The 111,099-nt window shown below is 70.3% G+C and carries 100 protein-coding genes and 6 tRNA genes (2 of these 106 running past the window's edge); 35 read left to right on the plus strand and 71 right to left on the minus strand.

All coding sequences use genetic code 11. The annotated features are described in order from the left end of the window. On the plus strand, nucleotides 1-263 hold the 3' portion of the coding sequence (gene smpB, locus ACTJKJ_RS15330) for an SsrA-binding protein SmpB (RefSeq protein WP_091732110.1). It extends 202 nt beyond the left edge of the window; the window shows 263 of its 465 coding nt (coding positions 203-465); its start codon lies off the left edge, out of view; it ends in the stop codon at nucleotides 261-263. 78 nt (nucleotides 264-341) lie between these two features. On the opposite strand, the gene ACTJKJ_RS15335 is transcribed toward smpB, so the two are convergent. Both ACTJKJ_RS15335 and rimO read right to left on the minus strand, forming a co-directional pair. Next, nucleotides 342-1,541, minus strand: coding sequence for a PLP-dependent transferase (locus tag ACTJKJ_RS15335; protein ID WP_297383730.1), 1,200 nt, complete (start codon nucleotides 1,539-1,541; stop codon nucleotides 342-344). 173 nt (nucleotides 1,542-1,714) lie between these two features. Next, nucleotides 1,715-3,124: a 30S ribosomal protein S12 methylthiotransferase RimO gene (gene rimO, locus ACTJKJ_RS15340; protein WP_297383732.1), complete on the minus strand. Its 1,410-nt coding sequence runs from the start codon at nucleotides 3,122-3,124 to the stop codon at nucleotides 1,715-1,717. Nucleotides 3,125-3,292: 168 nt separating this feature from the next. Between rimO and ACTJKJ_RS15345 the strand changes: the two genes are divergently transcribed. After that, nucleotides 3,293-3,760 (plus strand): GFA family protein, encoded by a 468-nt coding sequence (locus ACTJKJ_RS15345; RefSeq protein WP_297383734.1) that lies wholly within the window; start codon nucleotides 3,293-3,295, stop codon nucleotides 3,758-3,760. 37 nt (nucleotides 3,761-3,797) lie between these two features. On the opposite strand, the gene phaR is transcribed toward ACTJKJ_RS15345, so the two are convergent. The 10 genes from phaR to ACTJKJ_RS15395 all read right to left on the minus strand — a co-directional run bounded on the left by phaR (nucleotide 3,798) and on the right by ACTJKJ_RS15395 (nucleotide 14,450). Continuing rightward, complete coding sequence (gene phaR, locus ACTJKJ_RS15350) at nucleotides 3,798-4,379, minus strand: polyhydroxyalkanoate synthesis repressor PhaR (RefSeq protein WP_147240086.1); 582 nt, start codon at nucleotides 4,377-4,379, stop codon at nucleotides 3,798-3,800. A 117-nt stretch (nucleotides 4,380-4,496) separates the two neighbouring features. After that, on the minus strand, nucleotides 4,497-5,501 hold the full coding sequence (locus tag ACTJKJ_RS15355) for a tripartite tricarboxylate transporter substrate binding protein (RefSeq protein WP_255511639.1): 1,005 nt from the start codon (nucleotides 5,499-5,501) through the stop codon (nucleotides 4,497-4,499). A 161-nt stretch (nucleotides 5,502-5,662) separates the two neighbouring features. Then, nucleotides 5,663-6,694, minus strand: a complete 1,032-nt coding sequence (locus ACTJKJ_RS15360) for a LacI family DNA-binding transcriptional regulator (RefSeq protein WP_297383739.1) — start codon at nucleotides 6,692-6,694, stop codon at nucleotides 5,663-5,665. A 32-nt stretch (nucleotides 6,695-6,726) separates the two neighbouring features. Beyond that, the gene (locus ACTJKJ_RS15365) at nucleotides 6,727-7,911 is read right to left on the minus strand and encodes a DUF1624 domain-containing protein (protein WP_440821022.1); all 1,185 of its coding nucleotides are present in this window, start codon (nucleotides 7,909-7,911) and stop codon (nucleotides 6,727-6,729) included. A 29-nt stretch (nucleotides 7,912-7,940) separates the two neighbouring features. Further along, complete coding sequence (locus tag ACTJKJ_RS15370; protein ID WP_440820979.1) at nucleotides 7,941-10,124, minus strand: TonB-dependent siderophore receptor; 2,184 nt, start codon at nucleotides 10,122-10,124, stop codon at nucleotides 7,941-7,943. A gap of 101 nt (nucleotides 10,125-10,225) precedes the next feature. After that, nucleotides 10,226-10,696: a hypothetical protein gene (locus ACTJKJ_RS15375; protein ID WP_141225423.1), complete on the minus strand. Its 471-nt coding sequence runs from the start codon at nucleotides 10,694-10,696 to the stop codon at nucleotides 10,226-10,228. Nucleotides 10,697-10,813: 117 nt separating this feature from the next. Then, nucleotides 10,814-10,890 (minus strand) — tRNA-Val (locus tag ACTJKJ_RS15380). Between the two features lie 114 nt (nucleotides 10,891-11,004). Beyond that, a tRNA-Val gene (locus ACTJKJ_RS15385) sits at nucleotides 11,005-11,081 on the minus strand. A 183-nt stretch (nucleotides 11,082-11,264) separates the two neighbouring features. Beyond that, nucleotides 11,265-13,538, minus strand: a complete 2,274-nt coding sequence (locus tag ACTJKJ_RS15390; protein WP_091732065.1) for a RelA/SpoT family protein — start codon at nucleotides 13,536-13,538, stop codon at nucleotides 11,265-11,267. A gap of 45 nt (nucleotides 13,539-13,583) precedes the next feature. Then, nucleotides 13,584-14,450, minus strand: a complete 867-nt coding sequence (locus tag ACTJKJ_RS15395; protein ID WP_091732061.1) for an alpha/beta fold hydrolase — start codon at nucleotides 14,448-14,450, stop codon at nucleotides 13,584-13,586. A 48-nt stretch (nucleotides 14,451-14,498) separates the two neighbouring features. On the opposite strand from ACTJKJ_RS15395, the gene ACTJKJ_RS15400 reads away from it, so the two are divergent. Further along, nucleotides 14,499-15,269 carry a 3-hydroxybutyrate dehydrogenase gene (locus ACTJKJ_RS15400; protein ID WP_297383752.1) on the plus strand — a complete coding sequence of 257 codons (771 nt, stop codon included), beginning with the start codon at nucleotides 14,499-14,501 and terminating at the stop codon, nucleotides 15,267-15,269. Between the two features lie 102 nt (nucleotides 15,270-15,371). Here ACTJKJ_RS15400 and ACTJKJ_RS15405 read toward each other — a convergent pair whose 3' ends face one another. Then, nucleotides 15,372-16,109, minus strand: a complete 738-nt coding sequence (locus ACTJKJ_RS15405; protein ID WP_440820980.1) for an SIMPL domain-containing protein — start codon at nucleotides 16,107-16,109, stop codon at nucleotides 15,372-15,374. Nucleotides 16,110-16,347: 238 nt separating this feature from the next. Here ACTJKJ_RS15405 and ompR point away from each other — a divergent pair, with 238 nt between their 5' ends. After that, nucleotides 16,348-17,076, plus strand: coding sequence for an osmolarity response regulator transcription factor OmpR (gene ompR / locus ACTJKJ_RS15410; RefSeq protein ID WP_091732051.1), 729 nt, complete (start codon nucleotides 16,348-16,350; stop codon nucleotides 17,074-17,076). Between the two features lie 70 nt (nucleotides 17,077-17,146). Further along, the gene (locus ACTJKJ_RS15415) at nucleotides 17,147-18,487 is read left to right on the plus strand and encodes an ATP-binding protein (protein WP_091732048.1); all 1,341 of its coding nucleotides are present in this window, start codon (nucleotides 17,147-17,149) and stop codon (nucleotides 18,485-18,487) included. A gap of 26 nt (nucleotides 18,488-18,513) precedes the next feature. On the opposite strand, the gene ACTJKJ_RS15420 is transcribed toward ACTJKJ_RS15415, so the two are convergent. The 4 genes from ACTJKJ_RS15420 to ispD form a co-directional block, all read right to left on the minus strand. Continuing rightward, a complete protein-coding gene (locus ACTJKJ_RS15420) occupies nucleotides 18,514-18,933 on the minus strand; it encodes a GNAT family N-acetyltransferase (RefSeq protein WP_440820981.1) in 420 nt (139 codons plus the stop codon). Between the two features lie 108 nt (nucleotides 18,934-19,041). Then, nucleotides 19,042-19,530: a 2-C-methyl-D-erythritol 2,4-cyclodiphosphate synthase gene (gene ispF / locus ACTJKJ_RS15425; protein WP_440820982.1), complete on the minus strand. Its 489-nt coding sequence runs from the start codon at nucleotides 19,528-19,530 to the stop codon at nucleotides 19,042-19,044. Nucleotides 19,531-19,596: 66 nt separating this feature from the next. Next, entirely contained in the window at nucleotides 19,597-20,352 is a 756-nt protein-coding gene (map, locus tag ACTJKJ_RS15430; RefSeq protein WP_183480803.1) for a type I methionyl aminopeptidase, read from the minus strand. Next, nucleotides 20,349-21,083 carry a 2-C-methyl-D-erythritol 4-phosphate cytidylyltransferase gene (ispD, locus tag ACTJKJ_RS15435; protein ID WP_440820983.1) on the minus strand — a complete coding sequence of 245 codons (735 nt, stop codon included), beginning with the start codon at nucleotides 21,081-21,083 and terminating at the stop codon, nucleotides 20,349-20,351. The genes map and ispD overlap by 4 nt, the downstream gene beginning before the upstream one ends. An 81-nt stretch (nucleotides 21,084-21,164) precedes the next feature. Between ispD and ACTJKJ_RS15440 the strand changes: the two genes are divergently transcribed. From ACTJKJ_RS15440 to ACTJKJ_RS15465, 6 genes are all read left to right on the plus strand, one after another. Further along, complete coding sequence (locus ACTJKJ_RS15440; RefSeq protein WP_440820984.1) at nucleotides 21,165-22,220, plus strand: RNA methyltransferase; 1,056 nt, start codon at nucleotides 21,165-21,167, stop codon at nucleotides 22,218-22,220. 188 nt (nucleotides 22,221-22,408) lie between these two features. Then, nucleotides 22,409-25,876, plus strand: a complete 3,468-nt coding sequence (gene mfd / locus ACTJKJ_RS15445; RefSeq protein WP_440820985.1) for a transcription-repair coupling factor — start codon at nucleotides 22,409-22,411, stop codon at nucleotides 25,874-25,876. 112 nt (nucleotides 25,877-25,988) lie between these two features. After that, entirely contained in the window at nucleotides 25,989-26,369 is a 381-nt protein-coding gene (locus ACTJKJ_RS15450) for a hypothetical protein (RefSeq protein WP_440820986.1), read from the plus strand. Nucleotides 26,370-26,379: 10 nt separating this feature from the next. Continuing rightward, nucleotides 26,380-26,937, plus strand: coding sequence for a PIN domain-containing protein (locus tag ACTJKJ_RS15455; protein WP_297383767.1), 558 nt, complete (start codon nucleotides 26,380-26,382; stop codon nucleotides 26,935-26,937). 138 nt (nucleotides 26,938-27,075) lie between these two features. Further along, a complete protein-coding gene (serB, locus tag ACTJKJ_RS15460; RefSeq protein WP_297383769.1) occupies nucleotides 27,076-27,798 on the plus strand; it encodes a phosphoserine phosphatase SerB in 723 nt (240 codons plus the stop codon). Between the two features lie 129 nt (nucleotides 27,799-27,927). Beyond that, nucleotides 27,928-29,775, plus strand: a complete 1,848-nt coding sequence (locus ACTJKJ_RS15465; protein ID WP_091732025.1) for a putative bifunctional diguanylate cyclase/phosphodiesterase — start codon at nucleotides 27,928-27,930, stop codon at nucleotides 29,773-29,775. Nucleotides 29,776-29,878: 103 nt separating this feature from the next. Here the strand turns inward: ACTJKJ_RS15465 and rraA are convergent, their stop codons facing one another. From rraA to ACTJKJ_RS15485, 4 genes are all read right to left on the minus strand, one after another. Next, a complete protein-coding gene (gene rraA / locus ACTJKJ_RS15470) occupies nucleotides 29,879-30,415 on the minus strand; it encodes a ribonuclease E activity regulator RraA (RefSeq protein ID WP_297383772.1) in 537 nt (178 codons plus the stop codon). A 123-nt stretch (nucleotides 30,416-30,538) separates the two neighbouring features. After that, on the minus strand, nucleotides 30,539-30,766 hold the full coding sequence (locus ACTJKJ_RS15475; RefSeq protein ID WP_091732018.1) for an RNA-binding S4 domain-containing protein: 228 nt from the start codon (nucleotides 30,764-30,766) through the stop codon (nucleotides 30,539-30,541). A 14-nt stretch (nucleotides 30,767-30,780) separates the two neighbouring features. Beyond that, nucleotides 30,781-32,505, minus strand: a complete 1,725-nt coding sequence (locus ACTJKJ_RS15480) for a thiamine pyrophosphate-binding protein (RefSeq protein ID WP_440820987.1) — start codon at nucleotides 32,503-32,505, stop codon at nucleotides 30,781-30,783. 168 nt (nucleotides 32,506-32,673) lie between these two features. Continuing rightward, nucleotides 32,674-33,930: an MFS transporter gene (locus ACTJKJ_RS15485; protein WP_343604698.1), complete on the minus strand. Its 1,257-nt coding sequence runs from the start codon at nucleotides 33,928-33,930 to the stop codon at nucleotides 32,674-32,676. A gap of 69 nt (nucleotides 33,931-33,999) precedes the next feature. Between ACTJKJ_RS15485 and ACTJKJ_RS15490 the strand changes: the two genes are divergently transcribed. From ACTJKJ_RS15490 to ACTJKJ_RS15500, 3 genes are all read left to right on the plus strand, one after another. After that, nucleotides 34,000-34,941 carry an AraC family transcriptional regulator gene (locus ACTJKJ_RS15490; RefSeq protein WP_440820988.1) on the plus strand — a complete coding sequence of 314 codons (942 nt, stop codon included), beginning with the start codon at nucleotides 34,000-34,002 and terminating at the stop codon, nucleotides 34,939-34,941. A 12-nt stretch (nucleotides 34,942-34,953) separates the two neighbouring features. Continuing rightward, entirely contained in the window at nucleotides 34,954-36,060 is a 1,107-nt protein-coding gene (gene nadA / locus ACTJKJ_RS15495; RefSeq protein WP_440820989.1) for a quinolinate synthase NadA, read from the plus strand. 347 nt (nucleotides 36,061-36,407) lie between these two features. After that, nucleotides 36,408-36,695 (plus strand): late competence development ComFB family protein, encoded by a 288-nt coding sequence (locus ACTJKJ_RS15500; protein WP_091731999.1) that lies wholly within the window; start codon nucleotides 36,408-36,410, stop codon nucleotides 36,693-36,695. An 18-nt stretch (nucleotides 36,696-36,713) separates the two neighbouring features. Here ACTJKJ_RS15500 and nadB read toward each other — a convergent pair whose 3' ends face one another. Then, a complete protein-coding gene (gene nadB, locus ACTJKJ_RS15505; RefSeq protein ID WP_440820990.1) occupies nucleotides 36,714-38,327 on the minus strand; it encodes an L-aspartate oxidase in 1,614 nt (537 codons plus the stop codon). 192 nt (nucleotides 38,328-38,519) lie between these two features. Between nadB and ACTJKJ_RS15510 the strand changes: the two genes are divergently transcribed. Further along, complete coding sequence (locus ACTJKJ_RS15510) at nucleotides 38,520-38,663, plus strand: hypothetical protein (protein WP_297383784.1); 144 nt, start codon at nucleotides 38,520-38,522, stop codon at nucleotides 38,661-38,663. 32 nt (nucleotides 38,664-38,695) lie between these two features. Here ACTJKJ_RS15510 and ACTJKJ_RS15515 read toward each other — a convergent pair whose 3' ends face one another. Then, on the minus strand, nucleotides 38,696-39,589 hold the full coding sequence (locus tag ACTJKJ_RS15515; protein ID WP_297383786.1) for an NAD(P)/FAD-dependent oxidoreductase: 894 nt from the start codon (nucleotides 39,587-39,589) through the stop codon (nucleotides 38,696-38,698). Nucleotides 39,590-39,702: 113 nt separating this feature from the next. Between ACTJKJ_RS15515 and ACTJKJ_RS15520 the strand changes: the two genes are divergently transcribed. Then, nucleotides 39,703-40,344 carry a TetR/AcrR family transcriptional regulator gene (locus tag ACTJKJ_RS15520; RefSeq protein ID WP_440820991.1) on the plus strand — a complete coding sequence of 214 codons (642 nt, stop codon included), beginning with the start codon at nucleotides 39,703-39,705 and terminating at the stop codon, nucleotides 40,342-40,344. A 45-nt stretch (nucleotides 40,345-40,389) separates the two neighbouring features. Here ACTJKJ_RS15520 and ACTJKJ_RS15525 read toward each other — a convergent pair whose 3' ends face one another. The 14 genes from ACTJKJ_RS15525 to ACTJKJ_RS15590 form a co-directional block, all read right to left on the minus strand. Further along, complete coding sequence (locus tag ACTJKJ_RS15525; RefSeq protein ID WP_091731985.1) at nucleotides 40,390-40,764, minus strand: response regulator; 375 nt, start codon at nucleotides 40,762-40,764, stop codon at nucleotides 40,390-40,392. Nucleotides 40,765-40,887: 123 nt separating this feature from the next. Beyond that, nucleotides 40,888-41,055, minus strand: a complete 168-nt coding sequence (locus ACTJKJ_RS15530) for a hypothetical protein (RefSeq protein ID WP_175538442.1) — start codon at nucleotides 41,053-41,055, stop codon at nucleotides 40,888-40,890. A gap of 121 nt (nucleotides 41,056-41,176) precedes the next feature. Further along, the gene (locus ACTJKJ_RS15535; protein ID WP_297383792.1) at nucleotides 41,177-42,604 is read right to left on the minus strand and encodes an aldehyde dehydrogenase family protein; all 1,428 of its coding nucleotides are present in this window, start codon (nucleotides 42,602-42,604) and stop codon (nucleotides 41,177-41,179) included. 111 nt (nucleotides 42,605-42,715) lie between these two features. After that, nucleotides 42,716-44,770, minus strand: a complete 2,055-nt coding sequence (paaZ, locus tag ACTJKJ_RS15540; protein ID WP_297383794.1) for a phenylacetic acid degradation bifunctional protein PaaZ — start codon at nucleotides 44,768-44,770, stop codon at nucleotides 42,716-42,718. Continuing rightward, the gene (locus ACTJKJ_RS15545; RefSeq protein WP_440820992.1) at nucleotides 44,767-45,924 is read right to left on the minus strand and encodes an ABC transporter substrate-binding protein; all 1,158 of its coding nucleotides are present in this window, start codon (nucleotides 45,922-45,924) and stop codon (nucleotides 44,767-44,769) included. Before ACTJKJ_RS15545 ends, paaZ begins: the two co-directional genes overlap by 4 nt. A 94-nt stretch (nucleotides 45,925-46,018) precedes the next feature. Continuing rightward, entirely contained in the window at nucleotides 46,019-46,660 is a 642-nt protein-coding gene (locus ACTJKJ_RS15550) for a TetR/AcrR family transcriptional regulator (RefSeq protein ID WP_091733927.1), read from the minus strand. A gap of 21 nt (nucleotides 46,661-46,681) precedes the next feature. Continuing rightward, nucleotides 46,682-47,761 (minus strand): 1,2-phenylacetyl-CoA epoxidase subunit PaaE, encoded by a 1,080-nt coding sequence (gene paaE, locus ACTJKJ_RS15555; RefSeq protein ID WP_297383799.1) that lies wholly within the window; start codon nucleotides 47,759-47,761, stop codon nucleotides 46,682-46,684. Nucleotides 47,762-47,806: 45 nt separating this feature from the next. Then, nucleotides 47,807-48,403 (minus strand): 1,2-phenylacetyl-CoA epoxidase subunit PaaD, encoded by a 597-nt coding sequence (paaD, locus tag ACTJKJ_RS15560; RefSeq protein ID WP_297383801.1) that lies wholly within the window; start codon nucleotides 48,401-48,403, stop codon nucleotides 47,807-47,809. A 32-nt stretch (nucleotides 48,404-48,435) separates the two neighbouring features. Then, nucleotides 48,436-49,209: a 1,2-phenylacetyl-CoA epoxidase subunit PaaC gene (gene paaC, locus ACTJKJ_RS15565; protein ID WP_297383803.1), complete on the minus strand. Its 774-nt coding sequence runs from the start codon at nucleotides 49,207-49,209 to the stop codon at nucleotides 48,436-48,438. Nucleotides 49,210-49,219: 10 nt separating this feature from the next. Beyond that, nucleotides 49,220-49,525, minus strand: a complete 306-nt coding sequence (gene paaB / locus ACTJKJ_RS15570) for a 1,2-phenylacetyl-CoA epoxidase subunit PaaB (RefSeq protein ID WP_147242123.1) — start codon at nucleotides 49,523-49,525, stop codon at nucleotides 49,220-49,222. Between the two features lie 45 nt (nucleotides 49,526-49,570). After that, complete coding sequence (gene paaA / locus ACTJKJ_RS15575) at nucleotides 49,571-50,572, minus strand: 1,2-phenylacetyl-CoA epoxidase subunit PaaA (protein WP_183480832.1); 1,002 nt, start codon at nucleotides 50,570-50,572, stop codon at nucleotides 49,571-49,573. Between the two features lie 9 nt (nucleotides 50,573-50,581). Further along, entirely contained in the window at nucleotides 50,582-51,889 is a 1,308-nt protein-coding gene (gene paaK / locus ACTJKJ_RS15580) for a phenylacetate--CoA ligase PaaK (protein ID WP_440820993.1), read from the minus strand. 37 nt (nucleotides 51,890-51,926) lie between these two features. After that, a complete protein-coding gene (gene paaI, locus ACTJKJ_RS15585) occupies nucleotides 51,927-52,382 on the minus strand; it encodes a hydroxyphenylacetyl-CoA thioesterase PaaI (protein ID WP_343607366.1) in 456 nt (151 codons plus the stop codon). Further along, nucleotides 52,382-53,242, minus strand: a complete 861-nt coding sequence (locus ACTJKJ_RS15590) for an enoyl-CoA hydratase-related protein (protein ID WP_440820994.1) — start codon at nucleotides 53,240-53,242, stop codon at nucleotides 52,382-52,384. The genes paaI and ACTJKJ_RS15590 overlap by 1 nt, the downstream gene beginning before the upstream one ends. 212 nt (nucleotides 53,243-53,454) lie before the next feature. Here ACTJKJ_RS15590 and ACTJKJ_RS15595 point away from each other — a divergent pair, with 212 nt between their 5' ends. Continuing rightward, nucleotides 53,455-54,072 (plus strand): phenylacetic acid degradation protein PaaY, encoded by a 618-nt coding sequence (locus ACTJKJ_RS15595; protein WP_440820995.1) that lies wholly within the window; start codon nucleotides 53,455-53,457, stop codon nucleotides 54,070-54,072. Nucleotides 54,073-54,117: 45 nt separating this feature from the next. Here the strand turns inward: ACTJKJ_RS15595 and ACTJKJ_RS15600 are convergent, their stop codons facing one another. The 3 genes from ACTJKJ_RS15600 to ACTJKJ_RS15610 form a co-directional block, all read right to left on the minus strand. Further along, nucleotides 54,118-55,080, minus strand: coding sequence for a carbohydrate kinase family protein (locus ACTJKJ_RS15600; protein WP_440820996.1), 963 nt, complete (start codon nucleotides 55,078-55,080; stop codon nucleotides 54,118-54,120). A 73-nt stretch (nucleotides 55,081-55,153) separates the two neighbouring features. Further along, nucleotides 55,154-55,432, minus strand: a complete 279-nt coding sequence (locus ACTJKJ_RS15605) for a helix-turn-helix domain-containing protein (protein WP_183480850.1) — start codon at nucleotides 55,430-55,432, stop codon at nucleotides 55,154-55,156. Beyond that, a complete protein-coding gene (locus ACTJKJ_RS15610; protein ID WP_321170194.1) occupies nucleotides 55,425-55,667 on the minus strand; it encodes a transcriptional regulator in 243 nt (80 codons plus the stop codon). The genes ACTJKJ_RS15605 and ACTJKJ_RS15610 overlap by 8 nt, the downstream gene beginning before the upstream one ends. 274 nt (nucleotides 55,668-55,941) lie before the next feature. Here ACTJKJ_RS15610 and moaA point away from each other — a divergent pair, with 274 nt between their 5' ends. The 3 genes from moaA to ACTJKJ_RS15625 are packed head-to-tail and all read left to right on the plus strand — an operon-like array spanning nucleotide 55,942 to nucleotide 58,371. Then, on the plus strand, nucleotides 55,942-57,075 hold the full coding sequence (moaA, locus tag ACTJKJ_RS15615; protein WP_183492252.1) for a GTP 3',8-cyclase MoaA: 1,134 nt from the start codon (nucleotides 55,942-55,944) through the stop codon (nucleotides 57,073-57,075). Continuing rightward, a complete protein-coding gene (gene mobA, locus ACTJKJ_RS15620; protein WP_440820997.1) occupies nucleotides 57,075-57,830 on the plus strand; it encodes a molybdenum cofactor guanylyltransferase in 756 nt (251 codons plus the stop codon). Before moaA ends, mobA begins: the two co-directional genes overlap by 1 nt. Next, on the plus strand, nucleotides 57,799-58,371 hold the full coding sequence (locus ACTJKJ_RS15625) for a GNAT family N-acetyltransferase (RefSeq protein ID WP_297383820.1): 573 nt from the start codon (nucleotides 57,799-57,801) through the stop codon (nucleotides 58,369-58,371). Before mobA ends, ACTJKJ_RS15625 begins: the two co-directional genes overlap by 32 nt. 135 nt (nucleotides 58,372-58,506) lie before the next feature. On the opposite strand, the gene ACTJKJ_RS15630 is transcribed toward ACTJKJ_RS15625, so the two are convergent. Next, a complete protein-coding gene (locus ACTJKJ_RS15630) occupies nucleotides 58,507-59,352 on the minus strand; it encodes a hypothetical protein (RefSeq protein WP_440820998.1) in 846 nt (281 codons plus the stop codon). A gap of 102 nt (nucleotides 59,353-59,454) precedes the next feature. Between ACTJKJ_RS15630 and ACTJKJ_RS15635 the strand changes: the two genes are divergently transcribed. After that, complete coding sequence (locus ACTJKJ_RS15635; RefSeq protein ID WP_147241341.1) at nucleotides 59,455-59,985, plus strand: Mpo1 family 2-hydroxy fatty acid dioxygenase; 531 nt, start codon at nucleotides 59,455-59,457, stop codon at nucleotides 59,983-59,985. A 154-nt stretch (nucleotides 59,986-60,139) separates the two neighbouring features. Then, nucleotides 60,140-60,568: a CBS domain-containing protein gene (locus ACTJKJ_RS15640; protein WP_297383826.1), complete on the plus strand. Its 429-nt coding sequence runs from the start codon at nucleotides 60,140-60,142 to the stop codon at nucleotides 60,566-60,568. Nucleotides 60,569-60,705: 137 nt separating this feature from the next. Here ACTJKJ_RS15640 and ACTJKJ_RS15645 read toward each other — a convergent pair whose 3' ends face one another. The 12 genes from ACTJKJ_RS15645 to apbC form a co-directional block, all read right to left on the minus strand. After that, entirely contained in the window at nucleotides 60,706-61,284 is a 579-nt protein-coding gene (locus tag ACTJKJ_RS15645) for a nitroreductase family protein (protein ID WP_440820999.1), read from the minus strand. Between the two features lie 67 nt (nucleotides 61,285-61,351). Next, nucleotides 61,352-63,064 (minus strand): phosphonate ABC transporter, permease protein PhnE, encoded by a 1,713-nt coding sequence (phnE, locus tag ACTJKJ_RS15650; protein ID WP_440821000.1) that lies wholly within the window; start codon nucleotides 63,062-63,064, stop codon nucleotides 61,352-61,354. After that, nucleotides 63,061-63,876, minus strand: coding sequence for a phosphonate ABC transporter ATP-binding protein (locus ACTJKJ_RS15655; protein ID WP_440821001.1), 816 nt, complete (start codon nucleotides 63,874-63,876; stop codon nucleotides 63,061-63,063). Before ACTJKJ_RS15655 ends, phnE begins: the two co-directional genes overlap by 4 nt. Nucleotides 63,877-63,891: 15 nt before the next feature. Further along, the gene (locus ACTJKJ_RS15660) at nucleotides 63,892-64,782 is read right to left on the minus strand and encodes a putative selenate ABC transporter substrate-binding protein (protein ID WP_440821002.1); all 891 of its coding nucleotides are present in this window, start codon (nucleotides 64,780-64,782) and stop codon (nucleotides 63,892-63,894) included. A gap of 250 nt (nucleotides 64,783-65,032) precedes the next feature. Further along, a tRNA-Sec gene (locus ACTJKJ_RS15665) sits at nucleotides 65,033-65,128 on the minus strand. Further along, the gene (gene selB, locus ACTJKJ_RS15670; RefSeq protein WP_440821003.1) at nucleotides 65,082-67,259 is read right to left on the minus strand and encodes a selenocysteine-specific translation elongation factor; all 2,178 of its coding nucleotides are present in this window, start codon (nucleotides 67,257-67,259) and stop codon (nucleotides 65,082-65,084) included. The genes ACTJKJ_RS15665 and selB overlap by 47 nt, the downstream gene beginning before the upstream one ends. Further along, complete coding sequence (selA, locus tag ACTJKJ_RS15675; RefSeq protein WP_440821004.1) at nucleotides 67,256-68,743, minus strand: L-seryl-tRNA(Sec) selenium transferase; 1,488 nt, start codon at nucleotides 68,741-68,743, stop codon at nucleotides 67,256-67,258. The genes selB and selA overlap by 4 nt, the downstream gene beginning before the upstream one ends. A gap of 20 nt (nucleotides 68,744-68,763) precedes the next feature. After that, nucleotides 68,764-69,825, minus strand: a complete 1,062-nt coding sequence (gene fdhE, locus ACTJKJ_RS15680) for a formate dehydrogenase accessory protein FdhE (RefSeq protein WP_440821005.1) — start codon at nucleotides 69,823-69,825, stop codon at nucleotides 68,764-68,766. Further along, nucleotides 69,822-70,442: a formate dehydrogenase subunit gamma gene (locus tag ACTJKJ_RS15685; RefSeq protein WP_091733976.1), complete on the minus strand. Its 621-nt coding sequence runs from the start codon at nucleotides 70,440-70,442 to the stop codon at nucleotides 69,822-69,824. The genes fdhE and ACTJKJ_RS15685 overlap by 4 nt, the downstream gene beginning before the upstream one ends. A 19-nt stretch (nucleotides 70,443-70,461) precedes the next feature. Beyond that, complete coding sequence (fdxH, locus tag ACTJKJ_RS15690) at nucleotides 70,462-71,418, minus strand: formate dehydrogenase subunit beta (protein WP_091733978.1); 957 nt, start codon at nucleotides 71,416-71,418, stop codon at nucleotides 70,462-70,464. 9 nt (nucleotides 71,419-71,427) lie between these two features. Further along, entirely contained in the window at nucleotides 71,428-74,496 is a 3,069-nt protein-coding gene (gene fdnG / locus ACTJKJ_RS15695; RefSeq protein ID WP_440821006.1) for a formate dehydrogenase-N subunit alpha, read from the minus strand. 209 nt (nucleotides 74,497-74,705) lie between these two features. Next, the gene (gene apbC / locus ACTJKJ_RS15700; RefSeq protein WP_147241946.1) at nucleotides 74,706-75,800 is read right to left on the minus strand and encodes an iron-sulfur cluster carrier protein ApbC; all 1,095 of its coding nucleotides are present in this window, start codon (nucleotides 75,798-75,800) and stop codon (nucleotides 74,706-74,708) included. 277 nt (nucleotides 75,801-76,077) lie between these two features. Here apbC and ACTJKJ_RS15705 point away from each other — a divergent pair, with 277 nt between their 5' ends. Continuing rightward, nucleotides 76,078-77,034, plus strand: a complete 957-nt coding sequence (locus ACTJKJ_RS15705; protein ID WP_440821007.1) for a glycosyltransferase family 32 protein — start codon at nucleotides 76,078-76,080, stop codon at nucleotides 77,032-77,034. A 139-nt stretch (nucleotides 77,035-77,173) separates the two neighbouring features. Here ACTJKJ_RS15705 and ACTJKJ_RS15710 read toward each other — a convergent pair. The 7 genes from ACTJKJ_RS15710 to tolB all read right to left on the minus strand — a co-directional run bounded on the left by ACTJKJ_RS15710 (nucleotide 77,174) and on the right by tolB (nucleotide 81,461). Further along, nucleotides 77,174-77,249, minus strand: a tRNA-Lys gene (locus ACTJKJ_RS15710). A gap of 161 nt (nucleotides 77,250-77,410) precedes the next feature. Next, nucleotides 77,411-77,486: transfer RNA gene (locus tag ACTJKJ_RS15715), tRNA-Lys, on the minus strand. Between the two features lie 23 nt (nucleotides 77,487-77,509). Beyond that, nucleotides 77,510-77,585, minus strand: a tRNA-Lys gene (locus ACTJKJ_RS15720). Nucleotides 77,586-77,672: 87 nt separating this feature from the next. Next, a complete protein-coding gene (locus tag ACTJKJ_RS15725; RefSeq protein WP_440821008.1) occupies nucleotides 77,673-78,485 on the minus strand; it encodes a tRNA threonylcarbamoyladenosine dehydratase in 813 nt (270 codons plus the stop codon). A 24-nt stretch (nucleotides 78,486-78,509) separates the two neighbouring features. Further along, on the minus strand, nucleotides 78,510-79,313 hold the full coding sequence (gene ybgF, locus ACTJKJ_RS15730) for a tol-pal system protein YbgF (RefSeq protein WP_297383852.1): 804 nt from the start codon (nucleotides 79,311-79,313) through the stop codon (nucleotides 78,510-78,512). A 15-nt stretch (nucleotides 79,314-79,328) separates the two neighbouring features. Next, the gene (gene pal / locus ACTJKJ_RS15735) at nucleotides 79,329-79,859 is read right to left on the minus strand and encodes a peptidoglycan-associated lipoprotein Pal (protein WP_183480897.1); all 531 of its coding nucleotides are present in this window, start codon (nucleotides 79,857-79,859) and stop codon (nucleotides 79,329-79,331) included. A 276-nt stretch (nucleotides 79,860-80,135) separates the two neighbouring features. Beyond that, a complete protein-coding gene (tolB, locus tag ACTJKJ_RS15740; protein ID WP_297383855.1) occupies nucleotides 80,136-81,461 on the minus strand; it encodes a Tol-Pal system beta propeller repeat protein TolB in 1,326 nt (441 codons plus the stop codon). Nucleotides 81,462-81,707: 246 nt separating this feature from the next. Between tolB and ACTJKJ_RS15745 the strand changes: the two genes are divergently transcribed. Next, nucleotides 81,708-82,310: a hypothetical protein gene (locus ACTJKJ_RS15745; RefSeq protein ID WP_297383858.1), complete on the plus strand. Its 603-nt coding sequence runs from the start codon at nucleotides 81,708-81,710 to the stop codon at nucleotides 82,308-82,310. Here the strand turns inward: ACTJKJ_RS15745 and rng are convergent. From rng to ACTJKJ_RS15790, 9 genes are all read right to left on the minus strand, one after another. Continuing rightward, nucleotides 82,289-83,773 carry a ribonuclease G gene (gene rng, locus ACTJKJ_RS15750; protein WP_091733996.1) on the minus strand — a complete coding sequence of 495 codons (1,485 nt, stop codon included), beginning with the start codon at nucleotides 83,771-83,773 and terminating at the stop codon, nucleotides 82,289-82,291. The genes ACTJKJ_RS15745 and rng overlap by 22 nt on opposite strands. Nucleotides 83,774-83,873: 100 nt before the next feature. Next, nucleotides 83,874-84,539, minus strand: coding sequence for a Maf family protein (locus tag ACTJKJ_RS15755; RefSeq protein ID WP_440821009.1), 666 nt, complete (start codon nucleotides 84,537-84,539; stop codon nucleotides 83,874-83,876). 7 nt (nucleotides 84,540-84,546) lie between these two features. Beyond that, nucleotides 84,547-85,017, minus strand: coding sequence for a 23S rRNA (pseudouridine(1915)-N(3))-methyltransferase RlmH (gene rlmH / locus ACTJKJ_RS15760; RefSeq protein WP_091734000.1), 471 nt, complete (start codon nucleotides 85,015-85,017; stop codon nucleotides 84,547-84,549). A 4-nt stretch (nucleotides 85,018-85,021) separates the two neighbouring features. Next, a complete protein-coding gene (gene rsfS, locus ACTJKJ_RS15765) occupies nucleotides 85,022-85,882 on the minus strand; it encodes a ribosome silencing factor (RefSeq protein WP_147242437.1) in 861 nt (286 codons plus the stop codon). Beyond that, the gene (nadD, locus tag ACTJKJ_RS15770) at nucleotides 85,883-86,509 is read right to left on the minus strand and encodes a nicotinate (nicotinamide) nucleotide adenylyltransferase (RefSeq protein WP_440821010.1); all 627 of its coding nucleotides are present in this window, start codon (nucleotides 86,507-86,509) and stop codon (nucleotides 85,883-85,885) included. Nucleotides 86,510-86,519: 10 nt separating this feature from the next. Next, complete coding sequence (gene hemF, locus ACTJKJ_RS15775; protein ID WP_297383869.1) at nucleotides 86,520-87,455, minus strand: oxygen-dependent coproporphyrinogen oxidase; 936 nt, start codon at nucleotides 87,453-87,455, stop codon at nucleotides 86,520-86,522. Beyond that, on the minus strand, nucleotides 87,452-88,153 hold the full coding sequence (locus ACTJKJ_RS15780) for a 1-acyl-sn-glycerol-3-phosphate acyltransferase (RefSeq protein WP_221211001.1): 702 nt from the start codon (nucleotides 88,151-88,153) through the stop codon (nucleotides 87,452-87,454). Before ACTJKJ_RS15780 ends, hemF begins: the two co-directional genes overlap by 4 nt. A 47-nt stretch (nucleotides 88,154-88,200) precedes the next feature. Next, the gene (gene purD / locus ACTJKJ_RS15785; protein WP_183492269.1) at nucleotides 88,201-89,484 is read right to left on the minus strand and encodes a phosphoribosylamine--glycine ligase; all 1,284 of its coding nucleotides are present in this window, start codon (nucleotides 89,482-89,484) and stop codon (nucleotides 88,201-88,203) included. Then, nucleotides 89,481-90,206 (minus strand): YebC/PmpR family DNA-binding transcriptional regulator, encoded by a 726-nt coding sequence (locus ACTJKJ_RS15790; protein ID WP_091734010.1) that lies wholly within the window; start codon nucleotides 90,204-90,206, stop codon nucleotides 89,481-89,483. Before ACTJKJ_RS15790 ends, purD begins: the two co-directional genes overlap by 4 nt. A 103-nt stretch (nucleotides 90,207-90,309) precedes the next feature. Here ACTJKJ_RS15790 and ACTJKJ_RS15795 point away from each other — a divergent pair, with 103 nt between their 5' ends. The 4 genes from ACTJKJ_RS15795 to ACTJKJ_RS15810 all read left to right on the plus strand — a co-directional run bounded on the left by ACTJKJ_RS15795 (nucleotide 90,310) and on the right by ACTJKJ_RS15810 (nucleotide 94,990). Next, nucleotides 90,310-91,929 (plus strand): helicase HerA-like C-terminal domain-containing protein, encoded by a 1,620-nt coding sequence (locus ACTJKJ_RS15795; RefSeq protein ID WP_297383874.1) that lies wholly within the window; start codon nucleotides 90,310-90,312, stop codon nucleotides 91,927-91,929. Nucleotides 91,930-92,365: 436 nt separating this feature from the next. Next, the gene (locus ACTJKJ_RS15800) at nucleotides 92,366-92,884 is read left to right on the plus strand and encodes a DUF6622 family protein (protein WP_147242899.1); all 519 of its coding nucleotides are present in this window, start codon (nucleotides 92,366-92,368) and stop codon (nucleotides 92,882-92,884) included. Between the two features lie 41 nt (nucleotides 92,885-92,925). Continuing rightward, nucleotides 92,926-94,038 (plus strand): sensor histidine kinase, encoded by a 1,113-nt coding sequence (locus ACTJKJ_RS15805; RefSeq protein ID WP_297383878.1) that lies wholly within the window; start codon nucleotides 92,926-92,928, stop codon nucleotides 94,036-94,038. A 142-nt stretch (nucleotides 94,039-94,180) separates the two neighbouring features. Beyond that, nucleotides 94,181-94,990, plus strand: coding sequence for a LytR/AlgR family response regulator transcription factor (locus tag ACTJKJ_RS15810; protein ID WP_297383880.1), 810 nt, complete (start codon nucleotides 94,181-94,183; stop codon nucleotides 94,988-94,990). A gap of 31 nt (nucleotides 94,991-95,021) precedes the next feature. On the opposite strand, the gene ACTJKJ_RS15815 is transcribed toward ACTJKJ_RS15810, so the two are convergent. Continuing rightward, nucleotides 95,022-100,244: an Ig-like domain-containing protein gene (locus tag ACTJKJ_RS15815; RefSeq protein ID WP_440821011.1), complete on the minus strand. Its 5,223-nt coding sequence runs from the start codon at nucleotides 100,242-100,244 to the stop codon at nucleotides 95,022-95,024. A gap of 187 nt (nucleotides 100,245-100,431) precedes the next feature. Here ACTJKJ_RS15815 and ACTJKJ_RS15820 point away from each other — a divergent pair, with 187 nt between their 5' ends. Beyond that, a complete protein-coding gene (locus ACTJKJ_RS15820) occupies nucleotides 100,432-102,264 on the plus strand; it encodes a glutamine--tRNA ligase/YqeY domain fusion protein (RefSeq protein ID WP_297383884.1) in 1,833 nt (610 codons plus the stop codon). A gap of 59 nt (nucleotides 102,265-102,323) precedes the next feature. On the opposite strand, the gene ACTJKJ_RS15825 is transcribed toward ACTJKJ_RS15820, so the two are convergent. Then, on the minus strand, nucleotides 102,324-103,430 hold the full coding sequence (locus ACTJKJ_RS15825) for a hypothetical protein (protein ID WP_297383886.1): 1,107 nt from the start codon (nucleotides 103,428-103,430) through the stop codon (nucleotides 102,324-102,326). Between the two features lie 351 nt (nucleotides 103,431-103,781). On the opposite strand from ACTJKJ_RS15825, the gene ACTJKJ_RS15830 reads away from it, so the two are divergent. The 6 genes from ACTJKJ_RS15830 to ACTJKJ_RS15855 form a co-directional block, all read left to right on the plus strand. Continuing rightward, complete coding sequence (locus ACTJKJ_RS15830; RefSeq protein WP_183492276.1) at nucleotides 103,782-105,050, plus strand: efflux RND transporter periplasmic adaptor subunit; 1,269 nt, start codon at nucleotides 103,782-103,784, stop codon at nucleotides 105,048-105,050. A 110-nt stretch (nucleotides 105,051-105,160) separates the two neighbouring features. Continuing rightward, on the plus strand, nucleotides 105,161-105,898 hold the full coding sequence (locus tag ACTJKJ_RS15835) for an ABC transporter ATP-binding protein (protein WP_297383889.1): 738 nt from the start codon (nucleotides 105,161-105,163) through the stop codon (nucleotides 105,896-105,898). A 2-nt stretch (nucleotides 105,899-105,900) separates the two neighbouring features. After that, nucleotides 105,901-107,322, plus strand: coding sequence for a TolC family outer membrane protein (locus ACTJKJ_RS15840; RefSeq protein ID WP_440821012.1), 1,422 nt, complete (start codon nucleotides 105,901-105,903; stop codon nucleotides 107,320-107,322). Between the two features lie 18 nt (nucleotides 107,323-107,340). Further along, nucleotides 107,341-108,654 (plus strand): ABC transporter permease, encoded by a 1,314-nt coding sequence (locus ACTJKJ_RS15845; protein ID WP_297383893.1) that lies wholly within the window; start codon nucleotides 107,341-107,343, stop codon nucleotides 108,652-108,654. A gap of 32 nt (nucleotides 108,655-108,686) precedes the next feature. Further along, the gene (locus tag ACTJKJ_RS15850; protein WP_440821013.1) at nucleotides 108,687-109,919 is read left to right on the plus strand and encodes an ABC transporter permease; all 1,233 of its coding nucleotides are present in this window, start codon (nucleotides 108,687-108,689) and stop codon (nucleotides 109,917-109,919) included. Nucleotides 109,920-109,950: 31 nt separating this feature from the next. Further along, nucleotides 109,951-111,099, plus strand: the 5' portion of a protein-coding gene (locus ACTJKJ_RS15855) for a sigma-54-dependent transcriptional regulator (RefSeq protein ID WP_440821014.1). The gene runs 192 nt beyond the window's last position; the window shows 1,149 of its 1,341 coding nt (coding positions 1-1,149); the start codon lies at nucleotides 109,951-109,953; its stop codon lies off the right edge, out of view.

Genomic DNA, 111,099 nt, shown 5'->3' on the forward strand with positions numbered 1-111,099 from the left:
ATGTGCATCCGCAGGCCGACCGGACCAAGAAGCTGCTGATGAGCCGGGCCGACATCCGCCGGCTGATCGGCAAGGTGGAGCAGCGCGGCTTCACGCTGATTCCGCTGGACCTGCACTACAAGAACGGCCGCGTGAAGGCGCAGATCGCGCTGGCCAAGGGCAAGGCCCAGCACGACAAGCGCGAGACCGAGAAGAAGCGCGACTGGGAGCGCGAGAAGGGCCGCCTGATGCGCCACAAGGTGTCGGGCCCGGCCAAGGATTGAGCGGCCGCGGCCCTGGCCGCTCCGTCGTCCCGGGTCCGTCGCTTCTTCGGCGGCTCGGCCGCTCTGCCCTTCAGCCGTTCAACCCCTCAGCACCTCGAACGCCTGCGCCAGGTCGGCACGCAGATCCTCCACATCCTCCAGCCCGATGGCGAAGCGCACCAGCGTGCCGCCCTCCTGCGCCGTCCACGGCAGCCCGAGCGAGCGGCTCCGGCTCAGGTCGTAGGGCAACGCCAGGCTCATCGGCCCGGCCCAGGAATAACCGATGCCGAAGCAGCGCAGCGCGTCGACGAAGGCGTCGACGCGCCGTGCGTCGTAGTCCGGCCGGAACACCGCCGAGAACAGGCAGCCCGCCGCTTCCGGGCTCACCTGGCGCCAGTGCGCATGACCTGGCGAATCAGGCAGCGCCGGATGCAGCACGCGCGCGATCTCCGGGCGCGCGGCCATCCACCGGGCCAGGTCGCGGGTCGCGGCGTCCTGCGCGCGGTAGCGCAGCACGATGCTCGGCAGGCCGCGCAACACCGCCTCGACATCGTTCTGCCCGACGCCATGGCCCAGGTACTCGTGCATCGCCACCAGTTGCCGATGCAGCGCCGCGTCCCGCGTACAGACAGCGCCCATCAGCAGGTCCGCGCCGCCGGACGGGAACTTGGTCAGCGCCTGCATGCTGAGGTCGGCGCCGAGGCCCGGCGCCACCTCGAACGCATTGAAGGCGAGTCCCGCGCCCCAGGTGTTGTCGAGCGCGGTGAGCACGCCGCGGGCACGGCAGGCGCTCAACAGGCCGATGAGATCGGGGAACTCCAGCGTGATCGACCCGGCGGCCTCCAGCCACACCAGCTTCGTGCGGGGCGACAGCATCGCCTCGAACGCCGGGACGTCCAGCGGATCGTAGAAGCGATGCGTGATGCCGAGCCGCGTCAGCAAGCCGGTGGTGATGTGCCGGTTCTGGCCATAGACGTTGTCCGGCACCAGCACCTCCTCGCCGGGCTGGAGGAAGGCCAGGCTGGTCAGCGTGATCGCGGCCAGGCCGCTGGGCGTCAGCACGCAATGCTGCGCGTGCTCCAGCGTCGCGATGCGCGCGGCCAGCGTGTAGGTGGTGGGCGTGCCCGGCAGGCCGTAGCGGTAGCTGATGCCGTCCTGCGCGCGCGGCCGATGCAGTTCGGCGGTGTCCTTGAAGAGCACCGTCGAGGCCTTGGCCACGGGCACCGCGACGGCGTCCCAGCCGTCGGGCGCGCGGAACGGGTGGTGGATCTGCTCGGTGGACGGGCCGCGTTTGCTCACGAAGTCTCCTGGCGCTGGGAATGGGACGGCCATTCTGCGGCAGCCGCGACGGCCGTGCGCCAGCAATGACAACGCCAGCACGAGCCAGCAATGAAAACGCCGACACGAGGCCGGCGTGGCGGGTGAGCGGCGGAGGCGCCCGCGATGCGCGGGCCCGGCAGGCGCGTCGCCGATCAGATCGGCAGCGCGATCAGGTCGTGCCCCTCGGCGCCGACGATGCGGGCGCGGGTGAACTCGCCCACGCGGAGCTGCTTGCTGGCCTTCTCCGGCGGCAGCAGGCGGACGGTGCCGTCGATCTCGGGCGCATCGGCATACGAGCGGCCGACGCCGCCCTTGCGACCCAGCGCCGGCGCCGAATCGACCAGCACCTGCATCGTCGCGCCGATGCGGCGCTGCAGCTTGGCGATGGATACCTCCTCGGCCACCGCCATGAAGCGCGCGCGGCGCTCCTCGCGGACTTCGTCGGGCAGCGCGCCTTCCAGCGCGTTGGCCGGCGCGCCCTCGATCGGCGAGTAGGCGAAGCAGCCGGCGCGGTCGATCTGCGCTTCGCGCATGAAGTCCAGCAGGTACTGGAACTCGGCCTCGGTCTCGCCGGGGAAGCCGGCGATGAAGGTGGAACGGATCACCAGTTCGGGGCAGATCTCGCGCCAGCGCTGGATGCGCTCGAGGTTCTTCTCGCCGTTGGCCGGGCGCTTCATGCGCTTGAGCACATCCGGATGGGCGTGCTGGAACGGGACGTCGAGATACGGGAGGATGAGGCCCTCGGCCATCATCGGCAGCACCTCGTCGACGTGCGGGTACGGATAGACGTAGTGCAGGCGCACCCAGGCGCCGTAGGGCTTGGCGATCTCGCCGAGCTGGGCGACGAGGTCGAACATGCGGGTCTTGACCGGCTTGCCGTCCCAGAAGCCGGTGCGGTACTTGATGTCGACGCCGTAGGCGCTGGTGTCCTGGCTGATGACCAGCAGTTCCTTGACGCCGGATTCGAACAGCGCCTTGGCCTCGGCGAGCACGTCGCCGATGGGGCGCGAGACCAGGTCGCCGCGCATGCTCGGGATGATGCAGAAGCTGCAGCGGTGGTTGCAGCCCTCGGAGATCTTCAGGTAGGCGTAGTGCTTGGGCGTGAGCTTGATGCCGGCCACGCCGCGGGCCTCGGGGACGAGGTCGATGAAGGGGTCGTGCGGCTTGGGGACGTGGGTATGGACGGCGTCCATCACCTCCTGCGTCGCATGCGGGCCGGTGACGGCGAGGACGCTGGGATGCACCTCGCGGACCATGTTGTCGGAGCTCGCGCCGGCCTTGGCGCCGAGGCAGCCGGTGACGATGACCTTGCCGTTCTCGGCCAGCGCCTCGCCGATGGTGTCCAGCGACTCCTTCACGGCATCGTCGATGAAGCCGCAGGTGTTGACGATGACGAGGTCAGCGCCGGCGAAGGTCTTGGAGGTCTCGTAACCCTCGGCGCGCAGCTGCGTGAGGATCAGTTCGGAATCGGTGAGCGCCTTGGGGCAGCCCAGGGAGACGAAGCCGATCTTCGGAGCGGCAGCCTTCTTGTCGGCGGAGAGGTCGTAAGTCGTTGATTCCATTTGAATTCCGCCGGAGGGCCTGGCTGGGAGCTGGGGCGGCATTGTAAGCGAGCGGCCCTCTTGCCGGGCATGGCCGCCGCCGGCAGCCGTGATTTCCTCTGCGCGCACCGCGCCCTCGCCGGGGCATGCGACTTGCCGCGACTCCCGATTCCGCCCCGGAGATCCACCATGCACCTCGAAGGCTCCTGCCACTGCGGCCGCGTCCGCTTCTCGGTCGAATCGACCGAGCCCTGCCCCTACCTGCGCTGCTATTGCTCGATCTGCCGCAAGACCGCCGGCACCGGCGGCTACGCGATCAACATCGGCGCCGACCACCGGACCTTCAAGCTCCTCAAGGGCAAGCGCGACCTGCGGGTCTATCGCGCGGTGATCGACGGCAAGGAAAGCTCCGGCCAGCGCCACTTCTGCGGCCGCTGCGGCACCGCGCTCTGGATGTACGACGACAACTGGCCCGACCTGATCCACCCGCATGCCAGCGCCATCGACACGCCGCTGCCCACGCCGCCGGAGAACGTGCATGGCCTGCTCGGCTCGAAGGCCGCCTGGGTGGAGGTCGAGGGCCGGCCGGGCGACCAGCGCTTCGACCATTTCCCCGACGAATCGCTGGCCGACTGGCATCGGCGGCACGGGCTGTAGCGCCGCCGAAACCGCCGCGGCCGCCGCCGGTCGTGCCCTACTTCTTGGGGGGCTGCGGGGGGAAGCCCGGCATGCCGGGGAAGATGTTGCCGGCGCTCTGGAACTGCTCCTGCATCTGCAGGAACAGGTTCTTGGACTGTTCCAGGTAGTTGCCCATCAGGCCCTGCATCATCGGCGCCTGGCCGCTCATGAACTGCGACCACAGCTGCGGGTCGAAGCCCGCGCCCTTGCTCTGCTCAGCAAAGCGCGCCTGCATCTCGCCGAAGGCCTGCAGATTCTTCTCGAGGTAGGCGCCCATCAGCCCCTGCATCGCATGGCCGTAGAAGCGGATGATCTGCGCCAGCAGCGGCGTCGAGAACATCGGCATCCCGCCCATCTCCTCCTCCAGGATGATCTGCAGCAGGATGGAGCGCGTCAGCTCCTCGCCCGACTTGGCGTCGCGGACCTCGAACACCTCGCCCTCGAGCACCATCTTCTTGACGTCCGCCAAGGTGATGTAGCTGCTGGTCTGGGTGTCGTAGAGCCGCCGGTTGGGGTACTTCTTCAGCACCCGCGGCCCCTTGGGTTGCGTGGGGTCCTCGCCGCCGGTTGCCGTCTTGCCGCGTCGGGCCGTCGCCATGCTGTCTCCTCTGAGGGTCTGCGGCCCATTCTAGGAGGGGCCCGGCAAGCACCCCGCCGGGTGCTTTCCCTTGCTGTGCGGGGGACGCATCGGCCCGACGAGGGGGGCGCTTGACGATCAGTCGGGCTTGACGTTGCCGTCCTTGATCACCTTGGCCCAGCGGGCCTGCTCGGCCTTCTGGAACTCGGTGAACTGGGCCGGGCTGTTGGGCGCGTACTCCAGGCCAAGCGATTCCATCTTGGCCTTCACCTCGGGCTGGGCGACGATCTTCTGCACCTCGGCATTGAGCTTGGCGACGATCGCCGGCGGCGTGCCCGCCGGCAGGTACAACGCCTGCCAGCTCGACACGTCGAAGCCGGGCACGCCGGACTCGGCCAGCGTCGGCACGTCGGGCAGCTGCGCGCTGCGCTTGGCCGAGGTCACCGCCACCGCCTTGACCTTGCCCGCCTTGATCTGCGGCAGCGCCACGGTCACGGTCTCGAAGCTCATCGGCACCTGGCCGCCCATGACGTCCTGGATCGCCGGCGCACTCCCCTTGTAGGGGACATGCGTCAGGTCGGCGCCCGTCATCAGGCGGAACACCTCGCCCGACAAGTGCTGCGAGGTGCCCTGCCCCGCCGAGGCGAAGGTGATGTCGCCCGGCTTGGCCTTGGCCGCGGCCACGATGTCCTTGACCGTGCGGGCCTGCGCGCCCGGTCCGATCAGCAGCACGTTGGAGATCTTGCCCAGCAGGATCACCGGCGCGAAGTCGCGATCGGCCTTGTAGGGCATCTTGGGCATCAGCGCCGGGTTGATCGCATGCGTGGCGATGGTGCCCAGCAGCACGGTGTAGCCGTCCGGCGCCGCCTTGGCCACGCTGTCCGCGCCCAGCACGCCGCCCGCGCCGGCCTTGTTGTCCACGACGACGGTCTGCTTGAGCGCCACCTGCAGCCGCGCGGCGATCTCCCGCGCCAGCACGTCGGAGGTGCCGCCGGGTGCGAACGGCACGATCAGCTTGACCGGTTGCGTCGGCCAGTTCGTGGCATCGGCGGCGAGCGCCGGGGTCATCGTGATCGTCGCGCCGAGCGCCATCGCCGCCGCGGCGCCCAGCAGCCGCACGCGGCTGCGCTTCACCAGAGTCATCTCGCTTGTCTCCATCCATGACGGCACGGGCCTCGCCGACCTCGGATTGGTACCGATACCATCTTCTTGATGGCGATGATGGTATCGGTACCGTCATGAACGTCAAGGTCGCGTTCATGAGGGATTTCACCGGGTCGGACGCCCGCGGGAGCGCCGGCGGATCAGGCGCTGGCGCGCTGGACCAGCTCGAAGCCGATGTCGATCGCGCGGCGCTCGACCGGGCCATCGGCGCGATCGAGGATGAAGCGCGCCGCCTGCCGCCCGATCGCGAAACCATCGATGCGCACCGTCGTCAGCGCGGGCTCGAGGTCCCGGGCCAGCGCGAGGTCGCCGAAGCCGACGATGGCCAGGTCCTGCGGCACGCGCAGCCCGCGGGCCTGCGCCTCGATGAGCACGCCCAGCGCCAGCGAATCGGAGCTGCAGAACACCGCGTCGATGCCGTCGGGATGCGCCAGCAGTTCCGCCAGGCCACGGCGACCGCTGCCCAGCGTGGTCGGCGTGGCGACGGTGGCGACCGGCACGTCGGCCACGCCCAGCGCCCTCGCCTGCTCCTGGAAGGCGCGGAAACGGCGCATCGCGCGTTCGTCGCTGCCCGCCACGCCGGCCAGCCGGCGGTAGCCGCGCTCGTGCAGGTAGGCGGCCACCTTGCGGCCGACCTCCACATGGGAGAAGCCCACCAGCATGTCGATCGGATCGTCGCTCTGGTCCCAGGTCTCCACCACCGGCACGCCGGCGGCGCGCAGCCGGGTGCGCGCCTGCTCCGAATGACTGGTGCCGGTGAGCACCAGGCCATCGGGCCGGCGGCCGATCATCGCGTCCAGCCAGGCGTCCTCGCGGGCGTTGTCGTAGCCGGTCTGGCCGAGCAGCACCTGGTAGCCGGCCTCGAACAGCGCCTCGGTCAGGCTCTGCACGGTGTCGAGGAAAACCGGGCCGGCGATCGTGGGGACCGCAACGCCCACCATGCGGCTCTTCATCGACGACAGCGCGCCCGCGAGCAGGTTGGGCACGTAGCCGGTCTGGCGGACCGCCTCAGTGACGCGTCCCAGCACCTCGGGCGAGACCTGGGACGGCGTGTTGAGCGCGCGGGACGCGGTGATCGGGGCCACGCCCGCCAGTTGCGCGACGTCGCGCAGCGTGACGGCACCACTGCCCTTGCGACGACGGGGACGGGGGAAGCGCTCGGTCTCTGCCATATGGGCGCCGATCATAGGGGCGCGCCGGCGCCTCAGAAGTACTTCACCCAGGCCCGGCGGCTGCGCCGCTTGTAGGCTGCGAAGGCCTTCACCGGCGGGTACAGCAGCGGGATCAGCGCCAGCCAGATCAGCCAGATCAGCGCGAACCAGCCGTCGTCGACGCCCAGCCGCGTGCCCTGGTTGGGACCGAGCAGCGCCAGCGCGACCCGGTACCCGATCAGCAGCAGGTACAGGTGGAGCAGGTAATAGAACATCGGCGCGCCGCCGAAGACCGCGCACACCCGCGTGAAGGCGCCGCGCGCGCGCTCGAGCACAGCCAGCAGCGCCAGTCCGATGCCCAGGGTCAGCAGCAGGAAGTCCAGCGACGGCGGGTACTTCGTGAAGTTGAGCCACGACATCGCGGTCTCCAGCGCCGACGCGCCGCGGACCCACGGGGCGTTCTCGCCGTAGAGGTTGAAACCGCGCAGCACGGCCAGCAGCGACAGGCAGGCCGCCGAGATCGCCAGCAGCGCGCGACGTCGTCGGTCCGCGTCCACCGCCCGCGCGAACAGCGGCCCCATCGCGTAGCCGAGCAGGATCACGCCCACCCAAGGCAGCGCCGGATAGCTCACCCTCACCCGCACGAGACCTTCCGGGACCAGCCAGTCGCGATGCAGCATCAGCGTCCATGGCGCGTGCCAGGGACTGTCGGGCGGCACCACGACGCCGGCCAGCGCGTTGTGGCCGCCGACGATGGCCAGGCCGATCGCCACCAGCAGCCAGCGCGGCAGCGACGACAGCAGGGCCAGCGCCAGCATGCTGAAGCCGATCGCCCAGATCACCTGGAGATAGATCACCCGGAAGTGCCCGCTCCAGGCGAAGGTCACCAGCGTGAGTTCCAGGCCGATCAGCAGCAGGCCGCGCTTGAGCAGGAAGGCGCGCACGTCGCGGCGCGGTGCGCCATCGGGGTTCGCGTAGAGCCAGGCCGACAGCCCGGTCAGGAACACGAACACCGGCGCGCACAGGTGCGCCGCCAGGCGCGAGAAGAAGAGCTCCGGCGGCGTGCCCGGCACCGCCATGGGGTCGCTCACCTGCAGGTGCAGGTAGAAGGTCTCGCGGACGTGATCCAGCAGCATCACGATCATCACCAGGCCGCGCAGCGCATCGATCGAGGCGATGCGCGCCGGGCGCGGCGCGGATGCGGGAGTCGTCGAGATGATCGGGATCACCGTGGTCATGGGGGCCAACGTGGTCATCAACGCCCGCCTCAGAAGCCGTAGCGGACCGTGGCGACCACCCGCCGCCCCTGCCCCGGCGCGACCCAGACCTGGCTGTACGAACTGGCGTACCAGGTCCGGTCGAACAGGTTGTCAACGTCCACGGACAGCAGCCAGTGCCGGTCGATGCGGTAGCTGCCCAGCAGCTTCACCGTCGCGTAGCCCGGCAGGGCGAAGTCGTCGGCGGCGGCCAGCGGCGCGACCGCGCCCTCGCGCCGGCCGGCGACGTTCAGGCCGATGCCGGCCGTCGCGCGCTGCCCGCCGATCGCGAAGCCTTGCACCAGCAGCAGGCTCGCGCTGTGACGGGGCACGTTCGCGAGCTGGCGGCCGACGAGGAAGGCATTGTTGTCCTCGGTCACCCGGGCGTCGGTGAACGCATAGGCGAAGGACAGACGCAAGTCGCGCGCCAGCTCGCCGCCGATGTCGAGTTCAACGCCCTGGCTGCGCACCTCGCCCGCGGCGACCGAGAACTCGTTGGGCGCGAGCGGATCCGGCGTCAGCACGTTGTTCTTCTCGATGCGGTACAGCGCCAGCGTGGCGGACACGCCGCCGGCGGCGTCGTACTTCGCGCCGATCTCCCGCGAGCGGCCCTGCTCCGCCGGGAAGGACGTGTAGTCGCGGCTCACGCCGCTGTTGGGGCGGAAGCTCCGCGACGCGGTCGCATACAGCGAGACCGTCCCGCTGGGCTGGTAGACCACGCCGGCGCGCGGCGAGGTCGCGCCCAGCGACTGGTCGGTCGCGATGCCGCTGCGGCGGTTGAGCACCGTCTGGTCGTAGCGATCATGGCGCAGGCCGAGCAGCAGCTTCCAGCGCTCGCCGAGGTCGATCTGGTCCTGCGCGTAGACGGCATGCGCTTTCTGCGCCTCGCGGGTCCAGGCGCTGAGCGCCATCGGCGGCGGCGTGGCGCCGTACACCGGCTCGAAGAGGTCGATCGGCGTGGAGGTGGCCACGCGCTGCTGCTGCCGGCGGTCGACGAAGCGGTAGGCGTCGACGCCGGCCAGCAGGTGATGCCGCAGCCCGGCGGCCCGCACCGTGCCGAGCACCTCGAAGCGGCCCGACAGGTCGTTCGCCGAGAAGTCCCGCGCGCGGCGCTGGCGCACCAGCGTGCGCTGGTCCGGCTGGACGAAGCGGGCTTCGGTCGCGATGCCGGCCAGCGAGCTCTCGCGATAGCTCAGGCCGGTCTGCAGCGACCAGTCGTCGTTGAACTGGTGCTGGACGAAGAGCTGGTGGCCGACGCTCTCGGTCGCGATCGGGCCGTCGTCCGGCTCGCCGTAGAACGCATGGCGCGGGACCCGGCCCAACTGGCCGCCGATCGCGACGACGCCGCGATCGAAGGTCGCCTTCTGCCGCGCGACCTCGAGCTCGTAGCTGACCGTCGTGTCGTTGCCGACCATCCACAGGAAGGACGGCGAGATCGCCGTCCGACGCGCCTCGACGTGGTCGCGGTCGCTGGCGCTGCCCTCCCGCGCGACGCCGAGCCGGTAGGCCACGCGCTCGCCGAGCGGGCCGGCCGCTTCGGCGCTGGCGCGCCACAGGTCGTGGCTGCCGGCGGAGAACTGCAGCGCATAGGCGGGCGTGAACGAGGGTTTCTTCGTCGTGATGTTGACCGTGCCGCCCGGCTCGCCCCGGCCGTACAGCGCCGAGGCCGGCCCCTTGAGGACCTCCACCGACGCGGTGTTCACCGTGTCGCGCAGGCCGTTGTAGCCGCGGCTGGAGGTGAAGCCATTGACCATGTAGTCCGAGCCGAAATTCGGATCGCCGGTGAAGCCGCGCATCGCGTAGCTGTCCCACAGGCCGCCGAGGTTGCTCTGGCGCGCGATGCCGCTCGCCAGGTCCAGCGCCTGGTCCAGGCGGGTGACCCCGGCGTCGGCCAGTAGGGCGCCGGACAGCACGCGCACGCTCTGCGGCAGGTCGCGCGCCGGCGTGTCGGTCTTCATCGCGCCGGTGACGACGAGCGTGCGATACGGCTGGCGGGCGCCGTCCACGGTGACCGCGTCGAGGGCGGCATCGGCCGTCGGCATGGTGGGCGGCGTGGGGAGTGCGGGCGTTGTGGGCGCGTCCTGCGCCCGGAGGCTGGACGCGGCCAGTGCCAGTTCCAGGATGAGGAGGGATTGCAGCGGGACGGACGAAGACAGGCGCGCGCCGTCGGCGCGCAGGACGGAAGACAAGGGCATGACAAAGCGAGGAATGGCCGCCGGGCGGGCGTGACGACGCGTCGACGCCGCCCGTGCGTGGTGAACCGGATGAGCGAAAGCGCGCCTGGCGCGCGGGCGGTTCAGGCGGCCGGCGGGCCTCTCGGCTTCGCGACGGTCCAGTCGCGGGAGCAGACCCGTCCGCAAGGCAAGGCGGCCGGCGGTGGGCTCGCCTCGGCGTGGGTCAGCAGTGCCTGTGGCGTGCCGCCGGGCGCGGCGGCTTGCGCGTGGAACAGGCACCACGCGCAGCTGTCCGATTTCGCGCCCGGGGAGTCCTCCTGACCGGGCACCGGGTCGTCCGATGTCGCGGCAGCAGCGGCCGTCGCAGCTGCGGCACCGTCGACGACGGGCGACGCATCGATGCGCCCGGCCGCTGCAATGCCGGCGGTCTCGCCGAACGGATGCGCGACGTGCCAGGCCTCGTGCAGCGGCCGACCCAGCAGGCTGCATGCCAGCACGAGCAGCAGCAGCCAGGGGGAACGGAAACGGCGCAACGGGAACTTCATCGTCGGACAGGCAGCGCCGGGACGGCGGCGGTCGAGCAGAGCGCGCATTCTGCACGAGCGCCGGCGCGCGACCGTGGAAGGCCTGCGACGAATGTCGCTGCGCATTGGTCGCGCGGTACCAAAACAAAAACCCCGGAGAGTCTTCCGACTCACCGGGGTGTGCTTTGGTAGGCGCGATTGGATTCGAACCAACGACCCCCACCATGTCAAGGTGGTGCTCTAACCAACTGAGCTACGCGCCTGAAATACTCGGCCAGCGGTGGTCAATCCACTGGTCCGGAAAACAAATCGCCCGCTTTCCATTTTTTTGAGCGGGCGATCTTCTGAGGTGTCCCGAAGGACTTGCCTACCAATTCTGGTAGGCGCGATTGGATTCGAACCAACGACCCCCACCATGTCAAGGTGGTGCTCTAACCAACTGAGCTACGCGCCTGAAGAGCCTCGCAGTATATGCCGGATTTTTGCGTCCGTCCAGGAAGCCGCAAGAAAAATGGAACAGCGACCGCCTGGACCCACGCAGCGCTCGCCGGTCGCGACACCCACCGATCGCCCACAACCCCGATGAACACGGGCTGAACGGCCGCCTCCCCTCGCCGGACCGCGACCACTCGAGGCTTCAGCGCCGCCGCGCGCTGCGCACGCCGCTCACCTGCGACAGCGCGACCAAGGTCTGCTGCAGCCGTTGCGCGTCGCTGACCTCGACGGTGAAGTTCATCCGCGACAGGTCGCTGCGTGCCGGCTTGCCCTTGCCGCTCTGCTGGTTCACCGAGATCACGTTCAGCTTGTCCTTGGCGAACAGCTCCAGCACGTCCCGCAGCAGCCCCGGCCGGTCCGCCGCCTCGACGACCAGGTCCACCGGATAGAGCGCGCCCTTGCCCGCACGGTCCGGCGCGGGCTCGCCCCAGGCCACCGCGATGACGCGCTCCGGCGCGGACTGCGCCATCTGCCGCAGGTTCGCGCAGTCGGCGCGGTGGATCGCCACACCCTTGCCGCGCGTCACATACCCGGTGATCGGATCCGGCGGCGCCGGCCGGCAGCAGCGCGCCAGGCTGGTCAGCAGCGAGTCCACTCCCACCACCAGCACCCCGCCCTTGGGCGTGCGCCCTTCGCCGACGGCGCCCTTGGTGTGCTTCTGGACGAGCAGTTCCTCCTCGTCCGCCTCCGGCACCGGCGGACGTAGCAGGGTCTCGATGTTGCGAAGCGAGTACTCGTCCTTGCCAACGACCTCGAACAGCGCATCCGCGCTCTTGAAGCCCAGCCGCCCGGCCAGGTCGTCCAGCTTGATCGCCGTCTTGCCCTCGCGCTGCAGCAGTTTCTCGACCAGCTCGCGGCCCTTGGCGATCGTCTGCGACTGCACCTGCGCGTTGAACCAGGCACGGACCTTGGCCTTGCTGCGCTGGCTCTGCAGATAACCCAGCTCCGCATTGAGCCAGTCCAGCGACGGACCGCCCTCCTTCAGCGCGACGATCTCCACCGTCTGCCCGCTCTGCAGCGGCGTGTTCAACGGCACCATCTGGCCGTCGACCTTGGCGCCGCGGCAGCGGTGGCCGAGGTCGGTGTGCACCGCGTAGGCGAAGTCCACCGCGGTCGCGCCCGCGCACAGCTCGACCACGTTGGCCTGCGGCGTGAACACATAGATGCGGTCATCGAAGCTGGGGCCGCTCTCCGCGACGTAATCGCGCTCCCAGGCCAGCAGCTGCCGCAGCACGGCCTTGCGCGCCTGCGCGACCTGTTCCTCGAATTCGCCGGCGGCGCTGACGCCGGCATAGCCCTTGGTGCCGGCTTCCTTGTAGGCCCAGTGCGCGGCGACGCCATGTTCGGCATGCTCATGCATCGCCCGCGTGCGGATCTGCACTTCCATCGGCCGGCCGTCCGCCGCGATCACCACCGTGTGCAGCGACTGGTAGCCATTGGGCTTGGGCCGGGCGATGTAGTCGTCGAACTCGCCATCGACCGGTTTGTAGCGTTCGTGCAGCCTGGCCAGCACCGCGTAGCAATCCGCCACCTCCGGCACCACCACGCGCAGCGCGCGCAGGTCGAAGACGCGCTCGAGCGTCAGGCCCTTGCCGCGCATCTTCTTCCAGATGCTGTACAGATGCTTGGGCCGTCCCTGCACCTGCGCCTCGATGCCATGGGCCTGCAGTTCGCGCTCCAGCGCGGCGCGCACCGACTCCACCGACTGCTCGCGCTCGACCCGCTTCTCGTGCAGGCCCTTGGCGAGCTGGTGGTAGTGCTCGGGCTCCAGGAAGCGGAAGGCCAGGTCCTCCAGTTCCCACTTGATCTGCCAGATGCCCAGCCGGTTGGCCAGCGGCGCGAACACCTGCAGCGATTCGGCCGCCAGTTCGCGCGGACACGGCGTCTTCGTCGCCGCGTACCAGCGCAGCGACTGCAGCCGCGACGCCAGCCGCAGCAGCACCACGCGCAGGTCACGCGAGAACGCCAGCAGCATCTTGCGCACCAGCTCGGTCTGCTCCTGGCGACGCTGCTCCTCGACGCGCGCCTCGCGCGCCGCGCGCTGGATCTGCACCAGGCGACGCGTGTGCGCCACCAGGCTGGCGTCGCTCTCGCCGAAGGCCTTGGCGACGATCTCCTCGGGCTTGTTCAGGTAGTCGCCGGCGTAGACCAGGTAGGAGGCGGCCTGCATCGAGGGCGCCGCGCCGACGCCGGCCAGGATCGCCGCCACGCCGTCGGCATGGTCGAGCGCCGGTTCACCGGTGCCCAGGCGATGGTCCGCCAGCAGCGGCTCCGCGAACGCACGGGCCCGGCGCACCGGGTCCGCGGTTTCCTCGGCGCGCGGCGGCGCGGCCGGCAAGCGATGAGGCAGGTCCCCGTCCAGCAGGGCCACGATGGGCGCCGCCTGGTCCTGCCGCAGCCCCAATTCCGTCTTCATTCGTCGTTCATCCGTGTCCGCGCGGCGCGATCCGCCGCCGGGACGTCATCCGCGGTCGAGGAATCGCTCCACCACCTGGATCTGTTGTTCTTGCACCAGCGTCGGCGCATGGCCGACGCCCGGGAACTCGTGCAGCTCGGCGCGCGGGCCGCGCTGCGTCATCAGCTCGGCCGTCGCCCGCGTGAGCAGGTCGGACTCGGCCCCGCGCAGCAGCAGCGTCGGACAGCGGACCGCGTCGTAGGCGGCCCAGAGCTGGGCCTCGCCGGCCTTGGCCAGCTCCGGCGTCAGGCCGGCCAGGCCCTGGCCGATGCGCGGGTCGTAATGCAGCCGGCAGCGGTCGCCGTCCGGCTTGAACATCGCGCGCGACAGCGCCAGCCATTGCTCGTCGGTATGCGGGCCGAAGCCCTCCGAAATGCCGCGCAGGTAGTCGGCGCCCTGCTGGCAGTTCTCGAACTGCGGCGCCCGGCCCAGGTAGCTGGCGATGCGCTGCAGCGCGACGAACTCGATGGTCGGGCCCACGTCGTTGAGGATCAGGCGCTTGATCGGGCTGGACGGCATCGCCGCCAGCGCCAGGCCGATCAGCCCGCCCATCGAGGTTCCCAGCCAGTCCACCTGCGGCGCGCCGATACGGGCCATCAGCGTCACCATGTCGGACACGTATTGCGGCAGCTGATAGTTGCGCGGATCGCCCAGCCATTCCGACTCCCCGCGGCCCACCACGTCCGGGCAAATCACGCGGAAGCGATTGCTCAGGCGTCTGGCGATCACGTCGAAGTCGCGCCCCTGGCGCGACAGCCCGTGCACGCAGACCAGCACCCGCGGGTTGTCGGCCTGCCCCCACTCCCAATACGCGACCTGGTGCAGGCCGCAAGGGCTCAGCGCCTGGACTTTTTTCAACAAGGGTTCAGACATCGCTCGTATCCTTTGCACCCATCCTAACAACCCTGAAGAGGACGCGGCATGCTGAAAGGAAAGACGGCCCTGGTCACCGGCTCGACGAGCGGCATCGGATTGGGGATTGCCCTGACCCTGGCCCGCCAGGGCGCGGACATCGTGCTCAACGGCTTCGGCGACCACGCGGGCCCGAAGGCCGAGGTCGAGGCGCTGGGCGTGAAGGTCGGTTATCACGGCGCCGACATGAGCAAGCCGGCCGAGATCGAAGCCATGATGGCCTATATCGATGAGCAGTTCGGCGTCTGCGACATCCTCGTGAACAACGCCGGCATCCAGCACGTGGCCAACGTGGACGAGTTCCCGCCCGAGAAGTGGGATGCGATCCTGGCAATCAATCTCAGCTCCGCCTTCCACACGATGCGGCTGGCCCTGCCCGGTATGAAGAAGAAGCAATGGGGCCGCGTCATCAACATCGCTTCGACGCATGGGCTGGTGGCCTCGGCCGGCAAGTCCGCCTACGTGGCGGCCAAGCACGGCCTGGTCGGACTGACGAAGGCCGCGGCGCTGGAGACCGCGACGCTGCCCATCACCGTCAACGCGATCTGCCCGGGTTGGGTGCTGACGCCGCTGGTGCAGAAGCAGATCGACGCGCGCAGCGAGAAGGACAAGCTCGACCCCGCCGAGGCCAAGCGCCAGTTGCTGGCCGAGAAGCAGCCCTCGCTGCAGTTCACGACGCCGGAAGAGCTCGGCGCGCTGGCGGTGTTCCTGTGCTCGGACGCCGCGGTCAATGTGCGCGGCCAGGCCTGGGCGATGGACGGCGGCTGGACCGCCCAGTAAGCCGGGCAGCCCCGCTGCAAGGAAGAACGCCCGGTCGAGCCGGGCGTTTTTCGTTCAGGGGGAGCGCCCCCAGCAGGTCATCAGCGGGTCACCACCGCGCCATCACCGCGTCATCACGACATTGCCGCTGACGTTGACCGTGACGGTGGCCTTGCCGGACTCGACCGGCAGCGCCTCGTCGGCGGCCGCGGCCATCGCCTTGAAGCGAGGCGCCGCGGCCATCATCACCGGCATCGGCTGGTCGGCGTTCACGCTGACCTCGCCGATCCGGTAGCCGGCGTAGCCGAACTGCTGCGCGTACACCGTAGCCTTGGCCTTGTAGCTGGCGATCGCCTGGGACACCACCTCGTTCTCGGCCTTCTCGCGCGCCTCGCGCGACAACCCGTAGCTCACGTTGGCGATGGCCAGCGACTGGATGCGACCGCTCAGCTTGGAGATGGCTTCCATGTCACGCCCCTGCACCAGCAGTTCCACGCTGCCCTGCCAGCCGGTGATCTGCGGCGAGCCGCTCGTGCCCGGCTTGACCTGGCCGTAGCGCGGATAGACGGACAGGTTGCCGGCCTGCAGGTCGACCTGGCCCGGCTTGGCGATCTTGCGGGCCTCGGCCAGCGCGGCGTCCAGCGCCTGCTTGAGCTCGTTCTGGACCGCCGCGGCCTCCTTGCCCTCGCGCGTCGTGGAGAAGCGCAGCTGGAGCAGGTCGCGGGCCACCTCGGTGGTGGCGGAGGCGCTCAGCGCCAGGACGTCGGTCTTCGCAGGTTCGGCGTTCGAAACTGCTGGCACCAGGGCGATCGCGCCGGCGGCGATCAGGGCACTGGTCAGCGTCTTGGAGGTTCGGATCATTCGGGTTCCTACGGAGAGTCCTCGGGGAGGCCAGCATAACGGGTGAGGAAACCGTCACGGTTGACCGGCGCTACACCTCTCTTTTGGCCCTCTTTTGGGCCATTCGACCCACCTCTTGTGAGGTCTCCACGGCGCTGTTACAAAAGATGTAACCATCCAGTAAGGACTGCTGCATCCCGCAAACAGGCGGGAAAACTGCCCTTACAGTGCCGCTGTTACAAATTCCGGAGTGGCCGCCATGCAAAGCACAACCCGCCCTAACCGCATCCTGGTCGTGGACGACGATGCCCGCATCCGCGACCTGCTGCGCCGTTATCTCGCCCAGGAAGGCTTCGAGGTCCTGCTGGCCGAGGACAGCAAGGCGCTGAACAAGCAGCTCACCCGCGAGACAGTGGACCTGATCGTCCTGGACCTGATGCTCCCGGGCGAGGACGGCCTGTCGATCTGCCGCCGGCTGCGCGCCGCGGGCGACAACACGCCGATCATCATGCTGACCGCCAAGGTCGAGGAAGTGGACCGCATCGTCGGTCTGGAAGTCGGTGCCGACGACTACCTGGCCAAGCCCTTCAACCCCCGCGAACTGCTGGCCCGCATCAACGCAGTGCTGCGCCGTCGCCCGCCGCCGGAAGCCCCGGGCGCGCCGTCCAAGGAACCGATGACGGTCCAGTTCGGCCCGTTCGAGTTCGACCTGGCGCTGCGCCGCCTGGCCAAGAACGGCGAGCCGGTGCCGCTGACCACCGGCGAGTTCTCGATGCTGAAGGCGCTGGTGCGGCATCCGCGCCAACCGCTGTCGCGCGACAAGCTGGCGATGCTGGCCCGCGGCCGGGAGTTCGAGCCCTTCGACCGCAGCCTGGACGTGCAGGTCTCGCGCCTGCGCAAGCTGCTGGAAGAGGACCCGGCGCAACCGCGCTTCATCCAGACCGTCTGGGGCGTGGGCTACGTCTTCGTGCCCGACGAGGCGGCCTGATCGGCCGCCCGCCCGCCGCGCCGCGTGCGCAAGTCCGGAGGCCGGCGACGGCCGACGGCCGAGCCCTTGAATGCCGTCGATTCCCGTGACCCCTCCCCGTCTGGCGCTCAACCTGTTCTGGCGCACCTTCGCGCTGCTGGCGCTGCTGCTGGCCGCGGGCGTGCTGGCCTGGCAGCAGACCTTCAAGGCCCTGGAGGCCGAACCGAAGGCGCTCGAGGCCGCGCAGCAGCTGGCCGGCCTGGTGAACCTGTCGCGGGTGGCGCTCTCCAGCACCGACGCGATCAACCGGGTCGCGGTGGTCAAGTCGATCGCGCGCAGCGAGGCGGTATCGGTCGAGGTGGCCGAGGCCACCGACCGCTGGCTCCCTTATGAGAACTCCCCCTTCGCGCAGCGCCTGCGCAAGGAACTGGTCTCGCGGCTGGGGCCGCAGACCGTGCTGGCCAGCGGCCTGAACGGCGTGCCGGGGCTGTGGGTGCGATTCGACGTCGGGCCCGACCAGTTCTGGCTGCAGACCAATCCCGCGCCGCTGCAGGCCAACATCTCCAGCAACTGGTGGTGGATCGCGATCGCGCTGGGCGCGTCGCTGCTGGGCGCGGCCGCGATCGCGCGGCTGATCAACCAGCCGCTGCGCGAGCTGTCCATCGCCGCCAGCCGCATCCGCGAGGGCGAGTACGACTCGCGCCTGGACGAGAGCACGCTGACCAGCGAGATCCGCGAGGTCAACATGGGCTTCAACCGAATGGCGCGCGAGCTGGCCAAGATGGAAGAGGACCGCAGCGTGATGCTGGCGGGCATCTCGCATGACCTGCGCACGCCGCTGGCGCGCCTGCGGCTCGAGGCCGAGATGAGCGTCAACGACGAGCAGGCGCGGACCTACATCGCGCAGGACATCGACCAGCTCGACGCGATCATCAACAAGTTCATGGACTACGCGCGGCCCAGCGAGCTGCAGCTGCAGGCGCTCAACCTGCGCGAGCTGGTCGAGCGCGAGGCGCAGGGCTTCCGCGACCCGCAGCAGATCGTGATCAGCGTGCGGTTGTCCGCGGCGCTGCGCATCTGGACCGACCCGACCGAGCTGGGCCGCATCCTGCTCAACCTCTTCGAGAACGCGCGCCGCTACGGCCATCACGGCGACGAGCCCGCGCGCGTGGACGTCACCGCCGAAGCCGACAGCGCCTGGGTGCTGCTGACGGTGCGCGATCATGGTCCGGGCGTGCCGCCGGACAAGCTGTCCAAGCTGACGACCCCGTTCTATCGCGGCGACACCGCCCGCACCGCCGCGACCGGCGCGGGGCTGGGGCTGGCGATCGTCGAGAAGTCGGTGCAGCGCCTGGGCGCGCACCTGCGCCTGTCCAACGCCGACGACAGCGGCTTCGTCGCGCAGCTGCGGCTCAAGCGCGCCAGCGTCTGAGACAAGCGGCGGCGGTCCCCGCCGTCTCAGCGGCGCGAGAGCGCCATGCCGATCGAGACAGGTGCTGTCGGCTTGAAGCCGAATTTCGCGTAGAGGTGCTGGGCATCGCCGTCCGCGATCAGGCTCACGTAGCCGCCTTGGGGCACATGGGCATCAAGCCAGCGGCGGATCTCGGTCATGATCCGCTTGCCCAGCCCGCGCCCCTGATGCGCGGGCAGGACCGCGATGTCGCAGACCTGATAGAAGCAACCGCCGTCGCCGATGACGCGGCCCATCGCGACCGGTTGTCCGCCCGCGTCGAGCAACTGGACCGCGAAAAGCGTGTTGGGCAGGCCCTGCGCGACCGCTTCAGCGGACTTGTCGCTGAGGCCGCTGGCCACGCGCAGATGGCGATAAGTCGCGGCGTCGGGCGTCGCCAGGAGGACGGTGATGGCGGTGTCGTTCATGACCCGATTCTGGGCCAGCCGCTGTCGAACCATGTCAGGACGCCGTGACATGCCGCCCCACCGCCGGCTCCTTCGCGCGCTGGCTGGAAAGAACGGGGGTGAAGGTCTTCAGGCGTCGCGCACCAGCAGGCAGACCGCGCGCGCCTCGATGGCCTTGAGCTCGCCGACGGGGCCCATCTTCTCGGCCGTCTTGGCCTTCACGTTGATCTGGCCGGCATCGATGCCCAGCACCTGCGCCAGCCGCTCGCGCATCGCCGGGATGTGCGGCGCCATCTTGGGCTGCTGCGCCACGATGGTCGTGTCGACGTTGCCGATGACCCAGCCCAGCGCCTTCACGCGGCGGTAGGCCTCCGCGAGCAGCACCATCGAATCCGCTCCCTTGAACTCGGCGGCGGTGTCAGGGAAGAGCTTGCCGATGTCGCCCAGCGCGGCGGCGCCGAGCAATGCGTCGGTGATCGCGTGCGCGAGCGCGTCCGCGTCCGAATGGCCCAGCAGGCCGTGCGTGTGCGGGATGGTGATGCCGCCGAGGATCAGCGGGCGGCCGGCGACGAGCTGGTGGGTGTCCCAGCCCTCACCGATGCGGAGGTTCAAAGCCATGGCGTGGATGCGAAGCTGCGGAGTCAGCGGGGTTTGCGGTTCTGCGGGAGGCGCGCGGCGCCCGGATCAGTGCGGCAGCGCGTTCGTGACGACCAGCGGCCCGTTGCGGGTCACGATCATCGTGTGCTCGAACTGCGCGGAGAGGTTGCCCTTGACGCCGGACAGCGTCCAGCCGTCGGCCTCCTCGTCGACCCAGCGGCTCTTGGTCGAGAGGAAGGGCTCGATGGTGATGACCATGCCTTCCTCCAGGATGCGCGTGTCGTTCGGGTCGTAGTAGCCGGGGATGGTCTTGGGCTCCTCGTGCAGCGAGCGGCCGACGCCGTGGCTGCACAGGTTCTCGATGATCTTGAACTTGTGCGCCTTGGCCACCCGCTCGATCGCATGGCCGATGCGGTTGAGCCGCGCGCCCGGCTTCACTTCCTTCATCGCCTGCTCCAGCGCGTACTGCGCCGCGAAGACCAGTTGCGTCTTGGTCGGCGTCGTCGGCGGGACGATGCGCGTGCCGCCGGTGTCGCCGAAGTAGCCGTTCATCTCGGCCGACACGTCCACGTTGACGACGTCGCCCTTCTGGATGACGCGATCACCGGGAATGCCGTGCGCGGCCTGCTCGTTGATGCTGATGCAGGTGGCGCCGGGGAAGTCGTACATGACGCGCGGCGCGGACCGGGCACCGAAGTCCTCCAGCCAGCGGGCGCCCATGTCGTCGAGCTCGCGGGTGGTCATGCCGGGGCGGATCGCGTCCAGCATGCGGCGCAGCACGGTGGCGACGGCTTCGCCGACGGCCTTCAGGCCCTGGATGTCGTCATCGGATTCGACCGTCATGCGCGGCTCCTCAGCAGGCGTTCGGCCAACGCGAAGTCGGCGGGATAGGTGACCTTGAAGTTCTCCATCGAGGCCTCGACCAGGCGCGGCGCGTGGCCCAGCGCCTCGACCGCGCTGGCCTCGTCGGTGACGCCGTCCAGCGGCCCGGCCAGCGCCGGCGCGAGCAGGCCCAGCCGGAACATCTGCGGCGTCTGCGCGGACCACTTGCCGCGGCGATCGACGGTGGCGGCGACGCGGGCCGCACCGTCCGCGGCGGCGGCGTCCTTGAGCGTGTCGGCGACGGGCAGCGCGAGCAGGCCGCCGACCTCGTCGTCGGCGCAGGCATCGATCAGCGCGTCGACCCATTCGGGCCGCAGCAGGCAGCGGGCGGCGTCATGCACCAGCACCCAGTCGTGCGGCTGCACGCCGCGCTCGCGCAGCGCCGACAGGCCGGCGGCGACGGTCTCGGCGCGCGTGGCGCCGCCGGTGCGGGCGACCCAGCCGCGCTCGCCCGCGAAGCCGGGCACGGCGGCCTCGAACTGGTCGTCCTCGGGCGACAGCACGACCAGGGTGGCGTCGATCCGGGCCACCGCGCCCAGCGCCTGCAGCGTGTGGGCGATCAGCGCCTGGCCGGCGAGCGGGACGTACTGCTTGGGACGGTCGGCGCCGGAGCGGCTGCCGACGCCCGCGGCGGGCACCAGCGCGAAGCAGCGCGGCTGCATCCCCGCGGGGCCGATCGGGAAGGAACTCATGGGGCGCGATTGTAGGGAGCGGCGCCCGCCTGGACCGATCGGCGAAAATCCGGCCCTTCGCCCTTCCCGGATCCGATTTCCGTGCTCGCCATCGCCGACCTCCGACGCCGCCTCACCGCGCTGGGCGCCAATGACGCCCATGTGGGCCGCGTGCTGCGCCACTGGGTCCAGGCCCGGCCGCTGACCGAGGGTCGGCGCAAGCTGGAGCACTACCTGCCGCAAGCGGTGCGCGAGGCGCTGCCGGCGCTGATGGACGAGCTCCACGGCCTGGCGACGCTGCTCGAGCGCCATCCCGGCGAGGACGGCTCCGCGCGCCTGCTGGTCGGACTGCGCGACGGCCAGACCGTCGAGAGCGTGCTGCTGCCGCGCGACGGCCTGTGCGTCTCCAGCCAGGTCGGCTGCGCGGTGGGCTGCCGCTTCTGCATGACCGGCAAGGACGGGTTGCTGCGCCAGGTCACCAGCGCCGAGATCGTCGCCCAGGTGGCGCTGGCGCGGCGCGAGCGCGTGGTGAAGAAGGTCGTCTTCATGGGCATGGGCGAGCCGTCGCACAACCTGGACGCGGTGCTCGAGGCGATCGAGCTGCTCGGCACGGAAGGGAACATCGGCCACAAGCAGCTGGTGTTCTCGACGGTCGGCGATCCACGCGCGTTCGAGCGCTTGGGCGCCGGGCCGGTGAAGCCGGCGCTGGCGCTGTCTCTGCACACGACCAAGGCGGCGCTGCGGCAGGAACTGCTGCCGCGCGCGCCGCGGCTGACGCCGCGCGAGCTCGTCGAGGCCGGCGAGCGTTACGCCCGGGCGACCGGCTACCCGATCCAGTACCAGTGGACGCTGCTCGAAGGCGTCAACGACGGCGAGGACGAGCTCGACGGCATCGTCGAGCTGCTGCGGGGTCGCTACGGCGTGCTCAACATGATTCCCTACAACAGCGTGCCCGAGCTGCCCTTCCAGCGCCCGGACTGGGACAAGGCGCGCGACATCGCCCGTCGCCTGCACCAGCGCGGCGTACTGACCAAGCTGCGCGATTCCGCCGGGCAGGACGTCGACGGCGGCTGCGGCCAGCTGCGCGCGCGCAGCCTGGACACGCCAGCGACGATGCGCGCCATGCGCCGGGCGATCCCGATCACGCCGGCCGGCTGAGCGTTTGCCAGCATGGTCGCCGACGGGGTCGCGGCGCTGGCGCCGGTCTTCGCCCCGATGCCGGGCATGCCGACTGCTCGGCATCCAGCGACGCCGGCGGACCACCTCGCGCTCCTGACATCGCGTGTCGCCGCGCCCTCCCTACAATTCCGGCGAGCCCCTTCCGGGGCTGTCCTCATTTGTGCGCCATGCAGCTGTCCACGATCTCCCCCGGCAAACGCTTCACCCTGCCCCGCCCCACCGGCTCCGCCGACGCGCTGCTGCTCGCCCGCTTCGCGCGGCAGCAGCTGGCCGCCGGGCGCCTGACGGTGATCGTCACCGCCGAGCCCGGCGACACGCAGCGCCTGGAGGACGAGCTCAAGTTCTTCGCGCCCGAGCTGCGCGTGGCCGTGTTCCCGGACTGGGAAACCCTGCCCTATGACAGCTTCAGCCCGCACCAGGACCTGATCTCCGAGCGCCTGGCCACGCTGTGGCGGCTGCTGCAGGCCGGCGGCAAGCCGGTGGCCGAGCGCGACCTGGACGTCGTGCTGCTGCCCGCGACCACCGCCCTCACCCGGCTCGCGCCGCCGTCCTTCCTGGCGGCGACGACCTTCAACTTCCGCCAGAAGCAGCGCCTGGACGAGGCTGGCCTGAAGCAGCAGCTGACGCTGGGTGGCTACCAGCATGTCAGCCAGGTGGTTTCGCCCGGCGAGTACGCCGTGCGCGGCGGCCTGATCGACCTCTACCCGATGGGCTCGCCGGTGCCCTACCGCGTCGACCTGTTCGGCGACGAGGTCGACTCGATCCGCGTGTTCGATCCGGACTCGCAGCGCTCGCTCTATCCGGTGCCGGAGGTGCGCCTGCTGCCCGGGCGCGAGTTCCCGATGGACGAGAGTTCGCGCAAGGCCTTCCGCGCGCGCTGGCGCGAGAAGATGGACGGCGATCCGACCAAGTCGCGCATCTACAAGGACATCGACACCGGGCTGGCCACCGCCGGCATCGAGTACTACCTGCCGCTGTTCTTCGACGAGGTCGCCAGCGTCTTCGACTACCTGCCCGCCGAGGCCGGCCTGGCGCTGCACGGCGAGGTCGACGAGGCGCTGCAGCGCTTCTGGACCGACACCCGCGAGCGCCACCGCTTCCTGCAGCACGACCCGGACCGGCCCATCCTGCCGCCCGAGGAAATCTTCCTGCGCCCCGAGGACTTCTTCATCGCCACGCACCGGCATGCGGTGCTGTCGGTGCGCGGCCAGGACGCGGTCGACTACGCGCGGCCCCTGCCCGACGTCAGCGTCGAGCGCGGCGCGCAGGAGCCGCTGGCGCGCCTGGCGGCCCATCTGAAGGACACGAAGTTCCGCGTGCTGCTGCTGGCCGAGAGCGAGGGCCGCCGCGAGAGCCTGCTCGAGTTGCTGCGCGACAACCGGATCGATCCGCCGTCGGTGAAGGACCTCGCCGAATTCGAAGCCAACGTCGACGAGCGCTTCGCGATCACCGCGGCCCCGCTGGCCGCGGGCTTCTTCTGGAACGAGCCCGACGCGGGCTGCCAGATCCAGCTCTTCACCGAGACCGAGCTGTTCGCAACGACGCCCACCACGCGCCGGCGCCGCAAGCAGGAGCAGGTCAGCGACGTCAACGCGCTGATCAAGGACCTGTCGGAGCTGAAGGTCGGCGACCCGGTGGTGCACACCAACCACGGCATCGGCCGCTATCTGGGCCTGATCAACATCGATCTTGGCGATGGCCCCAGCGAGTTCCTGCACCTGGAGTACGCCGACAAGGCCACGCTCTACGTGCCGGTCGCGCAACTGCACCTGATCAGCCGCTACACCGGCGTCAGCGCGGAAGAGGCGCCGCTGCACAAGCTGGGCTCCGGCCAGTGGGACAAGGCCAAGCGCAAGGCCGCGGAGCAGGTGCGCGACACCGCCGCCGAGCTGCTCAACCTCTACGCCCGCCGCGCCGCGCGCGAGGGCCATGCGTTCCGCTACTCGCCGCACGACTACGAGGCCTTCGCCGCGAGCTTCGGCTTCGAGGAGACGCCCGACCAGCGCGCCGCGATCCACGCCGTCATCCAGGACATGATCAGCCCCAAGCCGATGGACCGGCTGGTGTGCGGCGACGTCGGCTTCGGCAAGACCGAGGTCGCGCTGCGCGCGGCCTTCGTCGCGGTGATGGGCGGCAAGCAGGTGGCGCTGCTCGCGCCGACCACGCTGCTGGCCGAGCAGCATTACCAGAACATCGCCGACCGTTTCGGCAAGTGGCCGGTCAAGGTCGCCGAGATGAGCCGCTTCCGCTCCGCCAAGGAGATCAAGGCGGCGATGGAGGGCCTGGCCGACGGCTCGATCGACATCGTCATCGGCACGCACAAGCTGCTCTCGGCCGACGTGAAGTTCAAGCGCCTGGGCCTGCTCGTCATCGACGAGGAGCACCGCTTCGGCGTGCGCCACAAGGAGGCGATGAAGGCCATGCGCGCCGAGGTCGACGTGCTGACGCTGACCGCCACGCCGATCCCGCGCACGCTGGGCATGGCGCTGGAGGGCCTGCGCGACCTGAGCGTCATCGCCACCGCGCCGCAGCGGCGCCTGGCGATCAAGACCTTCGTGCGCAGCGAGACCAGCGGCACCATCCGCGAGGCGGTGCTGCGCGAGCTCAAGCGCGGCGGCCAGGTCTACTTCCTGCACAACGAGGTCGAGACCATCGAGAACCGCCGCATGAAGCTGCAGGAGCTGCTGCCCGAGGCGCGCATCGTCGTCGCCCACGGCCAGATGCCCGAGCGCGAGCTGGAACGCGTGATGCGCGAGTTCGTCGGCGGCAAGCACAACCTGCTGCTGTGCTCGACCATCATCGAGACCGGCATCGACGTGCCCTCGGCCAACACCATCGTCATCAGCCGCGCCGACAAGTTCGGCCTGGCGCAACTGCACCAGCTGCGCGGCCGCGTCGGGCGCTCGCACCACCAGGCCTATGCCTACCTGATGGTCCCCGACATCGAGGGCCTGACCAAGCAGGCGGCGCAGCGGCTCGAAGCGATCCAGGCGATGGAGGAACTGGGCTCGGGCTTCTACCTGGCGATGCACGACCTGGAGATCCGCGGCGCCGGCGAGGTGCTGGGCGAGCACCAGAGCGGCAACATGATGGAGGTCGGCTTCCAGCTCTACAACGAGATGCTGTCCGAGGCGGTGCGATCGCTCAAGGCCGGGCGCGAGCCGGACCTGCTCAGCCCGCTGTCGGCGACGACCGAGATCAACCTGCACGCGCCCGCGCTGCTGCCCGACGCCTATTGCGGCGACGTGCATCAGCGGCTGTCGCTGTACAAGCGGCTGGCCACGGCGGACCGCGCCGAGCAGATCGACGCGATGCTGGAGGAGATCACCGACCGCTTCGGCAAGCTGCCGGCGCAGGGGCAGACGCTGTTCGACACGCACCGGCTGCGGGTGCTGGCCAAGCCCTACGGCGTGATGAAGATCGACGCGGCGCCCAGCGTCATCAACATCAACTTCCGGCCCAATCCGCCGATCGATCCGATGCGCGTGATCGAGCTGGTGCAGAAGAACCGCAACATCAAGCTGGTGGGCAACGAGAAGCTGCGCATCGACAAGGCGCTGACCGATCCCAAGGACCGCGCGCAGGCGGTGCGCGAGGTGCTGCGACTGTTGGGCGCGCCGGTCGCGCAGGCGTGATCGGGACCTGCTCGAACTGCTGGCAGGCGTCGGGCAGGTCCACGAGTCCGGGTCAGTGACCCCGGTGGAACCGCTTCCTAGACTGACGGCTTCTCAACTGCGGGAGATGCCGATGGAAGCAATGACTGTGACGATCGACGAGGACGAAGAGGACATTGACGCCGTTTACGCGGCCAGGGACGCGGAGATCGCGGCCAAATACCGCGGCCTGGCCAACGCATCCCGATGCCTGGCGTGCACGCATCTGCCCCCCGACTATCTGGACGTCGGTCCGGACTGGTTCTGCCAGCAAGTGCGCGAGGATCATCGACGCGATCGAGTGGCCCTGCACGCGCAGGAGGACTGCAACACCTGCCCCTATCTCCCGGAAAACTATGGCAAACCGGTGAGGTGGCGTGTCCTGGGCGTCGACGATTGGGGCGACCACGCGCAGGCCGACCGGATCCGCCAAGCCCGGTTTCGGGAATGGGAGGCCAATCATGCGAAGTGCTGAATCGCTCTACATGCTGGACTCCAACATCGTCAGCGCCTTGATCGATCGTCCCGGCACGGCGCGGCGCGACCTCTGCGAGCAGCGCCTGAGGGAACTCGACGGCCATCTCGCCATCAGCGTCATCGTCGACGCGGAGACGCGGGCGGGCTTTGCCAAGTCGCCGTCCATCCACAAGGAGGCTCGATTCCTTGAACTGAAGCGGCGCGTGCGCGTCGAATACATCGACAAGGAGCTCTGCTTCGCGGAGGTCTACGCCCTCGAGCGTGCCGCCCTGCTGCGCTGCGGCGCGCCGCTGTCGCGGCTCGATACGCTCATCGCCTGCCATGCCATCGCCCTGGGGGCCACCTTGGTCAGCAACGACCGGGCATTGGCGCGTGTCGAGCGGCTCAAGCTCGAGAACTGGCTGTGGCCCGAGCCCATGGTGGATGGCGACCTTCCCGGCGTCGCGGAGCGGGCAACCGCGTACGCCACGCAGCGCGGCGGCTGGCAGCGGTCCGACAGGCTGCCGACATCGTTCCGGGCGACCGCCGCTCGCGCGGCGAGCTACGCCACGGCCCATGCGCATTGAGGCCCGCCCCGGCGAGTGCGCTAAGCTCCCGCCCGTCCCCGCTGGCTGGTCGTCCTGATCGCCGACGGGGACCTTCCGCAGCGCCGCCTGCCCCATTCGTCCCCTCGCCCCGCTCGCCCCACTCGCCGCCCTGCCCGCATGACCTCCTCGTCGACCTCCACCGCCCCGCTGTCCCCGCTCGTCCTGCAGGGCTTCACCGCGCCGCTGGCGCTGCGCGACTTCAAGCTCGCCGCCTTCGACATGGACTCCACGCTGATCACGATCGAATGCATCGACGAGATCGCCGCGGCCGCGGGCCGCAAGGCCGAAGTCGCCGCGATCACCGAAGCCGCGATGCGGGGCGAGATCACCGACTTCAAGGACAGCCTGCGCCGCCGGCTGGCGCTGCTCAAGGGCGTCGGCGAGGACGCCCTGGCCCAGGTGCTGCGCGACCGGCTGAGATTCAATCCCGGTGCGCGCGAACTCTGCGCCGCGCTGAAGGCGGCGGGCCTGAAGCTGGTGCTGGTGTCGGGCGGCTTCACCTACTTCACCCGCTTCGTCGCGGGCGAGCTCGGCATGGACTTCGTCCGCAGCAACGAGCTGGAGATCGTCGACGGCGCGCTGACCGGCGGCCTGGTGATGCAGGACTGGGGCGACATCTGCGACGGCGAGGAGAAGCGCCGCATGATGCTGGCCTGCGCCGAGCGCATCGGCGCCACGCCCGCGCAGTGCATCGCCGTGGGCGACGGCGCCAACGACCTGCCGATGATGGGCGCCGCCGGCCTGTCGGTCGCGTACCACGCCAAACCCAAGGTGCGCGAGCAGGCGATGGTCGCCATCAACGACGGCGGCCTGGACCGGCTGCTCGACGTGCTGCGCTGACCCGGCCACGGCGGGCCGCCCGCGCATTCATCCACGACCGTCCCCCCGGGCCGCCGCCACCCCGCCCGCCGGCGCTCTTGAAGCGACGCCGCTTCCCTGCCATGCTCGCCGGGGCTACAGGGAGCAGCGATGCGGGAACAGCACGCGACAAGAACCGATGAGCAGGCCTCCATCGACCACCTCCAGCGCGACGTGCTGGAAGCGGTGGCCCTGGGCCGTCCGCTGGCCGCGGTGATGGACCTGCTGTGCCGCGGCGTCGAGACCTTGGCGCCGGAGGTGATCTGCTCGGTGCTCTCGGTCGACGAGGACGGCCGGGTCCATCCGCTGGCGGCGCCCAGCCTGCCCACCTCCTTCAGCGGCGCCCTGGAGGGCTTCTCGATCGGCCCGCGGGCGGGCTCCTGCGGCACCGCCGCCTGGCGCCGACAGCCGGTCGAGGTCACCGACATCGCCAGCGACCCGCTCTGGGCCGATTTCCGCGAACTGGCATTGCCGCACGGCCTGGCCGCCTGCTGGTCGACGCCCATCCTGCTGGGGACGGACCAGGTCGTCGCCACCTTCGCCCTGTACTACCGCGAACCGCGCGCCGCCGCGCCCTTCCATCGCCGCATGGTGCAGGCCTGCGCCCAGCTGTGCCAGATCGCCTTCATGCATGACCGGCACCAGCGCGAGATCGAACGCCTGGCCTACTTCGACGGCGTCACCGGCCTGCCCAACCGCACGCTGCTGGCCGACCGGGCGCGCCAGGCACTGCTGCTGGCGCTGCGCAGCGAGTCGCCCGCCGCGCTGCTGCTGCTGGACATCGACCGCTTCAAGACGGTCAACGACTCGCTCGGGCACGCGGTCGGCGACCAGGTGCTCAAGCACATCTCCAAGCGCCTGTCGGGGGCGCTGCGCGACAGCGACACGCTGGCGCGGCTGGGCGGCGACGAGTTCGTCGCGCTGCTGCCGGGCTGCACCGTCGAGGACGCGATGCATGTCGCCGACAAGCTGCGCGCGGTGCTGGAGGCGCCGATCCCGCTCGACGGCAGCCATGCCCGGGTGCAGATGACGGCCAGCATCGGCGTCTGCGGCTTTCCCAAGGACGGCCAGGACCTCGACCAGCTGCTCAAGAACGCCGACATCGCGATGTACGAGGCCAAGCGCGCCGGCCGCGATTGCGCGCGCTTCTTCCTGCGGGCGATGAACCAGGCGCTGGACGAGCGGCTGGACATCGAGGCGGCGCTACGCCACGCGTTGTCCCAGGGGCTGCTGCAGCTGCACTTCCAGCCCAAGATCCGGCTGAGCGATCGCCGGCTGGTCGGGGTCGAGGCCCTGCTGCGCTGGCACGATGCCGAGCGCGGCTGGGTGCCGCCGGACCGCTTCATCCCGGTCGCCGAGGAGAGCGGCCTGATCAACGCGCTGGACGCCTGGGTGCTGGAGCAGTCCTGCGCCCAGCTGGCGCGCTGGCGGGCCCAGGGCGTCGACGTCCCCGGCCTGTCGGTCAACGTGTCGCCGCAGCGCTTCCACCAGGATGACGTCGCGGCGCATGCGCGGGCGCTGCTGGCGCGGCACGGCCTGGCGGCGAGCGACCTGACGCTGGAGGTCACCGAGCGGCTGATGCTCGACGACACCAGCCGCCCGCGCGCGCAGCTGCAGCAGCTCCATGAGATGGGCGTGGGCGTGTCGGTGGACGACTTCGGCACCGGTTACTCCAGCCTGAGCTACCTCAAGCGCTTGCCGGTGACGGAGCTCAAGCTGGACAAGAGCTTCGTGCGCGACCTGGAGCAGGATGCCGACGACCGCGCGCTGTCCAGCGCCGTGATCGGCATCGGTCGTTCGCTCGGGCTGACGGTGGTCGCGGAAGGCGTGGAGACCGCCGGCCAGCGCGACCTGCTGCTGACGATGGGCTGCGACGCGGCGCAGGGCTGGCTGTTCGGCCGGCCGATGGCGCCCGAGGCCCTGCCGGGTTGGATGGCGGTGCACGACGCCGCCGCGTGAGCCGGCGGCAGGTGCACCAGTCGCCGGGGTTGCCCCGATCACAGCAGCCGTAACGGCCGTAGCAGTCGTTGCAGTCGCTGAAGACGCCGCGGTCGCGGGTCGCTCAGCCGGCGGGATGCACCGCGCTGGGCGTGATGACGACGCCGTCCTCGTCGGCGTAGAGCCAGTCGCCTGGACGGATCCACACGCCCTCGATCTGCACCGGCAGGTCGGCGAGCCCCGGCTCGCGGCGCTCGGTGGGCATCGGAACATGGCCGAGCGCAAAGATGCCCACGGCCGCTGCGCGCAGTTCCTCGAGGTCACGTACCGCGCCATGCACCAGCACGCCGGCCCAGCCGTTCTTCGCGGCGCTGGCGGCCAGGTTCCCGCCCACCAGCGCGCGCCGCAGCGACGCGCCGCCATCGACCACCAGCACGCGGCCGGCCCCGAAGCTCTCGACGGCCGCCTTCACCGGCGTGTTGTCGTCCAGGCAGCGCACCGTCGCCACCGGCCCGGCGAAGCGCGCCTGTCCGCCGTAGCTGCGGTACAGGCTGCCGGGCAGCCAACGGGTGGCGCCACTGCTGTCCGACTTCAGCGAGTCGCAGAGGTCGCAGGTGGAGAAACGGATTGCGGCACGGCTGGAAGCGCTGGGGCTGGTCATCGGGTCACTCCTGGAAGGGTTCGATCATCGATGCGGTCATTGGGGCGATCATCGGCGCGGTCTTCAACGCCGGCTCGTCGCGGTCGTCATCAGGCGGGCGCGCAGTCTCGCTCCGGCTCAGGCTCAGGCGGGCGGCAACACCTCGACGCGCTGGCCGTTGAACTCGACCACCTGGCCGGCACGGATCTTGGCGGTCTTGCGCAGCTCGACCTGGCCGTCGACGCGGACCTGGCCCTCGGCGATGAAGTGCCGGGCCTCGCCGCCGCTGCCGGTCAGCGCGGTGGCCTTGAGCAGCTTGTCGAGTTCGATGAAGTCGCCGCGCAGGGCGAAGGGGATGGCGGATGCGGACATCCGTGCATTCTCCGTCAGTGGCCCAGGCGCTTGATCGCCGCCTCCCGGATGCTGCTGAGCGTGGCGCGGCTGGTGGAGATCTCCACCGGCAGCTTCAGGTGGAGCAGCGTCGGCACCTGCGCGGCGATGGCCGCTCTCAGCGCGGGTTCCACCTCCTCGGTGCGCGAGGCGCTGTGGGCCTGCCAGCCGTAGGCGCGGGCCAGGGCGGCGAAGTCGGGGTTGTGCAGGTCGCTGCCGCTGACGCGGCCGGGGTATTCGCGCTCCTGGTGCATGCGGATCGTGCCGTAGCTGCCGTTGTCGACGACGACGCAGATCAGCCGGCGCGCCCCGTGGGCCATGGCGGTCGACATCTCCTGGCCGGTCATCAGGAAATCGCCGTCGCCGGCGATGTTGACGACCCAGCGCTCGCGCTGCAGCAGCGCCGCGGCGACCGCCGCCGGGAAGCCGTAACCCATCGCGCCACTGGTCGGCGCGAGCTGCGTGCGGCCCCCTTGATGCAGCGCGGTGTAGCGATGGAAGCGATGCAGCCAGCCGCTGTAGTTGCCGGCGCCGTTGGTGAAGATGGTCTCGGCGGGCAGCAGGCGATCCAGCAGGTGCATCACCTCCGCCAGGTCCATCGGCCCGACCGGCAGCGCCTGCTGGTTGCGCTGGTAGTCGGCGCGCGCCTCGCGGGTCCACTCCAGCCACGGCAGCTCCGCATGGCCGCCCGGCGGCCGCAGCTGCTGCAGGGCCAGCGCGGCGCCGCTCATGCTGGCCTGGATCATCTGGTCGGCCGCGTAGACACGGCCCAGTTCCTCGGGCCCCGCATGGATGTGGACCAGTTGCTGCGCCGGGCGCGGCGCCTTCAGCAGCGTGTAGCCGCCGGTCGTCATCTCGCCCAGCCGCGGGCCGATCGCGAGGATCAGGTCGGACTCGGCGATGCGCCGGGCCAGCGCCGGATTGATGCCGATGCCGACATCGCCCGCATACAGCGGGTCGCGGTTGTCGTAGAGGTCCTGGAAGCGGAAGGCGCAGCCCACGGGCAGCTGCCAGGCCTGGGCGAAGTCCTGCAGCGCGGCGCAGGCCTGCGGCGTCCAGCCGCCGCCGCCGGCGATGACGAAGGGCCGCTGCGCCGCCTCCAGCCGCGCCTGCAGCTCGACCAGGTCGGCCGGCGCGGGCCAGGCCACGGCCGGCCTGGCGCGCGGCAGCACCGGTGCATCGGTGGGCTGCGTGAGCATGTCCTCGGGCAGCACCAGCACGACCGGTCCGGGGCGGCCCTGCATCGCGGTGTGGAAGGCGCGGGCGACGTATTCGGGCAGGCGAGCCGGGTCCTGCACCTCGCCGACCCATTTCGCCATGCCCAGCGTGCCGGGGCCCAACATCTGGCGGTAATCGACTTCCTGGAAGGCCTCGCGATCGCGCTGGTCGGAGGCGACTTGGCCGATGAACAGGATCATCGGCGTCGAGTCCTGGAAGGCCGTGTGCAGGCCGATGCTGGCATTGGTCGCGCCGGGGCCGCGCGTCACGAAGCAGATGCCGGGCCGGCCGGTCAGCTTGCCCTGCGCCTCGGCCATGAAGGCGGCGCCGCCCTCCTGCCGGCAGGCCACGAAGCGGATGCGCTCGCGATGCTCATGGAAGCCGTCGAGGACCGCGAGATAACTCTCGCCAGGAACGCCGAAGACATCGGTGATGCCTTGCTCGATCAGGGCCTCGACGAGGACGTGACCGGCGGGACGGGTGACGGTGCGGTGCTGATCCATGGCGGACCACTGTAGCGAGCAGCCCCGCCATTGCAAGCCGGCGTTCGTCCCCTGTTGCGGCGCGGCCCCGGTCAAGCCCTCGGGAGCGGCAACTATGGGTAGAACACCGCCGGGCAAGCCCCTGTTCGGGGCCAGGTCTTGCCCAGCCCTGATCAACTCAGTGGGCGATCAACCGCGGCCCTTGCGGACCAGGCTGGCCGCGCCGATGCCCAGCAGCAGCGCCAGCGAGGCGCCGAAGAAGACCGCGTTGTTCCAGTGGCGGTCCATCAGCGCGCCGAAGATCGGCGCGGCCACCGCGAAGCCGGTATCCAGCCCCGAATAGACGGTGCCGTACACGCGTCCCGTCGCGCCCGGGGGCGCGGCGCGCTTGATCAGCATGTCGCGCGACGGACCCGCCAGGCCGGTGCCGAAGCCGGCCGTCGCCGCCGCGATCAGCGCCGCCGTCGCGGGCAGCCAGCCGGTGGCGGTCAGCGCCAGCAGCGCGGCGGCGGCGAACATCGCGCCGGCGATGTTGCGCTCCAGGTTCTGCGACTTCGCCACCAGGAAGCCGCCGACGATCATCCCCGCCGCGCCCGCCAGCATGTAGCCGGTCACCACGAAGGCGGTGCTGGCCAGGCTCACGCCGTACATCGCCGACAGCGCCGGCGAGGCGAAGCTCTGGATCGCGCTCAGCGCCGAGGTCGTGAAGAAGAAGAACGAGAAGCACAGCCACACCGACGGCAGCTTCAGGAAGGCCATCGGATGCTCGTCGACCGGCGCCTTGGCCGCGCCGGCCTTCTCATGGCCCCAGGCGCCCTGGCTGTCGTCGATCGCGTCGCGCTTGAACGCCAGCAGGGCGATCACGAACAGCGCCCAGGCCGCCGTCGCGGCGTAGCCGAGCCGCCATTGGCCGGTCGCCTCGTGCATCGAGATCAGCAGCACCGGCGCCACCGCCCAGCCGAGGTTGCCGGTGATGCCGTGCACCGAGAACGCATGGCCCAGCCGCTGCTGCGACACCCGCTTGTTGAGGATGGTGAAGTCCACCGGGTGGAAGGGCGAATTGCCCAGGCCGGCGAGCGCGGCGGCCAGCGCCAGCCCGGCGAAGCCCTGCGCCGTCCCCGCCGCCAGCGAGGCCAGCACGAAGCAGCCCAGCGCGACGAACAGCACCGGCCGCGCGCCGGTCTTGTCCACCAGGAAGCCCGACAGCGCCTGCCCCACGCCGGAGATCACGAAGAAGATCGTCACCAGCAGGCCCAGCTCGGAGTAGCTCAGGCCGAATTCCCGCATGAACACCGGGAACAGCGGCGGCAGCAGCATGTGGAAGAAGTGGGAGGTGCCGTGCGCCAGGCCGATCAGGCTAATGGTCTGGATGTCTCGCTTGGCGCTCTGCGCGGGGCTCAGCGACGGGAGCGCGGCCGCGGTGGCGGTGGTGGTGGCGGAATTCATGGGCGAAATGGTGACAGGGCCTTCACGACGGAATTACGATAGCCGGCCAAGTTCTGTCGAGTTTCCGCCATGAACCCCTCCCGCCCCGCCATCGCCCCCCCTGCCCCCTCGGCGCGATCCCGTCCGTCCCCTGGGGGCAGCCCTTCGGGCGTCGTCGGAGCGGCCCGCGCGCCCCACGCGTCCCGGGCCTCCCGGGCGCCGCTGCCCGAGTCCCCCGGCCGGACCAGCCTGCCGCCGCTCGATCCCCGTCGCTACGCGCCCAGCGCCGAGCGCCCGGTGCGCGCCAAGTCGCGCAGCCTGGACGGGCACATGGACATCCAGGCGCACTTCCACACCTGGGGCCAGTTCGTCTTCTCGGTGACCGGTGTCGTGCGCGTCAGCACCGACCGCGCCACCTTCCTGGTGCCCCCCTCGCGCGGGGTCTGGATCCCGGCCGGCGTGGTCCATGCGGTGACGGCGGTCGAGCGCTGCGAGCTGCGCACGCTCTACCTGCTGAACCCGCCGGCGGACGCCACGGCCTGGGCCGCGAACCGCGTGCTGGAGGTCTCGCCGCTGCTGCGGGAACTGGCCGTGCAACTGGCCCGGGACGAGGTCGAGCCGGGCGACGCCGTCGCCGACCGCGAGGCCTGGATCGGCCAGTTGATCCTGGACGAACTGCGCCGCGCGCCGACGCTGCAGCTGGGGGTCGCGCTGCCGACCGACAAGCGCCTGCGCCGCCTGTGCGAGGCGGTGCTGGCCGAGCCCATGCGCCACGCCAGCCTGGACGACTGGGCGGCCGAGGTCGGCGCGAGCGCGCGCACCGTGTCGCGGCTGTTCCGGCAGGAGCTGGGCAGCAGCTACGCCCAGTGGCGGCAGCAGGCGCTGCTGGCCGAGGCCTTGCGCCTGGCCGCGCGTCGCAAGCCGATGCAGGTGATCGCCGCGGAGCTGGGTTATGCCAGCGCCAGCGCCTTCACCGCGATGGTCACCCGCACGGTCGGCATGCCGCCGAGCCGGTTTTTCGGTCACACCTAGAATTCCGGCCCTATGGAACAGGTTCTTTACGACTTCGCCCGCCAGGACGCGCAAGGCGCCACCTGCACCGCCCATGCCTGGGCCAAGGTGCCGGCGCCGCTGACGCCCAGCCAGCGCCAGCAACTGAAGGCCCGCGCCGCCGAACTGCTCAAGGCCAAGGGCGCCGTGCTGGTGGCGCACTACTACGTGGACGGCGACCTGCAGGACCTCGCCAGGGAGACCGGCGGCATCGTGTCCGATTCGCTGGAAATGGCCCGCTTCGGGCGCGATCATGCGGCGCGGACGCTGGTCGTGGCCGGCGTGAAGTTCATGGGCGAGAGCGCCAAGATCCTCGGCCCCGAGAAGCGCGTGCTGATGCCCGACCTGGACGCCACCTGCTCGCTGGACCTGGGCTGCCCGGCCGAGGACTTCGCGGCGTTCTGCGATGCCCACCCCGACCGCACCGTGGTCGTCTACGCCAACACCAGCGCCGCGGTGAAGGCGCGCGCGGACTGGATGGTCACCAGCTCCTGCGCGCTGGAGATCGTCAGCGAGCTTAAGGCTCGCGGGGAGAAGATCCTGTGGGCGCCGGATCGCCACCTGGGCCGCTACATCCAGGAGCAGACCGGCGCCGACATGCTGATGTGGAACGGCGCGTGCATCGTGCATGACGAGTTCAAGGGCCTGGAGCTGGAGCTGCTGCGCGAGCAGCATCCGGACGCGATGATCCTGGTCCATCCGGAGTCGCCGGCCTCGGTGGTGGCGCAGGCGGACGTGGTGGGCTCGACCTCGGCGCTGATCAAGGCGGTGGTCGAGGGCAGCGCGCGCGAGTATGTCGTCGCGACCGACAACGGCATCCTGCATGCGATGCGCCAGCTGGCGCCCGGCAAGGTGCTGATCGAGGCGCCGACGGCCGGCAACAGCGCGACCTGCAAGAGCTGCGCGCACTGCCCGTGGATGGCGATGAATGGGCTGCAGGGGCTGGTCGATTGCCTGGAGCACGGCAGCGGGGAGATCTTCGTCGACGAGCCGATCCGCTCGCAGGCGCTGGGGTGCATCGACCGCATGCTGGACTTCACCGCCCAGCTCAAGGCCCGCCAGGCGGCCGGTGCGCTGGTGCCGGGCATCGGCGCCGCCTGAGGGCGGCGGAAGACCCCTCACCCCCACCCTCTCCCCGCACGCGGGGCGAGGGAGTCATACCGCCCGCGATCATCCCCTCCCCCGCGCGCGGGGCGAGAGAGTCATACCGCCCCGGTCATCCCTTCTTTCCGCACGCGGGGTGAGAGCGTCAACCGCCCCGGTCATCCCCTCGCCCCCGAAGGGGGAGAGGGCGAGGGTGAGGGGGTCGCCGCAGGACCGCGATGCCAGCCTCACGCCCCACACGAACGAGGGGTCGCCGGGGGGCTTTTCATTTGCGCCGGAGCGCGCGATGCTGCGCTCCATCCCCGGTCATCCCGGCCAACCCGGCCACTCCGCAGGACGCGCCCATGGACTTCACCTCGCTCTACAACCACCACGAACGCGAAGTGTTCGCCGCGGTGATGGAATCCGCGCCGCAGTATCCCGAGATCCACCGCGAGCCCGAGCTGCTGGCCGATGTCGCCTGCGTCGCGCTCAACCGCCTGCCGCCGCGCTACATCCGCCATGCCGTGGACTACTCGTTCTACCTGACCGAGCAGGAACGCCACGACGTCGACGCCGCGATCAAGGAAGCGGTCGCCCATGCCTTCGAATTCGTGCAGTCGCGCAGCGCGCTGCGGGCGAGACAGCGCTAGGCCAGGCGCCCGCTCCGCTCAGCGCGTATTGCCGTTGCGCACCAGCACGGTGGGCAGGCTGGCGGGCAGCGTGCGCGGATAGTCGCGGCTGTAGTGCAGCCCGCGGCTTTCATGCCGCAGCAGGGCCGAGCGCACGATCAGCTCCGCGCAATCGACCAGGTTGCGCAGCTCCAGCAGGTCGCGGCTGACGCGGAAGTTGGCGTAGTAGTCGTCGATCTCCGCGCGCAGCAGGTCGATGCGGTGCAGCGCCCGCTGCAGCCGCTTGGTCGTGCGCACGATGCCGACGTAGTTCCACATCAGCAGCCGCAGCTCGTCCCAGTTGTGGGCGATGACCACCTGCTCGTCCGCATCCTCGACCTGACTCTCGTCCCAGGCGGGCAGCGGCGCGGGGTCGAGCTCGGGCTGCGACAGGATGTCGGAGGCGCAACCGCGGCCGAGCACGACGCACTCCAGCAGCGAGTTGCTCGCCAGCCGGTTGGCGCCGTGCAGGCCGGTGTGGGCGGTCTCGCCGACGGCATACAGGCCGGGCAGGTCGGCGCGCCCCTGCAGGTCGGACACGACGCCGCCGCAGGTGAAGTGCACCGCCGGCACAACCGGGATGGGCTGGTGGGCGATGTCGATGCCCAGCGCCAGGCAGCGTGCGTGGATGGTCGGGAAATGTTCCTTGAGGAAGGCCTCGCCCAGGTGGGTGGCGTCCAGCCAGACGTGGTCCAGGCCGTGCTTCTTCATCTCGAAGTCGATCGCGCGGGCGACGACGTCGCGCGGCGCGAGCTCCAGGCGCTCGTCATGCGCCGCCATGAAGCGGGTGCCGTCCGGCAGCTTGAGATGACCACCCTCGCCGCGCAACGCTTCGGTGATCAGGAAGCTGCGTTCCTGCGGGTGGTAGAGGCAGGTCGGGTGGAACTGGATGAACTCCATGTTGGCGATGCGGCAGCCCGCGCGCCAGGCCATGGCGATGCCGTCGCCGGTGGAGGTATCCGGATTGGTCGTGTAGCGATAGACCTTGCCGGCGCCGCCGGTGGCCATCACCACGGCGCGGGCGGCGATCGCGTCCACGCGTTGCGCGTCCATGTCGAGCGCGTAGATACCGTAGCAGCGCGACGGCTCCTCGCGCTGCACATGGCGCGAGGTGATCAGGTCCAGCGCCATCCAGCGCTGGCGCAGCTCGATGTTGGGATGGGCCGCGGCCTTGGCCAGCAGCGCGTCGTGGATGGCCTTGCCGGTCGCGTCGGCGGCATGGGCGATGCGGCGCACGGCGTGGCCGCCCTCGCGGGTCAGGTGCAGGCCCAGCGGGCCCTGCTCGTCGGGGGTGAACGGGACCCCTTGCTCGACCAGCCAGCCGACGGCGTCGGCGCTGCGTTCGGCGATGAAGCGGGCGGTCGCCTCGTCGACCAGGCCGGCGCCCGCGTCCTGCGTGTCGCGGACGTGGCTCTCGATGCTGTCGTCGGACCCGAGCACGCCGACGATGCCGCCCTGGGCCCAGGCCGTGGCGGCCTCGTTGAGCTCCCGCTTCGCCAGGACGATCACCGGCACCCGATCGGCCAAGTGCAGCGCCACGGTCAGTCCGGCCAGGCCGGCACCCACGATCACCACCGGCGTCTGCGCGGCACCGGTCGGAACAGCTGCTGTCATCGTCATCGCCCCGTCACCAGGGCGTCATCGCTTGGGAGTCGGCGATTCTACGAGCGGTCAAATCCGCTCGCGTTCCGGTCGGCTCGAGCCAGCCCCTACCGCAAACAGCGCCGGTTGGCCATGGCCTCTCCAAGTCTGGCGTCGTGTCGGCTCGAAACCTAGAGTCGACGGCTTCAACAGCGCCTTCCTCCCATGAACCACGACGCAATCATCTTCATCTGCCTGCTCGTGCTCGCCATCGTGGCCCAAAGCGTGACGCATCCGACGCCGATCTATCTGGCGGGCGTTACCGCCATCTACCTGCTTCGCAAGCTGCTGGAGCGTTGGGGCGGCTAGCGGCGGGGCAACCGGAGCCGCGCCCCCGGCGCTCAAGCCAGCAGCGACTGTTGCGCGAAGATGCCCGCCATCGCGCCCTGCGACGAAGCCTGGGTGACCGAGGGCAGGAAGGGCGTGGCCAGGTCGCCGGCGGCGTAGATGCCGGGCACGCTGGTCTGGCGGCGGTCGTCGACCTGGAGAACGATGCCGGTGGGCGTGTCGATCGTGGCGAGGCCCAGCGATTCATGCAGGCTGGCGGACGGCTTGTTGCGCGGGTGGGCAAACAGCACGTCCACCGCGACGCGGCGGTCGGCATCGAGATGAACGGCGGCGATGCGGCCCTCTTGATGGGCGATCTCGACGATCCGGCCCTCGGCGACAGGGATGCCGCGGTTGGCAAGATCGGTCCGGACCTCGGGCGGCATGTCGTGCCCGTTGGCGAAGACGGTCAACTGGTCGGTCCAGTGCTGGAAGAGCCGCGCCGACTGGTGGGACTGCGGGCTGGACCAGAGCAGGCCCCAATGCTGGCCGGCGACCTCAAAACCATCGCAGTAGGGACAGGGCACGATCGACGTGCCCCAGCAGTCCGCGAAGCCCGGAACGCTCGGCATCTGATCGGCCACGCCATAACTCAGGATCACGCGGCGTGCCCGACGGCGTTCGCCATCCCCGGTGAGGACCGAGAAATCGTCGATGGCGCCGGTGACGCTGTCCGCCCGCGCATTGACCAGCTTGACCGTCGGGTAGCGCGACAGCTGCAGCCGCGCCTCGGCCAGGATGTCCAGCGGTGACTTGTGATCGTGGCCGAGCAGGCCATGCGAATGGCCGGCGAAGCGATTGCGCGGCAGGCCGGTGTCCAGGACAGTGACCTGGCGGCGGGCGCGGCCAAGCTGCAGGGCGGCGGCGAGACCGGCAAAGCTGCCGCCGATGATGATGACGTCATCCATGGTGAGGGCTCCGTGTTGCAAGGGGAGTACGCAAGCTTGCGTAAATTATTGGACTTTCAAGTCCATTAATGTGCGGCCGCTATAGTGAACTGTCAAGTCCACTAATTGCGTCCATGCCTTCGACCCCGACTCCCGCTCCCAAGCCCCAACGCGGGCGGCCACGCGATCCGGAGCGCAGCCGACGCATCCTGGAAGCGGCGCAGAAGCACTTCAACGAGCACGGCCTGGAGCGTGCCAGCGTGGACGCGATCGCCGCGGACGCAGGCGTCTCCAAGATGACCGTCTACAACAACTTCGGCTCGAAGGAAGGGCTGTTCCAGGCGGTCGTGCGCGACCGGTCGGCGCCAGTGGTGGCGGGCGTCCCCGGCGCCGGGGCGCTGGATCCGGAGCAGCCCGAGAAGGCGTTGCTCGCGATCGGCACCCGCTTTCTCGCACTGGCCCGCGGGGACGACGCCCTGGGGGCGTTGCGCGCCATCTACGGCGTCGCGGGGGTGCAGCCGGAAGCCTGCCAGGCGTTCTACCGGGAAGGCCCGGAGCGCGTGATGGGCGAGCTGGCCACCTACCTGCGCCGAGCCCACGCGGCCGGCACGCTGAAGGTGCGGCACCCGCCTCAGGCCGCGGACCTGTTCCTGTCGATGTTCTTCGGCTCCGCGCACATGCGCGGGCTGCTGAAGCTGGAGACGCCGGAGCCCCGCGAAAACCGCGCGCTTTTGCGCGAGGCCGTGCGGGTCTTCATGGCGGCCTACGGCGCATGAGCGCCTTCATCGGCGAGGACGCCAGGACGGGGTCTGAAGACGTTCCTAGAACACCGGCTTCTCGCCGGCCAGCACCCGCAGGTCGTCGAGCAGTTGGAGCTGGTCGTGGGCCTTGTCGTAGAAGCCGTCGGCGCCATGCTTCTCGCACAGCGAGCGGTAGAAGTCCGGGTCGCGGCTGCTGAGCACCCACAGCTTGCCGGTGTAGCCACCGCGGCGCGCGCGGCTCAGCACATGCATGCCGGAGCCCACCTGCAGGTTGAGGTCGACCAGCACCACGTCCGGCTTGAGCGCCGGGATCGCCTGGACCGCGTCCTCTTCGCTATCCGCATAACCCACCACCTCGACGAAGGCCAAGCCTTCGAAGAGCCGCAGGAACTGCGTGCGAATGAACTCGGAATCCTCGACGAGCAGAACACGCATGCCCTTTTCCCTTCCCCGGTCTGAATGCTGCGACGCATTCTGGCGCGAGGCCGAATCACGCAGCGGCGTCAGGGGCGTCGAGTTCGCAACGGGTCGTATCCGGCGCGCGAGCAGCGCACCGGTTCAGACCACGACGGCGATCGCCGTGCACACGCCGCCGAAGCCGGCCGCGGAAGCGAGGAAGGTGACGTCGCGCCGCTCGCTGCCGCCCCGCCAGGCCATCAGGGCGACAAGGGCCAGGGTCCCGGTGAAGAGCAGTCCGGCGATGACAGGCGTGGTGAGGAGGTCCAAGGTCGTGAGCGGCGAGGTGGAAGGAAGGCCGCAGTGTGGGCGGCCCGTCCGTGCCACTCAAGGCCGGACTTCCTGGGCGCCGCTGCGGCTTTGCCGAAGCGACGCCCCTCCCCGCCTGGGATCAGCCGATCGTGATGGTCCTGGGTTCGAGGAAGGCTTCCAAGCCCATCACTCCGAACTCCCGTCCCTGCCCCGACAGCTTCACCCCGCCGAACGGCGCGAGCAGGTCGGGCGCCACGCGGTTGACCAGCACCGTGCCGGTCTCGATCCGCCCGGCCACGCGGCGGGCCCGCGCTTCATCGGCCGAGAACACATAGCCCTGGAGACCGTAGGGCGAGTCGTTGGCGATCGCGATCGCCTGCTCCTCCGAGTCCACCGGCAGGATGGACAGCACCGGCCCGAAGATCTCCTCGCGCGCGATGTCCATGTCGTTGCGCACGTCGGTGAAGACGGTAGGTCGCACGAACCAGCCGCGCGCCAGTCCCTCGGGGCGACCTTCGCCACCGACCACCAGGGTGGCGCCCTGTTCCTGGCCGCGCCGGATGTAGCGCTGGATGCGCTCGAACTGGGTACGGCTGACCATCGGGCCGATCGCCGTCGCCGGATCGCGCGGATCGCCGACGCGCATCGTCGCGACCGCGGTCCGCACCTGCTCGACGACCTCGGCCAGCCGCGCGCGCGGCACCAGCAGCCGCGTGCCGGCGACGCAGGCCTGCCCGCTGTTCATGAAGGCCGCGCCCAGGGCCAGCGGCACGGCGACGCGCAGGTCGGCATCGTCGAGCAGCAGCGAGGCCGACTTGCCGGTGAGCGCCAGGCTCACCCGCTTCATCGACTCCACCGCGGCGCGCGCGATCAACTGGCCGGTCGGCGTCGAGCCGGTGAAGGACAGCTTGGCCACGCCGGGATGGGTGCCGATCTCGGCGCCCACGTCCGCGCCGCGGCCGGTCACGACGTTGACGACGCCCGGCGGCAGCGCCGCGTCATGGATCGCGCGGGTGATCACCAGCGCCTGCCAGGGGCTCAGCTCGCTGGGCTTGATCACCGTCGCGCAGCCCGCGGCGATGGCCGCGGCGAGCTTGCTGGCGATCGTCCCCGCGGCGGCATTCCACGGCGCGAAGAGCCCCGACACGCCGACCGGCCGCATCTGCAGGATCGACACGCCGTCCACGCCCACGGGCCGCTCGAAGACATAACTCGACAGCGTGCGGGCGGCGTCGCCGAAGCACTGCGACGCGTAGCTGGCCACCCATTGGGACCGCGCCACCGGGCCGCCGTACTCGAGGATGGAGGACTCGCGCAGCGCATCGGCATTCGCGAGCATCGCGACCTGCAGCCGCTCCAGCATGGCCACGCGGTCCGCCACCGCGGTGCGGCCGAAGTCGGGCTGCGCGCGGACGGCGGCCTCGATCGCGCGGCGCGCGTCCTCGCGACTGGCCATGCGCGCGCGGCCGATCACCGTCTCGTCCGCGGGGTTGACGATGTCGACCTCTTCCTCGCCGGTGGCGGGGAGGAAACGGCCGTCGATGTAGGTCTGGTCGACGTGGATCATGGCGAACGGCCTGGCGGCCTCAAGCTGCGATGCGCTCAATGTAGGAAGCGATCGGCCGCTTGATAAGCCATACGAAGGTTGCGACCGCGCCGCCGGATCCGGCGGCCGGGTTCAGGCCTTCTTGGCGACCAGCGTCAGGATGTCGTAGCTCGCGACGAGCTCGCCGCGCTGGTTGGTCACCTGCACGTCCCACGCCACCACGCCTTGCGGCGGCTGGTCCGGGCGATTGCCGCGGTCGATGCGGCGCTTGCAGGTCAGTCGCGCCTGGATGGTGTCGCCGATCGCCACCGGATTCACGAAGCGCAGCGTGTCCAGCCCGTAATTCGCCAGCACCGGCCCCGGCGCCGGCGACACGAACAGCCCCGCCGCCGCCGACAGCACGAAGTAGCCGTGCGCGATGCGCTGGCCGAATTGCGTGTCCTTGGCGGCGACCTCGTCGAAGTGCATGTAGAAGTAGTCGCCGCTGATGCCGCCGAAGTTGACGATGTCCGCCTCCGACACCGTGCGCCGGTGCGTCAGCAGCGAGTCGCCGACCTGGATCTCCTCGAAGTGCTTGCGGAACGGATGGATCGCGTCCTCCGTCACCTTGCCGCCGCGCACGTACTCGCCGGTGATCGCCGTCAGCATCGTCGGCGAGGCCTGCACCGCGCAGCGCTGCAGGTAGTGCTTCACCGCCCGGATGCCGCCGAGCTCCTCGCCGCCGCCCGCGCGGCCCGGGCCGCCGTGCTTGAGCATCGGCAGCGGCGAGCCATGGCCCGTCGACTCACCGGCCGCGTCGCGGTCCAGCACCAGCAGCCGGCCGTGGAACGCAGCCGCGTGGTACACGGCCTGCGCCGCCAGCGCCGGCGTCTTCGTGATCACCGAGCCCACCAGGCTGCCACGCCCCTTGGCCGCGAGCGCCAGCGCCTCGTCGAAGTCGCCGTAGGTCATCAGCGTCGACACCGGCCCGAAGGCCTCGACGCTGTGCACCGCCTCGTTGCGCATCGCGTTGCGGCACAGCAGCAGCGTCGGCGCGAAGAAGGCGCCATCGCCAACGCCCTCGCCCACCGGCGCGAAGCCGTCGCGTTCGCCGAAGACGATCTCGTTGCCCTGCGCCAACTGCGCCAGGCGCTCAGCCACGTCGGCCTGCTGCGCCTTCGACGCCAGCGCGCCCATGCGCACGCCCTCGATGGACGGATCGCCGATCTTGATCTTCGCCAGCCGCTCGCGCAGCGCCGCGGCCACCGCATCGGCCTGCGCCGCCGGCACGATCGCGCGCCGGATCGCCGTGCACTTCTGGCCGGCCTTGGCGCTCATCTCCCGCATCACTTCCTTGACGAAGAGATCGAATTCGGGATCGCCCGGCTGCACATCCGGCGCCAGGATCGCGCAGTTCAGGCTGTCCGCCTCGGCGTTGAACGGCACCGAGCGGCGGATCAGGTTCGCATTGACGCGCAGCTGCGCCGCCGTGTCCGCCGAGCCGGTGAAGGTCACCACATCGGTCTCTTCCAGCCGGTCCAGCAGATCGCCGGACCCCCCGATAACCAGCTGCAACGCGCCGGCCGGCAGCAGGCCGGACTCCTCGATCATGCGCACGCAGGCCTCGGCAACGTAGCTCGTGGCGGTGGCCGGCTTGACGATGCAGGGCATGCCGGCGAGGAAGCTCGGCGCGAACTTCTCCAGCATTCCCCACATCGGGAAGTTGAACGCGTTGATGTGGACGGCGATCCCGCGCTTGGGCACCAGCACGTGCGTGCCCATGAACTGGCCGACCTTGCCGAGCTGCTGAGCCGGGCCTTCATGAACGATGTTGCTGGACGGCAGCTCGCGCCGGCCCATCGACGCGTACGCGAAGAGCGTGCCGAAGCCGCCCTCGATGTCGATCCACGAATCCGGCCGGGTGGCGCCGGTGTGGGCGGAGATCGCGTAGAGCGCTTCCTTGCGGTCCTGGAGATAGGTGGCCAACGCTTTGAGGATTGCCGCGCGCTGCTGGAAGTCCAGCGCGAGCAGCGCGGGCAGCGCCTGCCGTCGCGCGAAGTCGAGGCTCTCGCCGAAGTCGATCTCGTCGGCATGGGTCTGCGCCACCAGCCGTCCGTTGACGGCGCTGTGCAGGCCGCGCGCGGCGGTCGAGCCGATCCAGCGACCGGCGATCAGGCTTTGGAGGACGGGGGTGGCGCTGAGACTCATGGCTGATACTTCCAAGTTCCGTTTTCGATCTTGACCATCACGCGGGCGCGTTGATCCAGGCCCAGGTGGTCGTTGGCGGACATGGTGAACACGCCATGCGCGCCGGGCAGTTCCTTCACGCCTTCGAGCGCGTCGCGCAGCGCCGCGCGGAACTGCGGCGTGCCGGGCTGGGCCTTCTTGATCGCGTTCGGGATCGCCGCCTGCAGCAGCAGGCCCGCATCCCAGGCATGGCCGCCGAAGGTCGACACGCTGCCCTTGCCGTAGGCCTTCTCGTACTCGGTCACATAGGCCTTGGCGCTCTTCTTGGCCGGATGGTCGGCCGGCAGCTGGTCCACCACCAGCACCGGGCCGGCCGGCAGGAAGGTGCCCTCGACATCCTTGCCGCCCACGCGCAGGAAGTCGTTGTTGGCCACGCCGTGGGTCTGGTAGTACTTGCCCTGGTAGCCGCGCTCCTTGAGCGTCTTCTGCGGCAGTGCCGCCGGCGTGCCGCTGCCGCCCACCAGCACCGCGTCCGGCTTGGCCGCCATGATCTTCAGCACCTGGCCGGTCACCGAGGTGTCGGTGCGGTTGTAGCGCTCGTTGGCGACGATGCTCAGGCCCTTGCTGGCGGCGACCTTGTTGAACTCGCCGTACCAGCCCTCGCCATACGCATCGGCGAAGCCGATGTAGGCCACCGTCTTCACGCCCTGCGCCTGCATGTGGGTGGCGATGGCCAGCGCCATCATGATGTCGTTCTGCGGCGTCTTGAAGACCCACTTCTTCTTCGCGTCCATCGGCTCGACGATGCGCGCCGACGCCGCCATCGAAATCATCGGCACCTGCGCCTCCGACACCGCGTCGATCATCGCCAGCGAGTTCGGCGTCACCGTCGAGCCCACCACCACGTCGACCTTGTGCTCGGTGATCAGCTTGCGGGTGTTGGCCACCGCGGTCGTCGTGTCCGACGCGTCGTCCAGCACGATGTAGTTGACCTTCTGCCCCGCGATGGTCTTGGGCATCAGCGCGAAGGTGTTCTTCTCCGGGATGCCCAGCGAGGCCGCTGGCCCCGTCGCCGAGACCGTCACGCCGACGTTGATGTCGGCGCGGGCGGCGCCGCCCAGCGCCATCAGCGCGGTGCCGGCCACGGCCACCAGGGTCTTCTCGATGCGTGTCATGTCGTCTCCTTGGAATGTCGTTGTTCAGGAACGCAAGGGAATGGGAGGTACTGCTACTGCGACTGCAAGGGGGCGATGCTCGTCCGCGAAACCTTCATGAGACTTGCGGCGCGGGATCGCGCGGGGCCGGGTCGGCGGCTTCGGTCCGGACCGCCCCCAGGCCGCCGAAGAAGAGGTCGGCCACCATCGGCGCGACCGCCTCGTAGGTCAGCGCGCCATCGGGGCGCAGCCAGGTGAAGGTCCAGTTGATCATGCCGAACAGCAGCATGGTCAGCGGCTTGTGCAGGTGGGCGCCGCGCAGCTCCGGCCGCACCGCGGCCACCGCGTCGGCGAAGCGGCCCACCACCTGGCGCTCGACCTCGACCATGCGCTCGCGGTGCTCGTCGTCCAGGAACTTCAGGTCCTCGGTCAGCACGCGGTGCTCGTTCTGCGCCTCGCCGTAGGCCTGCACGAAGCGATGGATCAGGCCACGCAGGTGATCCTGCGGCGGCAGGCCCTGCGCGCTCACCTCGTCGACCAGGTCGACCAGGTGCTGCAGGTGGTTCTGGCAGATCTGCGCGAGCAGCTCATGCTTGTCGCGCACGTAGTGATACAGCGTGGGCTTGCTGACCTCGCAGGCCTCGGCGACCTGGTTCATCGAGGTGGCCGGGTAGCCCTGGTTGGCGAAAAGTCGGGCGGCCTGCGCGAGGATCTCCTCGCGGGTGGCATCGAATCCGGGGGCGCGACCTCGGGCCATGGGTGTTGTTTTCCTTGTGAATCAGCGTTCGTCGAACGAGATCACGACGCGCGGCGTCAGGGCGTGGGCCTGACAGCTGAGGATGAATCCGGCCGCCACCTCGTGCTTCTCGAGGGCGAAATTCTTATCCATCCGGACCTCGCCCTCGATCAGCTTGCAGCGGCAGGTCGAGCACACGCCCGATTTGCAGGAAAACGGCACGTCCATCCCGGCCCGCGCCGCGGCGTCGAGCAGGCTGGGATCGCTCTTGCGGAACTCGATCTCGCGCGAGACGCCGTCGCGGATCACGAGCACCTTGGCGGCCTCGGCGTCCTCCGCATGGATCTCGTGCGGCGCCGGACGGCCGGTCTGCATCTCGGGCGTTCCGAAGCGCTCGATGTGGATGCGGTCCTCGGGCACGCCGGCGGCGCGCAGCGCGGCCTCGGCCTGCTCGTTCATCTCGAAGGGCCCGCAGACGAAGACCTGGTCGATGCCGGCCGCCGGCACCGGCCCGGCCAGGAACTCGCCCAGCTTGGCCTGGTCCAGCCGGCCCGCCATCAGCGGCGCGTCGACATGCTCGCGCGAGAACACGTGATGCAGCGTCAGCCGCGTCATGTAGCGGTTCTTCAGGTCCTCGAGCTCTTCCTTGAACATCGCCGAGGCCGGCCGGCGGTTGCCGTAGATCAGCGTGAAGCGGCTCATCGGCTCGCGCGCCAGCACGGTCTTCATGATCGACAGGATGGGCGTGATGCCCGAGCCCGCCGCGATGCCGACGTAATGCCGCGCCGACGCCGGATCGATGGGCACGTGGAAGCGGCCCTGCGGCGGGAAGACCTGGACCTCGTCGCCGGCCTTCAGGTGCCGATGCACCCAGGTGGAGAAGGCGCCGCCATCGACCTGGCGCACGCCCACGCGCAGCTCGCCGTCGTCGACGCCGGCACAGATCGAGTACGAACGGCGCAGGTCCTGGCCGCCGACGTCGCCGCGCAGCGTCAGGTACTGGCCCTGCGTGAAGCGGAAGGTCTCGCGCAGCGCCTCGGGGACGTCGAAGCACAGCACGACGGCGTCGTCGGTGTCCTGATGCTTGGCGCGCAGGCGCAGCGGGTGGAAGTGCAGGCTCATGGCGATGGCTCGGAAATCGTGAAAGGACGCGCGACCGGCGGCGGCTCAGATCGGCTTGAAGTGTTCGAAGGGCTCGCGGCAGGCGAGGCAGCGGTACAGCGACTTGCAGGCGGTCGATCCGAATGCGGACAGCTGCTCGGTGTGCGCGCTGCCGCAGCGCGGGCAGGCGATGGCCTCGCGGCGGCGGACGATGCGCACCGGCACCCCCAGCCCCGCGTCCACCGGCCCCGGCGGCGCGATGCCGTAGCGGCGCAGCTTCTCGCGGCCCTCGCCGGTAATCCAGTCGGTGGTCCAGGCGGGCGCCCGGCGCATCGTGACGGTGATCTCGCCGAAGCGGGCCAGCGCCTCGCGCACGCTCTGCTCGATCGCCTCGGTCGCGGGACAGCCGGAGTAGGTCGGCGTCAGCACGACCTCCAGGCCATCGGCGGTCTCGAGCAGGTCGCGCACGATGCCGAGCTCGACCAGCGACACCGCCGGCACCTCGGGATCGAGGACCTGCGACAGCACTTCCCAGGCGGCGGACAGGCGCCCGCAGCCGCGGTCGGTGGGACCGGGACCCGTGTCGGACGGGGCCGGACGCGGACCGGCCGGCGTCAGCGACGACAGCCAGCCCAGGTGCGAGGGCGTCGGGGCAGCGTTCATGGTGGTCCTCGAAGCGTTGGGCGTGGCCGCGCTCACCACACCCCGCCGGGGTAGGCGCGCTGCAACGACTGCATCGTCGCCAGCATGTGGCCCATGTGCTCGCTGTGGACGCCGCGCACGCCGGCGTAGACGTGCGGCGTGTCCTTCGGGCGGGCCAGGCGCGCCTCTGCCAGCACCTCGTCCATCGCGGCGTCCCAGTCCGGCTTGAGCGAGGACCAGGCCGGGCCCAGTCCGCTCGCCTCGGCAGCCGCATCGACCGCATCCGACGCGAACAGCTCGTTCACGTAGGGCCAGAGCGCCGCCAGCGCGGCCGTCATGCGACGGGTCGACTCCTCGCTGCCGTCGCCCAGACGCACGACCCACTCGGCGGCATGCTGCTGGTGATAGCGGACCTCCTTCACCGCCTTGGCGGCGATGGCGGCGACCTCCGCGTCGCTGGAGGCCTGCAGCCGCGTCCACAGCGGCAGCAGCCAGCAGGCGGAGACCAGGTTGCGCGCCTGAGTGAACGCGAAGTCGCCGCGCGGCAGCTCCATCAGCACGGGGTTCAGGTAGTGGCGCTCCTCGCGCAGGTAGGCGAGCTGGTCCTCGTCCAGCGGCTGCTCGTTGAGCTGGCCGGCGCGGGTCAGCAGCGCACGCGCCTGGCCCAGCAGGTCCAGCGCGATGTTGCCCAGCGCCAGGTCCTCTTCCAGCACCGGCGAGTGGCCGATCCATTCCGAGATCCGGTGCGACAGCACCAGGCAGGCATCGCCGATGCGCAGCAGGTACTGGACGTCCGCGCGCTGGCCGGGTTGAACGGAAGTGCTCATCGTCCGGTCCTCACATGTGGTCCAGCGAGGCGGGCAGGTCATAGAAGGTGGGGTGGCGATACACCTTGTCCTCCATCGGGTCGAACATCATCGACTTCTCGCCCGGATCCGACGCGACGATCGCCGACGAGGGAACGACCCAGATGCTGACGCCTTCCTGGCGGCGGGTGTAGACGTCGCGGGCCATCTGCAGGGCCATCTTCGCGTCGGGCGCATGCAGGCTGCCGCAATGCTTGTGGTCCAGGCCCGCCTTGTTGCGGACGAAGACTTCCCACAGGGGCCATTCATTGGCGCCGGTCGTTTGGTTGATGCTCATGATGCGTGTGCTTGGAAGGTCGTGTCGGAGGGCCTGGTCGCGCGATCAGGCCGCCTGGGCGGCGGTGGCGCGCTTGTTCGCGTGGGCCAGCGCGGCGTCGCGCACCCAGGCGCCCTCCTCCCAGGCCTTGACGCGGGTGGCCAGCCGCTCGGTGTTGCAGGGCCCGTTGCCGCCGACGACGCGCCAGAACTCGTCCCAGTCGATCGCGCCGAAGTCGTGCTGCTCGCGCTGGGCATTCCACTTCAGGTCGGGGTCGGGCAGCGTCACGCCGAGCAGCTCGGCCTGCGGCACGGTCGCGTCGACGAACTTCTGACGCAGCTCGTCGTTGGTCAGGCGCTTGATGCCCCAGCGCATCGACTGCTCGGAGTTCGGCGAGTCCTTGTCCGCCGGGCCGAACATCATCAGCGACGGCCACCACCAGCGGTTCACCGCGTCCTGGACCATGGCCTTCTGCGCCGCGGTGCCCTCGCGCATCATGACCAGCAGGCTCTCGTAGCCCTGGCGCTGATGGAAGGACTCCTCGCGGCAGATGCGGATCATCGCGCGCGCATACGGCCCGTAGGAGCAGCGGCACAGCGGCACCTGGTTCATGATCGCCGCGCCGTCGACCAGCCAGCCGATCACGCCGATGTCGGCCCAGGTCAGCGTCGGGTAGTTGAAGATCGAGCTGTACTTGGCCTTGCCGTTGTGCAGCGCGTCCAGCATCTGGTCGCGGCTGGTGCCCAGCGTCTCCGCGGCCGAGTACAGGTAGAGCCCGTGCCCGCCCTCGTCCTGCACCTTGGCCAGCAGGATGGCCTTGCGCTTGAGCGTCGGGGCGCGCGTGATCCAGTTGCCCTCGGGCAGCATGCCGACGATCTCGGAATGCGCATGCTGGCTGATCTGCCGCACCAGCGTCTTGCGGTAGTGCTCGGGCATCCAGTCCTTGGCCTCGATGAAGTCGCCCGCGTCGATGCGGGCCTCGAAGGCCTCGTTGCGCTGCTGCTCCTCGGCGGTCTGCAGCTTGGCCGCCTGGTCCTGCGGACCGACGCTCATGGCTTGCGTGTACATGGGGACTCCTTACGAATGCTTCGGACGCTGGTCGACGACGCGGCGCGCCTTGCCCACCAGCGTGCGTTCGATCGAATCGGGGGCGCCGACCGTCACGCGGGTCGACACGCCGATCAGCGTCTTGATGCGGTGCTGCAGCGAGCGGCTCGCCGCCTGCGCGTCGCCGCCCGCGGCCGACAGCTCGCAGCGCACCTCGACCTCGTCGAGGTGGCCGTCGCGGCTGACGACGATCTGGTACTGGCCGGACAGGCCGGGCTCGGCGAGCACCAGTTCCTCGATCTGCGTCGGGAACAGGTTGACGCCGCGGATGATCAGCATGTCGTCGCTGCGGCCGACGATCTTGCCCATGCGGCGCATGCTGCGCGCCGTCGGCGGCAGCAGCCGCGTGAGGTCGCGCGTGCGGTAGCGGATCACCGGCAGCGCCTCCTTGCTCAGCGAGGTGAAGACGAGCTCGCCCTCCGAGCCCTCGGGCAGCACCTCGCCGGTCTCGGGGTCGATGATCTCGGGATAGAAGTGGTCCTCCCAGATCACTGGGCCGTCCTTGGTCTCGATGCACTCGGACGCGACGCCGGGGCCCATCACCTCGGACAGGCCGTAGATGTCGACCGCGTCGATGCCGGCCTTGTGCTCGATCTCGCGGCGCATCGCCTCGGTCCAGGGCTCGGCGCCGAACACGCCGGTCTTGAGCGAGCTCGCGCGCGGGTCCAGGCCCTGGCGCACGAATTCCTCGACGATCACCTGCATGTAGCTCGGCGTGACCATGATCACGTCGGGCTTGAAGTCCTGGATCAGCTGGACCTGCTTCTCGGTCTGGCCGCCCGACATCGGAATCACGGTGCAGCCCAGCCGCTCGGCGCCGTAATGCGCGCCCAGGCCGCCGGTGAACAGGCCGTAGCCGTAGGCGACATGGACGATGTCGCCCGAGCGCGTGCCGGCGGCGCGCAGCGAGCGCGCGACCAGATCGGCCCAGGTGTCGATGTCGCGCCGCGTGTAGCCCACCACCGTCGGCTTGCCGGTGGTGCCCGAGGACGCGTGCACCCGCACGACCTGCTCGCGCGGCACCGCGAAGAGGCCGAACGGGTAGTTGTCGCGCAGGTCCTTCTTGGTCGTGAACGGGAACAGGCGCAGGTCGGCCAGGTCCTTCAGGTCGTCGGGATGCACGCCCTTGGCGTCGAAGGCGGCCCGGTAGTGCGGGACGTTCTCGTAGGCATGCTTGAGTGTCCACTTCAGGCGCTGCAGCTGCAGCGCGCGCAGCTCGTCCTGGCTGGCGCGCTCGATGGGCTCGAGGTCCTCGGGCCGGAAGGTCTTCACCGTCATGGGTCTCGTCTCCTTGTCGCCGCGGGCTCGGGCCGGCTCAGCCGGGCAGCGGCAGGTCCGCCACCACGGGCCGGCCCTTCATGCGGTAGGACCGCCCGCGGAAGACCGCGATCAGCTCGTCGCGTTGATTGGTGATGCGGATGTCGTAGACGCCGGTGCGGCCGGCCAGCGAGGTCTCGCTGGCGCGCGCCGTCAGGACGTCCCCCAGCCGGGAGGGCGCGACGAGGTCGATCGCGAAGCCCGACGCCACCGTCATCTCGTTGTGCGAGTTGCAGGCGAAGGCGAAACAGGAATCGGCCAGCGTCGTCACGAAGCCGCCGTGGCAGATGTCGAAGCCGTTGAGCATGTCCTCGCGCACCGTCATCGACAGCGTCGCGGTGCCGGGACCGATCGCGTCGATGCGCAGGCCCAGGCCCTGCGACGCGCGGTCATTGGCGAACATCGTGTCGCGCACAGCCTCGGCGATGCGCTGCGGATCGAGGGCCTCGCGCATCAGCGGTCCTTGAACACCGGCGCGCGCTTGGACAGGAAGGCGGCCGCGCCTTCCAGGTAGTCGTGCGCGTAGCCGAGCTGGCTCTGCAGCTTGGCCTCGAGCTTGAGCGCGTCCTCGAACTCCAGGTCCATCGAGGCATCGAGCGCCTGGCGCGTCTGCACCAGCGCGCGGGTCGGCATCTTCGCCAGCTTCTGCGCGGTGGCCATGGCTTCGCTCTGCAGCTCGGCATCGGCGACGCAGCGGCCGATCAGGCCCCAGGCCTGCGCGTCGGCCGCGGGCAGCTTGTCGCCCAGCAGCGCCAGCTGCATCGCGCGGGCCCGGCCCACCAGCCGCGTCAGCAGCCAGGTGCCGCCGCAGTCCGGCACCAGGCCTATCTTGGAGAAGGCCTGGATGAACGAGGCCGACTGGCCCGCCAGCACCAGGTCGCAGCCCAGCGCGAAGTTGGCGCCGGCGCCCGCGGCGACGCCGTTGACCGCGCAGACGGTCGGCACCGGCATGCTGCGCAGGCGCAGGGCCAGCGGGATGTAGTAATGGTCCAGCAGGTTGCCGATGTCCTTGGCCTTGGGCTTGCGCTGCGGATCGGCGTCGCCCGCGTGGTCGTCGAACTCGGGCTTGATGTGTGGGTCGGACAGGTCCTGGCCGGCGCAGAACGCGCGGCCGGCGCCGGTGATGAGCACCGCCCTCACCGCCTCGTCGTGCGCCGCTTCGTCCAGGGCGATGCGCAACTGGCCCAGCAGGCCGGTCGTGAACGCGTTCAGCGCCTGCGGCCGGTTCAGCGTCAGGACGCGCACGGCGCCTTCGGTGCTGATCAGCAGCGGGCTGTCTTCGGCGGTGGACGGGGGGGTGGGGGTGGTGCTCATTCGGCTTGTCTCCTCGGCCTGAGGGGGATTCAGCTTTTGCAGCTTTTTTTGATCGGCTTCTATTTACCGACCGGTCGGTAGATACTACGAGCCATCGAATCCCAACACAAGGCCAGTGACCTAGGGTTATCACCAAGATCGCGGTCATTTACAGGGAAAGTTCCCCTGGTGCTGGGGCCGAGGACGCCAGAACCACGATAGGAGACGAATCCATGCCCTGCTATGCCATCGACGGCCTGTCGCCGGTCGTCCATCCCAGCGCCCACGTGCACCCGACGGCGGTGCTGATCGGGGACGTGATCGTCGGGCCGGACTGCTACGTCGGCCCCTGCGCCTCGCTGCGGGGCGATTTCGGGCGGATCCGGCTGATGGCGGGCGCCAACGTCCAGGACACCTGCGTGATCCACGGCTTCCCGGCGTCGGACACCGTCGTCGAGGCCAACGGCCACATCGGTCACGGCGCGGTGCTGCACGGCTGCGTGGTGCGCCACGACGCTCTGGTCGGCATGAACGCGGTGGTGATGGACGAGGCGGAGGTCGGCGCCTACAGCATCGTCGCGGCCTGCGCGTTCGTGCGGGCGGGGCTGAAGCTGCCGGAGAAATCGCTGATCGCCGGGCTGCCGGCCAAGGTGATGCGGCCCCTGACCGAGGACGAGATCCGCTGGAAGCGCGAGGGTACCGAGACCTACCAGGACCTGGCGCGGCGCTGCCACGCCAGCCTGGTCGAGGTCAGCCCACTGGCCGAGGAAGAGGCCGACCGACCGCGCCTGCAGGTCGGCGGTCTGAAGTCGCTGGTGGCGACAAGACGCGAGGACGACGGCGACGCCTGAGCGTGCTAGCGCTGCGTTGAACGCGCCGCCGCCGCCGGGGCGCCTTCAGACCATCTCGGCCCGCTGCACCTGCACCCGGTCGATCAGCGCGGTCACCAGGCCGGACGTCAGCCCGTGCACGCCCGCGCCCGAGCACGCCGCGGCGCCGGCCGCGACGGCCCAGCGCAGGTGTTCCTCGGGCTCCTGGGCCGCGCCGTTCATCAGGCTGTAGAGCAGCCCGGCCATGGCGGCATCGCCGGCACCGATCGTGTCCACGACCGCGTCCAGCGGCGGCGGCGCGGCGCTGAGGTCCGCCTTCGGATGGAACAGCTGGGCGCCGCGCTCCCCCAGCGTCAGCATCACGATGGCGCGCGGGTTCCAGGCGGCGATCTGCGCCAGGCCGACATGGTGGTCGCGGCTGCGGAACAGGCCGCGCAGGTCCTCGTCCGACACCTTGATCACGTCCGCCAGCCGGCACATGCGCTCGAGCGTGCGGTCATAGCGCGAGTCCATCGAGATCCGGTAATTCGGGTCGTAACTGATGCGGGCGCCCTCGTCCTTGAGGGACTCGGCCAGCGCGATCAGCCGCGCGGCCAGCGGCTCGCGCGTCAGGCTGATCGAGCCGAAATGGGCCCAGCGCAGCGCCCGGCGCCAGCCGGCGGGTAGCGCGTGGGGGCGGAAATGCAGGTCGGCGCTGTCGTCGCCGACGAAGGCGTACTCCGGCGGCGACACCTGATGGACGAAGGCCATCAGCGGCGACTTGGCGAACTGCTGGATGAAGCGCAGGTCCAGGTGGGCGTCCGCGCTGGCCTGCCAGAGCTCCTGGCCGAAGGGATCCTTGCTCAGGCCGCCGGCGAAGGCGCTGAGCTGGCCGAGCCGCGACATCGCGATGGCCACGTTCCACGGCGAGCCCCCGCTGCGGCTGCACCAGGTACCGGGACCGGTGCGGATCATGTCGGTGAGGGCCTCGCCGAAGGAGACGAAGCTGGCCAGGTCCGCATGGACCACGGTCGTGGGGGTCAAGCTCATTCCGGGATTCGAACGCGCCTGACCTTCCGGTGCAAGTGACAAGTCCTACAGGGTGACGACCCCCGGGTCCGATTCAGCGCAGTTCCAACAGGACCTCCGGATGGGCCATCGCGACCCGGAGCAAGGCCCGGGCAGCGCCAGTCGGCTCGCGCCGGCCTTGCTCCCATTCCTGCAGCGTGCGCTTGGACACGCCCAGCAGTCCAGCGAAGTCGGCCTGCGACAGACCGGTGCGGGCCCGTGCTTCCGCGGCGCCAGGCACTTCGACGCGAGTGACTCGCGCGGCCTTGCCCGCTTTCATCTGCCGGATCGAGTCCAACAGATCCTGCTGAAACTTCTCCTGATCGTCAGGCATCTTCGACTCCTTGCTTCAGCTGTTCCAGAAAAGCGGTTGGCAGGTTGTCGAACGCTGCCTTCGCATACACGATCAACAGCCAGATCAAGTACTCCTCCACATTGAAGTAGATCACCCGAACCCCGCCTCGCTTGCCGCTGCCGGCCTTGGACCAGCGCACCTTGCGGCATCCCCCAGTGCCCGGAATCACGTCCCCGGCATCCGGGTTCAATGCGATCCAGTTGATGAATTCCACGCGTTCCGCTTCGGTCCAAAGGTCCCGGGCGTACTTCTGAAAGATGGGGGTTTCGGCAACGGTTCGCATGTTGCCACGCTACGTCGCTGACGTACAAGCGGTCGATGACTCATCTCAGCCGTCCGCGCCGCTCGGCCGACTTGCTCCCGTGAGATCCCTGCCCTCGACGAGTGGGCTGGCCAGGAACGGCTCGCCGTGTCCGATTCACGAGACACCGCGCCGCCCTTGACCATCCTCGGACGAGGCGATGCGGCCGGCGGCACAATCGCTCCCCATGACCGATGGTGTGATTCCGCTGCTCGATCTGCGCCAGATCGGGCGGACGCCTCCCGTGCCGCATCCCCTCCCCCCGCCCCGCCCGGGGCCGTGGCTGGACGCGCGCGGCCGGCCGCTGCGCGACCTGCGCATCTCGGTCACCGATCGCTGCAACTTCCGCTGCAGCTACTGCATGCCGAAGGAAGTGTTCGACAAGCACTACACCTTCCTCCCCCACCGCGACCTGCTGTCCTTCGAGGAAATCACCCGTCTGGCGGGGGTCTTCGCCGGCCTGGGGGTCCAGAAGCTGCGCCTGACCGGCGGCGAACCGCTGCTGCGCCGCAACCTCGAGGCGCTGATCGCCCAGTTAGCCGAGCTGCGCACGCCCGAGGGCCAGCCGCTCGACCTGACGCTGACCACCAACGGCTCGCTGCTGGCGCGCAAGGCGCGGGCGCTGCGGGACGCGGGCCTGCGCCGGGTCACCGTCAGCCTGGACGCGCTCGACGACGCCATCTTCCGCCGCATGAACGATGTCGACTTCCCGGTCGCCGAGGTGCTGCGCGGCATCGAGGCCGCCCAGGCCGCCGGCCTGGCGCCGATCAAGGTCAACATGGTGGTCAAGCGCGGCACCAACGACGACCAGATCGTCCCCATGGCGCGCCACTTCCGCGGCACCGGCGTGGTGCTGCGCTTCATCGAGTACATGGACGTCGGCATGAGCAACGGCTGGCGCATGGACGAGGTGCTGCCGTCCGCGCAGGTCCTGGCGCGCCTGCGCGAGGACGCCGAGCTGGTCCCGCTCGCCGCCACCGTCGAGGGCGAAACCGCCACCCGCTGGGGCTACGCCGACGGCAGCGGCGAGATCGGCCTCATCTCCAGCGTCACCCAGGCCTTCTGCGGCGACTGCAACCGCGCGCGGCTCTCCACCGAGGGCCGGCTCTACACCTGCCTGTTCGCCGGCGATGGCCACGACCTGCGCGCGCTGCTGCGCGGCGACGGCGAGCACCCGCCGCGGTCCGACGCCGAGATCGCCGCCGCGCTGGGCGCGCTCTGGACCCGGCGCGGCGACCGCTACTCGGAGCTGCGCGCCAGCCTGCCGGCGGCGGACTCCGGCCCGGCGCGCCGCGTCGAGATGCACTACATCGGCGGCTGATGCGCGCCACCGCGCTGATCCTCTGCGGCGGCCGCGCCACCCGCATGGGCGGCGTCGACAAGCCGCTCCAGCCCTTCCAGGGCCGGGCGCTGGTCCACCACGTCATCGAGCGCATCGCCCCCCAGACCGGCGGCCGGATCCTCATCAGCGCCAATCGACACCTCGACGACTACCGCCGCCTCGGCCACCCAGTCCTGCCCGACCCGCTGCCGGACTTCCCCGGACCGCTGGCCGGCATCCTCGCCGGGCTGACGGCGCTTGCGGATGCCCGGACTGCCCCCAGCGCCACAGGCACCACCGCCGCCGACACGGACGGCGCCCGGGCCGGTGATCGAGGTTCCGACGACCGCCATCCCGGCGACCACAGCGCGGGGGATCGCGGTCCCGGCGACGGCAATGACCGCGTCGGCGCCGAGTGGCTGCTCGTCGTCGGCGGCGACTGCCCCTGGCTGCCGACCGACCTGCTCGACCGCCTGGCCGCCGGCCTCGCACCGGACCACAGCGCCGCGATGGCGCTGGGCCGTGAGGCGCCGGGCGAGCCGCTGCGGCCCCAGCCCCTGGCCAGCCTGATCCATGTCCGGCACCGCGCCGGGCTGGCGGCGGCGCTGGACGCGGGCGAACGGCGCGTCGAGGGCTGGCTGCGTTCGCTGCCGCTGGCGCGGGTCGCCTTCGACCGGCCGGCGGACGAGCGCGCCTTCGCCAACATCAACGACAGGAGCGAGCTTGAGCGACTCGAACGACTGGACCGCGGCTGAGGGCCGACCGGCCGAGGGCGTGATCACGCTGCGCCTGCTGACCGAAGCGGACCTGCCGGCCTACAAGGCCTTGCGCGACGCGATGCTCGCGCGGCACGAGCAGGCCTTCACCTCCGACGCCGAGACCGAGCGCGCGCGCGAGGCCTCGAGCTACCGCGTGCGGCTGCATCCGCAGGCGGGCGGCAAGTCGCTGTTCACGCTGGGCGCGTGGTCGGGCGAGCGGCTGGTGGGCGCCCTGACCTGCGAGCACGAGAACCGCAAGAAGGTGATGCACGTCGCGCACCTGATCGGGATGATGGTCGACGACGAGGTCCGTGGGCGCGGCATCGGCAAGCGCCTGCTGCGACAGGCCCTGGCGCTGCTGCGTCGCGAGCCGCGGCTGGAGACGGTCACGCTCAGCGTCACGGCGGGCAACCAGGCGGCGATCGCGCTCTACCGGCGGGCCGGCTTCACCCGCTACGGCCACCTGCCCCGCGCCATCCGCCTGTCCGATGGCCGCTACTACGCCAAGGACCTGATGAGCCTCGACCTGAGGCCTTGATCGCAGCAGACGCCCAGGCCCGCCGCCAGCGAGCGTCGCTGGGGCCGGAACACCGCTTGGGGGTCCAGGAGGGATCCCCCATGCGGTGTGGAGAGCCCCCGCCTGGCGTCCCGCAGTCCTTCCGGCGCAAGGCGCTCAATCACACGCCGCCGCGGGAACAGCCGCGACGTCGACGTCCACCGTCAACTCGTCCTGGATCGCGAGCAGCCCGCCAAGGATGGAGAACGGCGTGATGCCGAAGTCGCTCTGACGGAGGACGAGCGCCCCCTGCGCCCTCAGGACCGAGCCCCCCGCATCCCCCGCAGGACGGACCACCCGCACTGGCACGTCGAGCAGGCGGGTCTGGCCGTGCCAGGTAACCGCGAGCTTGAGCGCCAGCACCGGGAAGGCGCCGGCGACGGTGGTGCTGCGCATCGCGATGACCGGGAAGCGCTCGCCGTCGACGGCCCGGAGCAGGTTGGCGCGGGTGCCGGCCATGTCGGACGCGGAGGGTGTGCTGGCGAACTCGGGCCCCAGCGGCGCGCGCCACTCGGGTTTATCGATGACCAGGTCGTCGAGCCGGAAGGCCAGTTCGACGCCGGCGCCGGCGATGCCGTCGGTGGGAACGAAGACCTGGCCGGTGAGCCGCTCGACGCCGATCACGTGGTTGTGGCCGACCTTGGCGAGGCGTCCAGCGCGAAAGACGTGGATGCGGACCTGCGAGGTGGCGGCGTCGACGCGATAGAGCCGGCCTTCGCCGCGTTGCTGCGCGGCCAGCCAGGCCGTGCAGGACGACGGGCCTGGCGACGATGGGGCCTCGCTGGCGCCGGGCGTCGTGGCTGTCGGCGTTGTCGCTGTCGGCGTCGTGGCTGGAGGCGCGGTGCCGCACCCGGCCAGCGCGCCTCCGAGCAGCAGCGCGGCGATCGCCGACGCGGCTGACCTTCCGCCGCCACGCCGATGCGCGCCTGGAGCCACCTCATTTGCCGGCGTCAACACTTGCATAGGGGTAAACCAAGAGTGGTCAGAACTACATTCTGAACGGCATAAACAAGCTGGTCGCACTAGCATTGCGACATCATGACGACACCTCGCACGGAGACTGCCATGGCACGCCAAGCCACCGACCTGATGGCGCAGTACGCCGCCTACCACCGCGATCGCCGCAACATCGCCACCCATTTTGTCGGCATCCCGCTGATCGTCTTCGCGATCGGCGTGCTGCTGGCGCGGGCGCAATTCCATGTCGGTGACTGGACAGTCTCCGCCGCCTGGCTGGTCTGGGGCGGCGCGACAGTCTGGTATCTGACGCGAGGCAACTTCGTGCTGGGCCTGTCCACGGCGCTGGTCAACGCGGTGCTGATGGCGCTGGCGCATCCGCTGGCGGACGGCTCCTTCGGCAGCTGGCTGGCCTGGGGCCTGGGCAGCTTCATCGTCGGCTGGATCATCCAGTTCGTCGGTCACTATTACGAGGGCCGCAAGCCCGCCTTCGTCGACGACCTGGTGGGATTGCTGGTCGGCCCGATGTTCGTCGTCGGCGAGGCCCTGTTCGCGATGGGCTGGGGCCGCGACCTGCTCGCCGAGATCGAGCGCCGCGCCGGCCCGACCCATCTGCGCGACCTGACCCACCCGGCCTGATCGGGGACGGCTGGCGCGGGCCGAGCGGGCCGATCCCGCCCGCGCGACCGCACGTCACCCCTTGTGGGGGTCGGGTCTTGCAGGGGCTTGCAGCCCCGGTCCAAGGCGCTTATCTTGGACGTCCGAGTTCCGTCAGATGTCGCCAGGAGGCCCCATGAAACCGGTGTCCGAACTGCTGAAGAATCGCGGCCCGAGCGTCTGGCGCGTCGCGCCGGAAGCCACGGTGTTCGATGCGCTGCACCTGCTCGCGCAGCACGATGTCGGCGCCTTGCTGGTGATGGAGGGCGATCGGCTGCTCGGCATCTTCTCGGAGCGAGACTACACGCGGAAGATCGCCCTGCAGGGGCGTGATTCGCGGCACACGCCGGTCAAGGATGTGATGACGCCCAACGTGTTCGTGGTGAAGCCCGACACCGACTGCCGCGAATGCATGAGCCTGATGAGCCAGCGCAAGATCCGCCACCTGCCCGTCGTCCAGGGCAACCAGGTCGTGGGCATGCTCTCGATCCGCGACTTGATGGACAACATCATTGCCGACGACGAAATGACCATTGCCCAACTCCAAAACTACATCTACGGCTAATGGGCGAGGCCCTGATTGGGGCGCCCCGCGTCGTTGCAAATCCTCGCCATAGCGCCGCTATGGCTGCGGTTTGCGCCTAGCGCTGCACCCCAATCAGGACCTCGCCGAACGCAGGACTGCGGCGAAGGCGGGCGCGGTCAGCCTGGCCAGAATTGAAGCGCCCTGTCGGCGCCGGACTTCGGCGGGCGAGCCTTCGAGGGCTTGTCGGAAGACGACGGGGTGCCCATCGCGATCCAACCGAGCAAGGTCTCGCCCGGCTCGCAGAACGCGGCGATGAGGCCGGGATCGCGCGCCTTCGCACCGCTGAGCATCTTTCCGCCGAAACCCAGCGCCTGCGCGGCATTCAGGAAATTGGTCAGCGCGCCACCGACGCACGCCCACTGCTCATGCGCCGGCACCTGCGGATGACCCAGGTCCAGGCGCGCGACCACCGCCACCGTCACCGGCGGGCGCAGCGCGCGCTCCTCGTCCATCGCGATGCCCGACTCGTCCTTACCCGCCCGGCGCGCAGCCGCCGCGAACAGCGCGGCCATCGACCGGCGCGCCTCCCCGCGCACGACCTTGAATCGGAACGGCACCAGCGCCGCATGGTCGGGCGCGTGCAGCGCCGCCTCCGTCATCGCGGCCAGCGCCGCGTCGTCCGGGCCCGGCTCGATCAAGTACTTCGGACCCACCGATGCGCGCGTGAGCAGCAGCTTCAGGGCTTGGTCGTTCATGGCGCCCCTCCTTCATCCAACGGCTTGCGGCATCGTGCCGCCGAAGCGGCGACCCACGATCCGCCAATCAATGATTCAAGCGCCGCCGCGCCGCGTAGGAGCAGGCATCGACGGCCATCACCAGCACCAGCATCGCCAGCAGCACGGTGCAAGTCTCCCGCATCTGGAACAGGCTCAGGTGCAGGCTGAGCATCTGCCCCAGGCCTCCCGCACCCACGACGCCCAGCACCGTCGCGGCCCGGATGTTGTTCTCCCATCGGTACAGCGTGTAGCTGAGCAGCTGCGGTGCCGCCTGCGGCAGCGTCGCGAAGGCGAAGACTTGCCAGCGCGACGCGCCCGCCCAGCGCAGCGCCTGGGCGGTCTGCGGCGGCGCGTTCTCGAGCGCCTCGGCCATCAGCCGGCCCAGCACGCCCGTCGTGTGCAGCGCCAGCGCCAAGGTGCCCGGCATCGGCCCCAGTCCCGCCGCCACCAGCAGCAGCGACGCCCAGACCAGCTCCGGCACGCTGCGCAGCGCATTGAGCAGCAGCCGCGACGCCCAGCGCAGCGGCCCCGGCGGCCGACTCGCCAGCAGCGCGACCGCGAGTCCGGCGATCGCCGCCAGCCCGCTGCCCAGCGCCGACATCGCCAGCGTCTCCAGCGCGCCCTGCCCGACCCGACCGAGGAAGTCCGGCGCGAGTTGAGGCGGGAAGAACTCGGCCAGGAAGCGGCCCATCTCCGCCAGGGCGCCGGCGCCGAGCAGTTCGCCCCAGCGCAGCGGCAGCGTGACGACGCTCATCACCAGCAGCGCCAGCAGCGCCGCCAGCAATGTCCGCAGTCCCCAGCGCGCGGGCGGTCGGGCGGACAGCGGATGCCGTGACTCGCCGCCCTGCCCCGCGATGCGCGCCGGCCGCAGCCAGGCGCTGATGCGGTCCGCCATCGCCACCAGGGCGATGAAGATCAGCAGGATGGTCGCCACCTCGGAGCCGGCGAACATCTTGGTCGCGTTGTCCAGTTGCTGGCCCAGCCCGCCGGCGCCGACGAAGCCCAGCACCACCGAGGAGCGGATCGCGCATTCCCAGCGGTAGACCGTGTAGCTGACCAGTTCCTCCGAGCAGCTGGGCAGCGCGCCGAAGAGCAGCGCCTGCAGCCGCCCCGCGCCGCCGCGCAGCAGCGCCTGCGTCGGCGCGGCGTCGGCGCTCTCCAGGATCTCGGCGTAGACCTTGCCGAGCATCCCGCCGTAGGACAGCGCGATCGCCAGCACGCCCGCGCCCGGTCCGAGGCCGATCACGCGCACCAGCATCAGCGCCCATACGAGTTCCGGCACCGAGCGCAGCACGATCAGCACCGCCCGCACCGCCCAGCGCAGCGCCGCCGGCCCCGCCGCCATGCGGCCGCTCAGCGCCGACACGGACAGCCGCGCCGTTGCCAGCAGCGCCAGCGGCACGGCGATCACCCAGGCGAGCGCCAGCCCGACCGTCGCCATCGCCACGGTGCGCCAGGTGTCGGCGGCGAGCATGGTCAGGAACTCGAGGTCCACGCGCGGCGTCAGGAACTGCCCGGCAAAGCGCATCGTCGCGCGCAGGCTGCGCTCGTCCAGCAGCTCCCAGGGTCGGAACTCGCACCAGACCAGCAGCGGCCACAGCACGACCAGCACGGCGACCACAAGCCCGACCCGCCGAGCGGCCGCCGGGTCGCGCCGCCACGGCGCCGTGGCCGTCGATGACGACGCGCGGTCGGTGCCACCTCCGCCGCCACGACCACTTCCTGGGCCGTCGTGCCGTTCGGCGCTGCCGGCGTTCATCGGCACATCGCCTGCGGCGGTGCGGCGGTCATTGGCGCGTCGTCGGGCGTCGAGGGGGTTTCATTCAGCAGGTCGGCGTAGATCTCGTCCAGCTGGCGGGCGCCGAGGTCCCGCGGCGGGCCGTCGTAGACGAGTCGGCCCTGGCGCAGCGCGATCACGCGCGGGAAGAGGCGGCAGGCCAGATCGACCTGGTGCAGGCTGCATACGAGGGTGCGGTCCTGGGCGCGGGCGGCGTCCTGCAGGACGGCGAGCACCCGCTGCGCGCGCTGCGGATCGAGGGCCGAGAGCGGCTCGTCGGCGAGCCAGAGCCGTGCCTGGGACACCAGCAGTCGCGCCACCGCCACGCGCTGGCGCTCGCCGCCGGAGAGCTGGTCCACGCGCGACCAGAGCCGGGCGCCGAGCTCCAGCCGGTCCAGCGCGTCGAAGGCCAGCCGGGCCTGGGCCTGGTCGGGGCTGAACAGCATGCGCAGGCTGCGGGCCACCGAGGCGCCGGGCAGCCGGCCGGCCAGCACGGCGGTCACGACGCGCTGGCGCGGCGGCAGCGGTGGGTGCTGCGGCGCCAGCATCAGCGTGCGGCGCAGTTGGTGGCGTTCACGCGAGGACAGCGCCCAGCCGTCCTGGCCGCCCAGGCGCAGCGTGCCAGCGGCGGGGCGCGAGGCCAGGGCCAGCGCATGCAGCAGCGAGGTCTTGCCGGCGCCCGAGGCGCCGATCAGTGCGACCTGCTCGCCGGGCTCGATCCGCAGCGACAGCGGCTCGATCAGCGTGCGCGCGCCGGCCTGCAGCCGCAGGCCCTCCAACACCAGCAGGGACATCGCGCTCGTCTCAGCTCACTTCAGCAGGCCGGCGTTCTCGGCGGCCGCCTTGATGCCGGCGTAGTTCTCCGGCTGGGTTGGCACGAACTTTGTTGCGCGCTGCAGCTCGAGGATCTCCTTGCCTTCCGGCGTCGAGGGGCTCAGCTTCAGGAAGGCGGCCTTGAGCTTTTCCTTCGTCGCGGCGGGCATGTCGGCGTGGACGCTCCAGTTGTAGTCGTAATACGGCGGGGTGGTGAAGAACACCTTCAGGGTGCCGGTGTCGACCTTCTTCTCGGCGACCAGTTTTTCCCAGACGGAGATGTTGAGCGCGCCGGCGTCGACCTTGCCGGACGCGACCGCGGCCACGGTGGCGTCATGCGCGCCGGAGAAGGAGATGCGTTTGAGGTCGGTATCGGGATTGATCTTCGCGGCGAGGAGGAAGGAGCGCGGCATCAGGTGGCCGGAGGTCGAGGAGGCCGAGCCGAAGCTGAGCGTCTTGCCTTTGAGGTCCTCGAGCTTGCGGATGCCAGACTGGGTATCGGTGATGAACACCGAGCGGAATTTTTCGTCTTCCTCGCGTTGCACGAGGGGGACGATCTTGCCGCCGGAGCGCACGTTCGCCTGCACGAAGGTGAAGCCACCGAACCAGGCCAGTTCGACCTTCTTGTTGGCGAGGGCCTCGACGGCGGCGGCGTAGTCGGTGACGGGGGTCCACTCGACCTTCACCCCGAGTTCCTTTTCGAGGTACTTGCCGAGCGGCGCGAACTTGCGCGCCAGTTCGGTTGGTGACTCGTCGGGAATGGCGGTCACGCGGAGGACCGGCGGCGAGGTCTGGGCCTGGGCGGAACCGATGCTGCTCGCGATGATCAGCGAGGCGGTGGCGATCCCCTGCAGCGCACGGCTGACATGGTGGAAGAGGCTGGACATCAGAGAGCTCCTGGGGGTGAGTTATCCGCAGTCAAAGAACTGGCTACCCGAGCGGCGGCCGCATCAGCCAGCGCCAAGAGGACTGCCAGCAGTCAAAGAACTTGCCGCCCTTGGGGCGGCCGCAGTAGCCAGCGACATCGGATGGCCGTTGCGAGCGGCCCGAGGTTGCGCCGAGGAGCGGAGCCGTACTGTCGTACGGCGAGCACCGCAGGCGCAAGATCGGGCCGCGCAGCCGGCCAGCCGATGTCGCTGGCGGAGGGGCGTGGGGGTCGAACCCACCCAACGGCGCATGGCGCCATTCACCGGATTTGAAGTCCGGCCGATCCACCGGGGTCGTTGCCTCTCCGTTGTTGGGGTGTGGGGTGTTCGATGAACAACTGGCAGTCGTTCCGCAGCCGATGGGCGTCGCCCACGCGCCGGAGCAGTCCGACCTTGTCGAAGAACTCCAGCACCTGGATGGCGCGCTTGCGGCCCAGGCCGCTGCGGTCGCGGAACGCCGCGGCCTTCACGTCGCCGTCGGCTGCGGACTCCCGCGCGATCCCTGCCAGTGCCTGGATCGCCGGGGGCGCATGGTACAGGTCCTTCACCACCTGGAACAGTTCCCCGCGCTGGGCCAGCCGTGCCAGCGTCGTGCGCACGAGCGCTTCGGGCTCGCCGGCCTCCTTCGCCAGGTCGCGAGCCCAGACGCCTTCGAAGCCGGCCGCCAGCAGCCGCGGCATGACCTTCTGAGCCAGCCGTTCATCCAATGCCGACAGCTGCACGCCATGCGCCGACAGATGCACGGTCGCCCCGCTGACGACGACGCGCCCTGCCGCGGCCAGCCGCTGCACGAGCGCGCGCCACAGCGGCTCGGCCATGCGCGGCGCGGCCAGCCGGCGCCAGCGCGCGAGGTCGGGCCCGAGTTCTTCCGGCTGCTCCTGGTGATAGCGCTGCAGGCGTTCCTGCGCGGTGTAGGCCCACTGGGCCGTCTGCGCGGCGCCGAGCGCCCACAGCGGCCCGTCGGCGCCCGGCACGACGGTGATGTCGCCCGCCGCCGCGGTGCCGGCGCTGCCCGCCGCCGCATAGCCCACCGCGTTCCCCGCCGCCACGCTCGCCGCACCGCCCCCGGTCGCCCCCGCTCCACCCGCAGCGCCGATCCCCGCCACCAGCGCCGCGCGGGTTCCCCCGGCAATGCCCTGCCCGGCCGCGAAGCGGACCAGGTCCACGCCCATCGGCGCCTGGCCCAGCAGACCCTCGAGCCGCTGCAGCGGCGTGTCCGCCGTCAGCGCGACCAGTTCCGCGAGCCGCTGCGGCGTGCGGCGATAACGCGCCGGCGCCTGCGGATCCAGCACGACGCCGCCGGCCAGCGCCCGCGTCGCGGAGGCATCGCGCAGCACGATCCGATCGCCGGCCCACGCGCCGATCGGTCGGTGCAGCACCACCTGAACGAACGCCTCGCCGCCGGGCTGCAGCGCCTCGACCGGCCTGCCGCCCAGGCCGCCGAGCACCGCCACCGAGCCCGTCACCTGCGCCGCGCCGACATGCACATGCACCGGCGTGCCGCTGCGCAGCGCCCGGGCCTCCTCGGGCCAGAGGCGCAGCCGCGCGTCCAGACGCTCGGTCCACTGGGCGACTTCCGGCGCGGCCAGCCACTGTCCGTGTCCGACCTCCTCCTTCTCGAGCCCGACCAACCCGATCGCGGCGCGCTGCCCGGCCGACGCCTTGACCGCCACCGCGTTCTGCGCATGCAGGCTGCGCACCCGCGCGCGCAGCGGCGCCTGGCCCGGCGCGGGCGGCAGCACCACGAGCTCGTCGCCGACGGCCAGCTCACCCGCATGCGCGGTCCCCGTGCAGACGGTCCCGACGCCCGGCAGGCTGAACACCCGATCGACCGCGAGCCGGAAGCCCAGCCCGGCCCCCGCGCGCGGCGGCAGCGCCGCGGCTTCGGCGATCAGGTGCTCGCGCAGCGGGCGCACGCCGGCGCCCGTTGTCGCGGCGACCTCGAAGATCGGCGCGCCCGCGAGCGCCGTGTCCGCCACGAGCGCGCGGATCTCGTCATGCCGACGCGCACGGGTCGCGGCGTCCACCCGATCGCATTTGGTCAGCGCGATGGTGGCCCGCTCCAGGCCCAGCAGCGACAGCAGCGCCAGGTGCTCGCGGGTCTGCGGCATGACGCCGTCATCGGCGGCCACCAGCAGCAGCGCATGGTCGATGCCGGTCGCGCCGGAGAGCATCGTGTGCACCAGGCGCTCATGCCCGGGCACGTCGACGAAACCGATGCGCCGGCCGGCACCGTCGCCCCCTCGGCCCCCCTCGCCGCCCACGCCCTGGCCTTCGCCCCGCCCCTGGCCGGGCACAAGGTCCAGATACGCATACCCCAGCGCGATGCTGATGCCACGCCGCTTCTCTTCGGGCAGGCGGTCGGTGTCGACGCCGGTGAGCGCCTTCACCAGCGTCGTCTTGCCATGGTCGATGTGGCCGGCGGTCCCGACGATCACGCGAGCGACTCCTTCAGCAGCGCGAGCTGCTCGATGAACGCTGCCTCCTCGCGCGCCTCGTCCAGGCAGCGCAGGTCCAGCCAGAGCTCGTCCGACTGCACCCGCGCGATCACCGGCAGCGGCAGCGCGCGCAGCGCGGTCTGCAGCTCGTCGAGCGCGCGTCCCACGCCGCGCTTGCCCGGCAGTTGCGGCGTCAGCACCAGCCCCGCCGACGGCAGCGTCTCCACCGGCAGCGACCCCGAGCCGATCTGTCCGCGCATCGTGCTCACCCGCACCGCGAAGCGCGGCGCGACCGCGGCCTGGACGCGCGCCAGCAGCCGGTCGGCCTGCGCCTCGATCTGATCGACCGGGCGCGTCAGCAGCCGCAGCGTCGGCAGGTCCTGCGTCAGCCGGTCCGGCCGCAGGTACAGCCGCAAGGTCGCCTCCAGCGCCGCCAGCGGCAGCTTGGACAGCCGCAGCGCGCGCTTCATCGGGAACTTGCGGATCTGCTGGACCAGGTCCTTGCGGCCGACGATCAAACCGGCCTGCGGCCCGCCGAGCAGCTTGTCGCCGCTGAAGGTCACCACGTCGCAGCCGTCCGCCAGCATCTGCTGCGGCAGCGGCTCGGCGGGCAGGCCCCACTGCGCCAGGTCCACCAGCGAGCCGCTGCCCAGGTCCGTCATCAGCGGCACGCCCGCCGCCCGGGCGATCGGTGCCAGCGCCGCTTCGCTGACCGAGGCGGTGAAGCCCTGGATCGCGTAGTTGCTGGTGTGGACCTTCAGCAGCAGCGCGGTGTGCGGGCCGATCGCGGCCTGGTAGTCCCGCGCGTGGGTGCGGTTGGTCGTGCCGACCTCGACCAGCTTCGCGCCCGCCGCCGCCATCACGTCGGGCATGCGGAAGGCGCCGCCGATCTCCACCAGCTCGCCGCGCGACACGATGGCCTCCTTGCCGCCCGCCAGCGCCGCGATGCCCAGCAGGACGGCCGCGGCGTTGTTGTTGACCACCGTCGCCGCCTCGGCGCCGGTGATCTCGCAGAGCAGCGACTCGACCAGGCTGTCGCGGTCCCCGCGCTCGCCGCGCGCGAGGTCGAACTCCAGGTTGTTCGGCGATCCCATGCAGGCCAGCACCTGCTGCAGCGCCTCGTCGGCCAGCAGCGCGCGGCCCAGGTTGGTGTGCAGCACCGTGCCGGTCAGGTTGATCACGCGCCGCATCCGGGGCGCCAGCCGCTGTTCGCAGCGCCGCTCGAGCTCGGCGGGCAGATGCCGCAATTCATGCGCCGCCAGCGTGCCCTCGACCGCGCGGCGACGCCAGGCCTCGAGCAGCCGGCGGGCCTCCCCGGCCACGAAGGCATGGCCGTGGCGCGCCATCAGGTGGGTGACGGCCTCGTCGCGCAGCAGGCGGTCGACGGAAGGCAGGTCCTTCGGCGCGGCGGTCGCGGCTGTGCTGCCAGGAGTGGAAGGGTCGGAAGCGGCTGCCGGGGAGCCTGCCGTCGGACCATGAACCATGGATGCCTCGGGCGTCATGCTCAGCGCCCTCCGGGATCGGGAGGCGGCGCGCCGGGTCGGCCCGGCGGATCGAGGCCCGCGCCCGGGCCGCCGTCCAGCGAGGCCTCGGCCTCGCCCAGGATCAGCATCGGATTGAAGCCCTGGCGCACCAGGCCGAGCTCGCCGACCAGCAGGTCCAGCGTCAGCGTGGCGAGGTCGTCGGCCAGCGGCTCGACCTGCAGGTCCTTCTCCATGTGGACCTGCTTGAGGTAATGCCCGCAGGTCTCGCAGCATTCGGCGGCGACCGCCTCGGCCTTTTTTCCCTCGTCGTCGACCAGCGTCTGGAAGCTGATGCCCTTGGTGCCCTGGCAATGCGTGCACTTGATGCGCACGTAATGCCATTGCGCGCCGCACAGCGAGCAGGCCAGGAAGCGCTGCCCGGACTGCTCGGCCGCGACACGGGTGATCGAGGCCACCGGCCGCGAGCCGCAGCACGGGCAGACCGTGGGGTCGTCGATCATGCCGAAGGGGGCGACGTTCTCGCCCTGGTCGCTGCGCTCATAGCGCTCCTGCAAGCCGGTGACCAGCCGCGTCCAGTACACCTGCAGCGCCGCGGCGATCAGCGGCGCCGCCGCCGGATCCAGGCCCGGTCCGCCGCCCGCCAGCAGCGCGGCGGCCTGCTGCTCCAGCCAGCCCCCGTCCGCCTGCGCCAGCCGGGCGACCAGCGCCTGCGCCGGTTCCGGGATCGCCGCGCCGCGCATCGCGGTCAACAGCGCCTGGAGCTCTTCACGCCAGACGGCGTCGCGCGGATGGCTCTGCGCCTCCACCGGCGGCAAGCCGCCCACCATCGCGCCATTGATCAGCACCTCGTCCGGCAACTTCAGCGCGCGGGGCTGCTTCAGCAGCTCATGCTGGCGCTGCGCCAGCTCGGCCACGAACAGCAGGTAGTCGCGCATCGCATGCCCGTCGGCCAACTGGCGCAGCCGCAAGGCGCGCTCGGCGAAGAGGCCGGGTTCCGGCACCTTCACCGGCGCCGCGCGGGCGCCGGCATTGACGGCGATCTCTTCCGGGCTCATCACCCGGATGGGGCTGCTGGGGGTCATGCGGGGGGACGCTCCTTCACTGCCTTGTGCCACAGCGGATGATGGTGCGCGGCCCAGGTGTCGGTGACTGTGCCACGGGTCATCGCCCGGAACGAGCCCTTGACCCAGATCGCGGCGTAGACATGGATGATGATCGTCAGGATCAGGATCGCCGCCGCCGCCGCATGCAGCACCACCGCGACACGGCGCATCAGGATGTTCCCGTCGGGGAACCAGGCGTGCCAGAACATGAAGCCGGTCACCAGCAGGATCAGCAGCGACACGACCATGATCCAGAACACGATCTTCTGGCCCGCGTTGTACTTGTGCGCCGGCTGCGTGCCGTGCTTGTGGCCGCCGAAAATCATGTCCCCGCTCTGGCGCATCCATTGGCGGTCCGCGTCGGTCCAGCGGTTGTCCCGCCACAGCTGCGCGGCCAGGAACGCGAACGCGACCACCATGCCCAGCCCCATGTAGGGGTGCAGGATGCGCGCCCACGGCCCGCCGCCGAAGAGATGGCTCAGGAAGAACAGGCTGGGATGGAAGAAGGCCAGGCCCGACAGCCCGGCGCACAGGAACAGCAGCACGATGAGCCAGTGGTTGATCCGCTGGCTGTCGCGATAGCGTTGCAGCAACATGTCGATCTCCCGGTGAAGGTCAGAGACCACCGCCCGCCGGCGGCACGGCGGGGTCGCGCGGCGCGTCGCCGTGCTTCGCGCGCTCGTAGGCGAGTTCCTCGTCCTCGTCCGGCTCGTCGTGTCCGGTCTTCTGCGGCCCGACCTTCATGTAATGGAAGAAGCCCGCCACCGCCGCGCCGATCATCGCGGCCACCGCCAGCGGCTTGGCCGCGCCCTTCCACAGCGACACCAGCGGACTGATGTGCGGATCCTTGGGCAGGCCGTGATAGAGCTCGGGCTGGTCGGCATGCTGCAGCACGTACATGACGTGCGTGCCGCCCACGCCCTGCGGGTCGTAGACGCCGGCGTTCTGGTAGCCGCGCTCCTTCAGGTCGACGATGCGCTCGGCGGCAAACTCGTGCATGTCCTCCTTCGAGCCGAAACGGATCGCGCCGGTCGGGCAGGCCTTCACGCAGGCGGGCTCCAGGCCCACGCCGACACGGTCGGAGCACAGGCTGCACTTGTAGGCCTTGTTATCGGCCTTGCTGATGCGCGGCACGTCGAAGGGGCAGCCCGTCACGCAGTTGCCGCAGCCGATGCAGTGCTCGGAGATGAAGTCGACGATGCCGTTCTGGTACTTCACGATCGCGCCGGGCGCGGGACAGCTCTTCAGGCAGCCGGGGTCCTCGCAGTGCATGCAGCCGTCCTTGCGGATCAGCCACTCCAGCTTGTTCTCGACGACCTCGACCTCCGAGAACCGCATCACCGTCCACGACTGCGGCGTCAGGTCACGCGGGTTGTCATAGGTGCCGTGGGTGTCGCCGACGTCGTCGCGCAGGTCGTTCCACTGCATGCACGCCACCTGGCAGGCCTTGCAGCCGATGCAGGACGACACGTCGATCAGCTTGGCGACCTCCGGCGTGGTGCGCCGCGCGTCGGGACTGGGCAGCGTCGTGGCGGAGCGCAGCGCGATGTCCAGGGATTGCAATGAAGACATGGCGGTTCCTCAAGCTTTTTCGATGTTCACGGTGAAGCTCTTGAACTCCGGCGTCTGGGTATTGGCATCGCCCACGAAGGGGGTCAGCGTGTTCACCAGATAACCGGGCTTGGCCACGCCGACGAAGCCCCAGTGGTTGGGCAGGCCCACCGTGTGGACCCGCTTGCCGCCGACATCCAGCGACGCCACCCGCTTGGTCACCACCGCCACGGCCTTGATGAAGCCGCGGTTGGAACTGACCTTCACCTGGTCGCCATTGGCGATCCCCTTCTCCTTCGCGAGTTCCTCGCCGATCTCCACGAACTGCTGCGGCTGGATCACCGCGCTGGTCCGCACGTTCTTGGTCCAGTAATGGAAGTGCTCGGTGAGCCGGTAGCTGGTCGCCACGTACGGGAACTTGTCCGGCTTGCCGAAGGCCTCGCGGTCGGCCTTGAACACCCGGCCCGCCGGGTTGTTCATCGCCTTGGCGTTGTTCGGGTGCATCGGGTTGACCGTCAGCGGCGACTCGAAGGGCTCGTAATGCTCCGGCAGCGGACCGTCCACCATGCCGCTGGGCGCGAACAGCCGCGCCACGCCCTCGGCGGTCATGATGAAGGGGCGCACCGCCTCCTCGTCGTTGGGATTGGCGTCGGGCCGGATGTCCGGCACGTCCGAGCCGCCCCACTTGTCGGTGAAGGACACCAGCCGCCGCTTCGGATTCCACGGCTTGCCGGTCGGGTCGCAGGAGGCGGCGTTGTAGAGCACGCGCCGGTTCGCCGGCCAGGCCCAGGCCCAGTTCAGCGTCTGGCCGATGCCCCACGGATCGCTGTTGTCGCGCCGCGCCATCTGGTTGCCGGCCTGCGTCCACGAGCCGGTGTAGATCCAGCAGCCGCTGGAGGTCGAGCCGTCGTCGCGCAGCAGGCCGAAGCCCGACAGCTGCTCGCCCGCCTTGGCCAGGACCTTGGTCGGGTCCTTCGGATCGGTCACGTCGGCCAACGCCTTGCCGTTGTATTCCATCGCCAGCTCCTCGGCCGAGGGGCTGTGCGGGATCTTGTAGGGCCAGCTCAGGTTGACGATCGGATCGGGGAAGGCGCCGCCGTCCTTCACGTACAGCGCGCGCAGGCGCAGGAAGATCTCCGCGATGATCTCGGCGTCGCCCTTGGCCTCGCCGGGGGGCTCGGCGCCCTTCCAGTGCCACTGCAGCCAGCGGCCCGAGTTGGTCAGCGAGCCCTCCTCTTCCGCGAAGCAGGTGCTCGGGAAGCGGAACACCACCGTCTGGATCTCCTCGCTCTTCACGTCGTTGTGCTCGCCGTAGTTCTTCCAGAACTCGGCGGTCTCCGTGTTGAGCGGGTCGATGATGGCGAGGAACTTCAGCTTGGACAGGCTCTCGACCACCTTCTTCTTGTTGGGGAAGGAACCCACCGGGTTGAAGCCCTGGCAGATGTAGCCGTTGACCTTGCCCTGGTGCATCAGCTCGAAGGCCTGCAGCACGTCGTAGCCCTTGTCCCACTTGGGCAGGTAGTGGAAGGCCCAGTCGTTCTCCTTGGTCGCGGCCTTGCCCCACCAGGCCTTCTGCTGGCTGACGAAGAACTTGGGGTAGTTCTGCCAGAAGCTCATCTGGTTGGGACGCAGCGGCTTGAGCGCGCGGGTCTTGTAGTAGGTCTCGAGGTCCTGCTCCGAGTCCTTGGCCAGCGACATGTAGCCCGTCAGCGAGGTCGACAGCAGCCCCAGGTCGGTCAGGCCCTGGATGTTGCTGTGGCCACGCAGCGCGTTCATGCCGCCGCCCGGCTGGCCGATGTTGCCCAGCAGCAGCTGCATCAGCGCGCCGGTACGGATGATCTGCGAGCCCTGGCTGTGCTGCGTCCAGCCCAGCGCATACATCACCGTCATCACCTTGCCGGGGACCGAGGTCTCGGCGATCTGCTTGCAGACCTCCAGGAACTTGTCCTTGGGCGTGCCGCAGATCTCGCTCACCTTCTCCGGCGTGTAGCGCGCGTAATGCTGCTTCATGACGTTGAGCACGCAGCGCGGGTGCTGCATCGTCATGTCGACCTTGGCGAAGCCCTTCTCGTCGAGTTCATAGGCCCAGGACGCGTTGTTGTAGGCGCGCTTGGCCTCGTCGTAGCCGGAGAAGAGGCCGTCCTCGAACTTGTAGCCCTCATTGATCAGGAAGGTCGCGTTCGTGTAATGGCGGACGTATTCCTTCTGGATCCTGTCGTTGCTCAGCAGGTAGTTGATGACCCCGCCGAGGAAGGCGATGTCGGACCCCGCGCGGATGGGCGCGTAGTAGTCGCTCATCGCCGCCGAGCGCGTGAAGCGCGGGTCGACCACGATCAAGCGGGCCTTGTTGTGGTGCTTGGCCTCGATCACCCACTTGAAGCCGCAGGGGTGGGCCTCGGCGGCATTGCCGCCCATGATCAGGACGAGATCGGCGTTCTTGATGTCCACCCAATGGTTGGTCATCGCACCGCGACCGAACGTCGGGGCCAGACTGGCCACCGTCGGTCCGTGTCAAACGCGGGCCTGGTTGTCGAACGCGAGCATCCCCGTCGAGCGCATCGCCTTGTGGGTGATGTAGCCCGACTCGTTCGAGGACGCGGAGGCGCAGATCATGCCGGTCGAGAGCCAGCGGTTCACCGTCCTGCCATCGGCATTCGCGGCGATGAAGTTGGCGTCGCGGTCCGCCTTGAGCAGCTTGACGAAGCGGTTCATCGCCTCGTCCCAGCTGACGCGCTTCCACTCCTTGGACCCGGCCTCGCGGATCTCCGGGTACTTCAGCCGGTTGGGGCTGTGCACGAAGTCCAGCAGGCCCGCGCCCTTGGGGCACAGGGTGCCGCGATTGACCGGGTGGTCCGGGTCGCCCTCGATGTGGATGATCTCCGGGGTGACGTTCTTCGCCTTGTCCCCGAGCGAGTACATGATGATCCCGCAGCCCACCGAGCAGTAGGGACAGGTGTTGCGGGTCTCGGTTGCCCGGGCGAGCTTGAACTGGCGCGTCTCGGCCAGTGCGGCGCTTGGAGAGAACCCCAAGGCCACGAGGCTGGAGCCCATCACGGCCGCCCCGCTCACCCGGAAGAAGTGCCTCCGGTTCATGTCCATCTCGTGTGCCTCCTGGGTTCGACGCCGTTGCCGACCTGGGTGAATTGCACGACCGTCACGCGGTCCGTCCAAGTATTTCGGCACAAAGCCCGGGCTTTGTCCAATACGGACTCACCCTTTGACGAGAGGACGAACCGCAGGACGCACGACCGATGGGAGAGGTTTTTCCTGAGCGCACCGTTGTGCGCTGCAGCAGCCGGCGACGAGGGTCAGGTGTTTTTCGAGATGGTGATCGTCGGGAATTTCGACGAGTAGTCCTTGGCCTGCCCCGCCAGCTTCACCGCGATCTTGCGAGCGATCTGGCGATAGGCCTGGGCATGCGGGCCGTCGGGCTCGGCCACGACGGTGGGCTTGCCGCTGTCGGCCTGCTCGCGGATGGACAGCGCCAGCGGCAGCGAGCCCAGCAGCTCCTGGCTGTACTGGTCCGCCATGCGCTGGCCGCCACCGCTGCCGAAGATGTGCTCGGCATGGCCACAGTGGCTGCAGATGTGGATGGCCATGTTCTCGACGATGCCCAGGATCGGCACGCCGACCTTCTCGAACATCTTCAGGCCCTTCTTGGCATCGATCAGCGCGATGTCCTGCGGCGTGGTGACGATCACCGCGCCGCTGACCGGCACGCGCTGCGACAGGGTGAGCTGGATGTCGCCGGTGCCCGGGGGCATGTCGATGACCAGGTAGTCCAGGTCGCGCCAGCGCGTCTGGCGCAGCAGCTGCTCCAGCGCCTGGGTCGCCATCGGGCCGCGCCAGACCATGGCCTGGTCGTCCTCGACCAGGAAGCCGATCGACATCAGCTGCAGCCCATGCGACTCCAGCGGCTCCATCGTCTGGCCGTCGGTGCTCTCCGGCCGGCCGTGGACGCCCAGCATCAGCGGCAGGCTGGGGCCGTAGATGTCGGCGTCCAGCAGGCCGACGGTGGCGCCCTCGGCCGACAGCGCCAGCGCCAGGTTGGCCGCCGTCGTGCTCTTGCCGACACCGCCCTTGCCGGAGGCGACGGCAATGATGTTCTTCACGCCCGGCAGCAGCTGCACGCCGCGCTGCACCGCGTGCGCGATCACCTTGCTGCTCAGCCCGACGCTGACGTTGCCCACGCCGGGCACCGAGCGGGCCGCTGCCACGAGCGCGGCGCGCAAGCCGTCGATTTGGCTGGCCGCGGGATAGCCGAGCTCGACGTCGAAGCTGACCGTGTCACCGGCGATCTTCATGTTGCGCAACTGCTTCGTCGAGACGAAGTCGCGACCGGTGTTGGGGTCGATGACCTGTTGCAAGGCCTGGAGCAGCTGGACTTCTGGGATCTGGGACATGGGCGTCGGAGCGGGTCGAGAGGACCCGGAGGTCGGAAAACGGATGAACGGGCGAACGGCGGGAGCGCCCGCTCGAGCGGGGCGCACGGTCGGCGGACGCTCGGGCCGAGCAGTCTAGCCCAGCCTGAAAAGGCCTCTGGTAGGCGGCGGAACCTCCACACCCGCAGGCCCACCTGCTCATTGAAGGAAATGCCGTTCATGCCAAGTCAGAGGGACGCCCAGGTCGACCGATCGAGGCCATGTCCCGCCGCCGCGCGCTCGCCCAGCATGCAGGCTCATGAAATTCAAGATCTGCGCCGCACTCCTGCAACTGATGCGCCCGGTCGCCGGCAGCCTCCACCGCCTGTGGGCACGAAGCCCAGGCCGGCGCAAGACCTGGTCCAGCCGAGCGCTCGTCGAGCCGCCCCGACGCCCGGTCCCCCGCCTCATCTGGAGCTACTGGCATGACGCCGCCCTTCCCCCGGTCGTCTCGGCCTGCGTGGCGAACTGGCGGCGCCGCGCGCCCGGCTACACGATCCGACTGCTGCACCGCGACACCGCGCTGGCGGCGCTCGACGGGCTGCCGCTGCCTCGCGCCTTCGATGCCTGGCCGGCCTATCGGCAAGCGGACTGGTTGCGTGTCGCGCTGGTCGGCCGGCATGGCGGGCTGTGGCTCGATGCCAGCGTGTTCCTGACGCGCTCGCCGGATTGGCTGCTCGCGCTCGCCACCCGCCGGCGGGGCTTCGCGGGCTTTCACCTGAACGGAGGGGACGCCGGCGCCGGCGGGCCGGCGGCCTGGCCCTACCTCGAGAACTGGTGCTTCGCGGCACCACCGGGCGACCGATTCGTGCTGGCCTGGGAGGCCGAGTTGCGGCAAGCGATGCGCTGCGGCGAGACCGCCTATCTCGCGCAGCTGGGCGACGCGCGGGATGCCCTGCTGGCAGGCATCGATGGGCCGCACTACCTGGTCATGCATGTGGCGGCTCGCGTCGTGCTGCGACGCGACGGGCCTTTCAACATGCATCTGCTGCCGGCGGAGGATTCGGCCTTCTTCTACCAGTCCCGCACCGGCTGGCGCCGTTGGCGGTTGATGCTGGCCCTGCTCGGATGGGGGCGCCGCCAGGACACGCCGCTGGTGAAGCTCCGCGGCACGGAGCGGCATCGACTCGGCGCGCAGTGCGCACACCGGGCTCCGTTGCGGCACAGCCTCGTCGCGACGGAATTGCCGGAACTCGTGGCGCGCGCCCACGCTTGAATCGCCGGGCGGCGCGAGCTTCCGGTCGAGCGGAAAAGAAAAAAGGCTGCAGCGGTTGCTGCAGCCTTTTGACGCTTTTTGACGCCTTGCTGGCGGCTCCGGGATCGATTCAGCGCGTGATTCGATGTCGGAGCGAATTTGGTGGGCCCTGAAGGATTCGAACCTTCGACCAACGGATTAAGAGTCCGCTGCTCTACCAACTGAGCTAAGAGCCCGAGAATCTTTTCGTTCCGCTGGATTCTCTTGAATCCGGCGAAGCGGCGATTATGTCAGATATTCAGTCCGCTTGGCACCGAATCCTCGCTGACTTCGTTTCGTCGTCCAGGAATCGCACGCGAGTTGCGATTTTCATGTCGACGATCCGACAAGGATCGGTTGGTGGGCCCTGAAGGATTCGAACCTTCGACCAACGGATTAAGAGTCCGCTGCTCTACCAACTGAGCTAAGAGCCCCCAAGAAAACCATCCGAAGTGGGTGGTGGGTCGTGCAGGATTCGAACCTGCGACCAACGGATTAAAAGTCCGCTGCTCTACCGACTGAGCTAACGACCCGAAGCCGCACTTCAAGCAGTGAAGGCCGGGTTGCCCCGACCTCCGCTACGTCGCTTCGAGGTGTTTGCCCCTCAGCAGAGCCTCAGATTATAGGACGGATTTTTGCGGCCGCGCAAGCGCCTTCAAATAACGCCGCACCAACTCCGCCGCCGCGACCATGCCGAAGCCGGCTGTGACCGCCACGCTCGAGCCATAGCCATGGCAATTCAGGTTGGCGTCCAGGTCGCAGGCCGCCACGCCCTCGGGCCGGGTGACCGGCTCGCGCGAGAACACGCAGGTCACGCCGATCTTCCCGGCGCGCGGCGCCGCATGGAACTTGCGCAGCCGCTGACGCAGATTGGCCAGCAGCGGATCGTGCGTGGTCTCGGCCAGGTCCAGGATCTCGACGTCCTGCGGCCGATGCTTGCCGCCGGCCGCGCCGATGCAGACCTGCGGCAGCTGCAGCGCCCTCGCCCAGGCCGCGATCCGCGCCTTGGCGCGCACCTGGTCGCAGGCGTCGACGATGCCGTCCACCTGCACGTCGCCCAGCAGCGCGGGCCAGTTCTGGTCGTCGACGAAATCCTCGATGGTGAGGACCTCGCAGCCCGGATGGATGTCGGCGATGCGCTGCTTCAGCGCCTCGGCCTTGGCCATGCCCAGCGTGCTGCCCAGGGCTTGCACTTGGCGGTTGATGTTGGATTCGGCGACATGGTCCAGGTCGACCAGCACCAGGCGGGCCACGCCCATGCGGGCCAGCGCCTCGACCACCCAGGAGCCCACGCCGCCCAGGCCGACGACGCAGAAGCGCGCGGCGCGCAGCCGTGCGTAGTCGCGCTCGCCATGCAGCCGGCGCAGGCCGCCGAAGCGGCGCTCGGCGTCCGCTTCCAGGTCGAGGGGGCCGTGCCCGGTGTCAAGGCTCACGATGGTCGCGCCCGGGAGCGCGGCTCAGCGCAGGCCGGCCGCGCGTTCCTTGGCGGCCCGGGCCGCCTCGCTGCCGGGATAGGCCTTCTGCAGGTCGTCCAGCGTCTTGCGGGCGCTCTTGGTGTCCTTGAGCTCGATCTGGCAGTTGGCGATCGCCAGCAGGCTTTCCGCGGCGCGCGGGTGATCCGGATTGGCGGCGACGAAGGCCTTGAAGGTCGCGATCGCGCCCTTGTAGTCGCGCTTGCCGTATTGGGCATTGCCCAGCCAGAAGCGCACCGAATCGGAATAGCCGCTCGCCGGGAACCGGGTCAGGAAGGTGGTGAAGGCGGACACCGCCTCATTGAAGTCGCCGCGGCGGATCAGGCCCATCGCGGCATCGAACTGGCGCTTCTCTTCCGGATCGGCCTGGAATTCCTTGCCGTCCAGCGACACCTTCTGCGGCTCCAGTGGGCGCAGCCGGTTGTCGAGCGTGGCCGACTGGTCGGCCACCTTGCGCTGGGTATCGGACAGGTCGCGCGCCAGCTGCTCGTTCTGGCCGCGCATGCGGGCCAGGTCCGACTTCAGCGCCTCGATCTGGCCGGACAGGTCCAGCAGGCCGCGCCGGGCGGTCTCGAGCTGGTTCTGCAGGTCCGAGATCCGGGCACGCTGCGACTCCTCGTTCTGCGCCATCTTGGTCCGCAGGTCGAGGATGGCCTTGCGGGCCTCGTCGTCCTCGAACAGCGCGGCCCGGGCGGGACCGGCGGCGCTCAGCGCCAGCAGCACGCCGAGCAGCGTGGCACGCGCCACGGCCGTCGGCGAAGAGGGGAAGGAACGGAGGGGTCGCAGCATGCTCATGTCACCGGATTACTTGTCGCGCAGCTCGACGCGGCGGTTCTTGGCCCAGGCTTCCTCGTTGTGGCCGGTGTCGGCCGGACGCTCCTTGCCGAAGCTCACCGGCTCGACCTGGTTGGCGGCCACGCCCAGCAGCGTCAGCGACTTGGCGACGGCTTCAGCGCGCTTCTGGCCCAGAGCCAGGTTGTACTCGCGGCCGCCGCGCTCGTCGGCATGGCCTTCCAGGCTCAGCGCCAGCGTCTTCTTGTTGTTCAGGCGCTTGGCGTGGTTCTCGATCAGCGAGCGGTATTCGTCCTTGACGACGAAGCTGTCGAAGTCGAAATACACGACGCGCTGGTTGGACACGGCGGCGTCCAGCTGGGCGCCCAGATCCACGGTCTGCACCGGACGCTGGCCGGCGTTGTCGGTGGTCGGCGGGGTCGGGGCGGTGGTCTGCGTCGGGGTCTTGTTCTCGACCGGGGCCGGCTCGTCCAGCTTGGTCGAGCTGCAGGCGGTCAGGGCTGCCGCGGCCACCAGGCCAAGCATCAGTTTTTCGATTTTCATGGGCATACGCTCCTATGGGTCAAAGCGGGCGGGGGTTACGGGCAGGACATGGCGGTAGGACTACGCCGCCGGTGAAGCCGCAGGAAACAGCAATTGTGAAGCATCGGCCGACAGGTCCGCGAGGCAGGCCCGCGCGGGCGGCCAGTCGTCCGACACGTCGCGCTCATGGCTCGCACGCGGCGGGCGAAGCGCGACGCCAACGTAGGCAATCCATGTGCCCGGCGTTGCGAAAGCCTCGGGATTCTCGACAGGACGCAAGGCCGGCACCTGCGCCGCTCAGTTCCCGAACGGGCCCCAGGCGGGCTCGCGGATGTCGGAAACCCCGGGCGTGGCGAGCTTGGCCTTGACCTTGCCATCGAGCGTGGTGGTCATCAGCACGTCGCGGCCGCCGGAGCGGGTCGCGTAGACGATCAGCTTGCCGTTGGGCGCGAAGCTCGGGCTCTCGTCGTCGCTGGTGTCGGTGATCTGCTGCACCTGGCCGCCGGCCAGGTCCATCACGCACAGCTTGAAGGTGCCGCCGCCGACGCGGGTCACGTAGGCCAGCGTGCGGCCGTCCGGGCTGATCGACGGGCTGATGTTGTAGTTGCCGCTGAAGGTCACTCGCTCCGCGCTGCCGCCGCCGGCGGGCATGCGGTAGATCTGCGGGGCGCCGCCGCGGTCGCTGACGAAATAGATCTGCGCGCCGTCCGGCGAGAAGGTCGCTTCCGTATCGATGGCCGAGGTCTGCGTCAGGCGCTTGGCGCCGGAGCCGTCCTTGTTGATCAGGTACAGCTGGGAGCCGCCCTCGCGGGAGAGCGTCACCACCAGCTGCTGGCCGTTGGGCGAGAACGCCGGCGCGCTGTTGGTGCCGCGGAAGTCGGCGACCTTGCGACGGCGGCCGCTGCGCAGGTCCTGGATCCAGACCACCGCCTTGCGCGACTCGAAGCTGACGTAGGCCACCTCGTTGCCGTCCGGCGACCAGGCCGGCGAGATGATCGCCTCCGGGCTGTTGAGCACGGTCTGCTCGCCCTCGCCGTCAGCGTCGGAGACCCGCAGCGAATAACGCGGGCCGGCCTTGTTCACGTAGACCAGGCGGGTCGCGAAGACGCCGCGCTCGCCGGTGAGCTTCTGATAGATGGTGTCGGCGATCTTGTGGGCCGCCAGGCGCAGGTCCGCGGCGACCACCGGCACGCTCTCGCTGCCCAGCTCGGTCCCCTTGACGACGTCCCACAGGCGGTAGCGCACGTCGAAGCGGCCGTCGGCCAGCCGCGTCGCGGAGCCCGCGGCCAGCGCGTCGGCGGCGCGTGCGCGCCAGTCGACGAACTGGGGCTGGGAGGTCTCGGTCATGCCGGCCTGGCCGGGCACGATGCTGAACTGGCCGCTGCGCTCGAGGTCGGCGCGGATGATCGCCGCCAGCGGCTGGCCAGTGGCCGACTCGTTGTTGAAGTCGCTGATCGCGATCGGCAGCCGGGTGGCGCCGACACCGGCGATCTCCACCCGGAACTGGGCCAGCGAAGGCAATGCCACTCCGGCGGCCAGGCCACCGAGCAGTCCGCGGCGCGTCAGCGCGCCCATGCCTTGAGGAAGAAGAGCGGAGGGGGAGGCAATCGTCTTGGTGCTCATCGGCTTGCGGAACGAATGGAGGCCCGATTGTGCCCGAGGCCTGTGCGGTTGTTACGAATCGGCGAGGTTACAAAGGGCAAAGCGGTCGGCAAGCGGCGCGCCAGCCCATGCAGGTGGGTGCCCTCCCTCGATGCGGGTTGCTCGAAGCCACTGGCCTCAACTTCGGCCATGGCTGGCCCGGGGCCAACTCCCCAGACTTCGCGGTTCGTCACCTTCCCAGCCCTTGCCGTCGACACGAACCGCCCGATGACCAGCACCGCCTACAAGCATTTCATCGCCGCCTCGGCCCACCTCCACCGTCTGGTCCGGGCGCAGCTCGTCGGGGACGACGGCCTGGCCCACGCGCCGACGCAGATCCTCGGCGCCGCGCGCCTGGCCGGGTTGCTGATGTTCCGCAGCTTCCGGGTCGACAGCAGCGCCCTGGCGCCCGGCATGCGGATGCTGTCCGATGAAGCCCGCCACGGCGGCCTGCGCCTGCGCGACGCGCTGTTCGCGACCTTGCGACAACTGGGCCACCCGCTCGGCCCCGACGACCTGGACCCGCACTGCATGACGCCAGCGCTGTCGCGGCTGGCTTTCGTCGAGGTCCACGAGCGCCTCACCCCGTCAACGCTGGCCTATCTGGAGCATTCCCCGATGGGCGTGCGCAACGCGGCGCTGGCGGCCGCCGCGGCCTGCGCCGGACTGGTCCACGACCACGCGGCCGCCCTGCCCGCGCACCAGGCGGCGGCCCTGGCCTGCTGCGGTTTCGACGAAGGCCTCACCACCGTGCCCTGGCCCCTGCGGCCGGCCCAGCTCCTGGCGACGCGCGGCTGGGCCGCGACGGCTCACATCAGGACGATGTCGTAATGCTCGGTCTGGTTGGTCGGCTCGGCCGTCAGTGAGATCGGCTTGCCGATGAAGTCCGACAGCCCGGCCAGGTGCTGGCTTTCCTCGTCGAGCAGCATCTCCACCACGTTGGCCGCCGCGACCACGCGGAACTCCCTGGGATTGAACTGCCGCGATTCGCGCAGGATCTCCCGCATGATCTCGTAGCAGATGCTGCGCGCGGTCTTGACCTGGCCGCGGGCCTCGCAGGTGGGGCACGGCTCGCAGAGCATGCGGGCCAGCGATTCGCGGGTGCGCTTGCGCGTCAGCTCGACCAGGCCCAGCTGCGTGAAGCCGCCCACCGTCACCTTGGTGCGGTCGCGGTTGAGCTGCTTGCGGAACTCCTGCAGCACCGCGGTCTTGTGTTCCTCGCGGGTCATGTCGATGAAGTCGACGATGATGATGCCGCCCAGGTTGCGCAGGCGCAGCTGCCGCGCGATCGCGCCGGCCGCCTCGAGGTTGGTCTTGAAGATCGTGTCGTCGAAGTTGCGCGCGCCGACGAAGCCGCCGGTGTTCACGTCGATCGTCGTCATCGCCTCAGTCTGGTCGATGATCAGGTAGCCGCCGGACTTCAGGTCCACCCGCCGCGCCAGCGCCCGGGCGATCTCCGCGTCGATGTTGTTCAGGTCGAAGATCGGCCGCTCGCCCCGGTACAGCTCCAGCTTCGCCGTGGCGGCCGGCATGTAGGTCTCGCCGAACTGGCGCACCACGTCGTACTGCAGCTTGGCGTCGATGCGGATCGAGTTGGTCCGCTCGCTGGCCAGGTCGCGCAGCACGCGTTCGACCAGGCTCAGGTCCTGGAACAGCAGGCTGCCGGGCGGCAGGCGCAGCGACTTCTCGCGGATCGACGCCCAGGTCTTGCGCAGGTAGGCGATGTCGGCGCCGAGTTCCTCATCGCTCGCCTCCTCGGCATTGGTGCGCAGGATGAAGCCGCCGGTGTTGCCGTCCTGCACGCCGGCCGAGACCAGCGTCTGCATGCGCGCGCGCAGCGCGTCGCGCGCCTCGGGCGAACCGATCTTCTGGGAGATGCCGATGTGGTTGTCCTGCGGCAGGTGCACCAGCAGCCGGCCCGCGATGGAGATCTGCGTCGACAGCCGGGCGCCCTTGGTGCCGATCGGATCCTTGATGACCTGCACGGTCAAGGCCTGGCCCTCGTAGACGAGGCGCTCGATCGGGGTCGCCTGGCCGCTCTCGCCGTGATGGCCGCGCGGGCTCACGCCGTTGAGGTGCAGGTCGGCCACGTGCAGGAAGGCCGCCCGCTCCAGGCCGATGTCGATGAAGGCGGACTGCATGCCGGGCAGCACCCGCGCCACCTTGCCGAGATAGACGTTGCCGACGAGGCCGCGTTCCAGCGTGCGCTCGATGTGCAGTTCCTGCACGGCCCCGTTCTCGACCACGGCCACCCGCGTCTCCTGCGGGGTCCAGTTGATCAGGATGTCTTCCATGTTCTTGTGCTCCAGCGCTCTCGTCAGCCTCGGGGCTGGCGGCAACGCTCGAGTCGCCTTCCGGATCGCCTGCCGGGGGTCTCCGGTCCTCGCGTCGGCCTCAGACCTCGAAGCCGCCCTCCCGCAACAACCGGGCCGTTTCGAACAACGGCAGGCCCATGATGCCCGAATAACTGCCGGCGATGTGTTCGATCCAGGTCGCGGCCTGACTTTGTATCGCATAGGCGCCGGCCTTGCCCATCGGCTCGCCCGAGGCCACGTAGGCCCGCAGCCGGTCCTGGCCGATCTCGGCGAAGCGCACCTGCGACACGTTGACGTCGCTGAGCACGCGCCCGTCCGGCAGCCCCAGCGCGACCGCGGTCAGCACCCGGTGCGTCCGGCCGGAGAGGCGGGCGAGCATCGCCGCCGCATGGTCCGCGTCGTCCGGCTTGCCCAGGATGAGCTCGCCCAGCGCGACCGTCGTGTCGGAGCACAGCACCGGCGCGGGCGGCAGGCCGCGCGACGCGCGGCGGCGCAGCGCCGCCTGCAGCTTCGCGGCGGTGACGCGGGTCACGTAGTCGTCCGGCGATTCGCCATCGATCACCGCCTCCAGCGCCTCCGCGTCCTCGTCGGCGCCGGGCAGCAGCAGCTCGTGGCGCACGCCGATCTGCTCGAGCAGCTGACGGCGGCGCGGGCTCTGGGAGGCGAGGTAGAGAAAGTCGAAGGCAGCGGCGGATGCGGCGGATGCGGCGGAGGTGGCCGAGGTGGCGGAAGTGGCGTCGGACATGGGCGATTCACTCGCGGTGATACGGATGCCCTTCCATCACGGACCAGGCGCGGTAGAGGCCTTCGGCCAGCAGCACGCGCACGAACGCGTGCGGCAGGGTCAGGTCGGAGAGCCGCAGCTTCTCGTCGGCGCGCGACTTGATGCTGTCGTCCAGGCCGTCGGGGCCGCCGATGAAGATCGCGACATCGCGGCCGTCGCCGCGCCAGGTCTCCAGCCGCTGCGCGAGCTGCTTGCTGGTGACCCGCTCGCCGCGCTCGTCGAGCACCACGCGCCGCGCCCCTTTCGGGCAGGCGGCGTCCAGGCGCTGGGCCTCGGCCGCCATCAACTGCTCGGTCGACTTGCCGGTGGTGCGCGGTTCCGCCTTCACCGCCTTGAGCTCCAGCCGCATCTCCGGCGGGAAGCGCTTGGCGAAATCCTCATAGGCCTCATCGGCCCAGGCCGGCATCTTCTGGCCGACCGCGCACAGCACCAGCCGCACGGGGTCAGGCCTTGGCCTTGGACTTCGTGCCGGTCTTCACCGTCGTCTTCTTGGCCGCGGGCTTGGCGGCCGCCTTCTTGGCCGCCGGTCTGGCAGCCGGCTTGGCGGCGGCGACCTTGGGCGACAGCTTCTTCACCGCCGGCTTCTTGCTGCCGACCTTCACCGTCTCGACCACTTCCTTCTTCGCCGCGGGCTTGCGCGCGGTCTTGGCGGCGGTCGCGCCGGTCGTTGTCTTCTTCGCCGGCGCCTTGGCGGCGGTCTTGGTCGCGGCGGCCTTCGCGGCGGGGGCCTTCTTCGCCGCGGTCTTGGCGGCGGTCTTCGCGCCCGTGGTCTTGGCCGCGGCGGACTTGGTGCCGGTGGCGCGCGTGGGCGCCTTCTTCGACGCGGTCGCGACGGCCTCGCCGTCGGCGGACTTGGCCTTGGCCGGCTTCTTCGCCGACTTGGCGGCCTTCTTCGCCTTGGGCGCGTCCTCGTCCTCGTCGTCCATCGGCTCGGACGCCTTCACCAGCTTCGTGCCGCTGTTGCCCAGCTTGAGCTTGACCGGCTTGCCGCCCCAGATTTCCTCGAGGTGGTAGTACTGGCGGATCGCCGGCTGCATCAGGTGCACGACGGCCGCGCCGCAGTCCACGATGATCCATTCGCCGTTGTCCTCGCCCTCGGTGCGCATGACCTGCATGCCGCGCTTCTTGACCGTCTCCCGCACGCTGGACGCCAGCGCCTTGGTCTGCCGGTTGCTCGTGCCCGACGCGATGATCACGCGCTCGAACAGGGGCGACAGGCGCTCGGTGTCGAAGACCAGGATGTCCTGCGCCTTCACATCCTCCAGACCATCGACGATGGCACGTTCCAGTTTCTTGATGTCCATTCAGTTCTCACTGTAGAGACGGTGCCGGGCAATATACCCCGCCACCTCGTCGCCCACCACGGGCCTCACGTCAGCGCCCTTGGCCGCCAGTCGGCGGGCCTCGGTGGATGACCATTGCAGCGCCGGCATCACCAGCCGGACCAGCCGATGCGGCCGCTCCAGCAGCGCCGCCGGCGCCCTCACCTCGTCCTGCGCGCGGGCGGCCACCGCCAGCCCCATGCGCTCGACCAGTTCCTCCCAGCCGTTCCAGCTCGGGAAGCCGGCCAGCTGGTCCTGTCCCAGGATCAGCCAGAGCCCGTCGCCCGGCCGTTCCTGCTGATACTCGCGCACCGAGTCGAGCGTGTAGCTCGGCCCGGCGCGCCGGATCTCGCGATCGTCGACGACGAAACGCGGATCGCCGCCCTCGCCTGCGACCGTCAACCGGACCATCTCGGCCCGGTGCGCCGCGCCGGCCATCCGGCGGCCCGACTTCTGCCACGGCTGCCCGGCGACGATCCAGCGCACCTCGTCCAGCGCGAGCTGGTCCAGCGCCGCGTGCGCCAGCGCCAGGTGGGCGCGATGCACCGGATCGAACGACCCGCCGAACCATCCGACCTGTCGCGCGCGGTTCGAATGGCTGCTGCTCACTCGGGACCCTTCAGAACCAGAGGTGCGTCGGCACCTCGTCGGCCCAGTCGCGCGGGCGGAGGAAGTCGGTGTAGAGCCGGGCCTCGGGCGTGCCGTCCTCGGGCTGCCAGTCGTAGCGCCAGCGCGCCACCGGCGGCATCGACATCAGGATCGATTCGGTGCGCCCGCCCGACTGCAGTCCGAACAGCGTGCCCCGGTCGAAGACGAGATTGAACTCGACGTAGCGTCCGCGGCGGTAGGCCTGGAAGTCGCGCTCGCGCTCGCCGTAGGCCAGGCCGTGACGGCGCTCGACGATGGGCTCGTAGGCCGGCAGGAAGGCATCGCCCACCGACTGCAGCAGGCCGAAGGCGTTGTCGATGCCGCCCTCGGCGAAGTCGTCGAAGAAGATGCCGCCGACGCCGCGCGGCTCGTTGCGGTGCTTCAGATGGAAGTACTCGTCGCACCACTGCTTGAAGCGCGGATAGAGGTCCTGGCCATGCGGCTCCAGCGCGGCGCGGCAGGTGCGGTGGAAGTGCTGCGCGTCGCGCTCGAAGCCGTAGTACGGCGTCAGGTCCATGCCGCCGCCGAACCAGACGACCGGATCGCGGTCGGCGGGCAGCGCCGCGAACATGCGCACGTTCATGTGGACCGTCGGCACGAACGGGTTGTGCGGGTGCATCACCAGCGAGACGCCCATCGCCTCGAACGGCGATCCGGCCAGCTCGGGCCGGTGGGCCGTCGCCGACGGCGGCAGCACCCGGCCGCGCACATGCGAGAAATTGACGCCGCCGCGCTCGAACACCGCACCGTTCTCGATCAGGCGCACCAGACCGTCGCCCTCCAGGCGGCCGCCGGGCTCGCGCTGCCAGGCATCGCTGATGAAGGTCTGGCCGTCCAGGCGCTCCAGCGTCGTGACGATCCGCTGCTGCAGGCCGAGCAGGTAGTCGCGCACCAACTGCGTGTTCATCGGGAATCTCCGTCCTGGCGCGCCCGGGGCGCGCCCTCATTGGGCTTGAAGCGGATCAGGCCGGCCTGGTCGGGCCGCTTGCCTTGGCGCCCCTGCAGCACCTGCGCGAACAGCGCCAGGTCCCGCGCGGGATCGCCGCTGAGCTCGACGAAGTCGGTGAAGATCACCTGCTTCGTCGCGAAGTCGAACGACGCCAGCCCCACCGGCACGCCGGCCTGCACGGCCACGTGGTACGCACCCGACTTCCAGTGGTCGACGTAGCCGCGCGTGCCCTCGGGCGCGACGATCAGCCAGAACGACTCGCCGCGCGACTTGGCGTCGAGCATCTGGCGCACGGTGTCGCCGACCAGCCCGTTGGCCGAGCGCCGGTTCACCGCCACGCCGCCGATCGCGCGCATCCAGTGACCGACCAGTGGCAGCTTGAACAGGCTGTCCTTGGCCCAGAACCGGAGCTCGAAACCCAGGCTCCATTTCGTCAGTACGCCGACCGGGAAATCCCAGTTGGAGGTGTGCGGGTACACCATCACCACGCCCTGCCGCGCCGGCAGGCCCTGGCAGACGATGCGCCAGCCGAAGAGGCGCAGCACCGCCCGCGCCAGCGCGCTGCCGCGCGGCATCGGCGTCAGCGCGCCGGTCCAGCGGCGCGGCAGGGCGCGCGCCTCGCCGTCCGCGGGGCGGGCGTCGAGGGTCTGCGGCAAGTCGAGGCTCAAGATGGGCAGCGGCGAGGAAAGGCAGTGGACCGGCTTCAGCGCTTGATGGCGCGATAACCGATGTCCTGGCGGTACTGCTTGCCGTCGAACTGGATCGACTGCGCGGTCTGGTAGGCCAGCTGCTGGGCATGGCGCACCGCCTCGCCCAGCGCGGTCACGCACAGCACGCGGCCGCCGCTGGTGACGAGCTGGCCGTCCTCGCGCAGCGTCGTGCCGGCATGGAAGACCATCGCGTCCTCACCGTCCTCGGGCAGGCCGGTGATCGCATCGCCCTTGCGCGGCGACAGCGGATAACCGCTGGCGGCCATCACGACGCCCAGCGCCGCGCGACGATCCCACTGCAGCTCGACCTGGTCCAGCGTGCCGTCGGTGGCGTGCATCAGCACCTCGAACAGGTCGCTCTTGAGCCGCATCATGATCGGCTGGGTCTCGGGGTCGCCCATGCGGGTGTTGAACTCGACGGTGCGCGGCTGGCCGTGCGCGTCGATCATCAGGCCGGCGTAGAGGAAACCGGTGAACGGGGTGCCGTCGCGGGCCATGCCCTGGATCGTCGGCATGACGATCTCGTGCATCACCTTGGCATGGACATTGGGCGTCACCACCGGCGCCGGCGAGTACGCGCCCATGCCGCCGGTGTTGGGACCCTGGTCGGCGTCGAGCAGGCGCTTGTGGTCCTGGCTGGTGGCCAGCGGCAGGACGTTGCGGCCGTCGCACAGCACGATGAAGCTGGCTTCCTCGCCTTCGAGGAACTGCTCGATGACGACGCGCGCGCCGCCCTCGTTGTGGACCACGCCCAGCTTGTTGTCGGCCAGGATCCAGTCGATCGCCTCATGCGCCTCGGCCAGCGTCATCGCCACGACCACGCCCTTGCCCGCCGCCAGGCCGTCGGCCTTGATGACGATGGGCGCGCCCTGCGCGTCGACATAGGCATGCGCCCGGGTCGCGTCGCTGAAGGTCTCGTAGGCGGCGGTCGGGATGCCGTGGCGCTTCATGAACTCCTTGGCGAAGGCCTTGGAGCTCTCCAGCTGCGCGGCCGCCTTGGTGGGGCCGAAGATGCGCAGGCCGCGGGCGCGGAACTCGTCGACGACACCGGCGGCCAGGAAGGCCTCGGGGCCGACCACGGTCAGCGCGATCTTCTGCTCGACGGCGAAGTCGGCCAGCGCCTTCACGTCGGTGATCGGGACGTTCTTCAGGAGCGGATCGCGCGCGGTGCCGCCGTTGCCGGGGGCCACGAACACCTGCGTGACGCGCTCGCCCTGCGCCAGCCGCCAGGCCAGCGCGTGCTCGCGGCCACCATTGCCAAGGACCAGGACCTTCATTCGGACAGGCTCGCGTTGTGATAGACCTCCTGGACGTCGTCCAGGTCCTCGATGACATCGAGCAGCTTCTGCATGCGCGCGGCGTCGTCGCCGGCCAGGTCGATGGTGTTCTCGGCCCGCATGGTGACCTCGGCGATCTCGGGCTTGAGGCCGGCGGCCTCCAGCGCGTTCTTCACCGCTTCATAGTCGCCAGGGGCGGTCAGCACCTCGATGGCGCCATCGTCGTCGGTCAGGACGTCCTCGGCGCCGGCTTCCAGTGCCACCTCCATGACCTTGTCCTCGGACGTGCCGGGCGCGAAGACCAGCTGGCCGCAGTGCTTGAACTGGAAGGCCACCGAGCCTTCGGTGCCCAGGTTGCCGCCGTACTTGCTGAAGGCGTGACGGACCTCGGCGACGGTGCGCACGCGGTTGTCGGTCATGCAGTCGACGATGATCGCAGCGCCGCCGATGCCGTAGCCTTCGTAGCGGATTTCCTCGTAGGTCACGCCGTCGAGGTTGCCGGTGGCCTTGTCGACGTTGCGCTTGATGTTGTCGGCCGGCATGTTGGCGGCCTTGGCCTTCTCGATCGCCAGGCGCAGGCGGGGGTTCATGGTGATGTCGCCGCCGCCGGTGCGCGCGGCGACGATGATTTCACGGGTCAGACGGGTCCAGACCTTGCCGCGCTTCTCGTCCTGGCGGCCCTTGCGGTGCTGGATGTTGGCCCATTTGGAATGCCCTGCCATGTCCTCGTTCTCCTATGAACGACGGCCCGGAAAAACTCCGGGCCGGCGCTGTTGATGCTTCGTTAGACTGCGATTTTAGCTTTTTGCCTCTGGAGACTTCCGCATGGCCGACCCGATCCTGCTGGCCCGCCACGGCGACACCGAATGCCAGCTGCTTCCGGCGCTGGCCAACCGGCACGGCCTGATCACCGGCGCGACCGGCACCGGCAAGACGATCAGCCTGCAGAAACTGGCCGAATCCTTCAGCCAGATGGGGGTGCCGGTCTTCATGGCGGACGTCAAGGGCGACCTGACCGGCATCTCGCAGGCGGGCGCGCCGTCGACCAAGCTGCTGGCGGTGCTGAAGGAACGCGGCATCTCGCCGCCGGCCCCGATCGCCTGCCCGACCACGCTGTGGGACGTCTTCGGCGAGCAGGGCCATCCGGTGCGGGCGACCGTCTCCGACATGGGGCCGCTGCTGCTGTCGCGGATGCTGGGCCTGAACGAGACCCAGGCCGGCGTCATGCAGATGGTCTTCAAGATCGCCGACGACCACGGCCTGGCGCTGCTGGACCTGAAGGACCTGCGCGCGATGCTGCAGCACGTCGGCGAGAACGCCAGCGAGTTCACGACCCAGTACGGCAACGTCTCGGCCGCCAGCGTCGGCGCGATCCAGCGCGGCCTGCTGCAGATCGAGGCCCAAGGCGGCGACAAGTTCTTCGGCGAGCCGATGCTCGACATCCACGATTTCATGCAGACCTCGGACGGCCTGGGTGTGATCAACATCCTGGCCGCCGACAAGCTGATGGCCGCGCCGCGGCTGTACGCGACCTTCCTGTTGTGGATGCTGTCAGAGCTGTTCGAGACGCTGCCGGAGGTGGGCGACCTGGACAAGCCCAAGCTGGTGTTCTTCTTCGACGAGGCCCACCTGCTGTTCAAGGACGCCCCGGCGGCGCTGGTCGAGCGCATCGAGCTGGTCGTGCGGCTGGTGCGCTCCAAGGGCGTCGGCGTGTATTTCGTGACGCAGAACCCGCTGGACATCCCGGACACGGTGCTGGGCCAGCTCGGCAACCGGGTGCAGCACGCGCTGCGCGCGTTCACGCCGCGCGACCAGAAGGCGGTCAAGGCGGCGGCGGACACGATGCGGCCCAAGCCGGGCCTGGACATCGCGATGGCGATCACCGAGCTGGGCGTCGGCGAGGCGCTGGTCAGCCTGCTCGACGAGAAGGGCCGGCCCTGCATCACCGAGCGGGTCTTCGTGCTGCCGCCCGGCAGCCAGATCGGCCCGATCACGCCGGAGCAGCGCAAGGCGCTGCTGGCCGGGTCGCTGGTCGCGGGGGTCTATGAGAAGCAGGTCGACCGCGAGTCGGCCTACGAGAAACTGACCGGCCGGGCCGCCGCGACGGCGGACGCGGCGCAGCAGCCGTCGCAGTCCGGCACGCCGCGCGGCAACGCCGGCGCCGGCTCGATGGCCGAAGAAGCCGACCAGGCCCTGCGCCGCGCGCCGACGACCGGCCGCGGCGGCGCCCCCGCGCCCGCCCCCGCCGAGGACGACGGCGGCATGCTCGGTGGCCTCAAGGACGTGCTGTTCGGCAGCACCGGGCCGCGCGGCGGTCGCCGCGAGGGGCTGGCCGAGGCCGCGGCCAAGTCGGCGCTGCGGTCGATCGGGTCCTCGGTCGGACGGGAGATCGTCCGCGGCGTGCTGGGCAGCTTGCTCGGCGGGGCGACCAAGCGGCGCCGCTGAGCGGTTTGCGCCGCAAGGCTTCCCTCGGGAGAGCCCCCTCACCCTAGCCCTCTCCCCCTCTCGGGGGCGAGGGGATGGCTCGCTGGCAAGGGGCAGCGCTGTGGGCTCCCTCTCCCGCTTGCGGGAGAGGGCGGGGGTGAGGGTCTTCGAACGCTCGCCCGGCCCCTCTCCGCCTGACAAGGCTCAGGCGTTGGCCGCCGGAGCATGGGGCCACAGGCGGCAAGCGCCTGAACCCCATGCCCCGCCGTCCCCAACCACCGTCGCACGTCGACGAGTTCCCCGGCGAAGCTCGAGCGGAGACCGTGCGCGACCCGGATGGCGAACGGCGGCGACAACTCGCGCCGCTGGGCAGCGCTTCGTCGCAGGCCGCTGGGCGCGGCGGCGCCCGTCCGCAACAGTCGCGTCCATCGACCACGCCCCACCACCGGAGCCCGCCATGCACCCCACCCCGCTCGAAATCCTCACCCACGTGCCCAAGTACGTCTGGGTCATCCTGCTGGTGATCACGATCATCGGCCTGCGGCAGTGCCGCGAGACCGCGATGCGGCCCCGCCGCCTGGTGATCCTGCCTGCCTTGTGGCTGGTCTTCGGCGCCTGGGGCGTGGAGAAGAGCTTCGGCCTGGACGGCCTGCCGGGCCTGGCCTGGCTCGTCGGCATCGGGCTCGGCGCGGGAACGGTCCGCGCGCTGCGCTGGCCCGGCCAGACGCGTTTCGACGCCGCTACCCGCCGCTTCATCGTCCCGGGCAGCTGGGTGCCGCTCGCGCTGATGCTGGGCATCTTCACGCTGAAGTTCGCCTCCGGCATGAGCCTGGCCCTGCACCCGGACTACGCCACCCACCTCGGCATCGCGATGGCCTCCAGCGCCGCGTTCGGCCTGTTCAGCGGCGCCTTCCTGGGCCGGGCGATCAACATCCTGGCCGTGCGGCCGCGCAGCGGCGGCCCGGTGGTGGCCTGACCGCGGCCCGGACGCGGCCGGATCGCCGACACTCCCTGCCCATGCGCCCCCTGCCCCTCCCGCCGCCGCTGCACTGGCTCCTGCGCCACGTGCTGCTGGTGCTGTTGCTGACGGTGGTCGTGTCGGTCGCCCTGGTGGTGGTGTTCAACCAGTCGCCGGGACCGACGCTGGTCTACTGCTTCTTCATCTCGCTGTTCTGCGCGACCTGCATCAACCTGCTGCGCTTCGGGTTGGGCTGGCTGCGCTGGCAGACCCTGCAGCGTCTCGGTCGCGCGCCCCGCGACGCGTTCGACTGGCCCGGCTGGCCGCTCATGACGGTGTGTCTGGTCCTGGGCACCGGCCTGGGCTACAGCATCGGCCTGGAGGTGGGCAACTTCGTGACCGGCTTCCAGGAGCGCAGCCTGCTGGCCAGCCCGCTGCGCCGGGTGCTGGCCGTGATGGTGATCTCGCTGATCCCGGGCTTCGCCGCCACCTTCTTTCTGCTGTACCGCCACCGGATGGCAAGCGCCGAAGCCCATGCCGAGACGCTGCGCCGCCAGGCCGCCGAGACGCAGCTGCGGCTGCTCGAGTCGCAGCTGGAGCCGCACATGCTGTTCAACACGCTGGCCAACCTGCGGGTGCTGATCGGCCTGGACGCCGAACGCGCGCAGGCGATGCTGGACCACCTCATCGCCTTCCTGCGGGCGACGCTGTCCGCCTCTCGCGTGGAGCGCCACCCCCTCAAGGACGAATTCGCCCGGTTGGCCGACTACCTGGCGCTGATGCAGGTACGGATGGGTGCGCGGCTGCGCTTCGAGTTCGAACTGCCGGAGACGCTGCGCGAGCTGCCGGTGCCGCCGCTGCTGCTGCAGCCGCTGGTGGAGAACGCGATCAAACACGGCCTGGAGCCGCATGTGGGCGGCGGCACGCTACGGGTGGCCGCGACGGCCGCGGACGGTCAGCTGTGGCTGGACGTGGAGGACGACGGTGCCGGTTTCGATCCGGCACGGCCGGCGACACCCGACGGCGGCTTCGGCACGGTGCAGGTCCGCGAGCGGCTCGCCGTGGCCTTCGGCCCGCGCGCGGCGCTGGAACTGTCGCGCCTGGACCTGTCCCGCCCGACCGGCGGCGGCACCCGCGCGCGGATCCGCCTGCCGTTGCCGGCTCCGGCCTGATCAAGCACTGCCCACCAACTTCACCCTTCCGACTGCCGCACGCTCGTGCCCGTCGCCCACGCCGTTCAAGCTGCCCCCTTCATTCCCGCTTCATTCCCCTCTTCAATCCCTCTTGAATCCCTCTTCACATGGAGACGCCCGCATGCCCACCGCCCTGATCGCCGAAGACGAGGACCTGCTGGCCGCCCATCTGCACCAGGAACTGAAGGCGCTGTGGCCGGCGCTGGACATCGTCGCGATGGCGACGCACGGCGAGGAGGCGGTGACGCTGGCGCTCCGGCACCAGCCCGAGGTCTGCTTCCTGGACATCCGCATGCCAGGCATGACGGGACTCGAGGCGGCGGCGCAGCTGGCCGACGAGTGGCCGGACGGGACACCGTTCCCGCTGCTGGTCTTCGTCACCGCCTACGACCAGTTCGCGCTCCAGGCCTTCGAGCGCGCCGCGGTGGACTACCTGCTCAAGCCGGTGCAGCGGGAGCGCCTGGCGCAGACGGTGACCCGGCTGCAAGCCGCGCTCGCGCAGCGGCAGGCGCCGCCCGCGACCCTGGCCTCGGCGATCGATCAGCTGCGTGGGTTGCTGGGCGTGCAGGCCGCGAGCCCGAAGCCGGCGGGCGGCAGCCCCGTCACGTCGCTGCGGCACCTGCAGGTCGGCGTCGGCGACGCCATCGTGCTGGTGCCGCTGGACGAGATCGTCTACCTGGAGGCGGCGGACAAGTACGTCCGCGTGATGACCGCGGACCAGGAATACCTGGTGCGGATCTCGCTGCGCGAGCTGCTCCCGCAGCTCGATGCGCAGCGCTTCTGGCAGGTGCACCGCGGACACATCGTGCATGTCGATGCCATCGACCGCGTGCATCGCGATGACACCGGCAAGCTGACCCTGCGGCTGCGCCACCGGCCGGAGAAGCTGGCGGTGAGCCGGATGTACGGGCATCTATTCAAGGCGATGTGAGGCGGCGACCGGGCCGCCGCCTCCCCCTTCGTCAGATCACGGCCATGCCGGAGGCGGTCCTCACGGACAGCAAGGCATCGCCATCGAGCGCCGTGACCAGGATCGACAACCCGTAGATCCCGCGCCCGCCCTCGCTCGTGACCGTCAGCGCGATCGTGCCGTCCTTGAGCACCTCCTTGAAGAAGAAGTCGTCGCGCGTCGCTTCGGTATAGCCAGCGGTCAACGCGCTCAGGTCGAGCACGTCGCCCTCGCTGCGCTTGTAGTCGAGGACGAAGTCCACGCCGGTCTGTCCCTTGAACCATCGGAAGGTGTCGGCGCCAGCCCCGCCGGTGAAGAAGTCACTGTCCGGGGACGCGTTCAGCACATCGTTGCCCGCCGTACCGCGTTCCTCACGGTTCAACGCCCATTTGCCGCCTGGGCCCTCGTCCCATCGCATGACCAGCGCAGGCTGGACGCTCGCCGGATCCGACGTCGTCTTCACCGGGACTTCCATGGCGTTGCCCGCGCTGTCGATGGCGTAGAGCCGCAGCGCGCCATGCAAGTTGCTGAGAACACTTTTGCTGCCGGCAGCAAACATCAAGCGCTGGCCGCTGGTCACCGCCTCGGGTTGCCAATCCTGGAGATTCACGAGGTTCTTGCCGTAGCTCACGAACACCAGCTCGACATCTTCCTGCGAGGTCACCGTCAAGCTGCCATCCTTGCCACGATCCGCGACCACCGTGGGCGCGGTGGTGTCGTAGTCGAACTCCAGGCGCCGGATCCCGCTCTCGTTGCCCGCGATGTCGACCTGCCGGACCTGCAATTCATGGCGCCCCGGCGACAGCTGCGCTGGCGGCTTGAAGTTGCTACCGGCGCCGCTCCACCAATCCTGCCCCCCATTGAGGCTGTAGAGCCACTGGCTGCCCGACTCCAGGCCCACGTCGATGGATCCGTTGGCATTGAGCGCCTTGCTGGCCAGGTAGAACTGCTCCACTTCCGGAAAATTGCCTGGCCGGTTTGCCCAGTAAGTCCGGGCCGCGGAATTGAAGGTCAAGGTCGGCGCGTCGGCCTTGGTGTCCAAGCTGAACTTCAGCTCGGTCGCGGCGCTGACATTGCCGGCGAGATCGACCTGCCGCACCAGCACCCGCTTGTCGCCATCGCCGGAGAACTCGCTCGCGGCGATGGACTTCCCGGTCCCGGCGGTCCAGCTGATGCCGTCGCGGCTGTACTGCCACTGCGCGTCGTCCTCCAGCCCGTCGATGTCGACCGTCGCCACCGAGGTGATCCGGTCGGTGGCGCTGGCGCCGGTGTCCTGCGCCAGGGCGACCTTCGGCGCGGTGACGGTGCGATCAAGCGTGAAGTTCAGCGTGGCCGTGCCGACGTTGTCGGCGATGTCGGCCTGGCGGACCTCGACGGTGTAGGTGGTGTCGATGTGGAACTCGCTGGCGGCGATGCGGTCGCCGCTGCCGGTTCTCCAGGCGCTGCCGCCGATGCGGTATTCCCAGCGATGGCCCGGCTCGAGGCCGGTCACGACGATGCCGGCCTCGTTGGTGACACGGTCGCCGGCGGTGCCCGTGTCCTTCACCAGCGCGAGCGCGAGCGGAGGACCCTGCCGGTCCAGCGTGAAGTCCAGCGTCGCGGTGCTCACATTGCCCGCGACGTCGATCTGCCGGACCTCGAGGGACTTGGTGCCGTCGGCGCCGAACTCGCTGGCCGCGATGCGGTCGCCGCTGCCGGTCGTCCAGGCGCCGCCGCCGATGCGGTACTCCCAGCGGTTGCCCAGCTCGACGCCGGTCACGGCGATGGTGGCGTCGTTGGTGATGCGATCGTCTGCGGTGCCCGAGTCGTTCACGAGCGCGGCCGTGATCGGGCTGACCTGCCGGTCCAGCGTGAAGTCGAGCGTCGCCGAACTCACGTTGCCCGCGACGTCGATCTGCCGGACCTCCAGCGTCTTGCTGCCGTCCGCGCCGAATTCGCTGGCCGCGATGCGGTCGCCATTGCCGGTCTTCCAGGCACCGCCGCCGATGCGGTACTCCCAGCGGTTGCCCTGTTCGACACCGGTCACGGCGATGGTGGCATCGTTGGTGACGCGGTCGCCAGCGGTGCCGGAGTCGTTCAGCAACGCGACTGCGATCTGGCTGACCTGCCGGTCGAGCGTGAAGTCCAGCGTCGCCGAACTTACGTTGCCCGCGACGTCGATCTGCCGGACCTCGAGGGACTTGGTGCCGTCCGCGCCGAACTCGCTGGCCGCGATGCGGTCGCCGCTGCCGGTCTTCCAGGCACCGCCCCCGATGCGGTACTCCCAACGGTTGCCCAGCTCGACGCCGGTCACGGCGATGGTGGCGTCGTTTGTGACGCGGTCGCCAGCAGTGCCGGAGTCGTTCAGCAGCGCGACCGCGATCGGGTCGACCTGCCGGTCCAGCGTGAAGTCGAGCGTCGCCGTGCCCATGTTGCCCGCGCTGTTGGCCTGTCTCACCTCGACGGTGTAGGGACCGTCCTTGGCGAACTCGGTCGCCGGGATGCGGTCCCCGCTGCCGGCCTTCCAGGCGCCGCCGCTGACGCGGTACTCCCAGGTCCTGCTCGCGTCCAGGCCGCCCACGGCGATGGCGGCATCGTTGGTGATCCGATCGCCGGCCATTCCGGAATCATTCACCAGCGCCGCCGACAAGGCGCCGGCTTGCCGGTCCAGCGTGAAGTCGAACGTGGCGGAACTCTCATTCCCGGCCGGGTCGGTCTGGCGCACCTCGACGGTGTAGCGGCCATCGACCCCGAACTCGCTGGCCGCGATGCGGTCGCCGCTGCCGGTCTTCCAGGCGCCGCCGCCGATGCGGTATTCCCAGCGGTTGCCCGGCTCGACGCCGGTCACGGCGATGGTGGCGTCGTTGGTGATGCGGTCGCCGACGACGCCGGAGTCGTTCACCAGCGCCGCCCCGATCGGGCCGACGTGCCGGTCCAGCGTGAAGTCCAGCGTCGCGGTGCTCGCGTTGCCCGCGATGTCGATCTGGCGCACCTCGATCTTGTGGGCGCCGTCGGCGCCGAACTCGCTCGCCGCGATGCGGCTGTCGACGCCAGCCCGCCACGCACCGCCGTCGATGCGGTACTCCCAGCGGCAGTCCGGCTCGAGACCGCCGACGATCACCGTGCCGTCGCGGGTGAGCCGGTCGTCCGCCACGCCGGTGTCATTGGCCAGCGCGACGCTCGGCGGCGGTGCGATGCGGTCGAGCTGGAACTCGCACACCGTCGACGCCTGGTTGCCCACCGCGTCCAGATGCCGGACCTCCACGCGCTGCCAACCGTCCGTGGCGCGATCGAATTCCCGCCCATCGATGAGAACGCCGGACCCGGTCTTCCATTCCCCGCCGTTGATGCGGTAGTCCCAACTGCCGCCCCATTCGATGCCGAGCACCCGCAGCGTGCCGTCGCGGGTGATCCGGTCGTCCGCCGTTCCGGTGTCGTTCACCAGGGTCACCGTCGGCGCGGCGGCCTGGCGGCGCAGGTCGAAGGCGAGGGTCGAACCGGCTTCATTGCCCGCCGCGTCGATCTGCCGCACCCGGACCAGTTGGTAGCCGTCCGCCACGCCGTCGAAGGCGGCCTTGTCGATGCGATCCCCGTGACCGCGCCGCCATTCGCCACCGTTGATCTGGTAATCCCAGATCGCGAGGCTCTCCAGGCCGCTGACCAGCACGGTGGGGTCGTTGGTCCGCTTGTCCCCGGACACGCCGGAGTCGACCGCCAACTGGACGCCCGGCGACACGGTGTGGGTGTCCAGGACGAAGTCGAGCGCGGCCGTGCCGCGATTGCCGGCACCGTCGACATGCCGCACCTCGACCCGGCGCTCGCCCGCCGTCGTGCCGAACTCCGACGCCGCGATCGTGTCGCCGGTCCCGGTCACCCACGGACCGTCATCGATCCGGTACTCCCAGCGCAGGCCAGACTCCAGGCCGTTCACCTTCACCGTCGCATCGCGCGTGATGCCGTCGGACGCCGACAGCCCGCTGTCCATCGCGAGCGCGAGCGTCAGCTCCGCCGCGCGGGTGTCGAGTAGGAGGCTCAGGGTGGTGACCGGACCCTCGTTGCCCGCGGGATCCACCTGCCGGACGCGGATGTCCTTGGCGCCGTCGGCACCGAGTTGCGCCGTGGACAGCGTCGCGTCCGTCCCGTTCCACCAGGTCGCGCCGCCGTCCACGCTGTACTGCCAGCGCGCGTCCGGCTCCAGGCCGTCGATGCGGATGCGGCCGTCGTTCGTCCAGCCATCGGTGGCGGAGCTGCCGGTATCCGAGATCAGCGTCAGGCCAGCCCCTGGCGGCGCGATGGTATCCATGTCGAATCTCAGGCTGGCCACCGGGCTGCGGTGGCCGTCCGCGCTGATCTGCACCACCTGCAGCGACTTGCTGCCGTCCGTGCCCAAGGCCGACGGGGCGATCACCGAGCCGCTGCCGGCATGCCAGGTCTTGCCCTCGTCGAGCGAGTACTCCCAGCGGCCGTCCGCCTCGAGCGCGCCGATGCGGATCTCCCCGACGCTGCCGAGCAGGCCCTCCCGCTGGGCGCCCGGCGAGTGCAAGGCCGGCTGCGGCGCCGGCGGCACGCGCACGGCGGGATCGGGGTTCGGATGGGGATCCGGTTTCGGGCCGGGGTCCGGGTTGGGGTTGGGGTTGGGGTCCGGCTTGGGACCCGGATCGGGGTTGGGGTTCGGATCGGGATCCGGCTTCGGACCGGGATCCGGGTTTGGGTTCGGATCCGGCTTGGGGCCCGGGTCCGGATTGGGATTGGGATCGGGTTTCGGATCCGGTTGGGGATTCGGATTCGGATTCGGATTCGGATTCGGATTCGGATTCGGATTCGGCTTCGGGCCCGGGTCGGGCTGGGGCAAGGGCTCGCCCTCCGGCTTCGCGTCCGCGCCGCCATTGCCCGAACCTCCCGACAGGGCCACGGCGGACCCCGCCGAGAGCGCCGCCCCCAGCAGCCAGGTCACCATCGCGGCGACGGATTTCTCCGTGGACTTCTCATCCTTGCCGTTCGATCCTTGGACCGCCTCGCCGTTCCCGGTGGGGCTGTCGGGCGGGACGCCGCTCGCGGCCGGGTCCTGCGCGGCGGGCACCGTCTCGGTCTGCTGAGGCTCCCCAGCGGGCGCGGACGCGGCGCTGGATTCCCCTTGCTCCTCGTCTTCCTCCGCCAGCCGCCGCGGACGCGCCGGCGCCTCGAACGGTGGAGCGCCGCCGTCGGCGGGCGCGTGGACTCGGGAAGCACGGTGGGCGGGCGTCGTCGGAAGTTGCATGGCTGCTGCCTTGGAAGGTCGAATGAAAAGTTGGGCAGTATCAAAAGCACCCCGGCGTGCGCGCCATGACTACTCCGCGTCAGATCCTTCGACCGGTCTGACGGATTTGCTGCGGCCGCTCCCTCAGAGATGAGGGGTACCCCACCCCACGTAGAATCTGCGGCCTCATTCGAGAGTCCATTCATCGATGTCCAGCCACGACAAGACCGCCGGCGCTCCGGCGCCCGACAAGACGGACGCCACCGCCGTCAAGCCCAGCAACTTCCTGCGCGCCATCATCGAGCGCGACCTGGAACAGGGCTTCCGGCCGGCGCGCCACTTCGCCGGCAGCCCGGGCGACGCGGCCCACCATGCCGCCGGTCCGCTGGACCCGGCCCGCATCCGCACCCGCTTTCCGCCCGAGCCCAACGGCTACCTGCACATCGGCCATGCCAAGTCGATCTGCCTGAACTTCGGCCTGGCGCGCGATTACGGCGGCATCTGCCACCTGCGCTTCGACGACACCAATCCGGAGAAGGAAGAGCAGGAATACGTCGACGCGATCAAGGAGATGGTGGCCTGGCTGGGCTGGACCTGGGACGCCAAGGACGGCGCCGGCCGCGAGGTGGACCACCTCTTCTATGCCAGCAACTACTTCGACTTCATGTACCGCGCGGCCGAGTACCTGGTGTCGCAGGGGCTGGCCTATGTCGACGAGCAGACGCCCGAGGAGATGCGCGCCAACCGCGGCGACTTCGGCACGCCGGGCAAGAACAGCCCCTTCCGTGACCGCTCGCCCGAGGAGAACCTGATCCGCCTGCGCGAGATGCGCGACGGCAAGCATCCGGATGGTTCCATGGTGCTGCGCGCCAAGATCGACATGGCGTCGCCCAACATCAACCTGCGCGATCCGGCGCTGTACCGCATCCGCCGGGCGACCCATCACAACACCGGCGACCAGTGGTGCATCTACCCGATGTACACCTACGCCCACCCGATCGAGGACGCGCTGGAGTGCATCACCCACAGCGTGTGCACCCTGGAGTTCGAGGACCAGCGGCCGTTCTACGACTGGCTCGTCGAGCACCTGGCCCAGGGCGGCCTGCTCGCCCGCCCGCTGCCGCACCAGTACGAGTTCGGCCGGCTCAACCTGACCTACGTCGTCACCAGCAAGCGCAAGCTGCGCCAGCTGGTCGAGGAGAAACACGTCGACGGCTGGGACGACCCCCGCATGCCCACGCTGGTCGGCATGCGCCGCCGCGGCTACACGCCCGAGGCCATCCGCGCGATGGTCGAAAGCACCGGCGCGTCCAAGACCAACGCCTGGATCGAGTACTCGGTGCTGGACGGCTACCTGCGCGCCGACCTCGAGGGCAAGGCCGCCCGCGCGATGGCGGTGCTGGATCCGGTCAAGCTCAAGCTCGAGAACTACGCGGAGATCTTCGGCTCGCTCGAGCATCGCGAAGCCTGCTCGGCCCCGGCCCATCCGCATGTGCCGGAACTGGGCACGCGCCAGTTCAGCCTCGGCCCCGAGCTGTGGATCGAGCGCGAGGACTTCATGGAGACCCCGCCCAAGGGCTACCACCGCTTGTTCCCGGGCAACAAGGCGCGGCTGAAGTACGGCTACGTGATCGAGTGCACCGGCTGCGAGAAGGACGCCGACGGCACCATCACCGCGGTGCTGGCCCGGCTGGTGCCCGACACCAAGAGCGGCACCCCGGGCGCCGACGCGGTCAAGGTCAAGGGCGTGATCACCTGGGTCGGCGCGCACGAGGGCATCGCCACCGAGCTGCGCCTGTACGACCGACTGTTCACCGAAGCCCAGCCCGACGCCGGCGAACGCAACTTCCTGGAGCTGCTGAACCCCGATGCCAAGCGTGTCGTGCGCGGCTACCTGGAGCCGTCGCTGCGCGCGGTCGCGCCGGATGCCAAGGTCCAGTTCGAGCGCCACGGCTACTTCGTCGCCGACCGCGTTGACCATCGCGCCGATGCGCCGGTGTTCAACAAGATCACCGGACTGAAGGACAGCTTCGGCAAGTGAGCTCGGGGTGGACCGGGTGNCGGTCCACCACTGAGCGCGGTCGGGCGCCTGGCCCCGCCTCAGCCGGCAAGGACTGCCCCCGAGTCCGGCGTGGTCGCCAGCACCAGTTGCGGCGCCAGCGGCGCCGTGGTGTCGAGCCAGAAGTCCAGCGTCGCGGACGCACTGTTGCCCGCCGCGTCGACCTGGGTGGCGACGACCCGGCACAAGCCCTCCAGGCCTGCGAAACGCGACGCCGGGATTTCCGCCGCCTGCCACTCGAACGGGGGTTCGTCCAGGATGGCCACCGTCAGCGTCGCCGTGGGATCCAGGCCCAGGATCTCGATCGTCGGATCGGAGGTCCAGCGATCGGTCGGGCTGCTCCCCGTGTCGTGCTTGAGCCGCAGCTTCGGTACCTCGGGCGGGGTCTGGTCCAGTTCGAACACGAGCGACGCCTGCGGGCTGTCGTTGCCCGCGAGGTCGGTCTGGTAGACCAGCACCGACTTGCGGCCGTCGCCGCCCGCCTTCGCCGCCTCGCTGCCGGGGATGCGGTCCAGGTCGCCCGGATGCCAGGTCGCGCCGCCGTCGAAGCTGTAGGACCAGCGCGCATCGGGCTCCAGGCCATGGACCCGCACGGTGCCGTCGCGGGTCAGGGGCGTGCCGTCCGGCATCGTGCCCGCGGCGAAGACCTGCAGGCCCAGGACGGCCTCGGCGGGACGATGTCCCGTCCCGCCCGCGCCGCCGCCGGACGGCGAGGTCGATGGGTCACCGCCCGGTCCCGAGGGCCAGCCATCGAGGGACGGGCGGGTCGCGCCACCACCACCGGCGATGGCTCCCAGGGCCGAGCCACTTCCGCCACCGCCCGCGGCGCCGACGCCCAGCGCCCCAAGGCCCAGCCCGCCCAGCAGCAGCGGCATCAGCGGACGATCGTCGTCGTCGCGGGGCGGCGTCCGGTCCGCCGTGGAGGTCGCGCCGACCTCGATCGCGGTCGACTGGACATCGACGGCGGCAGGCGGGCTCGGATCCGCGGCGGCGTCGTCGTTCAGGACGTTGGTCGAGGCGTCGGTCGGGGCGTCGGTCGGGTCGGCAGCTCGCGACCGGGCGCGGCGGGCATCGTCCCGGGCGATGGGGGCGCCATCCGCATCGAGGTCAAGGGCAGCGGCAGGCGTCGGCAAGGAAGAGCGGGTCATGTCGGATCCAAGAGGGTGAGAGGAGCCGCCAGTGTTGGCCCGCCGGCCCGCGGGCGCATCTGCCCGGACCAGTAGCGCATCGGCCTCCGGGCCCGGACACCAGTAGGTCGACCGACTCGTTGCCGTCGTCCGGCCCGTCGCCCTGCCCTCCGTCCTCCGCCGTCCCCTGGCGTCCACCCCTGTCCGTCGCTGTCCGCCCGCTGTCCGTGCGAGTGTCCGCGGACACCCCAGCGCCACCGGGCCGGTGGGCCAAGTCGTTGATCCGATTGAGGATTTCCACCTTGGCGCGGATGGCACGCGCCTTGCGATCCGGTGTGGCATCGATCACATGGACCACCCTCGGACACCCTCATGATTCGCGACACCTCCGGACAGGACGTTCCCCTCGCCCGCCCCCAGGGACGGCGCCGGCTGTGGCTGGCGCTGGCGGGCGCCGGGCTGCTGGCCGCCGCGTTCGCCGCCGCGCCGGCGGTGCAGCGGATGATGGGCAGCGGCAACTCGGTCAGCCTGCAGCGCCTGTCGGTCGCCGCGGCCGAGATCGGCCCGCTGGTGCGCGACATCGCCGGCGAGGGCAAGGTGGTCGCCGCGATGAGCCCCACCGTCTACGCGCTGCACGGCGGCAACCTGGTGCTCAAGGTCAAGGCCGGCGACAAGGTCGCCAAGGACCAGCTGCTGGGCGTCATCGACAGCCCGGACCTGCGCGCCCGGCTCGCCCAGGAGCAGAGCAACGCCGACGCGCTGCGCACCGAGGCGCTGCGCGCCGAGGTCGACGGCCGCGAGCAGCGCGCCGCCCTGCGCTCGAGCTACGAGAACGCCGCCATCGACCTGCAGACCGCTCGCAACGACCTGGAGCGCCAGACCAAGGCCTACGAGGCCGGCGCGGTCGCCGGCATGCAGGTCGAGAAGGCCCGCGACGCGCTGGAGAAGGCGCGCATCACCGCTGCCCACGCCAAGGACGGGCTGGGCCTGAAGGACGACAGCCTCAAGTTCGAGCTCCAGGCCAAGCAGCAGGCGCTGCAACGCCAGCAGCTGCTGGTGAAGGACCTGCAGCGCCAGGTCGCCGAGCTCGAGCTGCGTTCGCCGGTGGACGGCCAGGTCGGCCAGCTGCTGGTGGCCGAGCGCGCCAACGTGAACGCGGGGACCGGCCTGCTCACCGTCGTGGACCTGAGCGCGCTCGAGGTCCAGATGCAGGTCCCCGAGAGCTTCGCCCGCGACCTGGCCATCGGCATGCCCGGCGAGATCGCCGGCAACGGCCGCCAGTGGAAGGGCCTGGTCAGCAGCGTCTCGCCGGAGGTCGTCAACAACGAGGTCGCCGCGCGGCTGCGCTTCGACGGCGCGACGCCCGACCAGCTGCGCCAGAACCAGCGCCTGTCGGTGCGCGTGCTGCTGGACCGCCGCGAGAAGGTGCTGACCGTCGCGCGCGGCAGCTTCGTCGAGGACGGCGGCGGCCGCTTCGCCTACGTCGTGCAGGACGGCCAGGCCGTCAAGCGCCCGATCCGGCTGGGCGCGCAGAGCCTGTCCAAGGTCGAGGTGCTGGAGGGCCTGCGGCCCGGCGAGCGGGTCGTCGTCTCCGGCGCGCAGGCCTTCGAAGGCGCCGAGCGGGTGACGCTCAGTCCCTGAGCGCCGCACGTCTCCCTCCCCACCGGCCCCGACCACCGACGTCGACGTCTGACACCGCCGTCATCGCCCCCCGCCCCATTCATCGCCCACCACCGCCCGCGAGGAACCCCATGCTGAAGATGCAATCGCTGTCCAAGGTCTACCGCACCGAGATGATCGAGACCTACGCCCTGCGCGATTTCAACCTGGACGTGCGCGAAGGCGAGTTCGTCGCCGTCACCGGTCCGTCGGGCTCGGGCAAGACGACCTTCCTGACCATCGCCGGCCTGCTGGAGGCCTTCACCGGCGGCCGCTACGAGCTCGACGGCGTCGACGTCAGCCGCATGGACGACACCCAGCGCTCGCGCATGCGCAACGAGAAGATCGGCTTCATCTTCCAGGCCTTCAACCTGATCCCCGACCTCAACGTGCTGGACAACATCGAGGTCCCGCTGCGCTACCGCGGCATGAAGTCGGCCGAGCGCCAGCAGCGCGCCCGCGACGCGCTGGCCCGGGTCGGACTGTCGGCGCGCGAGCGTCACTACCCGGCCGAGCTGTCCGGCGGCCAGCAGCAGCGCGTGGCGATCGCCCGCGCGCTGGCCGGCTCGCCGCGCCTGCTGCTGGCCGACGAGCCGACCGGCAACCTCGACAGCGCGATGGCCCGCAGCGTGATGGACCTGCTGGAGGAACTGCACCGCGACGGCGCCACCATCGTGATGGTCACGCACGATCCGCAGCTCGCCGCGCGCGCGCAGCGCAACGTGCATGTGATCGACGGCCAGGTCGTCGACATCGCGGCCGAGCTGCACATGGACCCGGCGCTGCTGCGCGCCACGGCGGCCCCGTCCAAGACGCCCACCTCGGCCTGACCATGCGTGCACGTTTCCCTTCCCGGCCGGCGGCGGTCGCGGCGGTCGTGGTGGCTGCGCTGTGCGCGGGCTGCTGCCTGCCCGCCGCCGCGGAGGACCTGCTCGAGGTCTACGCCCAGGCGCGCGGCGCCGACCCGGTGCTGTCGGGCGCGCGCGCGGTCCGCGGCGAGCAGCAGGAGCTGGCCGTCCAGGCCCGCGCCCAGCTGCTGCCGCAGTGGTCCGCCCAGTTGAGCGAGTCGCACCAGCGCGACGACGGCCGCCAGCACCAGCTCACCCACAGCCTCAGCCAGGTCCTGGTCGACCTGAGCCGGCTGCGCAGCTGGGATGCCGCGAAGACGCTGGTCAGCGCCGAGGACGCCCGCGTGCGCGCCGCCGAGGCCGACCTCTGCGCCCGCGTCGCCCGCGCCTATTTCGGCGTGCTGACGGCGCAGGCCGCGCTGGCCACCGCGCAGGCGATCGAGGACGTCTACGGCCAGCAGGTGGCGCAGGCGCAATCGCGCTTCGAGGCCAGGCTGTCCGCGTCGCTGGACGTCGAGCAGGCCCGCGCCTATTACGAGCTGGCGCGCGGCACCACCGCGCAGGCGCGCGAGGAACTGCTCGACGCCCGCCAGGCGCTGGCGCAGATCACCGGCCGCATGCCGGGCGAGCTGCAGCCGCTTGCGCCCGAGCTGGCGATGCTGATGCCCGAGCCGGCCGACCCGCAGGCCTGGGTGACGCAGGCGCTGCGCGACAACCCGGCGCTGCAGGCCGCGGCGCTGGCCGTGACCGCGGGCGACCAGCGCGTGGCCGCCGCGCGCGCCGCCCACCTGCCGACGCTCAGCGCCGGCCTCGACGGGCAGCGCCTGTCCGGACCGGCCGTCGCGCCGCAGGACACCGGCCGCTACACGACGACGATCGGGCTGAAGCTCACCATCCCGCTGTTCGCCGGCGGCGCGACCGAGTCGCAGAAGCGCCAGGCGATCTACCAGCGCGAGCAGCTGCGCGACGACCTGGAGGGCGCGCGCCGCGCGATGACCCGCGAGACGCAGGCGCAGTACCAGGCGGTGCTGTCGGCGCTCAGCCAGATGCGCACCGCCGGCGCCGCGGTGCAGGCGGCGGAGAAGGCGCTGGCCTCCACCCGCAGCGGCCTGGACCTGGGCGCGCGCACGATGACCGACCTGCTGCTGGCCATCCAGACGCAGAGCAATGCCCGCAACGCCTGGGAGCAGGCGCGCCACCGCTACGTGCTGTCCAAGCTGCTGCTGCAGCAGGCGGCCGGCGCGCTCGGCGAGCCCGAGCTGGCCGCCGTCAACACGCTGCTCGGTCCGGCGCCGGTCCCGGCCCCGATCCCGGCCACCACGCCTTCCGCCGCGCATGCCGCCGCGCCCGGGACCGTGCTGGCGACCGCGTCCGTGACCACCCCTGCCGCGCTCGCGGCGCGATGAGCTGAGAGAGGACCTCCGATGCTGACCTACTACCTCGAACTGGCCCTGCGCGCCTTCCGCAGCCATCGCGGCCTGACGGTGCTGATGCTGCTGTCGATCGCGATGGGCGTGGCCGCCTGCATGACGACCCTGACGGTGTTCCACGTCCTGTCGGGCGATCCGATCCCGCACAAGAGCGACCGGCTCTTCAACGTCCAGCTCGACGCCGAGACCCGGCGCGACTGGAAGCCCGACGACGAGCCCGAGCTGCAGCTCACCCGCTTCGATGCCGAGCAGCTGCTGCGCGCCAGACGCGGCGTGCATCAGGTCATGATGACCGGCGCCTTCATCGCGATCGACCCGGCCGGCTCGGGCGATGCCGCGCAGCCGCCGTTCTTCACCGGCGGCCGCTGGACCTCGGCCGACTTCTTCACCATGTTCGACGCGCCGTTCCGCTACGGCAACGGCTGGACCGCCGCCGACGACGGCGCCGAGGCGCGCGTCGCGGTGCTCTCGGCCGAGCTCAACGACAAGCTCTTCGGCGGCCAGGACAGCCGCGGCAAGACGGTGCGGCTGCGCGACAAGGACTTCACCGTCGTCGGCGTGCTCCAGCCGTGGCGGCCGGCACCGCACTACTTCGACCTGACGCTGGGCTCCTACGCCAAGCCGGCGGACGTCTACATCCCGCTGTCGACCTCGCTGACGCTGCGCTTCGGCGGCGCCGGCAACATGAATTGCTGGGGCCGCTCGGACGGCATCGATCCGCGCTCGCTCAACGCGCCCTGCGCCTGGCTGCAGTACTGGGTGCAGCTGGACACGCCCCAGCAGGTCGCCGACTACCGGACCTACCTGACGCAGTATTCCGACCAGCAGCGCGAGGCCGGCCGCTTCGAGCGGCCCGCCAATCCGCGTCTGACGGGCGTCATGGCGTGGCTGAGCCAGCGCAAGGTCGTGCCCAGCGACATCCAGCTGCAGGTGTGGCTGGCCTTCGGCTTCCTGGCCGTGTGCCTGACCAACACGGTGGGGCTGCTGCTGGCCAAGTGCCTGCGCCGCAGCGGCGAGATCGGCGTGCGCCGCGCGCTGGGCGCGCCGCGGCGGCAGATCTTCCTGCAGTTCCTGGTCGAGGCCGGCACGCTGGGCCTGGTGGGCGGCGTGCTGGGCCTGGCGCTGACCTGGATCGGGCTGTGGGTGGTGCGGCAGAACCCGTCGGACTACGCCCAGCTCGCGCGGCTGGACTGGCAGATGCTGGCCACGACGCTGGGCGTCTCGCTGGCGGCCAGCGTGCTGGCGGGGCTGCTGCCGGCCTGGCGCGCCTGCCAGATCACGCCCGCCATCCAGCTCAAGACGCAATGACCCGCTGACCCCGAGTCAAGGAGAACGCCGACATGGACATCCTGCCCATCCTCTCGACGCTCAAGCGTCACAAGACCGCCGCCGGACTGATCGTGCTGCAGATCGCGCTGACCTGCGCGATCGTGTGCAACGCGCTCTTCCTGATCTTCCAGCGCATCGAGCGCATCAACGCCGACACCGGCGCCGACGAGCAGGCGCTGGTGACCTTCTCGCTGGCGAGCATGGCGCGCGTCGAGAACCCCGAGCCGCAGACGCAGGCCGACCTGGCCGCGCTGCGGCAGGTGCCGGGCGTGGCCTCGGTGTCGCTGACCAACCAGTACCCCTACGGCCGCAGCTCCAACAACTCCGGCGTGCGGCTGACGCCGGACACGACGCGGTCCAGCCGCATCGTCGCCAGCCACTACACGACCGGTCCCGGCTTCATCGGCACGATGGGGCTGAAGCTGGTCGAGGGCCGCGACTTCGAGCCCAACGAGTTCGTGCCCGGATCGACGCTGGACGCCAATCCCGATCCGCGGGTGCCGGCGGTGATCATCAACAAGACCATGGCCGAGCGGCTGTGGCCCGGCGAATCGGCGCTCGGCAAGGCGGTCTACGTCTACGGCAACGAGCCGCAGCGCGTCGTCGGCGTGGTGCGCGACCTGCCCTCGCCCAACCCGGGCTCGGAGGACGAGAACGCGCTCAACACGATGATGTTCCCGGTGCAGCCGAGCTTCCGCGGCGGCGGCTTCATGATCCGCGTCGCGCCGGGCGCCGACCGCGAGGCGGTGCTCAAGGCGGCCACGGCCAAGCTGCTGGCCAACAGCCCGGGGCTGCGCCGCGTGATCCGGGACCAGGAGACGCTGGTCAAGCTGCGCGCGGACTACTACCGCCAGGACCGCTCGATGATCCAGCTGCTGGCCGGCGTGTGCGTCGGGCTGCTGGTGGTGACGGCCTTCGGCATCGTCGGCCTGGCCAGCTTCTGGGTGCAGCAGCGCACGCGGATGATCGGCACGCGGCGGGCGCTGGGCGCCACGCGCGGCCAGATCCTGCGCTACTTCCAGACCGAGAACCTGCTGCTGTCCAGCGCCGGCATCGTGCTGGGCATGATCGGCGCCTACGGCATCAGCCTGCTGCTGATGAAGAACTACGAGCTGCCGCGCCTGCCCTGGATCTACCTGCCGATCGGCGCGCTGGTGCTGTGGACCCTGGGCCAGATCGCGGTGTTCGCGCCAGCGCGGCGGGCCGCGGCGCTGCCGCCGGTGGCGGCCCTGCGCGGCGGCTGAGCGCCGGCCCCCTTGCTATGCTGCGCCACCCATGAGAACCGTCCTGATCATCGATGACCACGCCGGTGTCGGCGAGGCGCTGTCGCTGCTGCTCTCGCTGCACGACATCGAGGCGCTGTACGCGGCCTCGCCGGCCGAGGGCCTGGCCATGCTGGCGCGCCGGCGCGTGGACCTGGTGATCCAGGACATGAACTTCAGCGCGGACACGACCTCGGGCGAGGAAGGCCGCGCGCTGTTCCAGCAGCTGCGCGAGCGTCATCCGGACCTGCCCATCATCCTGCTGACCGCCTGGACGCAGCTGGAGCAGGCGGTGGCGCTGGTCAAGGCCGGCGCGGCGGACTACCTGGCCAAGCCCTGGGACGATGCCAAGCTGCTGGCGACGGTCGAGAACCTGCTGGAGCTGGCCGAGAACGGCCGCGCGCTGCGCGAGAGCCGGCACGAGCAGCGCCAGCGTCGCGAGGAGCTGCGCCGCCGCTATAGGCTCGACGGCCTGGTCTTCGAATCCCCGGCGCTGCTGCGCTGCCTGGAGCTGGCCTGCCAGGTCGCCCGCTCGGCGGCGCCGGTGCTGGTCACCGGGCCGAACGGCAGCGGCAAGGAGCGCATCGCGGCGATCGTGCATGCCAACTCGGCGGTCGCCGGCGGGCCCTTCGTGGCGATCAACTGCGGCGCGCTGCCGGGCGAGCTGATCGAGGCCGAGCTCTTCGGCGCCGAGAGCGGTGCCTACACCGGCGCGGCGCGTGCGCGCGAAGGCCGCTTCGAGACCGCCGACGGCGGCACGCTGTTCCTCGACGAGATCGGCAACCTGCCGCTGGCCGGCCAGGTCAAGCTGCTGCGGGTGCTGGAAACGGGCCGCTTCGAGCGGCTGGGCTCGAGCCGCACGCGCCAGACCGCGGTGCGGGTGATCTCGGCCACCAACGCCGACCTGCGCGCGATGGTGCGCGCCGGCACCTTCCGCGAGGACCTGTACTACCGGCTCAACGTCATCGAGGTCGCGCTGCCCGGCCTGGCCGAGCGGCCGCAGGACATCCTGCCGCTGGCCGAGCACTTCCTGGCCGGCCGGGCCACGCTCAGCGACGGCGCCCGCGAAGCGCTGATGGCGCATCCCTGGCCCGGCAACGTGCGGGAGCTGAAGAACGCCATCGAGCGCGCGGCGCTGCTGGCGCCGGGCCATGTCATCGGC

The organism is Roseateles sp. 22389, from assembly GCF_052044995.1.
Classification (GTDB): Bacteria; Pseudomonadota; Gammaproteobacteria; order Burkholderiales; family Burkholderiaceae_C; genus Roseateles.

Bases quoted from the DNA above. Each gene is read 5' to 3' on its own strand.
- ACTJKJ_RS15355 (WP_255511639.1), bottom strand. From the start codon at position 5,501: ATGACTCTGGTGAAGCGCAGCCGCGTGCGGCTGCTGGGCGCCGCGGCG.
- ACTJKJ_RS15550 (WP_091733927.1), bottom strand. From the start codon at position 46,660: ATGGCCCGAGGTCGCGCCCCCGGATTCGATGCCACCCGCGAGGAGATC.
- ACTJKJ_RS15810 (WP_297383880.1), top strand. From the start codon at position 94,181: ATGCCCACCGCCCTGATCGCCGAAGACGAGGACCTGCTGGCCGCCCAT.
- ACTJKJ_RS15830 (WP_183492276.1), top strand. From the start codon at position 103,782: ATGATTCGCGACACCTCCGGACAGGACGTTCCCCTCGCCCGCCCCCAG.
- ACTJKJ_RS15825 (WP_297383886.1), bottom strand. From the start codon at position 103,430: ATGACCCGCTCTTCCTTGCCGACGCCTGCCGCTGCCCTTGACCTCGAT.
- phnE (WP_440821000.1), bottom strand. From the start codon at position 63,064: ATGAACGCCGGCAGCGCCGAACGGCACGACGGCCCAGGAAGTGGTCGT.
- ACTJKJ_RS15360 (WP_297383739.1), bottom strand. From the start codon at position 6,694: ATGGCAGAGACCGAGCGCTTCCCCCGTCCCCGTCGTCGCAAGGGCAGT.
- fdhE (WP_440821005.1), bottom strand. From the start codon at position 69,825: ATGACCCCCAGCAGCCCCATCCGGGTGATGAGCCCGGAAGAGATCGCC.
- paaD (WP_297383801.1), bottom strand. From the start codon at position 48,403: ATGAACGCTGCCCCGACGCCCTCGCACCTGGGCTGGCTGTCGTCGCTG.
- ACTJKJ_RS15805 (WP_297383878.1), top strand. From the start codon at position 92,926: ATGCGCCCCCTGCCCCTCCCGCCGCCGCTGCACTGGCTCCTGCGCCAC.
- moaA (WP_183492252.1), top strand. From the start codon at position 55,942: ATGACCGATGGTGTGATTCCGCTGCTCGATCTGCGCCAGATCGGGCGG.
- ACTJKJ_RS15660 (WP_440821002.1), bottom strand. From the start codon at position 64,782: ATGTCCAGCCTCTTCCACCATGTCAGCCGTGCGCTGCAGGGGATCGCC.
- mobA (WP_440820997.1), top strand. From the start codon at position 57,075: ATGCGCGCCACCGCGCTGATCCTCTGCGGCGGCCGCGCCACCCGCATG.
- ACTJKJ_RS15370 (WP_440820979.1), bottom strand. From the start codon at position 10,124: ATGCCCTTGTCTTCCGTCCTGCGCGCCGACGGCGCGCGCCTGTCTTCG.
- ACTJKJ_RS15745 (WP_297383858.1), top strand. From the start codon at position 81,708: ATGACCAGCACCGCCTACAAGCATTTCATCGCCGCCTCGGCCCACCTC.
- pal (WP_183480897.1), bottom strand. From the start codon at position 79,859: ATGAAAATCGAAAAACTGATGCTTGGCCTGGTGGCCGCGGCAGCCCTG.
- paaK (WP_440820993.1), bottom strand. From the start codon at position 51,889: ATGACGGTGAAGACCTTCCGGCCCGAGGACCTCGAGCCCATCGAGCGC.
- ACTJKJ_RS15415 (WP_091732048.1), top strand. From the start codon at position 17,147: ATGCCGTCGATTCCCGTGACCCCTCCCCGTCTGGCGCTCAACCTGTTC.
- rng (WP_091733996.1), bottom strand. From the start codon at position 83,773: ATGGAAGACATCCTGATCAACTGGACCCCGCAGGAGACGCGGGTGGCC.
- nadA (WP_440820989.1), top strand. From the start codon at position 34,954: ATGGAACAGGTTCTTTACGACTTCGCCCGCCAGGACGCGCAAGGCGCC.
- ACTJKJ_RS15820 (WP_297383884.1), top strand. From the start codon at position 100,432: ATGTCCAGCCACGACAAGACCGCCGGCGCTCCGGCGCCCGACAAGACG.
- ACTJKJ_RS15685 (WP_091733976.1), bottom strand. From the start codon at position 70,442: ATGTTGCTGCAACGCTATCGCGACAGCCAGCGGATCAACCACTGGCTC.
- ispF (WP_440820982.1), bottom strand. From the start codon at position 19,530: ATGGCTTTGAACCTCCGCATCGGTGAGGGCTGGGACACCCACCAGCTC.
- ACTJKJ_RS15510 (WP_297383784.1), top strand. From the start codon at position 38,520: ATGAACCACGACGCAATCATCTTCATCTGCCTGCTCGTGCTCGCCATC.
- ACTJKJ_RS15345 (WP_297383734.1), top strand. From the start codon at position 3,293: ATGCACCTCGAAGGCTCCTGCCACTGCGGCCGCGTCCGCTTCTCGGTC.
- ACTJKJ_RS15395 (WP_091732061.1), bottom strand. From the start codon at position 14,450: ATGTCTGAACCCTTGTTGAAAAAAGTCCAGGCGCTGAGCCCTTGCGGC.
- ACTJKJ_RS15635 (WP_147241341.1), top strand. From the start codon at position 59,455: ATGGCACGCCAAGCCACCGACCTGATGGCGCAGTACGCCGCCTACCAC.
- nadB (WP_440820990.1), bottom strand. From the start codon at position 38,327: ATGACAGCAGCTGTTCCGACCGGTGCCGCGCAGACGCCGGTGGTGATC.
- hemF (WP_297383869.1), bottom strand. From the start codon at position 87,455: ATGAACACGCAGTTGGTGCGCGACTACCTGCTCGGCCTGCAGCAGCGG.
- mfd (WP_440820985.1), top strand. From the start codon at position 22,409: ATGCAGCTGTCCACGATCTCCCCCGGCAAACGCTTCACCCTGCCCCGC.
- ACTJKJ_RS15525 (WP_091731985.1), bottom strand. From the start codon at position 40,764: ATGCGTGTTCTGCTCGTCGAGGATTCCGAGTTCATTCGCACGCAGTTC.
- ACTJKJ_RS15645 (WP_440820999.1), bottom strand. From the start codon at position 61,284: ATGAACGACCAAGCCCTGAAGCTGCTGCTCACGCGCGCATCGGTGGGT.
- ACTJKJ_RS15405 (WP_440820980.1), bottom strand. From the start codon at position 16,109: ATGATCCGAACCTCCAAGACGCTGACCAGTGCCCTGATCGCCGCCGGC.
- ompR (WP_091732051.1), top strand. From the start codon at position 16,348: ATGCAAAGCACAACCCGCCCTAACCGCATCCTGGTCGTGGACGACGAT.
- ACTJKJ_RS15535 (WP_297383792.1), bottom strand. From the start codon at position 42,604: ATGATCCACGTCGACCAGACCTACATCGACGGCCGTTTCCTCCCCGCC.
- ACTJKJ_RS15815 (WP_440821011.1), bottom strand. From the start codon at position 100,244: ATGCAACTTCCGACGACGCCCGCCCACCGTGCTTCCCGAGTCCACGCG.
- ACTJKJ_RS15835 (WP_297383889.1), top strand. From the start codon at position 105,161: ATGCTGAAGATGCAATCGCTGTCCAAGGTCTACCGCACCGAGATGATC.
- ACTJKJ_RS15850 (WP_440821013.1), top strand. From the start codon at position 108,687: ATGGACATCCTGCCCATCCTCTCGACGCTCAAGCGTCACAAGACCGCC.
- ACTJKJ_RS15450 (WP_440820986.1), top strand. From the start codon at position 25,989: ATGGAAGCAATGACTGTGACGATCGACGAGGACGAAGAGGACATTGAC.
- paaB (WP_147242123.1), bottom strand. From the start codon at position 49,525: ATGAGCATCAACCAAACGACCGGCGCCAATGAATGGCCCCTGTGGGAA.
- ACTJKJ_RS15845 (WP_297383893.1), top strand. From the start codon at position 107,341: ATGCTGACCTACTACCTCGAACTGGCCCTGCGCGCCTTCCGCAGCCAT.
- ACTJKJ_RS15375 (WP_141225423.1), bottom strand. From the start codon at position 10,696: ATGCGCGCTCTGCTCGACCGCCGCCGTCCCGGCGCTGCCTGTCCGACG.
- ACTJKJ_RS15485 (WP_343604698.1), bottom strand. From the start codon at position 33,930: ATGAATTCCGCCACCACCACCGCCACCGCGGCCGCGCTCCCGTCGCTG.
- ACTJKJ_RS15390 (WP_091732065.1), bottom strand. From the start codon at position 13,538: ATGAAGACGGAATTGGGGCTGCGGCAGGACCAGGCGGCGCCCATCGTG.
- ACTJKJ_RS15630 (WP_440820998.1), bottom strand. From the start codon at position 59,352: ATGCAAGTGTTGACGCCGGCAAATGAGGTGGCTCCAGGCGCGCATCGG.
- ACTJKJ_RS15595 (WP_440820995.1), top strand. From the start codon at position 53,455: ATGCCCTGCTATGCCATCGACGGCCTGTCGCCGGTCGTCCATCCCAGC.
- ACTJKJ_RS15545 (WP_440820992.1), bottom strand. From the start codon at position 45,924: ATGACACGCATCGAGAAGACCCTGGTGGCCGTGGCCGGCACCGCGCTG.
- paaA (WP_183480832.1), bottom strand. From the start codon at position 50,572: ATGTACACGCAAGCCATGAGCGTCGGTCCGCAGGACCAGGCGGCCAAG.
- paaC (WP_297383803.1), bottom strand. From the start codon at position 49,209: ATGAGCACTTCCGTTCAACCCGGCCAGCGCGCGGACGTCCAGTACCTG.
- ACTJKJ_RS15515 (WP_297383786.1), bottom strand. From the start codon at position 39,589: ATGGATGACGTCATCATCATCGGCGGCAGCTTTGCCGGTCTCGCCGCC.
- ispD (WP_440820983.1), bottom strand. From the start codon at position 21,083: ATGAGTTCCTTCCCGATCGGCCCCGCGGGGATGCAGCCGCGCTGCTTC.
- ACTJKJ_RS15790 (WP_091734010.1), bottom strand. From the start codon at position 90,206: ATGGCAGGGCATTCCAAATGGGCCAACATCCAGCACCGCAAGGGCCGC.
- ACTJKJ_RS15795 (WP_297383874.1), top strand. From the start codon at position 90,310: ATGGCCGACCCGATCCTGCTGGCCCGCCACGGCGACACCGAATGCCAG.
- ACTJKJ_RS15365 (WP_440821022.1), bottom strand. From the start codon at position 7,911: ATGACCACGGTGATCCCGATCATCTCGACGACTCCCGCATCCGCGCCG.
- tolB (WP_297383855.1), bottom strand. From the start codon at position 81,461: ATGAGCACCAAGACGATTGCCTCCCCCTCCGCTCTTCTTCCTCAAGGC.
- ACTJKJ_RS15600 (WP_440820996.1), bottom strand. From the start codon at position 55,080: ATGAGCTTGACCCCCACGACCGTGGTCCATGCGGACCTGGCCAGCTTC.
- rimO (WP_297383732.1), bottom strand. From the start codon at position 3,124: ATGGAATCAACGACTTACGACCTCTCCGCCGACAAGAAGGCTGCCGCT.
- ACTJKJ_RS15420 (WP_440820981.1), bottom strand. From the start codon at position 18,933: ATGAACGACACCGCCATCACCGTCCTCCTGGCGACGCCCGACGCCGCG.
- ACTJKJ_RS15400 (WP_297383752.1), top strand. From the start codon at position 14,499: ATGCTGAAAGGAAAGACGGCCCTGGTCACCGGCTCGACGAGCGGCATC.
- ACTJKJ_RS15490 (WP_440820988.1), top strand. From the start codon at position 34,000: ATGAACCCCTCCCGCCCCGCCATCGCCCCCCCTGCCCCCTCGGCGCGA.
- ACTJKJ_RS15480 (WP_440820987.1), bottom strand. From the start codon at position 32,505: ATGGATCAGCACCGCACCGTCACCCGTCCCGCCGGTCACGTCCTCGTC.
- ACTJKJ_RS15475 (WP_091732018.1), bottom strand. From the start codon at position 30,766: ATGTCCGCATCCGCCATCCCCTTCGCCCTGCGCGGCGACTTCATCGAA.
- fdxH (WP_091733978.1), bottom strand. From the start codon at position 71,418: ATGTCTTCATTGCAATCCCTGGACATCGCGCTGCGCTCCGCCACGACG.
- ACTJKJ_RS15465 (WP_091732025.1), top strand. From the start codon at position 27,928: ATGCGGGAACAGCACGCGACAAGAACCGATGAGCAGGCCTCCATCGAC.
- ACTJKJ_RS15840 (WP_440821012.1), top strand. From the start codon at position 105,901: ATGCGTGCACGTTTCCCTTCCCGGCCGGCGGCGGTCGCGGCGGTCGTG.
- purD (WP_183492269.1), bottom strand. From the start codon at position 89,484: ATGAAGGTCCTGGTCCTTGGCAATGGTGGCCGCGAGCACGCGCTGGCC.
- ACTJKJ_RS15800 (WP_147242899.1), top strand. From the start codon at position 92,366: ATGCACCCCACCCCGCTCGAAATCCTCACCCACGTGCCCAAGTACGTC.
- ybgF (WP_297383852.1), bottom strand. From the start codon at position 79,313: ATGCTGCGACCCCTCCGTTCCTTCCCCTCTTCGCCGACGGCCGTGGCG.
- rraA (WP_297383772.1), bottom strand. From the start codon at position 30,415: ATGACCAGCCCCAGCGCTTCCAGCCGTGCCGCAATCCGTTTCTCCACC.
- ACTJKJ_RS15705 (WP_440821007.1), top strand. From the start codon at position 76,078: ATGAAATTCAAGATCTGCGCCGCACTCCTGCAACTGATGCGCCCGGTC.
- ACTJKJ_RS15640 (WP_297383826.1), top strand. From the start codon at position 60,140: ATGAAACCGGTGTCCGAACTGCTGAAGAATCGCGGCCCGAGCGTCTGG.
- ACTJKJ_RS15590 (WP_440820994.1), bottom strand. From the start codon at position 53,242: ATGAGCACCACCCCCACCCCCCCGTCCACCGCCGAAGACAGCCCGCTG.
- ACTJKJ_RS15520 (WP_440820991.1), top strand. From the start codon at position 39,703: ATGCCTTCGACCCCGACTCCCGCTCCCAAGCCCCAACGCGGGCGGCCA.
- apbC (WP_147241946.1), bottom strand. From the start codon at position 75,800: ATGTCCCAGATCCCAGAAGTCCAGCTGCTCCAGGCCTTGCAACAGGTC.
- paaI (WP_343607366.1), bottom strand. From the start codon at position 52,382: ATGCGCGAGGCCCTCGATCCGCAGCGCATCGCCGAGGCTGTGCGCGAC.
- ACTJKJ_RS15605 (WP_183480850.1), bottom strand. From the start codon at position 55,432: ATGCCTGACGATCAGGAGAAGTTTCAGCAGGATCTGTTGGACTCGATC.
- paaE (WP_297383799.1), bottom strand. From the start codon at position 47,761: ATGAGCCTGCACTTCCACCCGCTGCGCCTGCGCGCCAAGCATCAGGAC.
- ACTJKJ_RS15655 (WP_440821001.1), bottom strand. From the start codon at position 63,876: ATGTCCCTGCTGGTGTTGGAGGGCCTGCGGCTGCAGGCCGGCGCGCGC.
- serB (WP_297383769.1), top strand. From the start codon at position 27,076: ATGACCTCCTCGTCGACCTCCACCGCCCCGCTGTCCCCGCTCGTCCTG.
- map (WP_183480803.1), bottom strand. From the start codon at position 20,352: ATGACGGTCGAATCCGATGACGACATCCAGGGCCTGAAGGCCGTCGGC.
- ACTJKJ_RS15455 (WP_297383767.1), top strand. From the start codon at position 26,380: ATGCTGGACTCCAACATCGTCAGCGCCTTGATCGATCGTCCCGGCACG.
- paaZ (WP_297383794.1), bottom strand. From the start codon at position 44,770: ATGAGTCTCAGCGCCACCCCCGTCCTCCAAAGCCTGATCGCCGGTCGC.
- ACTJKJ_RS15755 (WP_440821009.1), bottom strand. From the start codon at position 84,539: ATGTCCGACGCCACTTCCGCCACCTCGGCCACCTCCGCCGCATCCGCC.
- ACTJKJ_RS15500 (WP_091731999.1), top strand. From the start codon at position 36,408: ATGGACTTCACCTCGCTCTACAACCACCACGAACGCGAAGTGTTCGCC.
- phaR (WP_147240086.1), bottom strand. From the start codon at position 4,379: ATGGCGACGGCCCGACGCGGCAAGACGGCAACCGGCGGCGAGGACCCC.
- selA (WP_440821004.1), bottom strand. From the start codon at position 68,743: ATGGTTCATGGTCCGACGGCAGGCTCCCCGGCAGCCGCTTCCGACCCT.
- rsfS (WP_147242437.1), bottom strand. From the start codon at position 85,882: ATGGACATCAAGAAACTGGAACGTGCCATCGTCGATGGTCTGGAGGAT.